Source organism: Gordonia iterans (assembly GCF_002993285.1).
Taxonomy (GTDB): Bacteria; Actinomycetota; Actinomycetes; order Mycobacteriales; family Mycobacteriaceae; genus Gordonia; species Gordonia iterans.
Genome location: NZ_CP027433.1, coordinates 2,585,438 through 2,700,780, shown reverse-complemented (window position 1 = coordinate 2,700,780; position 115,343 = coordinate 2,585,438). Strand labels below are relative to the sequence as shown.

The 115,343-nt window shown below is 67.8% G+C and carries 103 protein-coding genes, 2 tRNA genes, 3 rRNA genes and 1 pseudogene (2 of these 109 running past the window's edge); 66 read left to right on the top strand and 43 right to left on the bottom strand.

Annotated features, from left to right (window positions below):
• From C6V83_RS12375 to C6V83_RS12365, 3 genes are all read right to left on the bottom strand, one after another.
• Window positions 1–194: the beginning of a hypothetical protein gene (locus tag C6V83_RS12375; RefSeq protein WP_105942647.1), read on the bottom strand. It extends 502 nt beyond the left edge of the window; the window shows 194 of its 696 coding nt (coding positions 1–194); it begins with the start codon at window positions 192–194; its stop codon lies beyond the left edge, outside the window.
• Between the two features lie 65 nt (window positions 195–259).
• Entirely contained in the window at window positions 260–2,320 is a 2,061-nt protein-coding gene (locus C6V83_RS12370) for a CocE/NonD family hydrolase (protein ID WP_105942646.1), read from the bottom strand.
• Between the two features lie 96 nt (window positions 2,321–2,416).
• The gene (locus C6V83_RS12365; protein WP_199832510.1) at window positions 2,417–3,157 is read right to left on the bottom strand and encodes a copper homeostasis protein CutC; all 741 of its coding nucleotides are present in this window, start codon (window positions 3,155–3,157) and stop codon (window positions 2,417–2,419) included.
• Window positions 3,158–3,259: 102 nt separating this feature from the next.
• Between C6V83_RS12365 and C6V83_RS12360 the strand changes: the two genes are divergently transcribed.
• The 9 genes from C6V83_RS12360 to C6V83_RS12320 all read left to right on the top strand — a co-directional run bounded on the left by C6V83_RS12360 (window position 3,260) and on the right by C6V83_RS12320 (window position 12,758).
• A tRNA-Leu gene (locus C6V83_RS12360) sits at window positions 3,260–3,341 on the top strand.
• Window positions 3,342–3,407: 66 nt separating this feature from the next.
• Complete coding sequence (locus C6V83_RS12355) at window positions 3,408–4,040, top strand: ANTAR domain-containing response regulator (RefSeq protein ID WP_105942645.1); 633 nt, start codon at window positions 3,408–3,410, stop codon at window positions 4,038–4,040.
• A gap of 124 nt (window positions 4,041–4,164) precedes the next feature.
• A complete protein-coding gene (gene polA, locus C6V83_RS12350; protein WP_105943916.1) occupies window positions 4,165–7,011 on the top strand; it encodes a DNA polymerase I in 2,847 nt (948 codons plus the stop codon).
• A gap of 295 nt (window positions 7,012–7,306) precedes the next feature.
• Window positions 7,307–8,371 (top strand): isocitrate/isopropylmalate dehydrogenase family protein, encoded by a 1,065-nt coding sequence (locus C6V83_RS12345; protein WP_105942644.1) that lies wholly within the window; start codon window positions 7,307–7,309, stop codon window positions 8,369–8,371.
• Between the two features lie 23 nt (window positions 8,372–8,394).
• The gene (locus tag C6V83_RS12340; RefSeq protein WP_105942643.1) at window positions 8,395–9,327 is read left to right on the top strand and encodes an ABC transporter substrate-binding protein; all 933 of its coding nucleotides are present in this window, start codon (window positions 8,395–8,397) and stop codon (window positions 9,325–9,327) included.
• Entirely contained in the window at window positions 9,324–10,277 is a 954-nt protein-coding gene (locus C6V83_RS12335; RefSeq protein WP_105942642.1) for an amino acid ABC transporter permease, read from the top strand. The genes C6V83_RS12340 and C6V83_RS12335 overlap by 4 nt, the downstream gene beginning before the upstream one ends.
• 26 nt (window positions 10,278–10,303) lie before the next feature.
• On the top strand, window positions 10,304–11,056 hold the full coding sequence (locus C6V83_RS12330; protein WP_105942641.1) for an amino acid ABC transporter ATP-binding protein: 753 nt from the start codon (window positions 10,304–10,306) through the stop codon (window positions 11,054–11,056).
• A gap of 50 nt (window positions 11,057–11,106) precedes the next feature.
• Window positions 11,107–12,249, top strand: coding sequence for a helix-turn-helix domain-containing protein (locus C6V83_RS12325; protein ID WP_105942640.1), 1,143 nt, complete (start codon window positions 11,107–11,109; stop codon window positions 12,247–12,249).
• Window positions 12,246–12,758, top strand: coding sequence for a GNAT family protein (locus C6V83_RS12320; protein WP_105942639.1), 513 nt, complete (start codon window positions 12,246–12,248; stop codon window positions 12,756–12,758). Before C6V83_RS12325 ends, C6V83_RS12320 begins: the two co-directional genes overlap by 4 nt.
• Here the strand turns inward: C6V83_RS12320 and C6V83_RS12315 are convergent.
• Window positions 12,728–13,585, bottom strand: a complete 858-nt coding sequence (locus C6V83_RS12315; RefSeq protein ID WP_105942638.1) for a class I SAM-dependent methyltransferase — start codon at window positions 13,583–13,585, stop codon at window positions 12,728–12,730. The two genes, C6V83_RS12320 and C6V83_RS12315, sit on opposite strands and share 31 nt — an antisense overlap.
• Before the next feature lie 262 nt (window positions 13,586–13,847).
• Here C6V83_RS12315 and rpsA point away from each other — a divergent pair, with 262 nt between their 5' ends.
• The gene (gene rpsA, locus C6V83_RS12310; RefSeq protein WP_105942637.1) at window positions 13,848–15,329 is read left to right on the top strand and encodes a 30S ribosomal protein S1; all 1,482 of its coding nucleotides are present in this window, start codon (window positions 13,848–13,850) and stop codon (window positions 15,327–15,329) included.
• A 301-nt stretch (window positions 15,330–15,630) separates the two neighbouring features.
• Here the strand turns inward: rpsA and coaE are convergent, their stop codons facing one another.
• Together coaE and C6V83_RS12300 are read right to left on the bottom strand one after the other, a co-directional pair.
• Window positions 15,631–16,245 carry a dephospho-CoA kinase gene (gene coaE, locus C6V83_RS12305; protein ID WP_105942636.1) on the bottom strand — a complete coding sequence of 205 codons (615 nt, stop codon included), beginning with the start codon at window positions 16,243–16,245 and terminating at the stop codon, window positions 15,631–15,633.
• A gap of 25 nt (window positions 16,246–16,270) precedes the next feature.
• Window positions 16,271–17,050, bottom strand: coding sequence for an IclR family transcriptional regulator (locus C6V83_RS12300; RefSeq protein WP_234353711.1), 780 nt, complete (start codon window positions 17,048–17,050; stop codon window positions 16,271–16,273).
• Between the two features lie 68 nt (window positions 17,051–17,118).
• Between C6V83_RS12300 and C6V83_RS12295 the strand changes: the two genes are divergently transcribed.
• From C6V83_RS12295 to dmpG, 3 genes are all read left to right on the top strand, one after another.
• Window positions 17,119–17,934, top strand: coding sequence for a 2-keto-4-pentenoate hydratase (locus C6V83_RS12295; protein WP_105942634.1), 816 nt, complete (start codon window positions 17,119–17,121; stop codon window positions 17,932–17,934).
• 11 nt (window positions 17,935–17,945) lie between these two features.
• On the top strand, window positions 17,946–18,914 hold the full coding sequence (locus C6V83_RS12290; RefSeq protein WP_105942633.1) for an acetaldehyde dehydrogenase (acetylating): 969 nt from the start codon (window positions 17,946–17,948) through the stop codon (window positions 18,912–18,914).
• A gap of 137 nt (window positions 18,915–19,051) precedes the next feature.
• Complete coding sequence (gene dmpG, locus C6V83_RS12285) at window positions 19,052–20,077, top strand: 4-hydroxy-2-oxovalerate aldolase (protein ID WP_267893990.1); 1,026 nt, start codon at window positions 19,052–19,054, stop codon at window positions 20,075–20,077.
• Here dmpG and C6V83_RS18515 read toward each other — a convergent pair.
• Window positions 20,062–20,487, bottom strand: coding sequence for an LppU/SCO3897 family protein (locus tag C6V83_RS18515; protein ID WP_199832509.1), 426 nt, complete (start codon window positions 20,485–20,487; stop codon window positions 20,062–20,064). The genes dmpG and C6V83_RS18515 overlap by 16 nt on opposite strands.
• A gap of 4 nt (window positions 20,488–20,491) precedes the next feature.
• On the opposite strand from C6V83_RS18515, the gene C6V83_RS18510 reads away from it, so the two are divergent.
• On the top strand, window positions 20,492–20,731 hold the full coding sequence (locus C6V83_RS18510; RefSeq protein WP_199832508.1) for a hypothetical protein: 240 nt from the start codon (window positions 20,492–20,494) through the stop codon (window positions 20,729–20,731).
• Between the two features lie 335 nt (window positions 20,732–21,066).
• On the opposite strand, the gene C6V83_RS12275 is transcribed toward C6V83_RS18510, so the two are convergent.
• From C6V83_RS12275 to C6V83_RS12255, 5 genes are all read right to left on the bottom strand, one after another.
• The gene (locus tag C6V83_RS12275) at window positions 21,067–21,834 is read right to left on the bottom strand and encodes an LppU/SCO3897 family protein (protein ID WP_105942631.1); all 768 of its coding nucleotides are present in this window, start codon (window positions 21,832–21,834) and stop codon (window positions 21,067–21,069) included.
• A gap of 93 nt (window positions 21,835–21,927) precedes the next feature.
• On the bottom strand, window positions 21,928–22,473 hold the full coding sequence (locus C6V83_RS12270; RefSeq protein WP_105942630.1) for a hypothetical protein: 546 nt from the start codon (window positions 22,471–22,473) through the stop codon (window positions 21,928–21,930).
• Window positions 22,470–24,236, bottom strand: coding sequence for a DEAD/DEAH box helicase (locus C6V83_RS12265; protein ID WP_234353710.1), 1,767 nt, complete (start codon window positions 24,234–24,236; stop codon window positions 22,470–22,472). The genes C6V83_RS12270 and C6V83_RS12265 overlap by 4 nt, the downstream gene beginning before the upstream one ends.
• Before the next feature lie 198 nt (window positions 24,237–24,434).
• Complete coding sequence (locus tag C6V83_RS12260) at window positions 24,435–24,908, bottom strand: DUF402 domain-containing protein (RefSeq protein WP_105943915.1); 474 nt, start codon at window positions 24,906–24,908, stop codon at window positions 24,435–24,437.
• Window positions 24,909–24,966: 58 nt separating this feature from the next.
• Entirely contained in the window at window positions 24,967–25,407 is a 441-nt protein-coding gene (locus C6V83_RS12255) for a VOC family protein (RefSeq protein WP_105942628.1), read from the bottom strand.
• A gap of 109 nt (window positions 25,408–25,516) precedes the next feature.
• Between C6V83_RS12255 and aztD the strand changes: the two genes are divergently transcribed.
• The 3 genes from aztD (at window position 25,517) to C6V83_RS12235 (ending at window position 29,739) form a co-directional block, all read left to right on the top strand.
• Window positions 25,517–26,737: a zinc metallochaperone AztD gene (aztD, locus tag C6V83_RS12250; RefSeq protein WP_105942627.1), complete on the top strand. Its 1,221-nt coding sequence runs from the start codon at window positions 25,517–25,519 to the stop codon at window positions 26,735–26,737.
• A 297-nt stretch (window positions 26,738–27,034) separates the two neighbouring features.
• Window positions 27,035–29,188, top strand: coding sequence for an excinuclease ABC subunit UvrB (gene uvrB, locus C6V83_RS12240; RefSeq protein ID WP_105942626.1), 2,154 nt, complete (start codon window positions 27,035–27,037; stop codon window positions 29,186–29,188).
• Window positions 29,189–29,292: 104 nt separating this feature from the next.
• Window positions 29,293–29,739 carry a universal stress protein gene (locus C6V83_RS12235; RefSeq protein WP_105942625.1) on the top strand — a complete coding sequence of 149 codons (447 nt, stop codon included), beginning with the start codon at window positions 29,293–29,295 and terminating at the stop codon, window positions 29,737–29,739.
• A 177-nt stretch (window positions 29,740–29,916) separates the two neighbouring features.
• Here C6V83_RS12235 and C6V83_RS12230 read toward each other — a convergent pair whose 3' ends face one another.
• From C6V83_RS12230 to C6V83_RS12210, 5 genes are all read right to left on the bottom strand, one after another.
• Window positions 29,917–32,199 carry a HelD family protein gene (locus C6V83_RS12230; RefSeq protein WP_105942624.1) on the bottom strand — a complete coding sequence of 761 codons (2,283 nt, stop codon included), beginning with the start codon at window positions 32,197–32,199 and terminating at the stop codon, window positions 29,917–29,919.
• Between the two features lie 115 nt (window positions 32,200–32,314).
• On the bottom strand, window positions 32,315–33,403 hold the full coding sequence (locus C6V83_RS12225; RefSeq protein ID WP_159067511.1) for a DoxX family protein: 1,089 nt from the start codon (window positions 33,401–33,403) through the stop codon (window positions 32,315–32,317).
• Between the two features lie 116 nt (window positions 33,404–33,519).
• On the bottom strand, window positions 33,520–34,575 hold the full coding sequence (locus C6V83_RS12220) for a pentapeptide repeat-containing protein (RefSeq protein WP_105942622.1): 1,056 nt from the start codon (window positions 34,573–34,575) through the stop codon (window positions 33,520–33,522).
• Window positions 34,576–34,658: 83 nt separating this feature from the next.
• Window positions 34,659–35,417, bottom strand: coding sequence for an HAD family hydrolase (locus C6V83_RS12215; RefSeq protein WP_159067510.1), 759 nt, complete (start codon window positions 35,415–35,417; stop codon window positions 34,659–34,661).
• Complete coding sequence (locus tag C6V83_RS12210; protein ID WP_105943914.1) at window positions 35,417–36,115, bottom strand: MBL fold metallo-hydrolase; 699 nt, start codon at window positions 36,113–36,115, stop codon at window positions 35,417–35,419. Before C6V83_RS12210 ends, C6V83_RS12215 begins: the two co-directional genes overlap by 1 nt.
• 176 nt (window positions 36,116–36,291) lie before the next feature.
• On the opposite strand from C6V83_RS12210, the gene uvrA reads away from it, so the two are divergent.
• Window positions 36,292–39,165 carry an excinuclease ABC subunit UvrA gene (gene uvrA, locus C6V83_RS12205; RefSeq protein WP_105942620.1) on the top strand — a complete coding sequence of 958 codons (2,874 nt, stop codon included), beginning with the start codon at window positions 36,292–36,294 and terminating at the stop codon, window positions 39,163–39,165.
• A gap of 37 nt (window positions 39,166–39,202) precedes the next feature.
• Here uvrA and C6V83_RS12200 read toward each other — a convergent pair whose 3' ends face one another.
• Window positions 39,203–39,661 carry a carboxymuconolactone decarboxylase family protein gene (locus C6V83_RS12200; RefSeq protein ID WP_199832507.1) on the bottom strand — a complete coding sequence of 153 codons (459 nt, stop codon included), beginning with the start codon at window positions 39,659–39,661 and terminating at the stop codon, window positions 39,203–39,205.
• A 109-nt stretch (window positions 39,662–39,770) separates the two neighbouring features.
• On the opposite strand from C6V83_RS12200, the gene C6V83_RS12195 reads away from it, so the two are divergent.
• Window positions 39,771–40,616: a sigma-70 family RNA polymerase sigma factor gene (locus C6V83_RS12195; protein ID WP_105942618.1), complete on the top strand. Its 846-nt coding sequence runs from the start codon at window positions 39,771–39,773 to the stop codon at window positions 40,614–40,616.
• 52 nt (window positions 40,617–40,668) lie between these two features.
• On the opposite strand, the gene C6V83_RS12190 is transcribed toward C6V83_RS12195, so the two are convergent.
• Both C6V83_RS12190 and C6V83_RS12185 read right to left on the bottom strand, forming a co-directional pair.
• Window positions 40,669–41,352: a class I SAM-dependent methyltransferase gene (locus C6V83_RS12190; protein ID WP_105942617.1), complete on the bottom strand. Its 684-nt coding sequence runs from the start codon at window positions 41,350–41,352 to the stop codon at window positions 40,669–40,671.
• 48 nt (window positions 41,353–41,400) lie between these two features.
• Window positions 41,401–41,805: a DUF1844 domain-containing protein gene (locus C6V83_RS12185; protein ID WP_105942616.1), complete on the bottom strand. Its 405-nt coding sequence runs from the start codon at window positions 41,803–41,805 to the stop codon at window positions 41,401–41,403.
• 222 nt (window positions 41,806–42,027) lie between these two features.
• On the opposite strand from C6V83_RS12185, the gene infC reads away from it, so the two are divergent.
• From infC to C6V83_RS12165, 4 genes are all read left to right on the top strand, one after another.
• A complete protein-coding gene (infC, locus tag C6V83_RS12180; protein WP_105942615.1) occupies window positions 42,028–42,621 on the top strand; it encodes a translation initiation factor IF-3 in 594 nt (197 codons plus the stop codon).
• Between the two features lie 92 nt (window positions 42,622–42,713).
• Window positions 42,714–42,908 (top strand): 50S ribosomal protein L35, encoded by a 195-nt coding sequence (gene rpmI, locus C6V83_RS12175; RefSeq protein ID WP_105942614.1) that lies wholly within the window; start codon window positions 42,714–42,716, stop codon window positions 42,906–42,908.
• 44 nt (window positions 42,909–42,952) lie between these two features.
• Window positions 42,953–43,333: a 50S ribosomal protein L20 gene (gene rplT, locus C6V83_RS12170; protein ID WP_105942613.1), complete on the top strand. Its 381-nt coding sequence runs from the start codon at window positions 42,953–42,955 to the stop codon at window positions 43,331–43,333.
• A gap of 38 nt (window positions 43,334–43,371) precedes the next feature.
• Entirely contained in the window at window positions 43,372–44,184 is an 813-nt protein-coding gene (locus tag C6V83_RS12165) for a TrmH family RNA methyltransferase (RefSeq protein ID WP_105942612.1), read from the top strand.
• Here the strand turns inward: C6V83_RS12165 and C6V83_RS12160 are convergent.
• Both C6V83_RS12160 and C6V83_RS12155 read right to left on the bottom strand, forming a co-directional pair.
• Window positions 44,165–46,588 (bottom strand): protein kinase domain-containing protein, encoded by a 2,424-nt coding sequence (locus C6V83_RS12160; RefSeq protein ID WP_105942611.1) that lies wholly within the window; start codon window positions 46,586–46,588, stop codon window positions 44,165–44,167. The two genes, C6V83_RS12165 and C6V83_RS12160, sit on opposite strands and share 20 nt — an antisense overlap.
• A gap of 209 nt (window positions 46,589–46,797) precedes the next feature.
• A pseudogene (locus tag C6V83_RS12155) lies at window positions 46,798–47,151 on the bottom strand (amidase family protein); the annotation flags it as partial.
• Window positions 47,152–47,163: 12 nt separating this feature from the next.
• Here C6V83_RS12155 and C6V83_RS12150 point away from each other — a divergent pair.
• The 4 genes from C6V83_RS12150 to C6V83_RS12135 all read left to right on the top strand — a co-directional run bounded on the left by C6V83_RS12150 (window position 47,164) and on the right by C6V83_RS12135 (window position 52,475).
• Entirely contained in the window at window positions 47,164–47,472 is a 309-nt protein-coding gene (locus C6V83_RS12150) for a response regulator transcription factor (RefSeq protein ID WP_267893953.1), read from the top strand.
• A 100-nt stretch (window positions 47,473–47,572) separates the two neighbouring features.
• The gene (gene pheS / locus C6V83_RS12145) at window positions 47,573–48,625 is read left to right on the top strand and encodes a phenylalanine--tRNA ligase subunit alpha (protein ID WP_105942609.1); all 1,053 of its coding nucleotides are present in this window, start codon (window positions 47,573–47,575) and stop codon (window positions 48,623–48,625) included.
• A gap of 73 nt (window positions 48,626–48,698) precedes the next feature.
• On the top strand, window positions 48,699–51,296 hold the full coding sequence (gene pheT, locus C6V83_RS12140) for a phenylalanine--tRNA ligase subunit beta (protein WP_105942608.1): 2,598 nt from the start codon (window positions 48,699–48,701) through the stop codon (window positions 51,294–51,296).
• A gap of 12 nt (window positions 51,297–51,308) precedes the next feature.
• Entirely contained in the window at window positions 51,309–52,475 is a 1,167-nt protein-coding gene (locus tag C6V83_RS12135; RefSeq protein WP_105942607.1) for a metallophosphoesterase, read from the top strand.
• A gap of 15 nt (window positions 52,476–52,490) precedes the next feature.
• Here the strand turns inward: C6V83_RS12135 and C6V83_RS12130 are convergent, their stop codons facing one another.
• Window positions 52,491–52,670: a hypothetical protein gene (locus C6V83_RS12130; RefSeq protein ID WP_199832506.1), complete on the bottom strand. Its 180-nt coding sequence runs from the start codon at window positions 52,668–52,670 to the stop codon at window positions 52,491–52,493.
• Window positions 52,671–52,751: 81 nt separating this feature from the next.
• Here C6V83_RS12130 and argC point away from each other — a divergent pair, with 81 nt between their 5' ends.
• From argC to C6V83_RS12005, 25 genes are all read left to right on the top strand, one after another.
• On the top strand, window positions 52,752–53,834 hold the full coding sequence (gene argC / locus C6V83_RS12125; protein ID WP_105942606.1) for an N-acetyl-gamma-glutamyl-phosphate reductase: 1,083 nt from the start codon (window positions 52,752–52,754) through the stop codon (window positions 53,832–53,834).
• A gap of 56 nt (window positions 53,835–53,890) precedes the next feature.
• Complete coding sequence (argJ, locus tag C6V83_RS12120) at window positions 53,891–55,081, top strand: bifunctional glutamate N-acetyltransferase/amino-acid acetyltransferase ArgJ (protein ID WP_105943912.1); 1,191 nt, start codon at window positions 53,891–53,893, stop codon at window positions 55,079–55,081.
• Window positions 55,078–56,004, top strand: a complete 927-nt coding sequence (gene argB / locus C6V83_RS12115; RefSeq protein ID WP_105942605.1) for an acetylglutamate kinase — start codon at window positions 55,078–55,080, stop codon at window positions 56,002–56,004. The genes argJ and argB overlap by 4 nt, the downstream gene beginning before the upstream one ends.
• Window positions 56,001–57,203 (top strand): acetylornithine transaminase, encoded by a 1,203-nt coding sequence (locus C6V83_RS12110; RefSeq protein WP_105942604.1) that lies wholly within the window; start codon window positions 56,001–56,003, stop codon window positions 57,201–57,203. Before argB ends, C6V83_RS12110 begins: the two co-directional genes overlap by 4 nt.
• Window positions 57,200–58,123 (top strand): ornithine carbamoyltransferase, encoded by a 924-nt coding sequence (argF, locus tag C6V83_RS12105; RefSeq protein ID WP_105942603.1) that lies wholly within the window; start codon window positions 57,200–57,202, stop codon window positions 58,121–58,123. The genes C6V83_RS12110 and argF overlap by 4 nt, the downstream gene beginning before the upstream one ends.
• On the top strand, window positions 58,123–58,635 hold the full coding sequence (locus tag C6V83_RS12100; protein ID WP_105942602.1) for an arginine repressor: 513 nt from the start codon (window positions 58,123–58,125) through the stop codon (window positions 58,633–58,635). The genes argF and C6V83_RS12100 overlap by 1 nt, the downstream gene beginning before the upstream one ends.
• Window positions 58,632–58,991, top strand: a complete 360-nt coding sequence (locus C6V83_RS12095) for a DUF2200 domain-containing protein (RefSeq protein ID WP_105942601.1) — start codon at window positions 58,632–58,634, stop codon at window positions 58,989–58,991. Before C6V83_RS12100 ends, C6V83_RS12095 begins: the two co-directional genes overlap by 4 nt.
• 8 nt (window positions 58,992–58,999) lie before the next feature.
• Window positions 59,000–60,433 carry an argininosuccinate lyase gene (gene argH, locus C6V83_RS12090; protein ID WP_105943911.1) on the top strand — a complete coding sequence of 478 codons (1,434 nt, stop codon included), beginning with the start codon at window positions 59,000–59,002 and terminating at the stop codon, window positions 60,431–60,433.
• A 56-nt stretch (window positions 60,434–60,489) separates the two neighbouring features.
• Complete coding sequence (locus C6V83_RS12085; protein ID WP_105942600.1) at window positions 60,490–63,546, top strand: alpha/beta fold hydrolase; 3,057 nt, start codon at window positions 60,490–60,492, stop codon at window positions 63,544–63,546.
• 45 nt (window positions 63,547–63,591) lie between these two features.
• On the top strand, window positions 63,592–63,813 hold the full coding sequence (locus tag C6V83_RS12080) for a Trm112 family protein (protein ID WP_105942599.1): 222 nt from the start codon (window positions 63,592–63,594) through the stop codon (window positions 63,811–63,813).
• An 8-nt stretch (window positions 63,814–63,821) separates the two neighbouring features.
• Window positions 63,822–65,111: a tyrosine--tRNA ligase gene (gene tyrS / locus C6V83_RS12075; protein WP_105943910.1), complete on the top strand. Its 1,290-nt coding sequence runs from the start codon at window positions 63,822–63,824 to the stop codon at window positions 65,109–65,111.
• A 403-nt stretch (window positions 65,112–65,514) separates the two neighbouring features.
• A 16S ribosomal RNA gene (locus tag C6V83_RS12070) occupies window positions 65,515–67,036 on the top strand.
• A gap of 504 nt (window positions 67,037–67,540) precedes the next feature.
• Window positions 67,541–70,686: ribosomal RNA gene (locus C6V83_RS12065) — 23S ribosomal RNA — on the top strand.
• A gap of 203 nt (window positions 70,687–70,889) precedes the next feature.
• A 5S ribosomal RNA gene (gene rrf, locus C6V83_RS12060) occupies window positions 70,890–71,006 on the top strand.
• Together the 16S, 23S and 5S rRNA genes form the textbook arrangement of a ribosomal RNA operon.
• Before the next feature lie 977 nt (window positions 71,007–71,983).
• Window positions 71,984–73,759: an HAD-IIA family hydrolase gene (locus C6V83_RS12055; RefSeq protein ID WP_105942598.1), complete on the top strand. Its 1,776-nt coding sequence runs from the start codon at window positions 71,984–71,986 to the stop codon at window positions 73,757–73,759.
• A gap of 7 nt (window positions 73,760–73,766) precedes the next feature.
• The gene (locus C6V83_RS12050; protein ID WP_105942597.1) at window positions 73,767–74,021 is read left to right on the top strand and encodes a hypothetical protein; all 255 of its coding nucleotides are present in this window, start codon (window positions 73,767–73,769) and stop codon (window positions 74,019–74,021) included.
• A gap of 24 nt (window positions 74,022–74,045) precedes the next feature.
• Entirely contained in the window at window positions 74,046–74,870 is an 825-nt protein-coding gene (locus tag C6V83_RS12045) for a TlyA family RNA methyltransferase (protein ID WP_105942596.1), read from the top strand.
• 63 nt (window positions 74,871–74,933) lie between these two features.
• Window positions 74,934–75,899, top strand: coding sequence for an NAD kinase (locus tag C6V83_RS12040; RefSeq protein ID WP_105942595.1), 966 nt, complete (start codon window positions 74,934–74,936; stop codon window positions 75,897–75,899).
• Window positions 75,900–75,903: 4 nt separating this feature from the next.
• Window positions 75,904–77,664, top strand: coding sequence for a DNA repair protein RecN (gene recN, locus C6V83_RS12035; RefSeq protein ID WP_105942594.1), 1,761 nt, complete (start codon window positions 75,904–75,906; stop codon window positions 77,662–77,664).
• A gap of 109 nt (window positions 77,665–77,773) precedes the next feature.
• Entirely contained in the window at window positions 77,774–78,958 is a 1,185-nt protein-coding gene (steA, locus tag C6V83_RS12030) for a putative cytokinetic ring protein SteA (RefSeq protein ID WP_199832656.1), read from the top strand.
• A complete protein-coding gene (locus C6V83_RS12025) occupies window positions 78,958–79,884 on the top strand; it encodes a copper transporter (RefSeq protein WP_105943909.1) in 927 nt (308 codons plus the stop codon). The genes steA and C6V83_RS12025 overlap by 1 nt, the downstream gene beginning before the upstream one ends.
• A gap of 85 nt (window positions 79,885–79,969) precedes the next feature.
• Entirely contained in the window at window positions 79,970–81,703 is a 1,734-nt protein-coding gene (locus tag C6V83_RS12020; RefSeq protein WP_105942592.1) for a CTP synthase, read from the top strand.
• 3 nt (window positions 81,704–81,706) lie between these two features.
• Window positions 81,707–82,327, top strand: a complete 621-nt coding sequence (locus C6V83_RS12015; RefSeq protein WP_105942591.1) for an NUDIX domain-containing protein — start codon at window positions 81,707–81,709, stop codon at window positions 82,325–82,327.
• Window positions 82,324–83,247, top strand: a complete 924-nt coding sequence (gene xerD, locus C6V83_RS12010; RefSeq protein ID WP_105943908.1) for a site-specific tyrosine recombinase XerD — start codon at window positions 82,324–82,326, stop codon at window positions 83,245–83,247. The genes C6V83_RS12015 and xerD overlap by 4 nt, the downstream gene beginning before the upstream one ends.
• Window positions 83,248–83,556: 309 nt before the next feature.
• A complete protein-coding gene (locus tag C6V83_RS12005) occupies window positions 83,557–85,116 on the top strand; it encodes a DUF222 domain-containing protein (protein WP_105942590.1) in 1,560 nt (519 codons plus the stop codon).
• A 441-nt stretch (window positions 85,117–85,557) separates the two neighbouring features.
• Here the strand turns inward: C6V83_RS12005 and C6V83_RS12000 are convergent, their stop codons facing one another.
• Complete coding sequence (locus C6V83_RS12000) at window positions 85,558–86,490, bottom strand: alpha/beta fold hydrolase (RefSeq protein ID WP_105942589.1); 933 nt, start codon at window positions 86,488–86,490, stop codon at window positions 85,558–85,560.
• Window positions 86,491–86,662: 172 nt separating this feature from the next.
• Window positions 86,663–88,087, bottom strand: a complete 1,425-nt coding sequence (locus C6V83_RS11995; RefSeq protein ID WP_234353707.1) for a serine/threonine-protein kinase — start codon at window positions 88,085–88,087, stop codon at window positions 86,663–86,665.
• A 337-nt stretch (window positions 88,088–88,424) separates the two neighbouring features.
• Here C6V83_RS11995 and C6V83_RS11990 point away from each other — a divergent pair, with 337 nt between their 5' ends.
• The 8 genes from C6V83_RS11990 (at window position 88,425) to C6V83_RS11955 (ending at window position 94,519) form a co-directional block, all read left to right on the top strand.
• Window positions 88,425–89,291 (top strand): ParA family protein, encoded by an 867-nt coding sequence (locus C6V83_RS11990; RefSeq protein ID WP_105943906.1) that lies wholly within the window; start codon window positions 88,425–88,427, stop codon window positions 89,289–89,291.
• A gap of 7 nt (window positions 89,292–89,298) precedes the next feature.
• Entirely contained in the window at window positions 89,299–90,132 is an 834-nt protein-coding gene (locus tag C6V83_RS11985) for a segregation and condensation protein A (protein WP_105942588.1), read from the top strand.
• On the top strand, window positions 90,129–90,821 hold the full coding sequence (gene scpB / locus C6V83_RS11980; RefSeq protein ID WP_105942587.1) for an SMC-Scp complex subunit ScpB: 693 nt from the start codon (window positions 90,129–90,131) through the stop codon (window positions 90,819–90,821). Before C6V83_RS11985 ends, scpB begins: the two co-directional genes overlap by 4 nt.
• Window positions 90,822–90,830: 9 nt before the next feature.
• On the top strand, window positions 90,831–91,892 hold the full coding sequence (locus C6V83_RS11975) for a pseudouridine synthase (protein WP_105942586.1): 1,062 nt from the start codon (window positions 90,831–90,833) through the stop codon (window positions 91,890–91,892).
• On the top strand, window positions 91,889–92,596 hold the full coding sequence (cmk, locus tag C6V83_RS11970) for a (d)CMP kinase (RefSeq protein ID WP_105942585.1): 708 nt from the start codon (window positions 91,889–91,891) through the stop codon (window positions 92,594–92,596). The genes C6V83_RS11975 and cmk overlap by 4 nt, the downstream gene beginning before the upstream one ends.
• Entirely contained in the window at window positions 92,589–94,037 is a 1,449-nt protein-coding gene (gene der, locus C6V83_RS11965) for a ribosome biogenesis GTPase Der (protein WP_105942584.1), read from the top strand. Before cmk ends, der begins: the two co-directional genes overlap by 8 nt.
• A gap of 62 nt (window positions 94,038–94,099) precedes the next feature.
• Window positions 94,100–94,378 (top strand): GlsB/YeaQ/YmgE family stress response membrane protein, encoded by a 279-nt coding sequence (locus tag C6V83_RS11960; RefSeq protein WP_105942583.1) that lies wholly within the window; start codon window positions 94,100–94,102, stop codon window positions 94,376–94,378.
• Between the two features lie 67 nt (window positions 94,379–94,445).
• Window positions 94,446–94,519, top strand: a tRNA-Pro gene (locus C6V83_RS11955).
• A gap of 74 nt (window positions 94,520–94,593) precedes the next feature.
• On the opposite strand, the gene C6V83_RS11950 is transcribed toward C6V83_RS11955, so the two are convergent.
• The 4 genes from C6V83_RS11950 to C6V83_RS18755 form a co-directional block, all read right to left on the bottom strand.
• Window positions 94,594–94,908: a winged helix-turn-helix domain-containing protein gene (locus C6V83_RS11950; RefSeq protein WP_105942582.1), complete on the bottom strand. Its 315-nt coding sequence runs from the start codon at window positions 94,906–94,908 to the stop codon at window positions 94,594–94,596.
• A 542-nt stretch (window positions 94,909–95,450) separates the two neighbouring features.
• A complete protein-coding gene (locus C6V83_RS18765; protein ID WP_234353997.1) occupies window positions 95,451–95,723 on the bottom strand; it encodes an EamA family transporter in 273 nt (90 codons plus the stop codon).
• Complete coding sequence (locus C6V83_RS18760) at window positions 95,615–96,130, bottom strand: EamA family transporter (protein WP_234354030.1); 516 nt, start codon at window positions 96,128–96,130, stop codon at window positions 95,615–95,617. Before C6V83_RS18760 ends, C6V83_RS18765 begins: the two co-directional genes overlap by 109 nt.
• The gene (locus C6V83_RS18755; protein WP_234353705.1) at window positions 96,091–96,294 is read right to left on the bottom strand and encodes a hypothetical protein; all 204 of its coding nucleotides are present in this window, start codon (window positions 96,292–96,294) and stop codon (window positions 96,091–96,093) included. Before C6V83_RS18755 ends, C6V83_RS18760 begins: the two co-directional genes overlap by 40 nt.
• A gap of 74 nt (window positions 96,295–96,368) precedes the next feature.
• Between C6V83_RS18755 and C6V83_RS11940 the strand changes: the two genes are divergently transcribed.
• Entirely contained in the window at window positions 96,369–96,764 is a 396-nt protein-coding gene (locus tag C6V83_RS11940; protein ID WP_234353704.1) for a LysR substrate-binding domain-containing protein, read from the top strand.
• A 15-nt stretch (window positions 96,765–96,779) separates the two neighbouring features.
• Here C6V83_RS11940 and C6V83_RS11935 read toward each other — a convergent pair whose 3' ends face one another.
• The 6 genes from C6V83_RS11935 to C6V83_RS11910 form a co-directional block, all read right to left on the bottom strand.
• Window positions 96,780–97,400 (bottom strand): TetR/AcrR family transcriptional regulator, encoded by a 621-nt coding sequence (locus tag C6V83_RS11935; RefSeq protein ID WP_234353703.1) that lies wholly within the window; start codon window positions 97,398–97,400, stop codon window positions 96,780–96,782.
• Window positions 97,401–97,431: 31 nt separating this feature from the next.
• The gene (locus tag C6V83_RS11930) at window positions 97,432–98,187 is read right to left on the bottom strand and encodes an ABC transporter permease (RefSeq protein WP_105942580.1); all 756 of its coding nucleotides are present in this window, start codon (window positions 98,185–98,187) and stop codon (window positions 97,432–97,434) included.
• A complete protein-coding gene (locus C6V83_RS11925; RefSeq protein WP_199832505.1) occupies window positions 98,184–98,954 on the bottom strand; it encodes an ABC transporter ATP-binding protein in 771 nt (256 codons plus the stop codon). The genes C6V83_RS11930 and C6V83_RS11925 overlap by 4 nt, the downstream gene beginning before the upstream one ends.
• Before the next feature lie 131 nt (window positions 98,955–99,085).
• A complete protein-coding gene (locus C6V83_RS11920) occupies window positions 99,086–99,610 on the bottom strand; it encodes a YdeI/OmpD-associated family protein (RefSeq protein WP_105942578.1) in 525 nt (174 codons plus the stop codon).
• 87 nt (window positions 99,611–99,697) lie between these two features.
• A complete protein-coding gene (locus C6V83_RS11915) occupies window positions 99,698–100,042 on the bottom strand; it encodes a TfoX/Sxy family protein (protein WP_105942577.1) in 345 nt (114 codons plus the stop codon).
• Window positions 100,039–100,944, bottom strand: coding sequence for a polyphosphate kinase 2 family protein (locus tag C6V83_RS11910; RefSeq protein WP_105942576.1), 906 nt, complete (start codon window positions 100,942–100,944; stop codon window positions 100,039–100,041). Before C6V83_RS11910 ends, C6V83_RS11915 begins: the two co-directional genes overlap by 4 nt.
• 168 nt (window positions 100,945–101,112) lie before the next feature.
• On the opposite strand from C6V83_RS11910, the gene C6V83_RS11905 reads away from it, so the two are divergent.
• Together C6V83_RS11905 and C6V83_RS11900 are read left to right on the top strand one after the other, a co-directional pair.
• On the top strand, window positions 101,113–101,535 hold the full coding sequence (locus C6V83_RS11905) for a nitroreductase family deazaflavin-dependent oxidoreductase (RefSeq protein WP_105942575.1): 423 nt from the start codon (window positions 101,113–101,115) through the stop codon (window positions 101,533–101,535).
• A 147-nt stretch (window positions 101,536–101,682) separates the two neighbouring features.
• A complete protein-coding gene (locus C6V83_RS11900; protein WP_105942574.1) occupies window positions 101,683–102,711 on the top strand; it encodes a fused (3R)-hydroxyacyl-ACP dehydratase subunits HadA/HadB in 1,029 nt (342 codons plus the stop codon).
• Between the two features lie 17 nt (window positions 102,712–102,728).
• On the opposite strand, the gene C6V83_RS11895 is transcribed toward C6V83_RS11900, so the two are convergent.
• From C6V83_RS11895 to C6V83_RS11875, 5 genes are all read right to left on the bottom strand, one after another.
• Window positions 102,729–103,367 carry a TMEM175 family protein gene (locus tag C6V83_RS11895; RefSeq protein ID WP_105942573.1) on the bottom strand — a complete coding sequence of 213 codons (639 nt, stop codon included), beginning with the start codon at window positions 103,365–103,367 and terminating at the stop codon, window positions 102,729–102,731.
• A 49-nt stretch (window positions 103,368–103,416) separates the two neighbouring features.
• Window positions 103,417–104,592, bottom strand: a complete 1,176-nt coding sequence (locus tag C6V83_RS11890; protein WP_105942572.1) for an alkaline phosphatase family protein — start codon at window positions 104,590–104,592, stop codon at window positions 103,417–103,419.
• Window positions 104,593–104,650: 58 nt separating this feature from the next.
• Complete coding sequence (locus C6V83_RS11885) at window positions 104,651–106,375, bottom strand: sigma-54-dependent Fis family transcriptional regulator (RefSeq protein ID WP_105942571.1); 1,725 nt, start codon at window positions 106,373–106,375, stop codon at window positions 104,651–104,653.
• A gap of 219 nt (window positions 106,376–106,594) precedes the next feature.
• Window positions 106,595–107,659 (bottom strand): alpha/beta fold hydrolase, encoded by a 1,065-nt coding sequence (locus C6V83_RS11880; RefSeq protein WP_105942570.1) that lies wholly within the window; start codon window positions 107,657–107,659, stop codon window positions 106,595–106,597.
• A gap of 65 nt (window positions 107,660–107,724) precedes the next feature.
• A complete protein-coding gene (locus tag C6V83_RS11875) occupies window positions 107,725–109,374 on the bottom strand; it encodes a flavin-containing monooxygenase (protein WP_105942569.1) in 1,650 nt (549 codons plus the stop codon).
• 123 nt (window positions 109,375–109,497) lie between these two features.
• Here C6V83_RS11875 and C6V83_RS11870 point away from each other — a divergent pair, with 123 nt between their 5' ends.
• Window positions 109,498–110,559, top strand: coding sequence for a PQQ-dependent sugar dehydrogenase (locus C6V83_RS11870; protein WP_105942568.1), 1,062 nt, complete (start codon window positions 109,498–109,500; stop codon window positions 110,557–110,559).
• A 23-nt stretch (window positions 110,560–110,582) separates the two neighbouring features.
• Here the strand turns inward: C6V83_RS11870 and C6V83_RS11865 are convergent, their stop codons facing one another.
• Window positions 110,583–111,584 (bottom strand): MerR family transcriptional regulator, encoded by a 1,002-nt coding sequence (locus C6V83_RS11865; protein ID WP_105942567.1) that lies wholly within the window; start codon window positions 111,582–111,584, stop codon window positions 110,583–110,585.
• Window positions 111,578–112,252 (bottom strand): HEAT repeat domain-containing protein, encoded by a 675-nt coding sequence (locus C6V83_RS11860; RefSeq protein ID WP_105942566.1) that lies wholly within the window; start codon window positions 112,250–112,252, stop codon window positions 111,578–111,580. The genes C6V83_RS11865 and C6V83_RS11860 overlap by 7 nt, the downstream gene beginning before the upstream one ends.
• A 90-nt stretch (window positions 112,253–112,342) precedes the next feature.
• Between C6V83_RS11860 and thiD the strand changes: the two genes are divergently transcribed.
• A complete protein-coding gene (gene thiD / locus C6V83_RS11855; protein WP_105942565.1) occupies window positions 112,343–113,164 on the top strand; it encodes a bifunctional hydroxymethylpyrimidine kinase/phosphomethylpyrimidine kinase in 822 nt (273 codons plus the stop codon).
• Window positions 113,165–113,175: 11 nt separating this feature from the next.
• On the opposite strand, the gene C6V83_RS18745 is transcribed toward thiD, so the two are convergent.
• Window positions 113,176–114,279, bottom strand: a complete 1,104-nt coding sequence (locus tag C6V83_RS18745; protein ID WP_159067509.1) for a DUF488 family protein, N3 subclade — start codon at window positions 114,277–114,279, stop codon at window positions 113,176–113,178.
• Window positions 114,280–114,312: 33 nt separating this feature from the next.
• Between C6V83_RS18745 and C6V83_RS11845 the strand changes: the two genes are divergently transcribed.
• Window positions 114,313–115,343 carry the 5' portion of an ATP-dependent DNA ligase gene (locus tag C6V83_RS11845; protein WP_234353702.1) on the top strand. It continues 562 nt past the right edge of the window, so only the first 1,031 of its 1,593 coding nucleotides appear in the window; its start codon is at window positions 114,313–114,315; its stop codon lies beyond the right edge, outside the window.

The window sequence follows — 115,343 nt, the reverse complement described above, 5'->3', positions numbered from 1 at the left end:
AGGGTGGCGTGGCGACCCCAACTCCGAGTCACCTCGGCGAAGGCCGGCGTGACCGAGTCCGGCGCCTGAACGTACGGCTGATAGACGACGATCTCCGGGAGGCTCACGAACACCCGGAAGAGGGCGGCGAGCGCACCGAGTGCCGCCAGGACCGCGGTGCAGATCGCGGTCCCGGCCGACTGCGGAACCACCACGACGGCCCCGGAACCACTCTGTGAGGCCCGGTCACGGTTCTGAGCGTGTCACGTGCGGAGCCGGTTCAGCGCAGCGGCCGGTCGACCGGGACGTTCACCCAGCTCGGGTTCTTCGGGTCGATCTCGATGAACTGCGGACCGAACCGGCTTGCCCACATGGTCGGGCCGAGCGGCACGGACTTGGGAGCGTTGAGCGAGTAGACGTCGATCCGGAGCCGGTCGCCGGGCTGCAGTGCGGCCTGGGTGGGTGTCATCGGGATGTCGATCGCGAGCGTCTGGCCCGGGCGGACCGGCTTGTACTTGTCCAGCGACAAGAATAGGAACGGATCGACGACGTCGCCGTTGGCGGCGAACTGGCTGCGCGCGGGATCGTACGCGCGCAGCGAGACCGCCAGTTGGCCCATGGAGACCACCGTCGAGCGGCCGTCCGGCTTCACCACGTTCACCGTCGCGTGCCAGTACCCGTCGGTCGCGGCGAGCCGCTGCACGAGGTGGATGCCGGGCCAGCCGGAGATCCGGGTGAGCTTCTTGACCGGCGCGGTGGTGAACGTCTGCGCCGCGACCTCGGCGATCCGGTTGTCCCGCCCGCAGAAGTCGAAGAAGGCGGTCACCCCGGCCGCGCCCTGGGCGCCGTCGCGGCCGCACAGGTTGCTCAGGCCCGGCTGGACCAGACGGGTGGCCCGCGCCGAGGGCTTGGCCGACGAGAGCGAACCGTCGCCGGCGACCGGGGTGTGCACCGAGCCCGACGGCCGGCCGCTCAGATACTGGCGCTGATGGGTGTATCCGGGCAACGGGAATCCGGGGCCCTGCAGAAAGTTGTCGACCGGCATGGAGGCCAGAGTCGCCGGCGAATACCGGTCGATCCCGTTGTCGATGCCCTTGAGCCACTTGTCGTACCAGGCACGTGCCAGCACGTTCATCTTCGGCGGAGCCCCGCGCGTGCCGAACTCGGCGCCGACGGTGACGTGATAGCCGTCGTCCATGATCAGCTTCTTCTTACTGTCCGGAAGCTGCTTCAGGCCGGTCAGCATCCGGGCCTCGCTGTTGGTGAACAGGTCGTTCCAGCCGCCGATCGTGAAGGTGGGCGTGGTGATCTTGCCGAGGTCTGTGTAGAGCGCCTTGCGGCGGTCGGTGCCCTCGGTGAGGAGCGCGCGGGCGTCGCCGCTGGTCTGCCCGGGGCGCTGCACCGTCAGGGCCTGAAGCATCACGTCGAAGAAGGTGAGCGGGTCCTTGGCTCGATCGCCCAGCCACTTCCAGTCGAAGGTGCCGTTGAGCATGGAGGCGACGTTCGGGATCATCTTCGCCGTGTTCACCGCGGCCAGCCAGAACGAGAGGAAGCCGGCGCCGACGCCGCCTCCGGGGGCGACGACGTCGCGGACGATGTCCGCTCCGGGCACCACCGGGAACACCGCGTCCAGCGCGCCGGGCCGGTCGGCAGCCGCCTGGAGCTGGTTGATGGCCGAGTACGACGCACCCGCCATGCCGATCTTGCCATTCGACCACCGCTGCTTGGATGCCCAGTCGATCACCTCCAGGGTGTCCTTGCGCTCGCGCGGCCCGAACACCTGCCAGGTGCCCTGGGAGAATCCGGTGCCGCGGACGTCGACCACCAGCATGTTGTAGCCGGAGCGGATCAGCTTCGGATCGTAGGAGAAGGTGTCGGTGAAGCCGCTGCGCAGTGAGCCGACGAGCTCGTTGTAGCCGGAGATCACGGTGCCCTGCAGGTTGATCGCGTTGAGCAACTGGATGAGCTGGGGGATCAGCACCGGGAAGTTGAGCACTTCGGCCGCCAGTGCACTGACCATTTTGGTGTACGGGGTCATGTTGACGATCGTCGGCAGTTCCTTGCCGACCGGGCGTCCGGACTTGTCAGTCGGCCGGATCAGGTTGCCGCGCAACACTGTTCCGTCGCTCATTCTGATCGGCACGTCCGGGGTCACCGAGTAGCCGGGGTACCGCTGCGGCCCTTCTGCCGTCCGCGTCCACTTGGCCCCGAGGGCGCCGAAGACCGCGGCTTCGGCGGGGGCCGCTGCCATCGGTGCGAGGCAGACGCCCGCGGCGACGAGCAGCGGTGTGAGGAACAGGGCGAGCGTCCGGCGAAGCCGGACGCGGACGGTGTGGATCATGTGACGAACAACTCCCCGAAGTCGTGATGTGATCGAGCTGTGAAATTACTGAGAAGTAACCTAGCGCACATGTGACACGGTGTCGACAGGGTTGTGTCATCGGGTCGAGCCGTCGAGCGCGGCGCGCGCTTCGCGGACGAGGGCGGGGTCGGTCACCTCCAGGCCGGCGTCGCCGCCGCCTCCGGGCCCGGCTCGTCCGGGATCGGCGACGACGGCCCTGGCCGACAGGTGCACCGCGTCGACCCCGATCTCGACCAGGCCGGGGATATCGCCGACGCGCACGCCGCCACCGGCCATCACCTGCACCCCGGTGTTCGCGTCGATCAGACGACGGAGGGTGTCCAGGCCCGCCGCTGTGCTCGCGGCGCCGCCGGAGGTCAGGACTCGATCGACCCCCAGCTCGGCGAGGACGTGCAGTGCGGCGACCGGGTCGGCGACGACGTCGAGGGCACGGTGGAAGGTCACCTCGAGGCCGCTGTCGCGTGCGGCGGCCAGCAGGCGGCGGCATGCCGGCACGTCGACGCGGCCGTCGGCATCGAGTGCGCCGATCACGACTCCGCTCGCACCGGCCGCGGCCGCCGCGACGACGTCCCCGGTGAGCGCGGTCAGTTCGGTCCGGCTGTAGACGAAGCCGCCCGGGCGGTTGCGCAGCAGAACGTGCACGTCGATGCCGGCCGCGGAGGCGCTCTTGACGGTCCCGGGCGAGGGCGTCAGGCCGCCGGTGACGCCCAGAGCGGTGCACAACTCGACGCGGTCCGCGCCGGCGGCCCGCGCGACCGCGGCGCCGGCCGCGTCCTGAACCGCGATCTCCAGCAGTGGTCGACGGTCGGTTCTCACGGTGCCATTCTGTCGGCGGATCGCCTCGCGTGGGAGAGATTCGGTGGGCGGTGTGCGCCCCGCGTGGAGGAATCCGTACACTCATCACCGCACCGACCACCAGCCCCGGTGGCGAAATTGGCAGACGCGCCGCACTCAAAATGCGGTCTCGAAAGGGGTGCCGGTTCGAGTCCGGCCCGGGGCACACGACAAGTTCGGGGCGCGCAGGTAGCCTGCGCGCCGCGACGGCAAACGACGGAAGTGGCAAGCGATGAGCGAATCCGGGTCCGGGACGGACCGGCCGCAGGCGCACCGGGTCGTCGTCGCCGAGGACGATTCGCTGATTCGCATGGATCTGTGCGAGATGCTGCGCGACGAGGGCTACGACGTGGTGGGTGAGGCGCCCAACGGTCAGGTCGCCGTCGACCTCACCGAGTCGGTGCGGCCGGACCTGGTGATCATGGACATCAAGATGCCGGTCCGCGACGGCATCGACGCCGCCAGCGAGATCGCGCGCAAGCGTCTCGCACCGGTCGTGATGCTCACCGCGTTCAGCCAGCGCGAGTTCGTCGAACGTGCCCGGGATGCCGGCGCGATGGCGTACCTGGTGAAGCCCTTCAACCAGTCCGATCTGGTACCCGCGATCGAGGTCGCCCTCAGTCGCTTCCGCGAGCTCAAGGCGCTCGAGGACGAGATCTCCGGCATGAACGAACGGTTCGAGGCGCGCAAATTGATCGAACGCGCCAAGGGCCTGCTGATGGAGAAGCAGGCGCTGACCGAACCCGAGGCGTTCCGCTGGATCCAGACCAACGCCATGGACCGTCGCGTCACCATGAAGGCGGTCGCGCAGGTCGTCGTCGAGACCCTGGGCGCCGAGGACGACGACGCTCGCAAACCCGACTGAGGGCGCGCGCACCCGACCGGACGATCTGCCTTCCGCCCGGTGCAGCCCTCGAAGCGGCGGGGGAGACCGTCGCCACCGGGCCGTGGTCACAGTCGTGTCGGTGCCCGTCACTAGACTGCTGACCGTGAGCCCCGCGAAGACATCGTCCAGCACTTCCACCCGCAGCAAGCCGGCCGCCAGACCGACGCTGATGCTGCTCGACGGCCATTCGCTGGCCTACCGGGCGTTCTTCGCGCTGCCGGCCGAGAACTTCCAGACCAACACCGGGCAGGCGACCAACGCCGTCTACGGATTCACCTCGATGCTGATCAACTTGCTGCGCGACGAGGACCCGACGCACATCGCGGCGGCGTTCGACGTCTCCCGCCAGACCTTCCGCTCGGAGATGTTCCCCGAGTACAAGGCGCAGCGGTCCAAGTCACCGGACGAGTTCCGCGGCCAGGTCGATCTGACCAAGGACGTGCTCGACGCGATGGGCATCCCGGTGATCGCCATCGAAGGCTACGAGGCCGACGACGTGATCGCCACCCTCGCCACGCGCGCGGACGCCGAGGGCTATCGGGTCCTCGTAGTCACCGGCGACCGCGACTCGCTGCAGCTGGTCAACGAGAACATCACCGTGCTGTACCCCAAGCGCGGCGTCTCCGAGCTCACCCGGTTCACGCCGGAGGAGGTCGAGAAGAAGTACGGCCTCACCCCGGCCCAGTATCCGGACTACGCGGCTTTGCGCGGCGATCCCAGTGACAACCTCCCCGGCATCCCGGGCGTGGGGGAGAAGACCGCGGCCAAGTGGATCCGCGAGTACGGCTCGTTCGAGGAACTGGTCGACCGCGCTGACGAGGTGCGCGGGAAGGTCGGTGATTCGCTGCGCGAGAACCTCGCCGCCGTCATCATGAACCGTCGCCTGACCGAGTTGGTCCGGGACATGGACCTGCCGACCGGACCGGACGACCTCGCCCTGCACGGCTGGGACCGCGACCGCATCCACCGATTGTTCGACGATCTCGAATTCAAGGTGCTGCGCGACCGTTTGTTCTCCACGCTCACCTCCGTGGAGCCCGAAGCGGACTCCGGATTCGAGGTCAGCGGCACCCGGCTCGGAACCGGCGAGGTCCGCGCCTGGCTCGACGACCACGCTCGCTCGGGCCGCAGCGGCCTGGCGGTGACCGGGCCCCAGCGCGTCTTCGGTTCGGAGGCCGTCGGGATCGCCGTCGCGGCCGCCGACGGGGAGGCCGCCTTCGTCGATCCGGTCACCCTGAGCCCCGACGACGACGCCGCGCTGGGCGAGTGGCTCGCCGCCGAGGACCGGCCCAAGGCGGTCCACGAGGTCAAGTGGGCGATCCACGCGCTGCGCGGCCGGGGGTGGACGCTGGCCGGTGTCACCTCGGACACCGCGCTGGCGGCGTATCTGGTCCGTCCTGGACAGCGCACGTTCAACCTCGACGACCTCGCCCTGCGTTACCTGCGCCGGGAGCTGAAGGCCGACACCGCAGGCGACGACGGCCAGCTGTCGCTGCTCGACGGCGAGGAGGACGAAAGCGCGGTGAGCAACCAGCTGATGCTGTCCGCGCAGGCTGTGGCCGAACTCGCCGACACCCTCGACGTCGAGTTGGAGCGGATCGACTCGGTGGCGCTGCTGCGGGACATGGAGCTTCCGCTGGCGTTCGTCCTGGCGGGCCTCGAGGCGGCGGGCATCGCCGTGGACCTCGATCACCTGGAGGGACTCGAGCGCGAGTTCGCGCAGCGGGTGCGCGATGCCGCGGAGTCGGCGTACGAGGTGATCGGCGAGCAGGTGAACCTCGGCTCGCCGAAGCAGCTGCAGGTGGTGCTGTTCGACAAGCTCGGCATGCCGAAGACCAAGAAGACAAAAACCGGGTACACCACGGACGCGGACGCGCTCGCGTCGCTGTACGAGAAGACCGAGCACCCCTTCCTGAAGTTCCTGCTGGAACACCGGGACGCGACCCGCCTGAAGGTCACCGTCGACGGTCTGCTCAAGTCGGTCGCCGACGATCAGCGCATCCACACCACCTTCAACCAGACGGTGGCGGCGACCGGACGGCTCTCGTCCACCGAACCGAATCTGCAGAACATCCCGGTCCGGACCGACGCAGGTCGGCAGATCCGCGGCGGCTTCGTCGTCGGCTCCGCCTCGTCGCCGGGTGGGACTGCCTCGTCGCTGGTTGAGCCTGTCGAAACCGCCACTTCGCCGGGCGGGACTGCCCCTTCGCCGGGTGGGACTGCCCCTTCGCTGGTTGAGCCTGTCGAAACCTACGAGTGCCTGATGACCGCGGACTACTCACAGATCGAGATGCGGATCATGGCGCACCTGTCGGGTGACGAGGGGCTGATCGAGGCCTTCAACTCGGGCGAAGACCTGCACAACTTCGTCGGCTCCCGGGCGTTCGGCGTGCCGATCGATCAGGTCGACGCGCAGCTGCGGCACCGGGTCAAGGCGATGTCGTACGGTCTCGCGTACGGGTTGAGCGCCTTCGGTCTGGCGGCCCAGCTCGGCATCAGCCGTGACGAGGCCCGCGATCAGATGGACCAGTACTTCGCACGCTTCGGCGGCGTCCGGGACTACCTTCACGAGGTGGTGGTGGAGGCTCGCCGCAAGGAGTACACCGAGACCATGTTCGGCCGGCGCCGATATCTGCCCGACCTGAACTCCGACAATTTCCAGCGCCGCCAGGCCGCCGAACGGATGGCGCTCAACGCGCCGATTCAGGGCACCGCCGCCGACATCATCAAGGTCGCCATGATCAAGGTGGCCGAGCGCATCGAGCGCGAAGAGCTCGCGTCGCGGATGCTGCTCCAGGTGCACGACGAGCTCGTCGTCGAGGTGGCGTCCGGCGAGCGCGAGCGGATCGAGGCGGTGGTCCGCGAAGAGATGGGTTCGGCGATCGAGTTGTCCGTGCCGCTGGACGTGTCGGTGGGCTTCGGCCGTTCCTGGGACGATGCGGCGCACTGAGCGGGTCTTCAGCCCCTTGAGCTTGTCGAAAGGAGCCAATCGATTGGTGTCGAGTTCTCCCAGCCCCTTGAGCTTGTCGAAAGGAGCCAATCGATTGGTGTCGAGTTCTCCCAGCCCCTTGAGCTTGTCGAAAGGAACCAACCGATTGGTGTCGAGTTCTCCCAGCCCCTTGAGCTTGTCGAAAGGAACCAACCGATTGGTGTCGAGTTCTCCCAGCCCCTTGAGCTTGTCGAAAGGAACCAACCGATTGGCGTCGAGTTCTCCCAGCCCCTTGAGCTTGTCGAAAGGAACCAAGATGCACCGTGACGAGCTGCGGATCGCCGTCCTCGAGGGCGACGGCATCGGGCCCGAAGTGGTGCCGGTCGCGGTGCGCGCGGCCGACCGTGCGCTCGCCGCACGCGGGATCACCGCGTCGTGGGACACACTGCCATACGGCGGCGCCGCGATCGTCTCGCACGGTTCACCCGTCCCGGACGAGACGCTCACCGCGCTCGCCGGTCACGACTTCCTGGTGGTCGGTCCCCACGACTCGTCGTCGTATCCGGCCGAGCACCGCACGCCCGCGCCCGGCGCGGTGATCCGCAAACACTTCGATCTGTATGCCAATCTTCGTCCGGCACGGGCGATTCCGCACGTGCCGGCGACGGCCCCGGACATCGACCTGCTGATCGTGCGGGAGAACAGCGAGGGTCTGTACGCCGACCGGAACATGGTGGTCGGCAGCGGTGAGTTCATGCCCACCCCCGACGTCGCGCTCGCCGTCGGGCTGGTGACCCGCGGGGCGTGCGAGCGGATCGCCGAGCGGGCGTTCGAGGCGGCCCGGTCCCGGCGCGGCCAGGTCACGGTGGTGCACAAGGCGAACGTCCTGAAACTGACGACGGGCCTCTTTCGGGACGTGTGTCTCGAAGTGGCGGAACGTTTTCCGGACGTTACCGTCGATCAGCAGCACGTCGACGCGATGGCGGCCCTGCTGGTGCGGCGTCCCGCCGACTTCGATGTGCTCGTGACCGAGAATCTCTTCGGCGACATCCTGTCCGACCTCGCCGCCGAACTGTCAGGATCGCTGGGGCTGGCGTCGTCGATCAACTGCTCGGACTCCCGCGTGATGGCGCAGGCGGTGCACGGTGCGGCGCCGGACATCGCCGGCCGCGACCTCGCCGATCCGATTGCCATGATCGACTCGGTGGCCGCGGCGCTGCAATGGTACGGTCGCCGCCACGACGATTCCCGGCTGACCGAGGCCGGTGCAGCCCTGCACGAATCGGTCGTCGCCACGGTCGCCGCCGGGATCCGCACCGCGGACCTCGGCGGTACGGCGACGACGGCCGAGTTCGGCAGACACCTCTGTTCAGTGCTGTAATTTCGTCTTCGCCGGTGGGGCCGATGTCACCGGCCGGGAAGAGGGTGGTTCGATTGCGGCGCCGACGGCTGCGAGCGCTCGGGGCGGTGCTGACCGTCCTCGCACTCCTGGGCATCACCGCGTGCACCAACGACGAGTCCTGGCTCGACGTGCAGCCCATCTCGGTGGACGTCGCGAAGCAGCCGGAGATCGCGGCGCTGGTGCCGCCGAAGATCGCCCAGAGCGGGGTGCTGCGGGTCGGCACCAATCCGCCCTACCAGCCCAATGAGTTCAAGGACAAGGACGGCCGGATCATCGGCTTCGACATCGATCTGATGAACGCGATCGGCCAGGTCCTGGGACTTCGGGTGGTGTACTTCGAGTCCGACTTCGACAAGATCATCCCGGCGATTCAGGCCGGAACCTACGACGCCGGGATCTCCTCGTTCACCGACACGCTCGACCGCGAGGAGCAGGTCGACTTCGTCACCTATTACCGCGCGGGCGTGCAGTGGGTGCAGCGGGCCGGCGACGACATCGACCCGGACGACGCGTGTGGGCGCCGCGTCGGCGTGCAGTCGACGACGGTCGAGGACACCGACGAGGTCCCCGCCAAGAGCGCGGCCTGCGTGGCCGCCGGGAAACCACCGATCGACAAGCAGAAGTTCGACGCCCAGGATCAAGCTGTCACCGCACTGTTGCTGGGCAAGATCGACGCCTTTTCGGCCGATTCGCCGGTGAGTGCGTACGCGGTGACGAAGACGGCCAAGATCGGTGAGCACCTGGAACTGGTCGGCCCGATCTATGACGCCGCACCTTACGGCATCCCGGTGCGCAAGGGGTCGGAGCTGGCCACGGCGATCAACCGGGCGGTGCAGTACCTGATCGACAACGGCTACTACCAGACCATCGCCGAGCACTGGGGCGTCGAAGCAGGCATGATCGACCTCTCGCAGATCAACGGAGCGACCGGATGACCGAACCGAAATCCCCAGACCACTCGTCGGCAGGTACGACGGCCCCGGATCGCCCCTCGCCGGATCCGATCAAGGCGGTGCCGTTGCGGCATCCCGGGCAGTGGATCGCCGCGGTCGTGATCCTGGTGCTCGCCGGGCTCTTCGTCTACGGCGCCGCCACCAACGAGGCCTACCGCTGGAACACCTACTTCGATTACCTCTTCGACACGCGGATCATCGAAGCCGCCGGGTGGACGCTGGCCCTGACCGCCTGCGCGATGGTCCTCGGTGTGGTGCTGGGTGTGCTGCTGGCCGTGATGCGGCTCTCGCCGAACCCTGTCCTGCGGTCGGTGGCGTGGGTGTACCTGTGGATCTTCCGGGGCACACCGGTGTATGTGCAGCTGGTGCTGTGGGGCCTGTTCGGGTCGATCTACAAGCAGATCGACCTCGGAATCCCCTTCGGCCCGCAGTTCTTCCACATCGACGTTCAATCGATGAACGCCGCGTTCCTGTTCGCGATCATCGGTCTCGGCCTCAACGAGGCGGCGTACATGGCCGAGATCGTGCGCGCCGGCATCACGTCGGTCAACGAAGGACAGACGGAGGCGTCGGTCGCTCTGGGCATGACGTGGGCGCAGACCATGCGCCGCGTGGTGCTTCCGCAGGCGATGCGGGTGATCATCCCGCCGACCGGCAACGAACTGATCAGCATGCTGAAGACGACGTCGCTGGTCACCGCCATACCCTTCTCGCTGGAGCTGTACGGACGCTCGCGGGACATCGCGAGTCTGAACTTCCAGCCGATCCCGATGCTGCTGGTCGCGTCGACGTGGTATCTGGCGATCACCAGCGTTCTGATGGTCGGCCAGCACTATCTGGAGAAGTACTACTCGAAGGGTGCCAGCCGGATGCTCAGCGATCGACAGCTCGAGGACCTGGCGCAGGCCGAGACGCTGGAGGGCGGCCGATGAGCGCGCCGGGTTCCGGACGAGCGTCGATGGTCGTCGCCGAGGACGTCTGCAAGAGCTTCGGCGCGCTGCAGGTGCTGCGCGGCATTTCGCTGGAGGTCGGACACGGCGAGGTGGCGTGCTTGATCGGACCGTCGGGCTCGGGCAAATCGACCTTCTTGCGCTGCGTCAACCACCTGGAGAAGGTCAACGCCGGCCGGCTGCGGGTCGACGGCGAACTGATCGGCTACCGCGAGCGCGGCAACAAGCTCTACGAGATGAGTCCGCGCGATGCGGCCAAGCAGCGCCGCGACATCGGCATGGTCTTCCAGCACTTCAACCTGTTCCCGCACCGCACCGTGCTGGCGAACGTCATCGAGGCGCCGATGCTCGTGAAGGGTCAGTCGCGCGACGAGGCGGTGGCGCGTGCGGAGGACCTCCTCGATAAAGTCGGTCTGGCCAGCAAGGCCGATGCCTATCCGGCCCAGCTCTCCGGGGGCCAGCAGCAGCGAGTCGCGATCGCCCGGGCGCTGGCCATGGACCCGAAGCTGATGCTCTTCGACGAGCCGACCTCGGCCCTGGACCCGGAGCTGGTGGGCGACGTCCTGGCCGTCATGCGCGACCTCGCGCAAGCCGGCATGACGATGCTCGTGGTGACCCACGAGATGGGCTTCGCGCGGGAGGTCGCCGACCAGCTGGTCTTCATGGCCGACGGCGTCGTCGTCGAACGCGGGAATCCGCGCGAGATGCTGGAGAACCCCCGGCACGAGCGCACCCAGACCTTTCTGTCCAAGCTGCTTTGACCGCGCTCTGGGCGATTGGTATTTTCCCAACGCCCGCGTAGCCTGGAGTCATGGACGCCACCACTCTCGAAATCGGACAGCGGATTCGTGGTCTCACGCCAGCAGGCATGAGCCAAGCTGTGCTTGCCAAGAAGGTGGCTATGACGCCGGATGCGTTGTCCCGCGCTCTCAACGGTCATCGCGGTTTCTCCCCCCTGGAGCTGGTCAGGTTCGCGGAGCTGTTCGGCGTCGACATGCACTGGCTCGCTACAGGTCGGCGCGACCCACATCGGCTGCAGGTTGCTGCGCGTCATGATTGGGATCATGACACGCAAAAACGGGTGAATCCCGGACGTGCGAGTGACGAGGGGCTGGTGAACCGAGTGGTTGAGGCCTATCGCGCTGCGTACCCGAAGAACCATACGAGCGCAGGGTCCGAGGGAATGGGCGCCAGTGCCCGGATCGCGACCGATGCGGCGGGTGTCGCCACAGCTCTCGGTGAGGATTTCGTTCGTCCGTTCGCCGATAGGATCGAGGCGGTCTTCGGTGTTGACGTTGTGCGCATCCCCGGCCTGTCCACCGCGTATTCGCTGACCATCGGCGAGCGGGGAGTGATCATCCTGCCGACGGAGGCGTACTGGTATCGGAGCAATTGGTCTCTCGCCCACGAACTCGGGCACCTCGCGCTGAAACACCACGATGCTGATCAGTCGGAGGATACGTATCAGGAGAATGAGCGTCAGGCAGACCTCTTCGCGGCAGATCTGCTTCTGCCTCGCTCGCTGATGAGGGGGCTGGACTGGTCGGCAGCGGACGAACCTGATGTGGCCCAGTTCGTCTGGGAGCACGGCGTATCGACAGCTGCACTCAAACGACGTCTCGCGTACCTGAGAATCGACCAGTCGCCGGCTGTCGTGGCTGCAGTCGGCATGTCTACGCCGTCCTTGGTCCGCCGGTACTTCTCTGCGCAGGAGAAGGCCGAACGGGAACGTGACGCCGCGTCTCGACGCTTCCCGGTACGGCTCATCGCTGAACTGGGTGAACGGGTTGAGGACGGTCGGGCCGGTCCCGCTGCGTTGGCCTGGGTTCTGGATGTGGCGGTCGAGGAAGTCGTCGTGGACGAGAGTGCGGTCGAAGCGCGACTGGACAGGCTCACACGTCCGGATTTCGGTGACGGCGAGGAACTGGACTGGCCGACAGCCGTGGTGTCGTGATCGAAGAGTTCGAGACGATTGAATGGGCACGCCTGGATACGAAGCGACAGGCGAAGTGTCTTGCCGGCTTCTCCTGCACTATGCCGGAGACCCGAGATCTCCGACCGCAGGAGGTGGAGGCCGAGAAGATCATCAGGCGTTGCGCGACCACGCTCCCCCAATCGGCATTCGTGGTCGTAGGGTACTGCAACGCCGAGCTGGTCGCGGCTGCGGTGCTTGAGGTGATGTTGCGTACGGAGGTTCTGGAGGTGTTCGTCCAGAGTGTTGGTGTGGCGCCGGCGTATCGGCGTCGCGGTGGCCGCATGGCGGATCGGCTGATCGAGGAGCTCTACGGACGAGTCCGCGACGAAGCGAACGCCCATGGCTGTGCACAGGCTCAGGTCTGGGGCAAGATCCATGTCGACAACATCGGGAGTCTCGGATTGGCAGATCGTCTCGATGGCGTCGCACCGCTCCGGGGTCCGAGTGCCGAGGGATATCAGCCCTTCGGAGTGAGGCTCCTCGTCTGACTACCGTCGGGCTTGCGGCACACGAAGATCGCGGTGCCGGGGAAGAAGGCTCCGCGCAGGGGAGACCACTGGCCCCACTCGGCGTCGAGATCGTCGGGCCACTCCGGTTCGACGACGTCGTCGACGATCAGTCCGGCCGCGACGATCTCCCGGATCCGGTCGCCCATGGTGCGATGGTGCTCGACATAGGTGACGCTTCCGTCGTCGTCGGTCTCCGAATACGGAGTGCGGTCGAAATAGGAGAGCTGCACGCGCAGTCCCTCCGGTCCCGGATCGTCGAGGAACATCCAGCGCATCGGGTGATTGGTGGCGAACACCCAACGCCCGCCGGGGCGCAGCACGCGGGCCGCTTCGCGCATCGCGCGGGCGGAGTCGGCGACGAACGGGATCGCGCCGAACGCGGAACAGGCGATGTCGAAGGACTCGTCGGCGAAGGGCAGGTGTTCGGCCCCGGCGAGCACCAGGGGAACGCGCCGGTCGTCGTTCGTCATCGCTCGCAGCGCGTGAGCGAGCATTCCCGCCGAGACGTCCAATCCGACGACGCGCGCGCCTCGCGCGGCCAGCCAGCGTGCACAAGGGGCAGAGCCGCAACCGATTTCGAGGACGTCCAGACCGTCGACGTCCCCGAGTAGACCGACTTCCTCCTCCCGGAGCCGCTCCGGCCCCCACACGAAGTCACCGCCCGGGACGTGGTTCCCGAGGAACGTCCCGTGCTCGGCCTGATAGTCGTCGGCCTCGCCGTCCCACCACGAGCGGTTCGCGGCCTCGCTGGTAGCGGAGTCGATGGGGCCGAGGACGCGCGGGGGCCGAGGGGAGTGAGCCGTCATGGTCTGTAGAGCGTACTGTCGCCGGCGGGACCCGGGTCCGACGACCGCGGCCCGTTTGTGCAGCGCAGACGCGGTGGAGTAGCCTGGACACGCGTGTGCGCGATGCACGCGTTCCCGGCGTCGCACGCCACCCCTCGGGGAGCGGTCGCGAAGCCGGACCAGAAAACCGGCAGAACCCCGCTCGACCAGCACGAATGTGTTCCGGGAAGGGCGTCAGGCGAAGCCGTCCACTACTACCTACCTGTCCGGAGCAACTCAACACATGTCGTCCCCCACGATCACCTCGCCGCAAGTAGCCGTCAATGACATCGGCTCGGCTGAGGACTTCCTCGCCGCCATCGACTCCACGATCAAGTACTTCAACGATGGCGACATCGTCGAAGGCACCATCGTGAAGGTCGATCGCGACGAGGTTCTGCTTGACATCGGCTACAAGACCGAGGGCGTCATCCCCTCGCGTGAGCTGTCGATCAAGCACGATGTCGACCCGAGCGAAGTCGTCGAGGTCGGCGACGAGGTCGAAGCCCTTGTTCTCACCAAGGAGGACAAGGAAGGCCGCCTCATTCTGTCGAAGAAGCGCGCTCAGTACGAGCGGGCCTGGGGCACCATCGAGGAGCTCAAGGAGCGCGACGAGGCCGTCAAGGGCACCGTCATCGAGGTCGTCAAGGGCGGCCTGATCCTGGACATCGGCCTGCGCGGCTTCCTCCCGGCTTCGCTGGTGGAGATGCGTCGCGTCCGCGACCTGCAGCCGTACATCGGCAAGGAGGTCGAGGCCAAGATCATCGAGCTCGACAAGAACCGCAACAACGTGGTCCTGTCGCGCCGTGCGTGGCTCGAGCAGACGCAGTCCGAGGTCCGCAGCGAGTTCCTCAACAAGCTGGCCAAGGGTCAGGTCCGCAAGGGCGTCGTCAGCTCGATCGTCAACTTCGGCGCATTCGTCGACCTCGGCGGCGTCGACGGCCTGGTGCACGTCTCGGAGCTGTCCTGGAAGCACATCGACCACCCCTCCGAGGTCGTGGCCGTGGGCGACGAGGTCACCGTCGAGGTGCTCGACGTCGACATGGACCGCGAGCGCGTCTCGCTCTCGCTCAAGGCGACTCAGGAAGACCCGTGGCGCCAGTTCGCCCGCACCCACGCGATCGGCCAGATCGTGCCGGGCAAGGTCACCAAGCTCGTGCCGTTCGGCGCCTTCGTGCGCGTCGAGGAGGGCATCGAGGGCCTGGTGCACATCTCGGAGCTGGCCGAGCGTCACGTCGAGGTGCCGGACCAGGTCGTGGCCGTGGGCGACGACGCGATGGTCAAGGTCATCGACATCGACCTGGAGCGCCGCCGGATCTCGCTGTCGCTGAAGCAGGCCAACGAGGACTACACCGAGGAGTTCGACCCGTCGAAGTACGGCATGGCCGACAGCTACGACGAGCAGGGCAACTACATCTTCCCCGAGGGCTTCGACGCCGAGACCAACGAGTGGCTCGAGGGCTACGACACTCAGCGTGAGGAGTGGGAGGGCCGCTACGCCGAGGCGGAGCGCCGTCACAAGATGCACACCGCTCAGATGGAGAAGTTCGCCGCCGCGGCCGCCGAGGCCGAGAACGCCGGCGACTACTCCAGCTCGACCGGTTCGGCCGCGTCCTCGTCGTCGAGCAGCAGCTCATCGTCGAGCGGCGCCGCTTCGACCGGTGGCTCGCTGGCCAGCGACGAGCAGCTCGCCGCGCTGCGGGAGAAGCTGACCGGCAACTCCTGACCGGCGTTCTTGCTCCCTGAGTGACGTTCTCGCTCCCTGAGTGACGTTCTCGCTCCCTGAGTGACGTTCTCGCTCCCTGAGTGACGTTCTTGCTCCCTGAGCTAGTCGAAGGGCAACGACGAACCCCCGTTCTCACCGAACGGGGGTTCGTCGCATCGTTCCGGGTCTCGATACGCCGACTCACTCCGGGTCTCGATACGCCGACTCACTCCGTTCGTCGGCTACTCGACCACCATCGAGGAAGCTGGTGGTCGAGTAGGCGAGACCTAGCCGAGGCGTACGAGCTTCCCAGCCCGCAGACCTACGCGCCGGACTTCTTGTCCCGTAACGGGATCAGCTCCTCGTTCCAGACGCGGAGCGCCTCTGCGGCGAGTTCCTCCGGCGAGCCGTGATTGACGAGCCAGATGTCGGCGACCTCGCGGCGCTGCTCGTCGGTGGCCTGCTTGTCGATCCGCTGGCGGGCATCCTCGCGGTCCATGCCCCGGTGCTGCACCAGGCGGTCCAGGCGCACATCGGCGTCGGTGTGCACGACGACGACGGCGTCGTACAGCGGTGCCATGCCGTTCTCGACCAGGAGCGGTACGTCGTGCAGGATGATCGCGTCGTCGGGCGCCGCCGCGAAGAGTTCGGCCGTGCGGGCGCCGATCAGTGGATGCGTGACGGCATTGAGCTTCTGAGTGCTCTGCGCATCGGTGAACGCGCGCGCCGCGAGGGCGGCGCGGTCCAGCGCGCCGTGGTCGTCGAGGATCTCCGGCCCGAACGCCTCGACCAGGGCGGCCAGCCCCGCGCTGCCGGGCGCGACCACCTCGCGCGCAATGGCGTCGGAGTCGACCAGGTAGGCGCCCTGCTCGACGAAAGTTCGGGCAACGGTCGATTTGCCGGCGCCGATACCGCCGGTCAGTCCTACTTTGATCACGCTCTCCAGTCTGGCAGAGGTTCGCTCACCCCTGGCGGTCGCGCCGCCGTTGCAGCGTCACCGCGACACCACTGGCGGCGGCGCGCACCGCGTCCGCGTGCTGCTCGGGCCGGAATCGATGCACGGGTCCGGTGGCGCTGATCGCCGCGATCACCGCGCGGTCGTCGTCGAAAACGGGCGCAGCGACGCACGCGATGCCGGGCGCGGATTCCTCGTACTCGTAGGCCACGCTGTACTCGCGGATCGCCTGCAAATGCTTCTCCAGCAGCCCGGGGGCGACGATGGTGCGCGGGGTGCGGCGCACCAGGGCGCCGGTCAGCACTTCGTGACGCAACTCCATCGGGGCGTGTGCGAGCAGAGCCTTGCCGATTCCGGTGCAGTGCAAAGGCATCCGGCCGCCGACCCGGGAGGGCGCGCTCGCCTGACGATGTCCGCCGATCTTCGCCACGTACATCACCTCGTGGTCTTCCAGCACTCCGAGATGAACGGTTTCGCGCGTCCGGTCGTAGACGTCTTGCAGAAAGGGCATGGCGATCTCGGTGAGACTGCGTTCGGCGGAGGCACGCATGCCGAGTTCGAACAGGCCGCCGGAGAGGCGATAGCCGTTGCTGGTGCGCTCCAGCAGCCGGGCGGCGGTGAGCTCACCGGCCAATCGGTGGACGGTGGCCTTGTGCAGGCCGGTGCGACGGACGAGTTCGGCCAGGGGCAGGTACGGATCGTCGGTGCCGAAGGCGTGCAGGATCGCCGTCACCTTGCCCACGACGGTGTCGAGGCCGGGTGGTTGCTGGGATCGGGTGGTGCTCACCCACCGAGCGTATCGCTGAGCGAGACGGAATGCTTGGGCTCGACGAAGCCCTCGAGGACGATCGTGCCATGACAGCAACTGAGTCCCGAGCTCCCGGCGCGAGCGGCGCCGATGCCGAAACCGAAGCCGCCGCACGACTGCTCGCGGCCCTGACCTCGCATCGCGCATGCCGCCCGGTCCGAGAGCTGATCGGCCCGACCGATCTCGCCGCCGCTTATCGCGTGCAGGAGCAGATCACCGCGGGCCGGGTCGCCGGAGGCGCGGCGATCGTCGGCCGCAAGATCGGCCTGACCAGCAAGGCGGTGCAAGACCAGATGGGCGTCGATCAGCCCGACTTCGGTGTGCTGTTCGACGACATGGCCTACCAGGACGGGGCCGTCGTACCGATCGGTCGCCTTCTGCAGCCCAAGGCCGAGGCGGAAGTGGCATTCGTGCTGGGCGCCGATCTCGCCGACGGCCCGCTGGACGTGCACCAGGTCCGGGCCGCGATCGACTACGGCGTGGCGGCGATCGAGGTCTGCGACAGCCGGATCGACGGCTGGGACATCGCCTTCGCCGACACCGTCGCCGACAACGCCTCCTCGGGGGTGTATGTGCTGGGCCGGGATCGGCTGACTCTCGACGAGTTCAGCCCTGTCGACGTCGGTATGAGGATGCTGATCAACGGCGACGAGGTGTCGACGGGCGAGGGCGCCGCATGTCTGGGGGATCCGCTCAACGCGGTGGCCTGGCTGGCGCGAGCCGCGCGTGACTTCGGCGAGCCGCTGCGGGCCGGTCAGGTGATCCTCTCCGGAGCACTCGGCCCGATGCGCCCGCTGTCGGCCGGCGACGAGGTGAGCGTCGAGATCAGCGGACTCGGCTCGGTCCGCGCCCGATTCGAATAGAGGAAGAACAGATGAGAACCAAGACCAAAGTCGCGATCATCGGGTCGGGCAACATCGGCACCGATCTGATGATCAAGGTGATGGAGAACGCCAAGCACCTCGAGATGGGTGCGATGGTGGGCATCGACCCCGACTCCGACGGACTGGCCCGCGCTGCCGCGCTCGGCGTCCCGACGACGTCCGACGGCGTCGAGGGCCTGGTGGCACTGCCGGACTTCGAGGAGATCGACATCGTCTTTGACGCCACGTCGGCGAAGGCGCACAAGCATCACGTCGAGGTGCTCCGCCCGCACGGCAAGCGTCTGATCGACCTGACGCCCGCGGCGGTCGGGCCGTACGTGGTGCCCTCGGTGAACCTGGACGATCACCTGGACGCGCCCGTCGTCAACATGGTGACCTGCGGGGGCCAGGCGACCATACCGGTGGTCGCGGCGGTGTCCCGCGTCGTGCCGGTCGCCTATGCCGAGATCGTGGCGTCGATTGCCTCGAAGTCGGCCGGTCCGGGCACCCGCGCGAACATCGACGAGTTCACCGAGACCACCGCGGGCGCCATCGAGCAGGTCGGCGGCGCGCGGCGCGGCAAGGCGGTGATCATCCTGAACCCGGCCGAGCCGCCGCTGATGATGCGCGACACGGTGTACACGCTGGTCCAGGCGCCCGACCTGGACACCCAGGAGCAGATCCGGTTGTCGGTGGAGAAGATGGTCGACGACGTGTCCGCCTACGTGCCCGGTTACCGCCTCAAGCAGAAGGTGCAGATCACCGAGATCCCCGAGTCCACGCCGGTGGAGACGCTGCTGGCCGACCGGGAGGACCCTTCGGCCGAGCCCGCGGACTCGCGTCCGACCCACCAGGTCTCGGTCTTCCTGGAGGTGGAGGGTGCGGCGGACTATCTGCCTGCCTACGCCGGGAACCTCGACATCATGACCTCGGCCGGACTGCAGGTGGCCGAGCGTATCGCCGCCGGTAAGGAGAACTGACGATGTCCTTTCGACAAGCTCAAGGAGCGGCGGAATCGGCTCGAGGAGCGGCGGAATCGGCTCGAGGAGCGGCGGAATCGGCTCAAGGAGCGGCGGAATCGGCTCGAGGAGCGGCGGAATCAGCTCGCGGACCGGCCATCTATGTTCAGGACGTCACCCTTCGTGACGGCATGCACGCGGTCCGGCATCGGATCTCCCCGGAGGACGTGCAGCGGATCGTCGCCGCGCTCGACGCGGCCGGCGTGGACGCGATCGAGGTGGCGCACGGCGACGGCATCTCCGGCGGCACGGTGAACTACGGTCCCGGGTCCCACACCGACTGGGAATGGATCGAGGCCGCCGCCGACGCCGTCGACGGCGCCGTCCTCACGACCCTGATGCTGCCCGGAGTCGGGACCGTCAAGGAACTCGAGCGCGCCTATCGCCTCGGGGTCCGCTCGGTCCGCGTCGCCACCCACTGCACCGAGGCCGACGTCTCGGCGCAGCACATCGGTGCGGCCAAGGAGATCGGCATGGACGTCTCCGGGTTCCTCATGCTGTCGCACATGAGCGACCCGGCGTCGCTCGCGCAGCAGGCGAAGCTCATGGAGTCCTACGGCGCGGACTGCGTCTACGTCACCGACTCCGGCGGCCGACTGACGATGGGCGACGTCGAGGCCCGGGTGAAGGCTTACCGCGACGTGCTCGATCCGAAGACCCAGATCGGTATCCACGCCCACGAGAATCTCTCGCTCTCCGTCGCGAATTCCGTTGTGGCGGTGCAGAACGGTGTCTACCGAGTGGACGCATCGCTGGCCGGCCACGGCGCCGGCGCGGGTAACTGCCCCATCGAGCCGTTCGTCGCGGTGGCGAACCTGCTGGGATTCGACCACCGTTGCGATCTGAATGCCCTTGAGGACGCCGCCGACGACATCGTGCGCCCGCTGCAGGACCGCCCGGTGCGGGTGGACCGGGAGACTCTGACGCTCGGATATGTGGGCGCGTACTCGTCGTTCCTCCGGCACGCGGAAGCCGCGGCGGCGCGCTACGACCTCGACGTCCGCGACATTCTGACGGTGTGCGGCGAGCGCCGCCTCGTCGGCGGTCAGGAGGACATGATCGTCGACATCGCGCTGACCCTCGTGGAGGAGCGAGAGGCCGTGGGGGCTCACTCCCAGACGTAGTCGCCGAGGATCTCCGCGCAGAAGGCGATCCGGCTGGCCGGGCTGCTCCGGACGTCGAAGGCGAAGACCTTCAGCTTGTCCGAGCCGGTGCAGTTCGGCACGCGCGCCGAGTCGGCCCGTTCGGTCACCCTGAGCCGGGTCGTGGTGGGCGTCGAGCTCAGCGAACAGGCGACGGTCTTCAGTTCGACGTCGAAGGAGGACTGCTCGTAGCAGGTGCCCACCTGCCAGTTCGGGATCAGGCAGAGATAGTCCGAGCTCGCGCCGATCCCGTACTCGTAGACGTAGCTGTAGTAACCGGCCGATTCACAGGCGTCCTTCGACGGGAGTTTGGCGCCGACGATGTACGACGGTGGGCTCGCGTCGTCGCACGAGATGCCCTCGGTGTCGACGTCCGACGTCGTGCCGGTCACGGTGATGCACGATCCCACCTCGGTGGACCTCACGGTGTCGCCGCCGGGCCTCGACGAGGTGACCGGAGTGTCGGCGGTGCTGCGGGACGACGACGGCGCCGCGGCGTCATCGCCGTCCGAACGACTGATCGTGATCAGCGCGACTGCCCCCACGGCGATGAGCACCACCAAGACGATCCCCGTGATGATGATCGGCGCCGACGACTTCGGCTTCGGCGGAGGCGGCCCGGACGGGGCGGCGTAGTACGGGCCGGCGTTGGGCGCCGGTCCGCGGGGAGGATGCCCGTACGGGGCTTGTCCGTACTGCGGCTGTCCGTACTGAGGCTGCCCGTACGGGGCTGGTCCGTAGGGTGACGGCCCGACCGACGGGCCCTGGCGCGGCCCCGGACGTCGGTACTGCTGCGTGGGGTCGTAGCCGGGGTGCGATTCGGGAGGGCCGTTCGGCGGAGGGGTCGTCATAGCGTGGTCTCGACTCTGAAGCTTCTCGAAGGGGCGGTCTCGCGACGAGGCCCGGCCCGCTGGATGTTCCGCGGGCCGGGCCGGTCGAACGCGGACGGTGGTGCCGCCCGGATGGCGCTGCTATTGCCAGGTGTAGTCGCCGAGGATCTCGGCGCAGAAGCCGACCTGGCGAGCCGGGTCACTCTGGATGTCGAACGCGAACACCTTCAGGCTCTCCGAGCCGGTGCAGTTCGGCACGTTCTTGGAGTCGGCGCGCTCGGTGATCTTGAACCGAGTGGTGACCACGGACGACGTCTCCGAGCAGGCGACGGTCTTGAGCTCGACTCCGATCGTCGACTGCTCGTAGCACGTGTCCACCTGCCAGTTCGGCACCAGGCACAAGTACTCGCTGCTCGAGGCGCGACCGTACTCATAGACGTAGCTGTAGTAGCCGGCGGACTCGCAGGCTGCCGACGACTCGAGCTTGGCGCCGACGATGTACGACGGAGTGCTCGCGTCGTCGCACGAGATGCCCTTGGTCTCGACGTTCGCCGTCGAACCGGTCACCGTGATGCACGATCCCACCGACGTGGTGCGGACGGTCTCGCCGTCGTCGCCGCCGCGGAACAAGCTGAAACCGACGATCGCGCCGACGATGACGGCAGCCACCACGACGGCACCGATGATCTTGCCGGTCGCGGACTTCTTGGGGGCGGGCGGCGGGAATCCGGGAGCCCCGGGCGCCGCCGGCGGAAAGCCCGGCGGAGGAGGATAGGCGCCGGGCGCGCCGGGTGCCGCGTGGCCGGGTGCACCGGTCTGTCCCGCAGCAGGCTGCGGCTGGCCGGGCTGGAGCGGCTGCTGCGGCTCGCCGGGCTGCTGGGGCTGTCCGGGCGGGGGAGGTGTCGTCATGATGTCCCGACTCTCGAAGTGGCATATGAGGGAATTGATCCGGGCTGATTCTGGCACAGGCGGACTCCGCCGTCGACGGCGCGTCGACGTGAGTCACCGCGCGAAGTCCGCGGGGTCGAGTGCGGTCAGCGGCGTCCACTGGACGATGCCGCTCTCACCGGCGTGACGGTCACCCAGTGCGTCCTGAAATCCCCGGAGCGAGAGCGCCAGCCGTGGATCCTCGTCGACGTGTCGCACGGTCCGATACATCAGTGCCAGCGCGTGGACGCAACGCGGCGTGCGGGCCCGGCACGAGCAGTCGATCGCGGCGAGCTCCACCGGGTCGTCGCCGGTCATCGCGTGGACGTCTCCGGTCAGCCGGCTCGACGTCGGCGCGGCCCCCACTGCCGCAGCGACCGCCTGCGCGGTCTCCCGGCGCATCGGGCGGAACTCGAGCGTGGCGACCGACGCCTGGCCGCCGCGGACCACAGTGCCGCGGATCGCCCGGCCGTCGATCTGCACGTCGGTGATCGCGGTACGCGCGAGGGTCCGTGCGCGGGGCAGCAGCGGCTCGGGCCTGGTGACCCGGAGCGGCTCTGCCAGACGCAAATAGTCGCGGCCCCACGGCGTGTAGCCGAACTCGGCGGCAGGATCGGTCATGACGACTCCTCCCGGCGGCGACGCAGTACCTCGATCAGGCGCTCGTCGGAGAGTTCGGTGAGCAAGGCCAGCGCACCGGTGTCGGAGTCGAGGTCGAGGGCGGTCTTGCGGTGGTGCATGGCCGCGATGTGCTCCTCCAGTGTGCCCGCGGTGGTGAGCGTCGTGACGGTGACGATTCGCTCCTGCCCGATCCGATGCACTCGATCGGTGGCCTGGGCCTCGACGGCGGGATTCCACCATCGGTCGAAGTGCACCACGTCGGCGGCCCGGGTCAAGGTGAGTCCGGTGCCCGCCGCCTTCAGGCTCGCGACGAGGATGCCGCAACCCGCGCCCGATTGGTACTCGTCGACGATCCTGTCACGTTCGGCAAGGGAGAGGCCGCCGTGCAAGAACGGAGCTTCCGCGTTCAACGCAGTGCCGAGGTGCCGGGCCAACAGCTCTCCGGTCTGCCGATACTGCGTGAAGACCACGGTCGGGCAGCGGTTCTCGACGTTGGTCAGCACGATGTCGGTGCAGACGTCCAGTTTGCCCGAGCGGCCCTCGAGTCGGCCTGCGAACGGCGCGGGGCTCACCAGTGCAGGATGATTGCACACCTGCTTGAGGTGCGTCAGGGCGGTCAGGATCGCGCCGCGTCGTGCCATTCCGGTGCCGAAGCCCTCGGATTCGGCGCGATCGAGGATCGCGTCGTACAGGCGTTCCTGCTCGTCGGTGAGATCGCACTCGACGTCGTTGTGCAGTTTGGGTCCGAGGTCTGCGGCGACGCCGGCCTTGGTCCGGCGCAGCACGTGCGAGGAGACGGCGTCCAGCATGCGGGCCTTGGCCTCCGCCGAACCGGACTGGATCGGCAGTGTGTATCGCCGCCGGAACAGCGCGCGGTTGCCGAAATCGGCGGGGGCCACCAGGTTGAGCAGTGCCCACAGTTCGTCCAAGTGATTCTCCACCGGTGTTCCGGTCAGCGCGATCCGGGATCGGGCGTCGAGGGCGCGGGCGGCCCGCGCCACCTGGGTGCGGGGGTTCTTCAGGGCCTGCGCCTCGTCGAATACCACTGTTGCCCAGGGGATCTCGGCAAGAGTCGCGCCGTGCCGCCGCAGGGTCGGGTACCCCGTCACGACGACGAGCGGCGGCTCGGACTCGTGGGCCGGACGCACCGAGTTGTTCACTGGTCGAGCGGGGCTGTTCGCTGGTCGAGCGGCGTCGAGACCACCGCCGCGGTAGTCTGTTGCGCGCAGCGCGTCCGGGGCCCACCGGCTGATCTCCCGGAGCCAGTTCGACACCAGGCCGGTAGGGCAGACGATCAAGACCGGACCGGTGCCGGCGTCCACGAGGTGTGCGACGGTCTGGAGCGTCTTGCCCAGGCCCATCTCGTCGGCCAGGATCACGCCTGTCCTGAGCTCTGTCGAAGGGCCTGTCTTGAGCTCCGTCGAAAGACCTGTCGCCTCGGCCAGCCAGGAGACCCCGCGCAGCTGGTAGTCGCGGAGTTCTGCGTGTACGCGGCCGGCGAGGCGCTCTGCGACGCGGCGCGTCTCGGTGAACGCTCGGCGGGCGTAGGCCTCTGAGACCACCGCGTCCCCGGCGTTGTTGCACAGCGCATGGGCGACAGGCGGCAGACGGATATCGGCGTCCGGGTCGTGGAGCAGGGCACGCCAGGCGGCGACGGTGGGCGAGTCCGACGCGGGCAGCCGGTCGACGGGCACCACGGTGCCGGCGACCGCCGTGGGTTCGAGCGTCTTCTCCCGCCCGTAGCCGACCGGTTGCGGCACCACGAAGGTCTCGGTGGGCCCAGAAGAATCGGACGCGGGGGACGCCGGGGGCGGGGACCAGAGCGCGAAGGCGTGACGATCGGGTAGGTAGGTCGCGTGCAGCGCGGCCGGGCGTGACCGGGTGATCGGGCGGCTCCTCTGTGGCTGTGCAGTTACTCGTACAGTGTACGAGTAACTGGCGCAGTGTGCCAGCGGCCGGATTCAGGGGCGGTCGAGCCAGGTCAGAGGTTCGCCGGCCTGTGAATCGAGCCAGGTCTGTATCCCCCCGGTGATCGCCGCGCCGGTCAGAGCCCGGACTGCGATCGCCACGGCGTCGGTGGCTTCGGCGGTGCTGACCAGTCCGGCGGCGTGGGCGTCGAAGAGCTCGTCGACGTCGATCAGTTCCAGGGGCGTGCCCGGCACGTCGATCAGGTCCAGGTACCAGTCGAGGGCGTGCCAGCGGCCGTGGTCGTCGGGGCCGTGGAACCGGCCGACGTCCAGGTACAGCCGCTGGCGCACGCGATGGCCCGCGGTGAAATGGAAGATGTTGGCCCGCAGTCCGAGTGACGGCAGCAACCAGGTCTCCAGGTGGCTGAACCGGGGGTGGTCGGCGGTGCGCGACATGTACAGCCCGTACTCGGTGGCGCGATACTCCAGGACCGGCCGGACGAAGCCCTTGTTGTCGGTGTTGGTCATCGCGGGGACGTCGAACACCTCGCGCTTGGGCGGATGCGGCTCGGTGAGGTGTGCCGGCTCAGACACTGGTCACTGCTCCGTCCGCGGCGACGGTGAATGCCGGGTTGTAGACGAAGTCCCAGCGGAACCCGTCCGGATCGGCGATGCACGCGCTGACTCCGCCCCAGTCTTGTCTGCGGGGTTCGCCGATCGGCGACGCGCCCGCGGCGACGGCCCGGCGGTAGAGCGCTTCGACGAGCGCCTCGTCGGACACGTTGTGGCCCAGCGACATCGGCGGCGCGAGTGGGCTGTGGCCCACGCTGCCGTACTCGCCGGGCATGGACGCGACGTTCCACAGGGCCAGGAGCAGGCCGGGCCCGGCCTGCACAAACGCGATCTCGTCGCCCATCCGGCTGATCGGCGCGAAGCCGAGGCCTTCGGTGTAGAAACGGTGCGCGGTCTCGACGTCTCGGACGCCCAGGGTGATCGCGGTGACATGGGGAATCGGTGTGCCGGCCATGTTCGCAAGATTAGGCGCGGTGTCGGACATCTGCTGAGGCTTCGCCCGGCGGATGCATGCGCGCATTCATTCTTGACAATAATTTTCATCAAGCTGTTCACTGGCCCGCATGCGAAACACCACCAAACTCCTGGCCCTGTCCTCCGTGGCGGTGCTCGGCCTGGTCGGCTGCTCTTCCGGCAGCGACGACGCGTCGACCGCCTCCAGCGCGCCTGCACAGCAGGCCGCCGAGCACCAGACCGCACAACCGCGTCTGGTCCTGACCTATGACGGCGGGCTCGCCGTGATCGATGCGCGAACGCTGGAGAACGTGTCGGACATTCCGGTCGAGGGATTCACGCGCGTGAACGACGCCGGCGACGGGCGCTATGTCTTCGTCTCGACCGACAGCGGCTTCCGACTGCTCGATGTCGGCACCTGGACCGAGGCGCACGGCGATCACGGACACTCGTACACGGCCGAGCCGGTGTTCACCGACACCGTCTACCGCGGCGAGAAGCCCGGACACGTCGTCGTGCACGACGGCAAGACCGCTCTGTTCACCGACGGCACCGGTGAGGTCCGAATCCTCGACTCGGCGAAGATCGGGTCGGACGGCGCGGTGATCGAGGACTTCACGGTGGAGCCCCACCACGGGGTGGCGGTCGCCCGCACGGACGGGAGCGTCGTCGTCTCGGTGGGCGACACCGACAGCCGCACCGGGGCGATCATCCGTGGCGCGGACGGGGCGACACTCGCCGCCAACGATCAGTGCCCCGGTCTCCACGGTGAGGCGGCCGCACAGGGCGGCGCCGTGACCTTCGGCTGTGAGGACGGCGTTCTCATGGTGAAGGGTGACGAGTTCACCAAGATCAAGGCCGCCGCTCCGTATGCGCGGATCGGCAACCAGGCCGGCAGCGAGGCCTCTCCGATCATTCTCGGCGACTACAAGACTGACAAAGACGCCGAGCACGAGCGTCCGCGCCAGTTCTCGCTCACCGACACCCGCACCGGAACCATCCGCGTGGTCGACATCGACACCACCTACAGCTTCCGTTCGCTGGGGCGCGGCCCGAACGGCGAGGCGCTCATCCTCGGCGCCGACGGCAAACTGCACGTCTTCGATCCGGAGACCGGCCGGGAGACGGCCGCCTACTCGGTGATCGACCCATGGACCGAGCCCGACGACTGGAAGGACGCGATGCCCGACCTGCACGTCCTGGGCGCCACCGCGTACATCACCGACCCGGCCAAGCAGCGGATTCTCGCGGTGAACCTGACCGACGGCACGGTGATCGCCGAGAAGTCCACCGGCAAGACCAATCTGGAGATGACCGGCGTCACGGGCTGAGCGTCGTCGGCCAGCATGCCCGAGGGACCAGGCGGTCTCGGACGAATCGTCCGAGGCCGCCTGTTCTCGTGTGCACGGCAGTCTGACCTCGAAGGTTGCCTGTGGAGGCGGCAGATGCGATCGTCGCAGGGCAGTCGACCGGGGGCCACCGGGATCCGTTCGACCGGATGATCGGCGCCCAGGCGGCCAGGCGCGGATTGACGATCGCCACCAGCGATCGCACATCCAGGAAGCCTTGCCGACCCCGGTCCTCGACACGCGCCGCTGAGTGTCGGACCTCCGCATTATCCTGGCCCCATGGCATTCGCAGCAGAGCAGCCGATCGTCGCGCACTCGGAGTACCGGCCCATCGGCGAGGTGGAGCGCTCGAGCGCCGCGTTCGAGGTGATCAGCGATCTGGAGCCGGCGGGGGACCAGCCCACCGCCATCGCCGACCTGGAGCGGCGTCTCAACGGCGGTGAGAAGGACATCGTCCTGATGGGCGCGACGGGTACCGGAAAATCGGCCACCACGGCCTGGCTCATCGAGAAGATGCAGCGCCCGACGCTGGTGATGGCGCCGAACAAGACCCTTGCGGCCCAGCTCGCCAACGAACTCCGTGAGATGCTTCCGAACAACGCTGTGGAGTACTTCGTCTCCTACTACGACTACTACCAGCCCGAGGCCTATATCGCGCAGACAGACACCTACATCGAGAAGGACAGCTCGATCAACGACGACGTCGAGCGGCTGCGGCATTCGGCGACGTCGAGCCTGCTGTCCCGCCGTGACGTGGTAGTGGTGGCGTCCGTCTCGTGCATCTACGGTCTCGGCACGCCGCAGAGCTACCTCGACCGGTCGGTGGAACTCTCCGTCGGGGAGCAGATCGACCGCGATGCGCTGTTGCGCCTGCTCGTCGACATCCAGTACGACCGCAACGACGTCTCCTTCACCCGCGGCGGCTTCCGGGTGCGCGGCGACACCGTCGAGATCATCCCGTCGTACGAGGAACTCGCGATCCGTATCGAGTTCTTCGGCGACGAGGTGGAAGCGCTCTACTACCTCCACCCGCTGACCGGCGACGTGATCCGCCAGGTCGACTCCCTCCGGATTTTCCCCGCCACCCACTACGTCGCGGGTCCCGAGCGCATGGCGAGGGCGATCGAGGGGATCGAGAAAGAGCTGGAACAGCGTCTGGAAGAGTTCGAACGGCAGGGCAAACACCTAGAGGCGCAACGTCTTCGCATGCGAACCAATTACGACGTCGAGATGATGCGCCAGGTCGGCTTCTGCTCGGGCATCGAGAACTACTCGAGGCACATCGACGGCCGCGGCCCCGGAACGGCGCCGGCCACCCTGATCGACTACTTCCCGGACGACTTCCTCCTGGTGATCGACGAGTCGCATGTGACGGTCCCGCAGATCGGTGCCATGTACGAGGGCGACATGTCGCGCAAGAGGAACCTGGTGGAGTTCGGCTTCCGGCTGCCGTCTGCCGTCGACAACCGCCCGCTCACCTGGGACGAGTTCGTCGACCGCATCGGCCAGACCGTCTACCTCTCGGCGACCCCGGGCCCCTACGAGCTGGGCCAGTCCGGCGGCGAGTTCGTGGAACAGGTGATCCGGCCCACCGGCCTCCTCGACCCCAAGATCGTCGTCAAGTCCACCAAGGGCCAGATCGACGACCTGGTCCACGAGATCCGGGAGCGGACCGAGAAGGACGAGCGCGTCCTGGTCACCACCCTCACCAAGAAGATGGCCGAGGACCTCACCGACTACCTGCTGGAACTCGGGATCCGTGTGCGCTACTTGCACTCCGAGGTCGACACGCTGCGGCGCGTCGAACTGCTCCGGCAGCTCCGCAGCGGAGAGTACGACGTGCTGGTCGGCATCAACCTGCTCCGCGAGGGCCTCGACCTCCCGGAGGTGTCGCTGGTCGCGATCCTCGACGCGGACAAAGAGGGATTCCTGCGCAGTACCACGTCGCTCATTCAGACCATCGGGCGCGCGGCACGCAACGTGTCGGGTGAGGTGCACATGTACGCCGACAGGATCACCGACTCGATGCAGAACGCCATCGACGAGACCGACCGCCGTCGTGCCAAGCAGATCGCCTACAACGAAGAGAAGGGCGTCGATCCGCAGCCGCTGCGCAAGAAGATCAACGACATTCTCGACCAGGTGTACGCCGAGGCCGAGGACACCGTCGAGGTGGGCGGATCGGGACGCAACGCGAGCCGCGGGCGCCGCGCTCAGGGAGAAGTGAGCAAGTCGGTGAGTGCCGGGGTGATCGAACAGCGGGACACTTCGTCCATGCCGAGGGCGGAACTGGCCGATCTGGTCCAGGAACTCACTGACCAAATGATGAACGCGGCCCGGGACCTCCAATTCGAGCTGGCCGCCCGGCTGCGCGACGAGATCGCTGACTTGAAGAAGGAACTGCGAGGGATGGACGCCGCTGGGATCAAGTAGCGGCGCTTTCTCGTCCCTACCGTTCAGTAAGCAAGGTATGTTCTAAAGCACCGTTCCGGTACGGAGACGCCGTACCGGGCACCCTGACGGAGGTAGAAGCAAGAATGAGCGATTACAAGACCGTCGTCGTCGGCACCGACGGATCGGAGTCCTCGCTGCACGCCGTGGCGCGTGCGGGCGGCATCTCCGGGGACAAGTCCAATCTGGTCATCGCCTGCGCCTACTTCCCGAACGACGGCAAGCTCGCCAGCGCGGCCACCGACACGCTCGGCGCCGATGCGTACCAGGTGATGGGCAGCTCGCCCACCGAGGAGATCCTCCGCAAGGCCAAGGAGCGGGCCAAGGCCGCCGGCGCCGCCGTGGTCGACACCCGCGCCGTCAAGGGCGCGCCGGTCGACGCTCTCCTGCAGCTCGTCACCGATGTCCAGGCCGATCTGCTGGTGGTGGGCAACAAGGGACTCAACTCCATCGCCGGGCGCCTGCTCGGTTCGGTCCCCGCGGACGTCGCCCGCAAGGCCGCCTGCGACGTCCTGATCGTCCACACCACCTAGCAGGCGACTCACTCGCCGGTCGAGCGAGCGTTCCTTTCGACCGCCGGGCCAGCGTCCCTCTTCGATGGTTGAGCGAGCGTCCACTTTCGACGGTTGAGCGAGCGTCCCCTTTCGATGGTTGAGCGAGCGCAGCCCTTCGACGGAGCTCAGGAACCACGAGTCGAAACCGAACCGTCCTCAGCCCTCCGGCAGATCTGAGAGCGCTGCCGGGAGTTCTCGTGCGTGCACCACCACGAGGCGCTGCGTCGCACGGGTGAGCGCCACGTACAGGTCGCTCAATCCCCTCGGCGACCCCTCCACCAGGTCGGCGGGCTCCACGACGACCACGTTGTCGAACTCGAGACCTTTGGCCGCGGTGAGCGGCAGCACCCGGACTCCGTCGTGGTCGTCCACGGCCAGCGCAGCGTCGGAGGCGGTGTCGGCGGCGAGGACCGCGGTCAAGCCCGGCCAGGCCGCCGAATGTGCGGTCCGTACGGCCGTCTCCAGGGCGGTGTGCTGCGAAGCGCGCACTGCATACGGCTCGATCCCGTTGCTGCGCAACGATTCCGGGGGGCTCTGGGCGGGATCGATCTCGGTGAGCAGCCGATTCGCGTATCGGGTGATCTCGGCCGGCGTCCGATAGTTCACCGTCAGCTCGCGCAGCCGCCACCGATCTCCGACGTACGACGAGAACAGCTCACGCCACGACGTCGTACCCGCCGGATCGCCGGTCTGCGCCGTGTCGCCGATCACCGTCATCCACCGGTTCGGTATGCGCCGCATGATCATTCGCCACGCCATTGACGAGAGCTCCTGCGCCTCGTCGACGATCACGTGGCCGAAGGTCCAGCTGCGGTCGGAGTAGGCTCGTTCGGCGGTCGTCCGGTACTCGACCACTTCCTGACGTTCGGCCAACTGCTCGGCGTCGATCAGGTCGTACGCCATCAGAAGCTCGGGGTCCATCTCGTCTTCGAGGTCCTGCGGCGCCGAACCCGTCAGAATGTCCAGTGCGTCCTGCGCTTCGGCTATGCGACGGCGCCACTGCGCACGCTGCTCGCGTTCTGCCTCGTCGGTGCGGTATCCGATCAACTCGGCGAGCTCGTCCAACAACGGCACGTCGGCCGGCGACATGTCGGCGTCCTCCGGCAGCGGGTGCGGCGCCCGTTGGAGTGCCGCGCGGTCGTCGTCCGTCCAACCCCTCGTCACCTTCTTGCGGAAGTCGCTGTCGGAGTAGAGATCCCGGAGCAGGCGCTGCGGGGTCAGCGTGGGCCAGAACTGCAGCACGGTGCGGACGACGTCGTCTTCGGCTTCGAGTTCGGTGCGGATGTCGTCGAGGTCGCCCGCCGTGAGCAACTGTGAACCGTCGAGCGTGGACGGGCCGAGTCGTCGGGCGTGGACGGCGGCGAGCTCGTCCAGGGCCGCGCGCAGAAAGGTGCGCTGAGCCAGGTTGTGCGGCCTCCGGGTGGAGCGGGCGGCGGCACGCGCCGCCTTGACGATCTCGCCGTCGACCGGGATCCGGTACCCGTCGAATTCGACCTCGAGACCGCGGGGCGGCAGTGATTCACGGGCCCGGACGGCAGCGCGGAGAACCGGCAGCATCCGCGCGGCGTCGCCCTTGAGTTCGGCGGTGCGCCGGTCGTCGCGGCCGGTCGCCCGGATTCCCGGAAACAGGTTGCCGACGGTGGAGAGCAGCACACCCGTTTCCCCGAGCGAGGGCAGCACCTGGGCGATGTAGTCCAGGAAGGTTTCGTTGGGGCCGATGATGAGCACACCGCTGCGCGACAGAGTGTCGCGGTGGGTGTAGAGGAGGTATGCGGCCCGGTGCAGCGCGACCGCGGTCTTGCCGGTGCCCGGACCGCCCTGCACCACCATGATCCCGCGCTGAGCGGCACGGATGATCTCGTCCTGCTCGCGCTGGATGGTCTCGACGATGTCGGTCATCTGGCCGGTGCGGGCGGCGTTGAGTGCCGCCACCAGGGCGCTCTCGTTCACCACGCTGGAGTCGTGCGCCTCGTCGGCGTCGATCTCGCCGGACAGGAGGTGCTCGTCGGAGACGCTGCGGACCGCGCGGGAGCGAGTCCGCAGGTGTCGTCGTCGTCGTACGCCCTCGGGAGCGGCAGGAGTGGCCAGATAGAACGGGCGCGAGAGCGGAGCACGCCAGTCGAGCAGAAGTGTGCTCACCTGATCGTCGTCGAGGATCCCCATGCGCCCGATCCGCTGCACGCCGCCGTTTTCGGCTTCGGGATCTTCCATGTCCAGCCGGCCGAAGTACAGGTTGTGCTCGGCGGCGTCGATCTGGGTGAGCATCTGCGAGTAGTGGCGCTCATAGGATTCGCGTTCCGACAGCGCCTGCGGGGTGCCGGCCGTCTCCAGCAGGGCGTCGGAGAGACGGCGGTTGGCGGTGGCGCGCATCCGGTCGAGCCGCCCGTAGACGACGTCCAGATGCACCTGTTCTTCGGCGAGGCGGGGATCGGGTGTCACAGTCGCTCCAGTGTACTGAGTCGGCACGGCCGACGCCGGGGACGCGAGATGCCCAGACGACGGCCGGCTGTCGCTGCGGGAGCGACAGCCGGCCGTGACGTCCGGTGCGGTGTGGTCAGCTCGCCTTCGCTGCGGCCTTCTTCGCCTTGGCGGCGGCCTTCTCCTGCGCCTTGCGGACGCGCCGAGCGACCTTGTGGCCGGCGTCGGCGACCTTCTGGCCGGCCTCCTCGGCCACCTCCGGCGCACGGTCGGCGACCGTACTCGCGAAGTCGGCGGCCTTCTCCTTGGCCTGTTCCGCCCCGGTCCGCGCCTTCTCGGCGACGACCGGAGCACGCTCGGCCACCTTGCCGGCGAGGTCCTCGGCACGCTGCTTCGCCTCGTCGGCGACGACGGGAGCGCGGTCGGCGAGCTTCAGTGCCGCTTCCTCGGCTCGATTGCGCGCCTTCTCGGCGACGATCGGTGCGTTCGCCTTGGCCTTGACCGCGGCCACCTCGGCCTTGCCCCGGGCCTTGTCGGCCAGGACTGCGGCGCGTTCGCCCAGATCGTGCAGGTCGTCGTGGCCGTCCTCGCGGGCGTGCGCCACCGCCGACGACCCGGCCTTGACCGCGATGGGCACGGCGAGCGCGGCGACGGGATGTCCGTGCGCTCGGAGCGTCTGTTTGGCGGCGCGCTTGGCCGCCTTCTTCGCCGCGCGCTTGCCGGCCTGGCCGGTCAGGGTCGCTTCCTTGGCGGCGATCTGCCCTGCGACCTTGGCTTCGGCGACTGCATGCCGCGTCCGCCAGGCGACCGACGGCTCACCGGCGGTGTCGGCGCTGGCGATGAGCACGCCGCCGAGCAGGCCGGCGTTCTTGATCAGACCCACCTTGCGCGCCTCGCGCCGCACCGGATCGGTTTCGGTGAAAAATGCGGCGTCGTACGCGGTGACCGGCAGCAGGGAGACGGCCAGGGCTCCGGACGCGACACGCGGCATCTTGCCGGTGGCCAGCAGCACGCCGCCGCCGACCTGCACCGCTCCGGCGATGCGCATCGCCGTCGCCGCGTTGGCGGGCAGCTTGTTCGACACCGGCGCAGGGAGTGCGTCACGGCCGGTGTCGACCATCGGCTGCACGGTCTCGGCGACCTGCGGCTTGGCGCGCAGCAGTTCGGCGCCGGAGGCGATGAACGCCGAGGCGAGCAGGGGGCGGGCGATCTTGCGGAGAATCACGTCGGGGGCCTTCCAGCGTTTGTTACGGGATCGGTTCCCACAGTATGCCTTGAATCTCTGGGGCAGTGCCGCCGATGTCACACTTCGGAGCTGATGGGTGTTCGTGGCGCGCTGCGTCACCGATTGCGGATTTTGTTGCCGAGAATGAAGCCGAAGAGGCCGATGAGAAACATGCCAAGTGCGGTCTCGACCACTAATAAGAGGTCGGCGCCATCTCCGGCATTCGTTTGGGCGACAGTCTCTTCCGAGTGCAGTCCGACGAACGCAGCGACACCCAACTCCGCAGCTTGGGGGAAGCTCGCGCCGAAGACGGACATGAGCACAGCTGTGACAGTGGCCATCAGCACCAGCCCGGTGGCCGCAATCCGGGCGAGCGACTCACCGTATCCGGTGACGTACTCGGCCACGCTGAGCCCGAGCCAACGGCGCCACTGGCGGTCGTCTCGCGCGATCCGGCGCTCCAATTGCTTGCGTCGCACGTAGGCCCATGCCTCTCCCTCGCCGTCACCTCGGGACGCGAAGTGCCCCGCGAGGTTTGCGTAGACCTCGGCGGCCTCGATACGGGCGCGCGCCAAGTTCCGCCGTCTTTGCGTCTGATCGGGTTCTTTGTGATCGTCGTCGTGGAACTCGACGAATGACTGAGGCAACTCCGGGAGTATCCGACCATTCAGCGACGGCCCGGCGACATTTCGGCGCGTAAGGTCAGATCCCGTGAAGTTGGTGCGATAGATCGAGGATTCTTCGAGATAGACGTCCTCGAGTGTGCATATTCCGTCGAACCGGGCACGATAGAAATCACACCGAGATACTTCGCTGTCCTTGAAGTTACAGGTCTCGAACACCGCGTACTTGAACAATGTATTCGTCAATCGCGCGCGGCGGAACTGCACGAAATTGAAGGTCGGGGGTACTTCTGGCCGGCGCATCCGGGGGTCGAGTCCGACCCGGCAGCTGAAGTCCACGCGGGTCAGTAAGGCCCGGTCAAAGCTACCGTGTTCGAATGAGATGTTGGTGAAGTCGACGTTTTCCAGTACTGCGTCACTGAAGTCGAAGCCGGACAGTGTGCAGGGAGCCAGCGCGCGAAACCAGACGTTCCGTAGCTGTAGTCCGGACCAGTTGCGTGTCGAAAGCTCGTCGTCCGGACCGATCACTACCTCGACATCGGACAGCACGCGATCATCGTTATGGGCGTGATGCGCCCCTTCTTCGGCTTCACGGAGTGAAACTTGTGCACGCCGCGGACAATTCGCGCCTGTCACTGCGCGAGCCCGTCGAGCAGGGGTGGCAGCTGATCAAACGAGCGAATGATCGGTACCGAAGCGGGTAGCCCGAGCTCCGTGTGCCCGTAAGGCGCCTCGTGCCGGATCAGGACGAATCGGCAGCCCGCGGCCATCGCGGCGACGTAGTCGTCGAGCGGATTGTCTCCGATATAGACGGCGTGCTCTGGCCGGACGCCGATGCTGTGCAGAACTCGCTCCAGCAAGAGCGGGTCGGGCTTGCCCCGCTCGATGTCGGATGAAAACAGAACGGCCGAGAACAGATCGTATAGACCTGCTTCTGAGAGCTCCCGCGCCGTGTAGATCCGTTGAGTATTGCTGGCTACCGCGACCAGGTAGTCGCGGCTCAACTCCTCGATAAACTGAGCGGTCCCGTCGTAGGGCTCACAATAGGTCGTCGCCGCGCGTCGGAACTCTTTAGCTGCCTCAGCGGCGAGCACGTCCGGATCAGCGCAGGTCGGGATCAGTGCTTCCACGAGCTGCCGATACACCAGCGCCATGTCGATGTCGGAGTGCACGTGGTCGACCCGCGTGAACTCTGCAGAAACGAGATCTGCCCGCTTGCTGCGCACCTCAGCGGCCGAGGCAGTCGCACCGGCGCGCTGCAGCACGGCAGCGAGTACTTCCCAGGGATGCTCTGGCTGCTCGTCGTCGTGAAAGCGGAGCAGAGTGCGAAACACATCGAAGACGACTGCGTCGATCCGTGGATCGACGGGATTGGGATTCGGCCCGTTCATCACCAGCCACGCTCGTGCCACTCGCCTACGTGCGGGCGTTCGGTGCCGAGCAGGGTGTCTTTGCCGTGCCCCGGATAGACGACGGTGTCGTCGCCGTACCGGCCGAAGATCTTGGTCTCGACATCGTTCAGCAGGACCTCGAAGTCGCCTGGCTGCCAAGTCTTTCCGACTCCGCCGGGAAACAGCGAGTCGCCCGTGAACAGGTGGACGCGACCGCCCCGCTCGGTCAGCGCCAGAGCGACCGAGCCTGGGGTGTGGCCGACGAGGTGGATGACGTCCAGGCTCAGGTCGCCCACAGTCACGGTGTCGCCGTCGCGCAACAAGCGATCCGGCGGCACCGGGAGCTCGGGCGCGTCGGCTTCGCCGGCGGCCGTCGAAACTGCCGTGGCGCGCTCGACGTCCGCGAGTGCCTGCCAGTGGTCGAAGTGCCCGTGGGTGGTGACGACCTGTGTCAGCGTGCCAGGGAGGACGGTGAGTAGCGCGAGGATCGAGTCCGGGTCGTTGGCCGCGTCGATCAGCAGACTGGTGCCCGTCGCGGTATCGGTCACCACGTAGACGTTGTTGTCCATCGGGCCGACCGAGAACTTCACGACCGTCGCGTTATCGAGCGTCCGCCGCTGCGCCCGGACGCCGTGATGCTCGTCGGCGGGGTGGACGTTGCCGGTGTATTCGTCGGAGATGTTGACCTCGATGCTCATGGTCTCCAGGGTAGTGACCGGCCGCATACCTATCCGCCCGCGGCGAGTCGGCGTCTGTCTGCTCACAGCGAAGGCGCTGGACCCGAGACTTGTCGTAGCCCCCGCGTACCCTGAATCGGCGGGGATGATTCACGTCTCCGCATACGTGGTGAACCCAGAGTTTGGTGAGGTAGGCAGTGGTTGATCGGCTGATCGTCCGGGGTGCTCGAGAGCACAATCTGCGCGGGATCGACGTCGATCTCCCGCGCGACTCGCTGATCGTCTTCACCGGCCTGTCCGGTTCGGGAAAGTCGTCGCTGGCGTTCGACACGATCTTCGCCGAGGGACAGCGCCGCTACGTCGAGTCGCTGTCGGCGTACGCGCGCCAGTTCCTGGGTCAGATGGACAAGCCCGACGTCGACTTCATCGAGGGTCTCTCGCCCGCGGTGTCGATCGATCAGAAGTCCACGAACCGCAATCCCCGGTCGACGGTGGGCACGATTACCGAGGTGTACGACTACCTCCGTCTCCTGTACGCGCGCGCGGGGACGCCACACTGCCCGGTCTGCGGTGAGCGAATCGCGCGCCAGACCCCGCAGCAGATCGTGGACCAGGTCCTGGAGATGGAGGAGGGCACCCGCTTTCAGGTGCTCGCCCCGGTGGTCCGCACGCGCAAGGGCGAGTTCGTCGACCTGTTCGCCGAATTGCAGACCCAGGGCTTCGCACGGGCCCGTGTCGACGGCGTCGTGCATCAGCTCGCCGACCCGCCGAAGCTGAAGAAGCAGGAGAAGCACGACATCGACGTCGTCGTCGACCGGCTAGTGGTGAAGCCGACCGCACGTCAGCGGCTCACCGACTCGGTGGAGACCGCGCTGCGCCTGGCCGACGGAATCGTGGTGCTCGACTTCGTCGACCGTCCCGAGGACGACGAGAACCGGACGCGCCGCTTCTCCGAGAAGATGGCGTGCCCCAACCAGCACCCGATCGCGATCGACGACCTCGAACCACGCAGCTTCTCCTTCAACTCGCCGTACGGCGCATGCCCGGTGTGCGACGGCCTGGGCGCGGCGAAGGAGGTCGACGAGTCGCTCGTGGTGCCCGACCCCGAGATGACCCTGGCCGAGGGCGCCATCGCCCCGTGGTCGGCCGGTCACAACGCCGAGTACTTCCAGCGGCTGATCGGCGGACTCGGCGAGCAGATGGGTTTCGACCTGGACACGCCGTGGAACCAACTGCCGCGCAACGCGCGTAAGGCGCTGCTCGAGGGCTCCGACCACCAGGTGCACGTCAAGTTCCGCAACCGGTACGGCCGTACGCGCAGCTACCACACCGAGTTCGAGGGCGTGATGGCGTTCCTGACGCGCCGCGCCGACGCCACCGAGTCCGAGCAGATGAAGGAGCGCTACGAGGGGTACATGCGCGACGTCCCCTGTCCGGCGTGCTCGGGGACGCGGCTGCGCCCCGAGATCCTCTCGGTGACCCTGCACAACCCGGAGATGGGGGACTACTCGATCGCCGACGTCACGGCCCTTTCGGTGGCCGAGTGCGCCGAGTACCTGAACGGCCTGCAGCTCGGCGAGCGGGAAGCGGCCATCGCCGGCCGCGTGCTCAAGGAGGTCCAGGCCCGCATCACCTTCCTACTCGACGTCGGGCTCGAGTACCTGTCGCTCTCGCGGGCGGCGGGCTCGCTGTCCGGCGGCGAGGCGCAGCGCATCCGGCTCGCCACCCAGATCGGCGCGGGCCTGGCCGGGGTGCTGTACGTGCTCGACGAGCCGTCGATCGGTCTGCATCAGCGCGACAACCGGCGACTCATCGACACGCTGGTACGGCTGCGCGATCTGGGCAACACGCTGATCGTCGTCGAGCACGACGAGGACACCATCGCCGCGGCGGACTGGATCGTCGACATCGGCCCGCGCGCCGGCGAGCACGGCGGCCAGGTGGTGCACAGCGGCAGTTACCAGGGGCTGCTGAAGAACAAGGAGTCGCTCACCGGTGCGTATCTGTCCGGGCGCAAGTCCCTCGAGGTGCCCGCTCTGCGCCGGCCGATCGACAAGAAGCGTCAGCTGACCGTCGTCGGCGCCACCGAGAACAACCTTCGCGGGATCGACGTGAACTTCCCGCTGGGGGTGCTCACGGCGGTCACGGGAGTGTCCGGCTCGGGCAAGTCCACCCTGGTGAACGACATCCTCGCGACGGTGCTGGCCAACAAGCTCAACGGCGCCCGGCAGGTGCCCGGTCACCACACGCGGATCACCGGCCTGGAGCACCTGGACAAGCTGGTGCAGGTGGACCAGTCGCCGATCGGCCGGACCCCTCGCTCCAACCCCGCCACCTACACCGGGGTGTTCGACAAGATCCGCACGCTGTTCGCCGCGACCACGGAAGCCAAAGTGCGCGGGTACCAGCCGGGCCGCTTCTCGTTCAACGTCAAAGGCGGTCGCTGCGAGGCGTGCATGGGCGAGGGCACCATCAAGATCGAGATGAACTTCCTGCCGGACGTGTACGTTCCGTGCGAGGTGTGCCACGGCGCCCGGTACAACCGGGAGACGCTCGAAGTGCACTACAAGGGCAAGACCATCTCCGAGGTGCTCGACATGCCGATCGAAGAGGCCGCCGAGTTCTTCGAGCCGGTCACCTCGATCCACCGGTACCTCAAGACGCTGGTCGACGTCGGCCTCGGCTACGTCCGGCTCGGACAGCCCGCGCCGACCCTGTCCGGCGGCGAGGCCCAGCGCGTCAAGCTCGCCGCTGAACTGCAGAAGCGGTCCACCGGACGCACCGTGTACATCCTCGACGAGCCGACCACGGGACTGCACTTCGAGGACATCCACAAACTGCTGCTGGTGATCAACGGTCTGGTCGAGAAGGGGAACACGGTGATCGTGATCGAGCACAACCTCGACGTGATCAAGACCGCCGACTGGATCATCGACATGGGACCCGAAGGCGGGAGCGGCGGCGGCACCGTGGTGGCGCAGGGGACGCCGGAGGACGTCGCCGCGACACCCGGCTCGCACACCGGCGGATTCCTGCGCGCGCTGCTGCCCGCCGAGGAGGAGGCCGGCTGATCAGCGGGTCCGCGACCAGCAGTGCGATGCGCCAGGGCTACGGTCGCCACGAACCCGCTTGACCGTGCACGGCGTGGTTCATCCGGTTCCACGAGTTGATCTGGCCGACGGCGACGATCAGTGCAGCGAGCTGATCGGCGTCGAACGCACCGGCCGCCCGCTCCCACAGGTCGTCGCCGAGCGCTTCGGGGCGGCCGGGCAGCAGCGTCAACTCTTCGGTCACGTCGAGGGCGATCCGCTCGGTCTCGGAGTAGTAGAGTGCGTGCCGCCAGACGCCGACCGCGAACAGCTTCTCGTCGCTGGCGCCGAACCGGCGGCCCAGCCGCCAGTGACCGTCGACGCAGACGGCGCAGTGGTTGAGCTGGCTGGCGCGTAGCTGCACCAGTTCGACGAGTTCGGCGGGCAGGCCGGTCGCGAGGACGGCGTCGTTGATCGCCTGCAGCGCGTCGGCGACGCCGGGGAGCACATAGGCGGGGCTGGTCATTCGGGCAGACATGGACATGTTCTCCTCTGTTCGCGCGGGGCTGTCACATCCGTCGTCGTCGCCCCGTCATATCTCTGACGGGAGAACCCGCCAGAATGTGACAGGACAGAGGGAGAGACCGATGGAACCGGCGGAATTCGAGAGCGCACGACCCCGGCTCGTCGCTCTGGCGACCAGGATGCTCGGGTCGCGCGACGATGCCCTCGACGCGGTCCAGGAGACCTGGCTGCGAGCATCGCGCGCGGACACGGGCGACGTCGCCAACCTCGACGGCTGGCTGACGACCGTGACGTCGAGGCTCTGCCTGGACATGCTGCGGGCCCGGCGGATCGTCGACGACGTCGACGACGTCGAGGTGGCCGCCGCCGGACCCGGTCCCGACGAGCTCGCCGCGCTGGCCGACTCCGTCGGTGCCGCGCTGAGCGCGGTGCTCGACGAGCTGGGTACCGCGGAACGGGTGGCGTTCGTGCTGCACGACGTGTTCGCCGTCCCGTTCGACGAGGTCGCGTCCGTGCTCGGCAAGTCGCCTGCGGCCACCCGCCAGCTGGCGTCACGCGCGCGCCGACGGCTCGCCGGCCGGGACGATCCGGCATCGAGCGCGGCGACGGCGGGCGCACCGGCCGTGTCGGCGTTCATCGCGGCCTCGCGCGACGGCGATTTCGACGCCCTGGTGCGCCTGCTCGACCCCGACGCGGTCTACCGCACCCACACCGACGACGGCACCAGTGCGCTCGCCGGTGGAACGGCGATCGCCGAAGCCTTCCGCGGCCGTGCCGTGACCGCGTACGTCGCGCTGCTCGACGGACTGGTCGGGATCGCGGTCCCGACCGCGAACGGGGTGCTGCTGGCCACTGAACTCACCTTCGGCGCGGACGGCCGGATCGTCGGAATCGAGACGACGATGCGCCGCGCGGAGCTGGACGCGATGGAGATCAGGCCCTTCGGCACGGTCGACGCCCCGAGATGATGTGGCGTCGTCGGACGCTCCCGCCCGCACAGCGCAGTCACCGCGAGCGCGGTCACCGGGGAGTGGGGCGCGTGTCGGGGCCGGGCTTCGTCCACTCCAGCGTGTAGCGGAACGCCAAACGGCGGCGCAGGCGTGCACCGGCTAGCTCTCGAGTGACGACGTCGCGGATCGCGTCGAAGGTCAGTTCAGGTTCGGCGACCGGGAACGGGTCTCCGACCGGAGGCGTGCGTAGCGCACGCGGGTGCTTCATCACGCCGATGAGCGGGTTGGTGACCGACGACGCGGCATCCCAGAGGAAGTCTCGCGCGGACTCGGATCGGGCCAGTCCGACCACGAGGAGGCGCCCCCGCGGCGCCAGGATGCGGCGTACGTGAGGGAGGGTCTCGTCGAGGTCCAAATGGTGCAGCACGGCGACCATGGTGAGGAGGTCGGCGCCCGGTTCGAGTTCGCCGAGTGACCGGCCGTCGACGAGGACGTTCGGCAGGTGGGCGCAACGATCGGCGGCGGCGTGCCGCATCCCGGTGTCCAGGTCGGTGCCTTCGACTCGAGTGAACTCAGGCGACAGCCGGGAGAGGAGTTCACCCCGACCGCAGCCGACGTCGATCGCCAGGTCCCGGCGTTGCGGGAGGCGGCGCAGGATCCACCCGTGGAAACGGTCGTTGTGGCTCCACGGATGCCGGGCGTTGAAGCGGCTCAGCGCGGAACCGGCGGCCCCGCCGATCGACCGGAGATCCATGCCCGCCGACGCTACCCGAGTCACCGCCCAGTCGGCTGTGCTCCAGGCTTACGCCTTGACCGGGCCGGTCTGCTTCTCGCCGGGGCCGTCGCCGGGTTCGTCCGGGTACGCGCTGGCCTCCCGGAAGGCCAGCTGCAGCGCCTTGACGCCGTCCTGGATCGGCTTGCGATGCAGGCCGAGGTCCCCGGCGGACGCGGTCACCAGGCCGGCGAGGGCAGTGATCAGGGCGCGGGCTTCAGGCAGATCGCGGTACTGTTCGTCACCGCCGGCCTCCGGGCCGATCTTCTCGGCGGCGGCGCTCATCAACATCACCGCGGCCCGCGAGATCACCTCGATCGCGGGGATGGTCGCCAGCTCGCGAACCTGCTGGTCGTCGGACGGCTGGGCGGCACCCGGCCCGTCGGCGGCGCTCCCGGCGTCGGACGGATCGGTCAAGTGGGAATCTGCGCTCACGACTGTTAGACTGACACAGCATGACCGCCCTGGCTCTGCCGGGGTAGCAAGAGGATCTTCGAATCCCACCGTCCGACGCGGACGCCTCTCGCAGGTGAAACGTTGTTTGACGGTTCCGGTCACGTCATCGTTCCCGGCGATGCGGCACGTGCCCCGATACGGAGCACGGCCCGCCGACGACGACGTTCTCGGCTCGAACCCTCTCAGCTATCTCGCACCGCCTTGCCGGTCGGCAGAGTACACACTGATCGAGGAGGCCACATCAGCACCGAGACCCGCATCAACGACCGCATCCGCGTTCCCGAAGTCCGTCTCGTCGGACCCGGGGGAGAGCAGGTGGGGATCGTGCGTGTTGAGAATGCGCTCCGCCTGGCTGAAGAAGCCGACTTGGACCTGGTGGAGGTCGCGCCCGACGCGCGCCCGCCGGTGTGCAAGATCATGGACTACGGCAAGTTCAAGTACGAGGCGGCACAGAAGAAGCGCGAGTCGCGCAAGAACCAGCAGATGACCGTCATCAAGGAGCAGAAGCTCCGCCCGAAGATCGACGACCACGATTACGAGACCAAGAAGGGTCACGTCATCCGGTTCCTCGAAGCGGGTTCCAAGGTGAAGGTCACCATCATGTTCCGCGGCCGCGAGCAGTCCCGTCCCGAGCTGGGCTACCGGCTGCTGCAGCGCCTGGGCAACGACGTCGCCGAGTACGGCTTCGTCGAGACCTCGGCCAAGCAGGACGGACGCAATATGACTATGGTCCTGGCCCCGCACAAGGGCGCCAAGACCCGGGCCCAGGCCAAGCAGTCCGCCGCGGACTCCTGAGCCTGGCCCACCCCGCACCCCACTCACGCGGAGTCGTTCGCCGTGCCGATGATCGGTACGGCGGATGAACTTCGCCCGAATGAAGGAAACCCATGCCGAAGAGCAAGACTCACAAGGGCACCGCGAAGCGTTTCAAGGTGACCGGCAGCGGCAAGATCGTCCGCCAGAAGGCCGGCAAGCGCCACCTGCTCGAGCACAAGTCCTCGCGCGTCACGCGTCGCCTGGACGGCACCACCGTGGTGAGCGAGGCCGACGCCCCGCGCATCAAGCGCCTGCTGAACAAGTGACCTCTTTCCAGACGATTTCGTAAGTAGTTAAGGACCAGATACTCATGGCACGTGTGAAAAGGGCCGTCAACGCCCAGAAGAAGCGCCGCTCCATCCTCGAGGCCTCGAAGGGCTACCGCGGTCAGCGTTCGCGCCTCTACCGCAAGGCCAAGGAGCAGCAGCTCCACTCGATGACCTACGCCTACCGCGACCGCAAGGCGCGCAAGGGCGAGTTCCGCAAGCTGTGGATTCAGCGCATCAACGCTGCGGCCCGAGCCAACGACATCACCTACAACCGCTTCATCCAGGGCCTCAAACTCGCGGGTGTCGAGGTGGACCGCAAGGTGCTGGCCGATCTGGCCGTCACCGACCCGACCGCGTTCGCCGGTCTGGTCGAGGTGGCCCGCAAGGCGCTTCCGGCCGACGTGAACGCTCCGGCCGCCTGATCACTCCGATCGGCGACCTATTCCCGAAACGACCCGCGATGGATGTTCTGACCGAACGTTCCTCGCGGGTCGTTTCGTTGGCGAAGCTGCATCGCGCATCGGTACGACGATCCGCCGGCACCTTTCTGGCCGAGGGCGCCAACGCCGTCGACGCCGCGTTGGCGACCGGTCGTGCCGAGCGTCTGCTCGTGCGCGACGACGACGCCGCCCGTCACACAGACCTGATCGACCGTGCGGAGGCAGCCGGTCTGCCCGTGCATCCGCTGACCGAACGCGCCGCCGACAAGCTGGCCGAGACCACCACCTCGCCGGGGATCTTCGCCGTCTGCCGATTGCTCACCCGATCGCTCGACGACGTGGACCTGACCGGTGACGGCTTCGTGGTCGCGGCCGTGGAACCGCGCGAGCCCGGAAACGCGGGCACCCTGATCCGCTGTGCCGACGCGATGGGGGCCACGGCGGTGCTCCTGCTCGGGGACGCGGTCGACCCGCACAACGGCAAATGTGTCCGCGCCAGCGCCGGGAGCGTCTTCCACGTGCCGCTGGTCGTCGAACGCGACGTCACGGCCGGCCTGGACCGGCTGACCGGGGCCGGGCGGCTCACACTGGCCACCACGATGGACGGCGAGGTCCCGCTGCCTGAAGCCGGCGAGCTGCTGGCCCGGCCGCACGCCTGGCTGTTCGGCAACGAGGCGCACGGACTGGGCGAGCGAGAGCTGGCCGCCGCCGACCACCGGGTCTCCATCCCGATCCGCGGACGGGCCGAGAGCTTGAACCTGGCGGCGGCGAGCGCGATCTGCCTTTACGCGAGCGCCGCCGCCGGTCCGACCGTCACTCGGTCGGGAGATTGACCTGCGTGGGCGTCAGCACCTTGTCCCCGGTGCTGCCGTTGCCCACCTGACCGGCCCGGTTGAAGCCCCAGCAGAAGTACTGCTCGTCGGAGGTCGCGCACGTGGTGCTGGTGCCGGTCACCACCGCGGTGACCTTGCCCAGCCCGTTCACCTCGGTCGGTGCGGTGACGGTCGAGGTGCCGTCGGGGCCGCCCGCCTGACCGAACTGGTTGTTGCCCCAGCAGTAGGCGGCGTCGTCGGCCGTCGCACACATGGTGTCGACGTCGGTGCTGACGGTGTGCACCTTCTCGGGCAGACCCTCCACCTTGGCCGGGAGCTTCTGCGGGTCCAGCTTGGCGCCGTCGGCGTCGAACTTGGCGCCCCAGCAGTACACCTCGCCGTCGGCGACGGCGCAGACCTGCGTGAACTGGAGGCTGCTGTCGGAGTCCCGGGAGCGGTGCGTTCCCGTGCCCACCGAGATCGACGAGACGTTCTCGAGGTTGTTCACCTTGAGCGGGGTGGTGCTGCGCGTGCCGGTGCTCCCGTTGCCGAGCTGGGCGTCGTAGTTGTCGCCCCAGCAGTACGCTTCCTTCTGCTTGGTGACGGCGCAGGTGTTGCCCGCCCCGACCGAGATCGACTCGGCGTCGCTGATGCCGTTGACCTGCGTCGGTCGCTTGAGTTCTTCGCCGCTGTCGCCGCTGCCGCCGCCCTCGCCGCGCGAGTTCCAGCCCCAGCAGTAGACGTCGCCGTCGGAGATGGCGCAGGTGGTGTACTTGTCGGTGCTGATCGCGGTGACGGTGCCGAGCCCGCTCACCTTGGTCGGTACGCTGCTGTCGCTGTTGCCGCCGTTGCCCAGGGCGCCGAAGAGTCCGGCCCCCCAGCAGTAGGCGTCGCCTTCGGCCACGGCGCACGCGGTGACCGCACCGGGTCCGGTGGACGAGGAGTAGCCGCCGAGCGAGATCGCGGTGACCTCCTTCAGGTGGTTGACCTTGGCCGGGGTGGTGCGCTCGTTTTCGCCGCCGTCGCCCAGCTGACCGTTCTCGTTGCTGCCCCAGCAGTAGAGTTCGGCGTTCTGAATCACACAGGTGGTGCCTCGGATGGTGTCCATCTGGGCCTGGGTCGCGGCGGTCGGCACCGGGGCCGGCGGCGGGTCGGACTTCGGCCACCACAGCGGAGAGGTCGCGGCGATCGCGATGATGGCCACTGCGGCCACCGCCATACCGATCCACAGCCCCTTCTTGCTCTTCTGCTGCGGTGCGGCGCCGTAGGGTGCCGGAGTCCCCGGTTGGCTGCCCTGACCGGGGAAACCGCCGAGCGGCTGCCAGGCCGTCTGCGGGCCGGTGGCGCCGGGGTGCGTCAGGGGAGTGGTGCCCGGGTACTGACCGGGGAAGGACTGCTGGCCGGGCTGGGATGCGAATCCCGGGTGCGACTGCTGCCCGGGGAAGGACTGGTAGCCGGGCTGAGACTGCTGCCCGGGGAACGACTGCTGACCGCTGCCCGGGTATGAGCCGCCCGCCGACGGATGGGAGGGTGCCGAAGGATGGGAGCCGTGCCCGGCGCCGACCGGCGGAACGGGGGCGACGGCAGTGGCCGTGCCGGACTGCGTCTGCCCGAGCGCGCGCTGCAGGTCGGCGGCGAACTCCTTGCAGTTCGGGTAGCGGGCCGCCGGGTCCTTGGACATGGCCCGAGCCAGCACCGGTGCCAGCGGGGCGAGGTCGGGGCGGAGATGCGCGATCGACGGAGTCGGCTGCTGCAGGTGGGCCATCATGATCGCCGCGGACGTGTCGCCCTGGAACGGCGGGGTGCCGGCCAGCAGCGTGTAGGTGGTGCACGCGAGTCCGTACTGGTCGGACCGGGCACCGGCGTTCTGCCCGGAGATGATCTCCGGGGCGGTGTAGGCCATGGTGCCGACCACCGAGTTGGCCGCGGTGAGCTGCGGCGAGTCCGACAACCGTGCGATGCCGAAGTCGAGGACGACGGCGCGGCGCAGCGCGCCGCTCTCGTCCCGGGTGATCACGATGTTGGCGGGTTTGATGTCGCGATGGACCACCTGGCGGTTGTGCGCGTAGTCGAGAGCATCCGCGACCTGGTTCACCACGGTCACTACCTCGGCGGCGGTCAGCCGCACCGAGGCGAGGTCGGGGCCGTCGAGGTAGCTCATGGTGAACCACGGGGAGTCGTCCTCCACTCCGTAGGCGTACACCGTGATGATGCTCGGGTGATCGAGGGCGGCGGCGGTGCGGGCCTCGTTGGTGAAGCGCTGCTGGAAGTCGGCGTTCGACGCGCCCCCGACAGAGATCACCTTCATGGCCTCGCGGCGATGCAGATGGGGGTTCTCGACGATGTAGACGTCACCCATCGCGCCGGAGCCGAGCTGAGCGACGACGCGGTAGCCGGCGATGAGTGAACCGGGTGCGACAGGCACGATTCCTCCTAGTAGCGAGTGAACGGGGGTCGAGGTGTGAGACAAACGTACCGTGGCAGGGCACCCGACGACTGCACCCGGCGCGCCGATCGGGGGATATTCGAGTACATCCCCCGGTGTGAATTGAGTAGATGTACCTGGCGCGACGCGAGCGGCGCGCGCCGTCGTGGCGGCCGCGACGGACCGCCACGACGAGTCCCCTCGCGCGCTCAGCGGTTCGCCGCGTGGATCGGCGGGCGCCGACCAGCCCAAGGCAGGGCATTCTCCAACTGGGCGGACAACCGGAGGAGCAGGTCCTCCGAGCACATGGGACCGGCGAGCTGGATCCCGATCGGAAGGCCGCCGGTGGACTGTGCCAGGGGCAGACTGATTCCCGGGGTGCCTGTGGCGTTGAGCAACGGCGTGAAAGAACAGTGGTCGAAAATGCGCCGCGTCCAGCCCTCGGCGTCGAGGTCCGCGTCGGCGTCGAGTACGCCCAGGGCCGGCGCCGGCGTGTTGGTGGTCGGGGTCAGCAGCACGTCGTACTCGGTGAAGAACCGCCCCAGTTCTCGCGAGACGGTATTGCTCGACTGCGCGTGCGTGAGGGAACCGGCCGGTGGTGGTCGCTTGAGGCGCGATCGACGCGTGACGCCGTGATCGTGCGGTTGACTCCCCGCGTGGTTCCGGACGGGTTGACCGCCCGTGAGCTAGACGTCGTCGGCCTCGTGTCCCGGGGCTGGTCGAACGAGCGGATCGCGGGGGTGCTGGCTGTGACTCCCCGCACAGTGCGGGCGCACGTCGAGTCTGCGTTAGCCAAGACTCGCGCGGACAACCGCACGGCGCTGACTCGGCTGGCGTGTGCGCGCGATCTCGATACCCTCACTGCCTTTGCCGCCTCGGCGTGATTGCGGTCGGGCGGTTCCTCCGCGGGCAGGTCGCCGACCGTCGGCGAGGTCGTCTAACCTGGACGAGCATGTCAACTTGACGACGAGGAGTCCCGGACCGGTGCCTGCCAACCCGCACGAGAATGAGTTTCCGTCTGCGGACGAGTTGACTGTCGCGGTGACCGCTGCGGTCGCCGCCTTCGACGAGGCTGCTGACCTGCAGGCGCTCGCCGGGGCGAAGACCGAGCATGTCGGCGACCGTTCGCCGGTGGCGCTCGCGCGCCGGGCGCTGGGGTCGCTGCCCAAGGACCAGCGGGCCGCGGCGGGCAAGCTGGTGAACGAGGTCCGCGGTCAGATCGCGTCGGCCCTGGAGGAGCGCACCGCGGAGCTGACCGCCGAGCGCGATGCGCAGGTGCTCGTCGCCGAGACGATCGATGTCACCCTGCCGGCGGCGCGACGTCGTGCCGGGGCCCGCCACCCGATCACGGTGATCGCCGAGCAGGTGGCCGACGTGTTCATCGGGATGGGATGGGAGATCGCCGAGGGGCCGGAGGTGGAGACCGAGCATCACAACTTCGACGCCCTGAACTTCCTGCCGGACCACCCGGCCCGCTCCATGCAGGACACCTTCTACATCGCACCGGAAGGATCGCGACAGGTATTGCGCACGCACACCTCGCCGGTGCAGGTGCGGTCCATGCTCAGCCGGGAAGTGCCGATCTACGTCGCCTGTCCCGGACGGACTTTCCGCACCGATGAGCTCGACGCCACGCACACCCCGGTCTTTCATCAGATCGAGGGCCTGGCCGTCGACAAGGGCCTGACGCTGGCGAATCTGCGGGGCACCCTGGAGACGTTCGCCAAGGCGCTGTTCGGCCCGGAGACCACCACGCGCATGCGTGCCAGCTACTTCCCGTTCACCGAGCCGTCCGCCGAGGTGGACGTCTGGTTCCCGGGCAAGAAGGGCGGACCCGGGTGGGTCGAATGGGGCGGCTGCGGCATGGTCAATCCGAACGTGCTGCGGGCCAGCGGCATCGACCCCGACGTCTACAGCGGCTTCGCCTTCGGCATGGGTCTGGAACGCACTCTGCAGTTCCGGAACGACCTGCCCGACATGCGCGACATGGTCGAGGGCGACGTTCGATTCACCCTTCCCTTCGGCGTGGCACTCTGACCGCTCAGCCGGCGCCCGTCCACGTCCTCCGCACTGACACCGTCCTCCGCACTGACACCGAAAGAAGTTTCCCGTGCGTCTCTCCCAGTCCTGGCTGACCGAAGCACTGCAGGCCGGCGCCCCCGGCTGGTCGGCGCCGACCGACCAGATCGATGCCGGTTTCGTCCGCGTCGGCTTCGAGATCGAGGAGATCGAGCAGTTCCCGGAGATCACCGGCCCGCTGGTGATCGGTCGGGTCAGCGCGATCGAAGAGCTCACCGAGTTCAAGAAGCCCATCCGGTTCTGTCAGGTCGACGTCGGCGGTGCGAACGGGACCGGCGAGCCGCAGAGCATCGTCTGCGGCGCGCGGAACTTCGCCGAGGGCGATCTCGTCGTGGTCGCACTGCCCGGATGCGTGCTGCCCGGCGGCTTCGAGATCGGGGCTCGCAAGACTTACGGCAAGCTGTCGGCCGGCATGATCTGTTCGGTGTCGGAGCTCGGCATCGGCAACGACCACTCCGGGATCCTGGTGCTGGCGCCGGGCACTGCCGAGCCGGGAGCCGGCGCGTACGACGTGCTGGGCCTCGACGACGCGGCCATCGAAGTCAACGTGACCCCCGACCGGGGCTATGCCTTCTCCATGCGCGGCCTGGCCCGCGAGCTGGCCAGCGCCTTCGCGCTGGACTACGTCGACCCGGCCCTCTCGTCGGATCTTTCGCCGGTTGACCGTGCGGACCTTTCGCCGGTTGAGCGAGCGGACCTTTCGACGGTTGAGCGAGCGGACCTTTCGCCGGTTGAGCGAGCGGACCTTTCGCCGGTTGAGCGAGCGAAGCGAGTCGAAACCACCCCCTGGCCGGTACTGCTCGACGACGACAGCGACGCCACCCGCTACACCGCCCGGGTGATCGAGGGCGTGGACGCGGCGGCGATCTCGCCGTGGTGGATGGTCAAGCGCCTGATGGTCGCCGGGATCCGGCCGATCTCGGCGATCGTCGACGTCACCAACTATGTGATGATCGAGCTCGGCCAGCCGCTGCACGCGTTCGACGCCGACAAGGTGCGCGGCGCCGTCGTCGTGCGTGCGGCGAAGCCGGGGGAGAAGCTGACCACTCTCGACGGGGTCGAGCGCACCCTGGATCCCGAAGACGTGGTGATCGCCGACGACTCCGGCCCGATCGCGCTCGCCGGTGTGATGGGCGGCGCGGCGACCGAGGTCTCCGACTCCACGACGCGGATTCTGTTGGAGGCGGCAGATTTCGATCAGGTCCGGGTGTTCCGCACCGGCAAGCGCCACAAGCTGAGTTCGGAGGCGGCCAAGCGTTTCGAGCGGCTCGTCGATCCGGAGATCACCGCGGTGGCCTCCGATCGGGCCGCGCGGTTGATCACCGAGATCGCCGGCGGCGTGGTCGCCGGTCCTCTTACCGACGTGCGCGCCGAGACGGCGCCCTCGCCCACGATCGTGATCGACGCGGATCTGCCCGACCGCATCGCCGGAGTGCGCTACCCCGAGGGCACCACCGTCGCCCGTCTGCGCGAGGTCGGCTGCTCTCTCGAGGAGAGCGACCCGCTGATCGTCACTCCGCCGTCGTGGCGCCCCGATCTCACCCAGCCGGCCGACCTCGTCGAGGAGGTCCTGCGCCTGGAGGGGCTCGAGGACATTCCTGCGGTGCTGCCGAGTGCGCCGGGCGGGACCGGTCTCACACCGCGGCAGCGTCGTCGTCGTGCGGTGGGAATCGCGCTGGCCGCCGACGGATTCGTCGAGGTGCTGCCGTATCCGTTCATGCCCGCCGGCGTCTTCGACCAGTGGGGTCTGGACGACGACGACCCGCGCCGGGACACCGTGCAGGTGCTCAATCCGCTCGAGGCCGATCGCCCCGAACTCAACACCACGCTGCTGCCGGGGCTGCTGGAGATGACCTCCCGGAACCTCGCTCGCGGAAATCGCGATCTGCAGCTCTACGCCGTCGGACAGGTGGTCCTGGGAGGGGAGCGCGGGCCGGTGGTCCCGGTGCTCGACGTCACGCGCCGTCCGTCTGACGACGAACTCGCCGCGCTCGACGCCTCCCTGCCGATGCAGCCGGTCCAGGTGGCCGCGGTGTTGACCGGGCTGCGCGAGGCCGCCGGTCCGTGGGGGACCGGCCGGGCCGCGGACGCTTACGACGCCTTCGAGGCGGCGCGCACCGTCGCCCGTGCCGCGGGAGTGGAACTGACGTTCACGGCCGCTCAGCACCTGCCCTGGCACCCGGGCCGCTGTGCGCGACTGGAGGTGGACGGTCGCACGGTCGGCTACGCCGGTGAACTGCACCCGGCGGTGCTCGAGCGCGCCGGACTCCCGGCTCGCCTGTGTGCACTGGAGATCGACGTGGACGCACTGCCGCTGCGCACGGTGCTGCCCTCGCCGCAGGTCTCACCATTCCCCGCCGTCCTGCAGGACGTGAATGTGGTGGTGCCGCAAGAGGTTCCGGCTCAACTGGTGCAGGAGTCGCTGGCCGAGGGCGCCGGAGAGCTGCTCGAAGCGATCTCGCTCTTCGACGTGTTCTCCGGCGAGCAGGTGGGTGAGGGCAACAAGTCGCTCACCTTTGCTCTGACCTTCCGGGCCGCCGACCGCACGCTGACCGAGGATGAGGCCAACGCCGCCAAGCTGGCCGCGGTCGCGCATGCGGGAGAGGCGGTCGGCGCGCGCATGCGCTGATCGGATCCAGCGATGCGCACCTTCCTGATCCCGGTCATCGGGCTCGCCCTCGTCGGACTGCTGACGTATTGGCTGCATCGGCGATTGGTGGTGGCCACCGGCCTGCGGGGTGGTTGGGCCCGCGTCGCCGACGGGGTGCTGGTGGTCGGTGCAGTCCTGGGCGTGACTGCCTTTGCCGTCGGCGGCGCCCTGAATCCGGCGTGGGCCCGTCCGATCGGCTTCCTCGGGTTCGTCTGGTGGGCGGTGCTCTTCTACCTCATCCTCGGTGTGGCGCTGATCGGGCTCGTGTCACTGGTCATTCGCGGCATCGCGGCGACTCGCGGCGTCGAGTCGTCGGCGTCGCGCGACCTTCGGGGGCGCTGGGTGGCGTGGTCGTCGGCGGCGCTGGTGGTGATCGTGGCGGTGACCGTCGGCTACGGACTGTTCGAGGCATCTCGCCCGCAGATCAGCGAGCAGCACGTCGCCGTCTCCGGACTGCCCGAGCAGTTCGACGGGATGCGGATCGCGCTGATCACCGACCTCCACGTGGGCCCGGCACGCGGGGCGGCCTTCACCCGCAAAGTGGTCGACGAGACCAACGCACAGAAGCCCGATCTGATCATCCTCGGCGGCGACTTGGCCGACGGGACCATCGAGCACGTGGGTCGTGATCTGGAACCGCTGCGCGACCTGCGGGCGCCCCTCGGCGTCTTCGGCGTGAGCGGCAACCACGAGTACTACGCCGACGACGGCGGATCCTGGCTCGACTTCTGGGAGACGCTCGGCATCCGGCCGCTGCGGAACGAGACGGTGGCGATCCACCGTGACGGGGCGACCCTCGATCTGGCGGGAGTCTACGACGCGACCGCGCCGGATCCGTGGGAGCCTGATCCGGACAAGGCACTGAGCGGTCGCGACGAAGGACGGGTGCTGATCTATCTCGCGCACCAGCCGTTGCAGGCCGACGACGTCCAGGGACGCGGTGTGGATCTGCAGTTGTCCGGCCACACCCATGGCGGCCAGCTGTGGCCGTTCGGTTACGCGGTCTCCGTGGCGCAGCCGGTGGTCACGGGCCTGAAGAATGTCGGGGATGTACCGGTCTACGTCTCCCGGGGCGCCGGCGCGTGGGGTCCGCCGGTCCGCGTGATGGCTCCGCCGGAGATCACGATGATCACGCTGCGGCGGACGTCCACGAGCTGAGCGGCGCGAAGGCCGTCAGCCCTCCATGGTCAGGTCCGCGCCGAGCCAATGCTCCGGTGTCATGACGACGGTGATGGACTCGCCCAGCTGTGCCTCGGCGAACTGAAGGTAGCCGTCGAGCGCCGGGCCCGACAGGTAGCGCGCCGCGATCGTGCGCAGCGCCCGATCTTTGCAGGTGCCCGGGTCCTCGACCACCTCAGCAGATCATCGACCGCGAGCTGCCGCGGTGGAAGCTTCTCAGCCACGCCACCCCGTTGTGAATTAATTTGCACTGTTATGCATAATGATTGCATGACGACAGTGCGGATTGCCGTGGCGGGAGCGAGTGGCTATGCGGGCGGCGAGATCCTTCGCCTTCTCTGCGGTCACCCGCGACTGGCCTCCGGAGAGCTCGAGATCGGTTCCCTGACCGCCGGCGGCAATGCCGGAACCCGGCTCGGTGAGCATCATCGCCACCTGCTGCCGCTCGCCGATCGCGTGCTCGAAGAGACCACACCGGAGGTTCTCGCCGGCCACGACGTCGTCTTCCTCGGTCTGCCGCACGGGCAGTCCGCCGAGATCGCCAACGCACTTCCGCCGTCGACCCTGATCGTCGACTGCGGCGCCGACTTCCGGCTGCAGGACGCGGGCGAGTGGGCCCACTACTACGGCGGCGAGCACGCCGGCGCGTGGCCGTACGGCATACCCGAGCTGCTCGTCGATCCGTCGACGGGGCGCAAGGGACGGCACGAGTTGTCCGGCGCCTCCCGGATCGCGGTTCCCGGCTGCTATCCGACGGTTTCGATTCTGACTCTGGCGCCGGCACTGGCCGCGGAACTGGTCGAGCCGCGCGTTCAAGTGGTCGCGCTCACCGGCGCCTCCGGCGCGGGCAAGGCGCCCAAGGTGCAGTTCCTCGCCTCGGAAGTGATGGGGTCGGCGCGGGCCTACGGCGTCGGCGGGGTCCACCGGCACACCCCCGAGATGATCCAGGCGCTGTCGGCGGCCGCGCGGCAGCCCGTCGAGGTCTCGTTCACCCCGGTCCTGGCGCCGATGTCGCGGGGCATTCTCGCGACCTGCACCGCGCGTCTCGCGGGTGGGACGACGCTGGACCAGGTGCGGGCCGCGTACACGCAGGCCTACGACGACGAGCCCTTCGTTCATGTGCTGCCGGACGGTGAGTTTCCCGAGACAGGTGCGGTGGTCGGCAGCAACGCGATCCAGATCGGGCTGGCGGTCGACGAGCGGGCCGGCCTGCTGGTGGCGGTCGGCGCCGTGGACAATCTGACCAAGGGCACCGGCGGGGGTGCCGTGCAATCGATGAACCTGGCCCTGGGCTGGGGCGAGACCGAAGGACTGAGCATCGTGGGAGTGGCGCCGTGAGCGAGTCAGTGCAGACCCTCGTCGAGGCACATCTGGACCAGTTGGCCGGCTCGCGCATGATGCGCAGGCAGGGCGTCACCGCGCCGCTCGGGTTCCGCGCCGCGGGCATCACCGCCGGCCTCAAACCGTCGGGCAAATCCGACCTCGCCCTGGTCTTCAACGAGGGCCCCGACCTCGGTGCGGCAGCCGTCTTCACCCGGAACCAGGTCAAGGCCGCACCGGTGCTGTGGACGCAGGAGATCGTCAAGACCGGCCGCGTCCGGGCGGTGATCCTGAACTCCGGCGGGGCCAACGCGTGCACCGGACCGGGAGGCTTCCAGGACACGCACGCCACGGCGGAGGCGGTCGCCGACACGCTGTCGAACTGGGGGACCGAGACCGGTGCGATCGAGGTCGCGGTGTGCTCCACCGGGATCATCGGCGAGCGGCTCCCGATGGACAAGGTCCTCGCCGGCGTCACCGAGATCGTGCACGAGATGGGCGGTGGACTCGAGGGCGGCACCGACGCGGCCTGGGCCATCATGACCACCGACACCGTGCCGAAGCAGGTCGCGCTGCATCATCCGGGCCGCTGGAACGTCGGCGGCATGGCCAAGGGGGCCGGCATGATGGCGCCGTCGCTGGCCACCATGCTGGTGGTGCTGACCACCGATGCCAAAGTCTCGCCCGAGATGCTCGATGTCGCCCTGCGCCGGGCCACCGCGCTCACCTTCGACCGCCTCGACATCGACGGCTCCATGTCCACCAACGACACGGTGCTGCTCCTGTCGTCGGGCGCGAGTCAGATCGAGATCACCCAGGCCGAGCTCGACGCCGCCGTATACGCCGTGTGTGACGACCTCACGGCCCAACTGCAGAACGACGCCGAAGGCGTGACCAAGCGTGCCTCGATCACCGTCACCGGCGCCCGTTCCGACGACGACGCCCTCGTCATCGCCCGGTCCGTCGCTCGCGATTCGCTGGTGAAGACCGCGCTCTTCGGGTCCGACCCGAATTGGGGTCGGGTCCTGGCCGCGATCGGGGTGACCCCGGTTCAGATCGATCCGGATCGGATCACCGTGTCGTTCAACGGGATTCCGGTGTGCGAGAACGGCACCGGCATTCCCGGAGCCCGCGACGGCGTCGACCTGAGCGGAGACCGGATCGAGGTCGTCGCCGATGTGGGACTCGGCGAAGGCGAAGCGACCGTTCGCACCACAGACCTGTCCCATGCCTACGTCGAAGAGAACTCGGCCTACACGACATGAGCTCAGACATCCTCACTCCGCTGGAGAAGGCGAGCATCCTCGCCGAGTCCCTGCCCGCGCTGACCGACCTGCACGGGCGTCGCGTCGTCGTGAAGTACGGCGGCAACGCCATGGTCGACGACGAGCTCAAGGCCGCGTTCGCCGCCGACATGGTGTTGCTCCGCGCTTGCGGGATCCACCCGATCGTCGTGCACGGCGGCGGTCCGCAGATCTCGGCGATGCTCACGCGGTTGGGTCTGGAAGGGGAGTTCCGCGGCGGCTTCCGGGTCACCACCCCCGAGGTGATGGACGTCGCCCGCATGGTGCTGTTCGGCCAGGTCGGTCGCGAGCTCGTCGGCCTGATCAACACCTACGGCCCGTATGCGGTCGGGCTGACCGGCGAGGACGCGCATCTGTTCACGGCGAGCCGGCGCACGGCGCTGGTCGACGGCGAGCACGTCGACATCGGCCTCGTCGGCGACATCGCCTCGGTCAACACGTCCGCCGTCGACGACCTCATCGCCGCGGGACGGATCCCGGTGATCTCCACGATCGCCCCGGACGCCGACGGCGTGGTGCACAACATCAACGCCGACACCGCCGCCGGTGCCGTCGCCGATGCGCTCGGCGCACAGCACCTGGTGATGCTCACCGACGTCGAGGGTTTGTACACCGACTGGCCCGATCGCGGGTCGCTGGTGTCGGAGATCGATGCGGACACCCTCGCCGAACTGCTGCCTCGCCTGGATTCCGGGATGATCCCGAAGATGGAGGCGTGCCTGCGGGCGGTGCGGGGCAGCGTGGCCGCCGCGCACGTGATCGACGGTCGCGAACCGCACGCCGTGCTGGCCGCACTGCTCACCTCGTCCACCGCCGGCACCACCGTCGTCGGCAGCTCTTTGAGCCGGGCGACGAAGCAGCCCGTGTCGAAAGGAACCTCATGACCGCCCCGCTGCAGCAGCGCTGGTCCGCTGCGCTGATGAACAACTACGGGACGCCGAAGGTCGCGCTGGTGCGCGGCGAGGGCGCCGTGGTGTACGACGCGGACGGCAACGAGTACCTCGATCTGCTGGGCGGGATCGCGGTCAACGCGCTCGGGCACGCGAACCCGGACCTGATCGCCGCGGTCGCACAGCAGTTGGGCACGCTCGGCCACGTCTCCAATCTGTACATCTCGCCGGTGGTGGTCGAGCTGGCCGAGAAGCTTCTCGATGCCTTCGGACACGACGGCAAGGTGTTCCTGTGCAACTCGGGCACCGAGGCCAACGAGGCGGCGTTCAAGCTGGCGCGGCTGACCGGACGTCCGGAGATCGTCGCGACCGTGGGCGGATTCCACGGCCGGACCATGGGTGCGTTGGCGATGACCGGGCAGCCCGCCAAGCGGGGGCCGTTCGAGCCGATGCCGGCCGGGGTGCGGTTTGTGCCGTACGGCGATTCGGCGGCGCTGGAGGCCGCGGTCACCGAGCAGACCGCCGCGGTGATCCTGGAGCCCATGCAGGGCGAGAACGGCGTCGTCGTCCCGCCCGCCGACTACCTCGCCGCCGCCCGGCGGATCACCCGTGAGCGCGGTGCGCTACTGATGCTCGACGAGGTGCAGACGGGAATCGGCCGCACCGGAACGATGTTCGCCCACCAGCGCGCAGCCATCGTGCCCGACGTGATGACGCTGGCCAAAGGTCTTGGCGGTGGTCTCCCGATCGGTGCGGTGATCGCTGCCGGCCCCGCAGCGGAGCTGTTCGGGCCGGGCCAGCACGGCACCACCTTCGGCGGCAATCCGGCGGCCGCCGCGGCCGCCCTCACGGTGCTGCGGTACATCGACGAGCATTCGCTGCTCGATCACGTCGAATCCGTCGGCAAGGCGCTGGCGACCGGCATCGAAGACCTCGGGCACCCGCTGATCGCCGGTGTGCGGGGGAGTGGGCTGCTGCTCGGCGTGGTGCTGACCGAGCCGGTGTCCGCTGCGGTCGACGCCGCCGCGCGGGACCGCGGGTTCTTGATCAACGCACCCGCCCCGGACGTGCTGCGCCTGGCGCCGCCGCTGATCCTCACCCGAGAGCAAGCCGACGGCTTCGTGGCGGCGCTGCCGCAGATACTCGACGATGCGACCGCCGCGGCAGCGGCCGAGAAGAAGGACCCCGCATGACTGTCCGGCACTTTCTGCGCGACGACGACCTGACTCCCGCCGAGCAGCGGGAGGTGCTCGATCTGGCCGCGGAACTGAAGGCAGATCCGTTCGGCCGCACACCGCTGGCCGGCCCGAGGTCTGTCGGCGTGATCTTCGACAAGAACTCGACCCGGACCCGATTCTCGTTCGAGGTGGGCATCACCCAACTCGGCGGACACGCCGTCGTCGTCGACGGCACCAAAACCCAGATGGGGCGCGACGAGTCACTCGCCGACACCGGCCGGGTGCTCTCCAGGTACGTGGACGCGATCGTGTGGCGGACCTTCGGTCAGGAGCGTCTCACCGAGTTGGCGGCGCACACCTCGATTCCGGTGGTCAACGCACTCTCGGACAGTTTCCACCCGTGTCAGGTGCTCGCCGATCTGCTCACCGTCCGCGAGCACAAGGGCGACCCGGCCGGACTCACCATGACCTACCTCGGCGACACCGCCAACAACATGGCGCACTCACTGGCACTCGGCGGTGCGACCGCGGGCATGCACGTGCGGCTGTCGGGTCCCGAGGGCTTCGACCCCGATCCGGAGGTCCTCTCCGCGGTCCGCACGCGGGCCGAGCAGACCGGCGGCAGCATCGCGGTGATCGACGACCCGGTCGCCGCCGCGGCCGGCGCCGACGTGCTCGTCACCGACACCTGGGTCTCGATGGGGCAGGAGGGCGACGGGCTCGACCGCGTCGGACCGTTCCGGCCGTACCAGATCAACGACGAGCTTCTCGCCCATGCCGCGAGCGGCGCGATCGTGCTGCACTGCCTGCCCGCGCATCGCGGAGAGGAGATCACCGACGAGGTGATCGACGGACCGGCCAGCGTCGTGTTCGACGAGGCCGAGAACCGTCTGCATGCGCAGAAGGCGCTGCTCGCCTGGCTGCTGAGACGATGATGAACGAGTCCGCCGACCCCGAGCACACGCACCTCGCGGCCACCCGCGCGGGACGGCTGGCACGCATCGTCGAGCTGTTGGCCGGGCAGCAGGTCCGCAGCCAGCTCGAGCTGCGGCAATTGCTCGCGGACGAGGGCATCGACGCCACGCAGGCGACGCTCTCCCGCGACCTCGACGAACTCGGCGCGGTGAAGCTGCGCGCCGCCGACGGCGGGGCGGGCGTCTACGTCGTACCCGAAGACGGAAGCCCGGTGCGGGGCATCTCCGGTGGGACCGACCGCCTGGCCCGGGTGCTCAGTGATGTGCTGGTATCCACCGACGCCGCCGGGAACACCGCGGTGCTCCGCACACCGCCGGGGGCGGCGCAGTACCTCGCGAGTGCGCTGGACCGGGCCAACCTCCCGGGCGTCGCCGGGACGATCGCCGGAGACGACACGATCTTCGTGCTGGCCCGGGAACCGCTGACCGGGGCCCTGCTCGCCGAACAGATCGAGGAGCTGGTCTCCCGATGAACGCGCGCGTCTTCGCCATGCCCTTCGCCTCGGTGTACCCGCACTACGTCACCAAAGTGACGAAGAAGGGCCGCACCACCGAAGAGCTGAACCGGGTGATCAGCTGGCTCACCGGCTTCGACGACGAGCAGATCGCCGGCTTCCTGGCCGACGGCACCACGTTCGAGGACTTCTTCGGCGCCGCGACGATCAACCCGCACGCGTCGTCGATCACCGGCTCGATCTGCGGGTACAAAGTGCAAGAGATCGCCGACCCGTTGATGCAGAAGATCCGTTACCTGGACAAACTGGTCGACGAACTGGCCAGAGGCCGCCCGATGGAGAAGATTCTCCGCAGCCCGAAAGACGAGGAGTGAACAACACGATGGCCGATGACGCCGAGCGGACCGCGACCACCAACACCGGAGCACTGTGGGGTGGCCGCTTCTCCGGCGGCCCGGCCGCGGCGATGGCCGCGCTGAGCAAGTCTACGCATTTCGACTGGGCGCTGGCCCCGTACGACATCGCCGCGTCCAAGGCGCACGCGCGCGTGCTGTCGCGGGCCGGACTGCTCACCGACGAGGAGCTCGCGGGCATGCTCGCCGGCCTGGACCGGCTGGGCGCCGACGTCGCCTCGGGCGAGTTCACCGCGGCCGAGTCCGACGAGGACGTGCACGGCGCGCTCGAGCGAGGCCTGATCGAGCGGGTCGGGCCCGAACTGGGCGGCCGGTTGCGCGCCGGCCGGTCTCGCAACGACCAGGTCGCGACCCTGTTCCGCATGTGGCTGCGGGATGCGTTGCGCCGGGTCGCGGCGGACGTGCTGGATCTGGTGGAGGCCCTGGTCGGCCAGGCGCAGGCGCACCCCGGCGTGGTGATGCCGGGTAAGACGCACCTGCAAGCGGCGCAACCGGTGCTGCTCGGCCACACGCTGATGGCGCACGCCCAGCCGCTGCTGCGTGATGTGAGCCGCATCGTCGACGCCGACCGTCGGCTGGCCGTCTCACCGTACGGGTCGGGTGCGCTGGCGGGGTCGTCGCTCGGTCTGGATCCGGCGGCGATCGCCGCCGACCTCGGGTTCGACGCTGCTGCGGACAATTCGATCGACGCCACCTCGTCGCGGGACTTCGCGGCCGAGTCCGCCTTCGTGCTCGCCATGATCGGCGTCGACCTGTCGCGCCTCAGCGAGGACGTGATCCTGTGGAGCACTCCGGAGTTCGGCTACGTGACGCTCCCGGACGCCTGGTCGACCGGAAGCTCGATCATGCCGCAGAAGAAGAATCCCGACGTCGCCGAGCTGGCGCGCGGCAAGTCCGGGCGACTGATCGGCAACCTGGCCGGGCTGCTGGCCACGCTCAAGGCGCAGCCGCTCGCCTACAACCGGGACCTGCAAGAAGACAAGGAACCGGTCTTCGACTCGGTGGCCCAGCTCGAACTGCTCCTCCCGCCGATGACCGGCATGATCGCGACGCTCACCTTCCACCCGGAACGGATGGCCGAACTCGCGCCGGCCGGCTTCACGCTCGCCACCGACATCGCCGAATGGATGGTGCGCCAGGGGGTTCCGTTCCGCGTCGCGCACGAGGTCGCGGGGGCGTGCGTGCGTGAGGCCGAGGGCCGCGGCATCGGCCTCGAGGAGCTGAGCGACGACGATTTCGCGGCCGTGCATCCGGCGCTGACCCCGGAGGTCCGCCAGGTGCTGACGGTGAGCGGATCGATCGAGTCGCGCAACGCACTCGGCGGCACGGCCCCGGCGCAGGTGCAGCGCCAGATCGAGGTGGCCGGCGACAAGGTCGCTGCACTGCGGGCAGCGCTGTCCTGACTCGATGGTGTGTTGGCTAGAGTGACACGAGCGGGCGTGTTGAGAGGGGCATCACAGTGGTAGGACTGCCGAACATCGGCGGGGCGGTCGGACGGATCGTCGCGACGGCCCAGAACGGCCTGGAGGTGATCCGGCTCGGCGGCCTTCAGACGGACACCGAACCGGCGCCGTTCCGCGTGGTCGAGACCGAGAAGATGTACCGCCTCCGTCGGTACTTCCCGGAGGATCCCGGCGACGGCTACTCGCATGTGATCCTCATTCCGCCGATGATGGTCTCGGCCAACGTGTACGACGTGACCGAGCAGAACGGTGCGGTCTCGATCCTTCACCGGCACGGCATCATCCCGTGGGTCATCGACTTCGGTTCGCCCGATCACGAGGACGGCGGCATGGAGCGGACGCTGACCGATCACGTCCTCGCTATCAGCCGAGTGGTCGACCTGGTCCACCAGGCAGTCGGCCGCGACGTGCACCTCGGCGGCTATTCGCAGGGCGGCATGTTCGCCTACCAGACGGCGGCCTATCGGCGATCGAAGAACATCGCGAGCGTGGTCACCTACGGCAGCCCGGTCGACGTGCTCGCCGCGCTTCCGCTCGGCGTGCCGGCCAACCTGGCGGTGCCCGGCGCCGAACTGCTCGCCGACAAGGTGTTCACCCGGCTGTGGATCCCGAGTTGGCTGGCGCGCACCGGTTTCCAGATGGCCGATCCGGTCAAGACCGCGCGCAGCCGGATCGACTTCATGCGGAAACTGCACGACCGCGACGCACTCCTGCCGCGCGAGGACCAGCGCCGGTTCATCGAGCAGGAGGGCTGGGTCGCCTGGTCCGGGCCCGCTGTCGCCGAGCTGCTGAAGCAGTTCGTCGTGCACAACCGCATGGTGAGCGGCGGTTTCGTGATCGACGGCGAGATCGTGTCGCTTACCGAGATCACCAGCCCGATCCTCGCGTTCGTCGGCGAGACCGACGACATCGGGCAGCCGCTCGCGGTGCGCGGCATCGCCAAAGCCGCACCCGATGCGGAGGTCTTCGAGACGCTGGTGCCCGCCGGGCACTTCGGCCTCGTGGTGGGGTCGACGTCGGGCCGTCTCTCGTGGCCGGCCACCGCCGAGTGGATCCGGTGGTGCGACGGCGAGGGCGAGCGACCCGAGGCGGTCGTACCGATGGATCGCAACCCGGAAGGGCATGGCTCGGGCATCAGCTGGACCAGTCGCCTGACGTACGGCGTCGGCCAGGTGGCCGGGGCCGGAACCGTGCTCGCGCAGGAAGCCCTGGAGGCGGTGGACTCGCTGCAGCGCACCACTCGTGCGGTCGCGAGTGAGTCGGTGCGCACCGTCCCGCGGCTGTTCCGTCTGGGCCAGATACAGCCGTCGACCCGGATTTCGCTCGGCAAGTTGATGAGCGAGAACAATCGCCGTCATCCGGGGGCCGAGCTGTTCCTGTTCGAGAACCGCGTTCTCACGCACGAACAGGTCAACACCCGCATCGACAACGTCGTCGCGGGCCTGATCGAGTGCGGCGTTCGGCCGGGCGAGCACATCGGCGTCATGATGGATCCACGTCCCAGTGCGCTCGTGGCGATCGCCGCGCTCTCGCGCCTGGGAGCGGTGGCAGTGCTGCTCTCGTCGGCCGACGATCTCGCCGAGATGATGACCGTCGCCGAGACGCGCGTCATCGTCACCGATCCGAATCATCTGGACACGGCGACCGGCGTCAGCGACCGAGTGCTCGTGCTCGGTGGCGGCGACCAGCGCGTGATCGACCGGGCCGACGGAGACCACGTCGTCGACATGGAGCAGATCGATCCCGCCAAGGTCCGCATGCCCGCGTGGTACCGGCCCGATCCAGGCCTGGCCGGTGACCTGGCCTTCATCCTGTTCACGCGAGTCAACGGACGGCTCACGCGCTGGGCCGTCACCAACCACCGATTCGCGATGTCGGCGTTCGGCGCCGCCGCCGCCGCCAGCCTGTCGACTCACGACACCGTCTACTGTCTTCCGCCCTTGCATCACGCCTCGGGACTGTTGACCACGCTCGGCGCGACGGTGGCCGGCCGGTCGCGGATCGCGCTGTCCAACGGCGTCGATCCGGAGCGCTTCCAGACGGAGGTGCGCCGTTACGGGGTCACCGTCGTCTCGTACACCTGGAACATGCTCCGCGAGGTGCTCCGCAGCCCTGACTTCGACCCGGCCCTGCTGACCAGCGTGCGACTGTTCATGGGCTCGGGCCTGCCCGCCGGACTCTGGGCTGACATCGATCAGCTGCTGCCCAAGGCCAAGGTCCTCGAATTCTTCGCCACCGCCGACGGCTCGGCGATCCTCTCGAACATCGACGGCAGCAAGGTCGGAGCGATGGGCAGGCCGTTGCCGGAGACCAACGACGTCGCTTTGGCGGCCTACCGGCCGGATCTCGGGCAGCTGGAGATCGATCGCGACACCGGGTTCGTCCGCCGAGCCGAGACCGGCGAAGTCGGGATGCTGATGGCCCACGCCGGGCAGCGATACGAGGTGAGCGGACGGGTGCTGCGCGACGTCTTCCGGCCGCGCGACCGCTGGGAGCTCTCCGGTCTGCTGTTCCGGTCGGACCAGGACGGAGACCTCTGGTACGTCGGCTCGGAGGCCTCGGTGATCCACACGAGCGACGGCGTCGTCTACCCCGAGCCGATCCGTCACGCGTTGTCGCGCATGAAGGCGGTGGACCTGGCGCTGGTCTACGGACTCGGGGAACGGGGCAGTCAGATCGTGGTCGCGGCGATCAGGCTCCGTCCCGGCCAGAACTCGGTCACTCCGACGCAGTTGCGGGTGGCCCTGGGCGAGCTCCCCGCGACCGAACGGCCGCATCTGATCCAGGTGGTCAGCACCATCCCGATCAGCGAGTCGTACCGTCTGGTGAGTTCGGATCTGGTCCGCCGGGGCGTTCCGCGCCCGGGACCCAAGATCTGGTACCGCGACGACGACGGCCGGTACCGCCGTTACACCAAGTCCGTCGCCGACGGCATCGACTGGTCGCGGCCGACTCCCGAGCCGGTGCTGCGGCGTCCCGCCGGACAGCCCGCATCCGGGGGCGCCCCGGTCGCGGCCGAGCCGGTGGACGTCGGCAGCGCCGTCGCAGAGTAGCCTGAGCCCCGACGCAATGTTGAGGTCTGGCGAGAGGGAGCACTCATGACAACCCGTGCAGAACAACTGGATCCGGTGGTGCGGGCGCGGCTCGTCTGCCCGCAGGATCACGGTGAGCTGATCGACGCGGGGAACGAGTTGTACAACCCGCGACTGCGGGTCGCCTACGCCATCGACGAGAACGGCATCCCGAACATGCTGATCGACGACGCACGTGAGGTCGACGACGACGAACACCGCCGTCTGCTGGGCGAGAACGGCGAGTGAGCGACCCCATGTCGAGTGAAGCGCTCCAGCCCGACATCATCGACGAACTCTCGTGGCGGGGCCTCATCGGTCAGTCCACCGACGAAGGAGAGCTCCGGCGAGCCCTGGAAGAGGGGCCGATGACGCTCTACGCCGGGTTCGACCCGACGGCGTCGAGCCTGCACGCCGGACACCTGGTTCCCCTGCTGACTCTCCGCAGATTTCAACAGGCCGGGCACCGACCGCTCGTCCTCGCGGGCGGCGCGACTGGACTGATCGGTGATCCGCGCGACGTCGGCGAGCGCACGATGAACTCGACCGACACCGTGGCCGGCTGGGCCGACCGGATCGTCGGGCAGTTGCAGCGGTTCGTCGAGATCGACGACTCGCCCACCGGTGCGATTCTGGTGAACAACCTCGACTGGACCGGCGACCTCACGGCGATCGACTTCCTCCGCGAGATCGGCAAGCACTTCTCGGTGAACGTGATGCTGGCGCGTGAGACGGTCAAGCGGCGGCTCGAGTCCGACGGCATCAGCTACACCGAGTTCAGCTACCTCCTCTTGCAGTCCAACGACTATCTTCAGCTCCATCGGCGTTACGGTTGCCGTCTGCAGATCGGCGGCTCGGATCAGTGGGGGAACATCGTCGGCGGGGTGGACCTGGTGCGTAAGGTCGAAGGGGCACAGGTCCATGCGCTCACCGTGCCGCTGGTCACATCGTCCGACGGCAAGAAGTTCGGCAAGTCCACCGGGGGCGGCAGTCTCTGGCTGGACCCGGAGCTTACGTCGCCGTACGCCTGGTACCAGTACTTCGTGAACACCGCCGACGCCGACGTCGTCAAGTACCTCAAGTGGTTCACGTTCCTGTCCCGCGAAGAGATCGACGAGCTCGCCAGGGCCACCGCGGAAGAGCCCTTCCGTCGTGCGGCGCAGAAGCGGCTCGCCGCCGAGATGACGACGCTGATCCACGGACCGGCGCAGACCGCAGCCGTGGAGTTGGCGAGCCAGGCGTTGTTCGGCAGGGCCGACCTCGACGGCCTCGACGAGGACACTCTCGCCGCCGCGTTGACCGAGACAGGCATCGCCGACTACTCCGACGGTGCGACCCCGACGCTGGTCGAGTTGCTGGTCGACTCCGGTCTCGCGACCGGCAACAAGGCGGCACGACGGTCCATCGACGAGGGGGGCGCCTACGTGAACAACGTGAAGGTGACCGATCCCGAGTGGGCGCCGGCGGCCGGCGACCTGCTGCACGGGCGCTGGCTGGTGCTTCGTCGCGGCAAGAAGACGTTCGCCGGCGCTCGCGTCGGCAGCTGAGCTCGCTGCCGAGCGGAACGGCTGTGACCAGCTGATTTGTCCATCGACGACACCTGTGTGTAACTTAGTGCAGGTCGCCAGCGACGAGGTTCCAACCGGGCAGGCCCGGAACGACATCTCCTCCCGCAGGTTGACAACATAAGTTCCAGTCTTCTAGACTGGAACAGTTGCCCGCGTGTCGGGTGGCGTGACTCTTGCTTGCTGATGTTCGTTCGGGCTGTGTGTTTGGGCGTGTTGGTGGGTGTGTGTTTTTTGAGAACTCGATAGTGTGTGATGGATTTTCTTGTGCCATTTGTTTTGTCATCTGGTGTGAGTTGGTCTGTCTTTTTGGATGAGATTGATTTTTTTTGCCAGTTGATTTTTTGGATTGTTTTTTGGTCAGGTCTTTTCTCTGATTGTGTTTTTGTTGGAGAGTTTGATCCTGGCTCAGGACGAACGCTGGCGGCGTGCTTAACACATGCAAGTCGAACGGAAAGGCCCAGCTTGCTGGGTACTCGAGTGGCGAACGGGTGAGTAACACGTGGGTGATCTGCCTTGCACTCTGGGATAAGCTTGGGAAACTGGGTCTAATACTGGATATGACCACTGATCGCATGGTTGGTGGTGGAAAGCTTTTGCGGTGTGAGATGGGCCCGCGGCCTATCAGCTTGTTGGTGGGGTAATGGCCTACCAAGGCGACGACGGGTAGCCGACCTGAGAGGGTGATCGGCCACACTGGGACTGAGACACGGCCCAGACTCCTACGGGAGGCAGCAGTGGGGAATATTGCACAATGGGCGCAAGCCTGATGCAGCGACGCCGCGTGAGGGATGACGGCCTTCGGGTTGTAAACCTCTTTCGCCAGGGACGAAGCGTGAGTGACGGTACCTGGAGAAGAAGCACCGGCCAACTACGTGCCAGCAGCCGCGGTAATACGTAGGGTGCGAGCGTTGTCCGGAATTACTGGGCGTAAAGAGCTCGTAGGCGGTTTGTCGCGTCGTCTGTGAAATCCTGCAACTCAATTGCAGGCGTGCAGGCGATACGGGCAGACTTGAGTACTACAGGGGAGACTGGAATTCCTGGTGTAGCGGTGAAATGCGCAGATATCAGGAGGAACACCGGTGGCGAAGGCGGGTCTCTGGGTAGTAACTGACGCTGAGGAGCGAAAGCGTGGGGAGCGAACAGGATTAGATACCCTGGTAGTCCACGCCGTAAACGGTGGGTACTAGGTGTGGGGTCCATTTCACGGATTCTGTGCCGTAGCTAACGCATTAAGTACCCCGCCTGGGGAGTACGGCCGCAAGGCTAAAACTCAAAGGAATTGACGGGGGCCCGCACAAGCGGCGGAGCATGTGGATTAATTCGATGCAACGCGAAGAACCTTACCTGGGTTTGACATACACCAGACGTATGTAGAGATACATATTCCCTTGTGGTTGGTGTACAGGTGGTGCATGGCTGTCGTCAGCTCGTGTCGTGAGATGTTGGGTTAAGTCCCGCAACGAGCGCAACCCTTGTCCTGTATTGCCAGCACGTAATGGTGGGGACTTGCAGGAGACTGCCGGGGTCAACTCGGAGGAAGGTGGGGATGACGTCAAGTCATCATGCCCCTTATGTCCAGGGCTTCACACATGCTACAATGGCGCGTACAGAGGGCTGCGATACCGTGAGGTGGAGCGAATCCCTTAAAGCGTGTCTCAGTTCGGATTGGGGTCTGCAACTCGACCCCATGAAGTCGGAGTCGCTAGTAATCGCAGATCAGCAACGCTGCGGTGAATACGTTCCCGGGCCTTGTACACACCGCCCGTCACGTCATGAAAGTCGGTAACACCCGAAGCCGGTGGCCTAACCCGTGAGGGGGGGAGCCGTCGAAGGTGGGATCGGCGATTGGGACGAAGTCGTAACAAGGTAGCCGTACCGGAAGGTGCGGCTGGATCACCTCCTTTCTAAGGAGCAAACTACAACAAACAGTTTCTGGTCTGTTCATGGCCGGCTGTGTGTTTGTTCGAGGGTGAAACATGAGAAGCCATCCCGGTGTGCTGGTTCGTCACTGTGACGGATCGGTGCGGGGTGGGCTGTGGTCGGGTGACCGGCGTAGCGGATGTCACACACTATCGGGGTTCTGAGGAAACAGGCCTGCTGCCGGCACCCTTGGGGGTGTTTGGGGGTGGAGGGGTTTTCTTGGTGTTCACTGACTTTCGGCGTGCTGGTTGGGTGCGTGTCTGGGGTGGGTGGGTGTGTGTTGTTTGAGAAGTGCATAGTGGATGCGAGCATCAAAAATCTTGTTTTGGTGTTTGTACTGCAATTTATACGATTTATGGTTTCTGTTCTTTTAACGAAGATGCAGTTGTACTCATGTTGTGTGTAGGTGTCCACATTCGTGTCTCGCAGCCTGGCTGGTCTCTTTTTTTTGGGGGTTGGTGGGGTGTGGGGTGTGTTTGTGGGTGTTGTTGTAAGTGTTTTAGGGCGTTCGGTGGATGCCTTGGTACCAGGAGCCGATGAAGGACGTGGTAGGCCGCGATAGTCCTCGGGGAGTTGTCAAACGAGCTGTGATCCGAGGGTGTCCGAATGGGGAAACCCAGCACCAGTTGTGTGGTGTTACCGCCCGGTGAATGTATAGCCGGTGCGGGGGGAACGTGGGGAAGTGAAACATCTCAGTACCCATAGGAAGAGAAAACAATATGTGATTCCGTGAGTAGTGGCGAGCGAAAGTGGATGAGGCTAAACCGCGCGTATGTGATACTCGGCAGGGGTTGTGCGTGTGGTGTTGTGGGAGCATCGTTGCTGTGTCTGCCGGCATAGCGGTCAGTGAGAAAGTGTTGTGTTAGGTGAAGTGGCCTGGGATGGTCTGCCGTAGACGGTGAGAGTCCGGTAACTGAAAACGCAATGCCTGGCTTCGGTGTTTCCCGAGTAGCAGCGGGCTCGTGGAATCTGCTGTGAATCTGCCGGGACCACCCGGTAAGCCTGAATACTTCCTGGTGACCGATAGCGGACGAGTACCGTGAGGGAAAGGTGAAAAGTACCCCGGGAGGGGAGTGAAATAGTACCTGAAACCGGACGCTTACAATCCGTCAGAGCTGGCGCACCCTTTGGGGTGGTTGGTGATGGCGTGCCTTTTGAAGAATGAGCCTGCGAGTTAGTGCTCAGTGGCGAGGTTAACCCGTGGTGGGGTAGCCGTAGCGAAAGCGAGTCTGAATAGGGCGTGTTGAGTCGCTGGGTCTAGACCCGAAGCGGAGTGATCTACCCATGGCCAGGGTGAAGCCACAGTAAGATGTGGTGGAGGCCCGAACCCACTTCAGTTGAAAATGGAGGGGATGAGTTGTGGGTAGGGGTGAAAGGCCAATCAAACTCCGTGATAGCTGGTTCTCCCCGAAATGCATTTAGGTGCAGCGTCACGTGTTTCTTGCCGGAGGTAGAGCTACTGGATGGCCGATGGGCCCTACTAGGTTACTGACGTCAACCAAACTCCGAATGCCGGTAAGTGAGAGCGTGGCAGTGAGACTGCGGGGGATAAGCTTCGTAGTCGAGAGGGAAACAGCCCAGATCGCCGGCTAAGGCCCCTAAGCGTGTACTAAGTGGAAAAGGATGTGGGATTGCTGAGACAACCAGGAGGTTGGCTTAGAAGCAGCCACCCTTGAAAGAGTGCGTAATAGCTCACTGGTCAAGTGGTCCTGCGCCGACAATGTAGCGGGGCTCAAGTACACCGCCGAAGCCGCGGCAATCACACGTGTAACATCCATCATCTCCTGTGGGGGGTGGTGTAGTGGTGTGGTTGGGTAGGGGAGCGTCCTGCACTCGAGGAAGCAGTCTGGTGACGGGTTGTGGAGGGTGTGGGAGTGAGAATGCAGGCATGAGTAGCGAAAGACAAGTGAGAAACTTGTCCGCCGAATGACCAAGGGTTCCTGGGCCAGGTTAATCCGCCCAGGGTGAGTCGGGACCTAAGGCGAGGCCGACAGGCGTAGTCGATGGACAACGGGTTGATATTCCCGTACCCGTGTATCCGCGCCCAATGACGAATCGCATGTACTAACCACCCAAAAGCATCTTTTTCATCCTTCGGGGTGTTCTGGGTGTGGCTGCGTGGGACCTTGTGTGTAGTAGTCAAGCGATGGGGTGACGCAGGAAGGTAGCAGGGCCACGCGGTTGGTTGTCGTGGTGTAAGCCGGTAGCACGAGGCATAGGTAAATCCGTGTCTCATGGTGTGTGAGAGGTGATGCGTAGCCGTTGAGGTGAATTCTGTGATCCTATGCTGCCGAGAAAAGCCTCTAGTGAGTTGGTACACGGCCCGTACCCCAAACCGACACAGGTGGTCAGGTAGAGAATACTAAGGCGATCGAGAGAACTGTGGTTAAGGAACTCGGCAAATTGCCCCCGTAACTTCGGGAGAAGGGGGACCACGTCTGGTGACGGCACTTGCTGCTTGAGCTGGGGGTGGTCGCAGAGACCAGAGAGAAGCGACTGTTTACTAAAAACACAGGTCCGTGCGAAGTCGTAAGACGAGGTATACGGACTGACGCCTGCCCGGTGCTGGAAGGTTAAGAGGACCGGTTAATCACCTTTGTGGTGGTGAAGCTGAGAATTTAAGCCCCAGTAAACGGCGGTGGTAACTATAACCATCCTAAGGTAGCGAAATTCCTTGTCGGGTAAGTTCCGACCTGCACGAATGGCGTAACGACTTCTCTGCTGTCTCAACCACAGACTCGGCGAAATTGCAGTACGAGTAAAGATGCTCGTTACGCGCGGCAGGACGAAAAGACCCCGGGACCTTCACTATAGCTTGGTATTGGTGTTCGGTACGGTTTGTGTAGGATAGGTGGGAGACTGTGAAGCAGGCACGCCAGTGTGTGTGGAGTCGTTGTTGAAATACCACTCTGATCGTATTGGGCTTCTAACCTCGGACCCTGATCGGGTTCAGGGACAGTGCCTGGTGGGTAGTTTAACTGGGGCGGTTGCCTCCTAAAATGTAACGGAGGCGCCCAAAGGTTCCCTCAGCCTGGATGGCAATCAGGTGTTGAGTGTAAGTGCACAAGGGAGCTTGACTGTGAGACGTACATGTCGAGCAGGGACGAAAGTCGGGACTAGTGATCCGGCACCGGCAAGTGGAAGCGGTGTCGCTCAACGGATAAAAGGTACCCCGGGGATAACAGGCTGATCTTCCCCAAGAGTCCATATCGACGGGATGGTTTGGCACCTCGATGTCGGCTCGTCGCATCCTGGGGCTGGAGTAGGTCCCAAGGGTTGGGCTGTTCGCCCATTAAAGCGGCACGCGAGCTGGGTTTAGAACGTCGTGAGACAGTTCGGTCTCTATCCGCCGCGCGCGTCTAGAAACTTGAGGAAACCTGTCCCTAGTACGAGAGGACCGGGACGGACGAACCTCTGGTGTGCCAGTTGTTCCGCCAGGAGCACCGCTGGTTAGCTACGTTCGGAAGGGATAACCGCTGAAAGCATCTAAGCGGGAAGCCTGTTCCAAGATGAGGTTTCTCACCCACCATTGGTGGGGTAAGGCCCCCTACAGACCATGGGGTTGATAGGCCAGAACTGTACGCACAGCAATGTGTTCAGGTGACTGGTACTAATCGGCCGAGGACTTACCAACAACACCCAAACACCAAGACTTGAACGCTACGCATCCACTATGCACCTCTGAAATAACACGCACACGCGGGTTTTTCGAATCGACGTAGGAGATTCGACAACGAAGCGACGAAGGAGGTTCGTTGTGGCCGTAGGCCGCTATCAAATGAATTACAGCCTTCAGTCGTTCATCGTTGCCCCGCGCAACCGTTAATTTCACAGAGTTACGGCGGCCATAGCGGAGGGGAAACGCCCGGCCCCATTCCGAACCCGGAAGCTAAGCCCTCCAGCGCCGATGGTACTGCACTTTAATCAGTGTGGGAGAGTAGGACACCGCCGAACACAACCACAGAGAAGGCCCCCGGAACCCCTAGGTTCCGGGGGCCTTCTCGCATCCCCACGGTTGAGCGGGCCAGCCAGAGACGAGACTGCTGTTTCGCTGGAGGAGCCCGGGGGAACGCAGTGAGCCGGAGTCGAAACCACCCCGGCCCCGCACCCGCCCCCTGGCAGCTGCGACACTCGGCACACGACCGCGACAACCGAGCACACCAGCGACACACCCGACCGTCGCTCCCACAGCGCCGACCGTCGCGACCGTCCCACGACCGTCGCGGACACCCAACCAGGCATGCGGCAGACCGCGGGCGGCGTGGTTTCGACTCGCTCCGCTCGCTCAACCATCGAGGGAGCGTCGTACGGTCCGGTTTCGACTCGCTCCGCTCGCTCAACCATCGAGGGAGCGTCACACGGTCCGGTTTCGACTCGCTCCGCTCGCTCAACCATCGAGGGAGCGTCGTACGGTCCGGTTTCGACTCGCTCCGCTCGCTCAACCATCGAAACGGGGGCTCGCTCAACCATCGAAACGGGGGCTCGCTCAACCATCGAAACGGGGGCTCGCTCAACCATCGAAACGGCGGCCCACCCCACGGTCGGGTGCGCCGGCTAGACGCGAGACTGGTCTTTCGCTGGTTGAGCCCGGCGAACGCAGTGAGCCGGAGTCGAAACCACCCACCCCCACTCGCCCCGGCAGCTGCGACACTCGGCACACGACCGCGACGACCGAGCACACCAGCGACACACCCGACCGTCGCTCCCACAGCCGACCGTCGCGACCGTCCCACAACCGTCGCGTACACCGATCCAGGCGTGCGGCAGAGCGCGGACGGCGTGGTTTCGACTCGCGTCGCTCGCTCAACCATCGGAGGCTCCGCTCGCTCAACCATCGGAAGCTTCGCTCGCTCAACCATCGAGAGGGATCGGTTGCACGTCGGGCGGCGGTGGATTTCGGGATGAGGTGCAGGTCAGAATAGATTGGTGGGATGACGAAGCGCGGTTCGCAAGAGAAGGGTCACGGCGACTCGGGTCCGTCGATTCCAGACGAGGTGAAGGCGGCCGACCTCGATCCGGAGGTTCGTCGCGACCTTCAGGGCCTGGACAAGTCGACTGCCGACCGAGTGGCGCGGCACCTCGTCGTCGTCGGTGACGTTCTGGCCGAGGATCCGGAGCTTGCGCTGGAACATGCGCGTGCGGCTCGGGCGCGCGCCGCACGGGTCGGCGTGGTACGCGAGACCGCCGGCATTGCCGCCTACTACGCCGGCGAGTGGCAGGAGGCGATCGCCGAGTTGCGTGCCGCTCGGCGGATTTCCGGTGACGGCGGCGCCCTTCTCCCGCTGATCGCTGACTGCGAACGCGGTCTAGGACGTCCTGAACGTGCCGTCGAGGTGGCGCAGAGTCCGGAGGGGCAGGCGCTGATCGGCGAGGAGGCGGTCGAGATGGCGATCGTCGAATCCGGCGCCCACCTCGACTTGGGGGACGCCGAGGGCGCGGTGCGGGTGCTGGCCGGGCAGGATCTGCGAGCGGGCCGCACCGGGACCGAGGCGGCACGTCTGTTCAGCGCCTACGGCAGGGCGCTGTACGAAGCGGGCCGCACAGCCGACGCCCTCACGTGGTACCAGAATGCGGCGGCCGCGGACGTCGACGATGCGACCGATGCAGAGTTCGCCCTGCAAGAGCTGCTTGCTGAGGGCTTGGACGACGTCGTCGTCCCGGCGCCCGTCCAAGAGACTGCAGACGACGATCCGCTGCTGACGGAGTACGACGCTCTCCTCCTCGACCTGGACGGGACCCTGTACGAGGGCCGCAGCGTGCTTCCGGGTGCCGTCGACCTCGTCGACCGTCAGCCGCGACCCCGGTACTACGTGACCAACAACGCCAGTCGCTCCGCCGAGCAGGTGGCCGCGCACCTCGGCGCACTCGGTTTCGCCGCATCGCCGGACGAGGTGGTGACCAGCGCGCAGGTGGGTGCGCGCCTGGTCGCCGAGCGGGTGGCTGCGGGTGCTCGGGTCCTGGTGGTCGGAGCGTCGTCGCTCCGCGAGGAAATCGCCGGGGTGGGACTTGAGCCCGTGGCGTCGGCTGACGACCAGCCCGCGGCGGTGATCCAGGGACACTCCCCGGACACCGGGTGGGCCGAACTCTCCGAAGCCGCGCTGGCCGTGGCACGCGGTGCTCTCTGGGTGGCGACGAATACCGACACGACGCTGCCGACGGAACGCGGACTGCTGGTCGGGAACGGTTCGATGGTGGCGGCGGTCGCCACCGCGACCGGGGCCGCGCCGGCGGTCGCCGGAAAGCCGGCGGCGCCGATCATGCGCGAGGTGCTGGCGCGGAGCAGGAGCCGGCGTCCGTTGTTGATCGGCGACCGGCTCGACACCGACATCGAAGGTGCCAACGCCGTCGGGATCGACAGTCTGCTGGTCCTCACCGGCGTCACGACCGCGCGTGCACTGCTTATGGCGCCACCGGAACGTCGCCCGACCTACGTGGTGGGCGACCTCACCGGGATTTCGGCGCCTGCGTCGTCGCTGCGGATCGGGAGGCAGCCCGGCTGGCAGGTGACCGTCGCCGAACATCGCGTGACGGTGGACCCGAAAGGGGAGACCGACCTCCCTTCGCTGCTGCCGGCGCTCTGCCACGCGGTATGGACCGCGGACGTGGGAGGTCTCGACTTGCGGATCAGCAGCGGTGACGCGGAGACGAGTGCGCTCCTTGACCGCCTCGGCCTGACCGGCCGACCGGCGGGCAGTGCGCTAGCCTGAACACGATATGACCGGATCCCCTTCGTCAATGCCGTCCCCGGCGGTCCTCGCCGCGCGGGCAGCCCGCGCGACCGCGGAACCGGGTGATCCCGCGGACCATCCCGTCACCGGCCAGGTCGGCGAGATCCTGTCCGAGGTGGCGGCGATCCGTGAGGCCGGCGACGGTGAGTTTTCACTCGCGGCGCTCGCCCGGCAGGCCGAACTCCTCACCAGGGCGCACGCGCTCCTGTCCGAGACGCTCGAGGACGCCGGCCGTGGCTGAGCACGACACCGGGCGTGCGCGCTGATGGCCGCACGTGCCCGACTGGATGCGGAACTGGTCCGCCGGGGGCTTGCGCGCTCGCGCGAGCAGGCCCGGGCGCTGATCGATGCCGGCCAGGTGAAAGTCAACGGGACGGTCGCGACCAAGGCGGCGACCAATGTCGGCCGAGACACGCCGGTGCTCGTCACCGAGACCGAGTCGGAGGAGTGGGCGTCGCGCGGTGCGCACAAGCTGCTCGGCGCCCTGGACGCGTTCGGCCCGCTCGGGTTCGTCGTGCAGGGGCGCCGGTGCCTGGATGCGGGAGCGTCCACCGGCGGCTTCACTGATGTGCTGTTGCGGCGTGGGGCCGCCGAGGTCGAGGCCGTCGACGTCGGCTACGGGCAGCTCGTGTGGCGCTTGCAGACCGACGACCGCGTGCACGTGCACGACCGCACCAATGTGCGTCACCTGACACCCGACCAGATCGGCGGGTCGGTGGACCTGATCGTCTCGGATCTGTCGTTCATCTCGTTGAAACTGGTGCTGCCGGCGCTCGCGGCTTGTCTCCGGCCCGGGGGAGACTATCTGCCGATGGTCAAACCCCAGTTCGAGGTGGGCAAGGATCGCGTCGGCGCCGGCGGAGTGGTGAGGGATCCGGAGCTGCGGACCGAGGCCGTCGCCGCGGTCGCCGCCGCGGCCGCAGCACAGGGGCTGCAGATGCGTGCCGTGGAGGCCAGCCCGCTGCCCGGGCCGTCCGGCAACGTCGAGTACTTCCTCTGGCTGCACAAACCGGACGCCGCGACGGGCCTGTCGGAGGCGGACGATACCGTTGAACAGATTCATGCCGCCGTCGCACGCGGCCCCCAGTAGCAGATCCCGCAGTAGCAGACCCGGCAACAGCAGACCCCGCAAGAGCAGGCAAGGGAGGACACGATGACGGTCGACGCTCCGGCACGGCGGACCTTCCTCGTCGTCGCTCATACGGGCCGCGACGAAGTGACTCTCACCCTGGATACCGTGGGCCGCCGGTGTGCGTCGGCGGGCATCACTCTCCGGGTGCTCCATCACGACACCCGCCTTCCGTCCGAGGCCCCCGATCTGCCGTGGCATCCGGTCGATCCGGAGCGGTTGCGGGCGACCGGAGTCGACGTCGAGGTGGTTCACGCCGATTCCGGGAGCGCCGAGGGCTGCGAGCTGGTTCTGGTCCTCGGCGGCGACGGAACCTTCCTGCGCGCGGCGGAGCTGGCCTATCCCGCGGGCGTGCCGCTGCTCGGCGTCAACCTGGGACACATCGGCTTCCTCGCCGAGGCCGAGGCCCACGTCATCGACGAGGTGCTCGATCGGTTGGTGGCCCGCGACTACCGGCTCGAAGACCGGATGGTGCTCGACGTCTCGGTGATCGAGAACAACCGGGGCGGCCTGCTGGGCAGATCGTGGTCGTTGAACGAGGTCGCCATCCAGAACCGGTCGCACAACGGCGTCTTGGAGATGGTCACCGAGGTCGACGGCCGCCCGGTGTCCGCATTCGGCGCCGACGGCCTGCTGATCTCCACGCCGACCGGGTCGACCGCGTATGCGTTCTCCGCCGGCGGGCCGGTGATGTGGCCGGATCTGGAGGCGATCCTGGTGGTGCCGAGCAACGCTCATGCGCTGTTCGCCCGGCCGCTGGTGACCAGTCCGCGCTCGCGGATCGCCGTGGAGGTCGACGCGCACGGTCGTGCGGCGGTCGCGCTGTGCGACGGGCGGCGGATCCTGGAGGTGCCCGCGGGGGCGCGCGTCGAAGTGTGCCGGGCCGCGCGACCGTTGAAGTGGGTCAGGATCGGCGCCGAGCCGTTCACCGACCGCCTCGTCACCAAGTTCTCGCTGCCCGTGACAGGGTGGCGCGGAAGGAGCCAGTGAACCCGTGCTCGAAGAGCTTTCGATCAGCGGACTCGGTGTGCTGGAATCCGCGGCGGCGGAATTCTCACCCGGGTTCACCGTCCTGACCGGTGAGACCGGCGCGGGCAAAACGATGATCGTGACGAGTCTGCGGCTGCTGTCGGGGGCGCGCGCCGATGCCGGCCGCGTCCGCACCGGCGACGAGCGAGCTGTGGTGGAGGGCAGATTCCGGCTACCGCCCGCGCAGACGCGACCCGAGCAGATCACCGAGGTGCTCGATGCTACCGGCGCAGAACTCGACGACGACGACACCGTCATCGCAGTCCGGACGGTGAACGCCGACGGCCGCTCGCGTGCACATCTGGGCGGGCGTTCGGTGCCGGCTGCGACACTCGGTGAGCTGACCGGCGAGCTCCTGGCCATCCACGGTCAGAACGACCAGCTACGCCTGGCGCGATCCGACCAGCAACGTGCCGCGCTCGACCGGTTCGCCGGGGCCAAGGCTGGAACGCTGCTGGCCAAGTACCGGGCCGCCCGCAGCCGATGGCTGAGCACGCTCGACGAGGTCGAGCGCCGCCGGTCGGACTCGCGTGAGCTCGCACAGGAAGCCGACCGTCTCCGCTTCGGTCTCGAAGAGATCGACGCGGTGTCGCCGGAGCCGGGCGAGGACGCCGATCTGATCTCGACGATCCGCCGCCTCACAGACCTCGAAGACCTGCGGGCCGCCGCGGCGGGTGCGCACCGCGCGATCGCCGGGGACGGTGGCATGGACGGCAGCGTCGTCGACGGGCTCGGCGCGGTCCGTTCGCTCCTGGAGTCCGCCGACGACGACGTCCTGCGGGAACTGTTGCCGAGGGTCGCCGAGGCACTGGTGGTGGTGGGCGACATCGGGGAGGAGTTGTCGGCGTACCTGGCGGGGCTGCCGAACGACGCCCACGATCTCGATGCGCTTCTGAACCGCCAGGGCGAGCTGAAGCTTCTCACGCGCAAGTACGCCGCGGACATCGACGGCGTGATCGCGTGGGCGGACCAGGCCCGGACTCGCCTGGCCCAGATCGACGATCCGGAATCCTCGATCGAGGAGCTCGAAGCGCGCGCGGAGACCGAGCGGTCGGCCGTGGCCGAGCTGGCCGCCAAGCTCCACCGGCTCCGGGCCGGCGCGGCGGGCACCTTGTCCAAGAAGGTGTCGGCCGAGTTGGCAGGCCTGGCGATGGGCGGCAGCGAACTGGCCGTGACCGTCGAGCTGATCGGGGCCGACGACGATCGGCTGGAGATCACCGTGGACGGACACCGTACCGTGGCCGGACCCGACGGTGCCGACCGTGTCGAGTTCGGCCTCGTCGCACACCAGGGCGCCCGGCCACTGCCCATCGCCAAGTCGGCCTCGGGCGGCGAGCTCTCCCGGGTGATGCTCGCACTCGAGGTCGTGCTGGCCGAACCCGATGCCGGCGGCGTGATGGTGTTCGACGAGGTGGACGCCGGCGTGGGCGGCGCCGCCGCCGTGCAGATCGGTGCCCGGCTGGCCCGGCTCGCTCGGCGGCACCAGGTGATCGTGGTGACACACCTGCCGCAGGTGGCGGCGTTCGCCGACAATCATCTCGTGATCGGCAAGGTGGGCGGCGGCGCCAAGGGACGCCAGACCTCTACGCTCACCGCGCTGGACCGTGACGAGCGGGTGTCGGAACTGTCTCGCATGCTGGCCGGTCTGGGCGATTCGGAGACCGGTCGCGCCCACGCGGAGGAACTGCTGCAGACGGCGGAAGCAGTGCGCACCGAACACTCCTGAGTCAGATGTGACTGAGATTGTTCTTGATCTACTTGTGACAAAAGTTGCCATTGTTACGGCGCGCCTCCGTGTGATATCCCCCGCGACGGCCCAGGATCGGGGCATGAGGATGCCAGCTCTGCTCAACCGCCGCACCGAAGAACTGCCGGGGATCACCGGGATCGCCCGGATCGACAAGAAGACCAAACGGCTGACCGGGCGCGTCGGTCCCGGCGACGTCGTCGTGCTCGACGAGGTCGACTTGGACCGCCTCACCGCGGATGCACTCGTGGAGGCGGACGTGGTCGCGGTGGTGAACGCATCGCCGTCGATCACCGGCCGATATCCCAACCTGGGTCCGGAAGTCCTTGCGGCATCGGGCATCCCGCTCCTCGACGCCGTCGGGCCCGAGGTCTTCGCCCGGGTCAAGGAGGGTGCCAAGGTGCGCCTGCACGACGACCGGTTGTATCTGGGCGACCGCGTCGTCGCCCGCGGCACGACGCTCGACGAGCGGGCCGTCGCCGATCGCATGCTCGAGGCGAAGACCGGCCTGATCGATCACCTGGAAGCGTTCTCCGGCAACTCGATCGAGTTCATCCGCAGCGAGTCGCCGCTGCTGATCGACGGGGTCGGCGTACCCGAGCTGAACGTCGACCTGGAGGGCCGGCACGTGGTGGTGGTCGGCGACGGCTCGGACCGCGTCGCAGACCTCAAGGCGCTCAAGCCGTTCATCAAGGAGTACCAGCCGATCATGATCGGTGTGGGCATCGGCGCCGACACTCTGATGAAGGCGGGCTACCGGCCTGCCGTGATCGTCGGCGACCCCGACGACCTCAAGGTCGGCACCCTCAAGTCCGGCGCGGAACTGGTGCTGCCCGCGGACCCGGACGGCCACGCCTCCGGACTCGAGCGCATCCAGGATCTCGGCATCGGCGCCACGACGTTCCCCGCCGTCGGATCGGCCGGCGACCTGGCGCTGCTGCTCGCCGACTTCCACGGCGCCGACCTGATCGTGACCGTGGGCCTCGGTGGATCGCTGGAGGACTTCTTCGACCGCACGCGTCGCGACCAGATCCCGTCGACCTTCCTCACCCGGCTGAAGGTCGGCCAGAAGCTGGTCGACGCCAAGGCGGTCTCGACTCTGTACCGCACGCGGGTGGGCGGCGCGGTGATCGCCATGCTCCTGCTGGCGGCGCTGATCGTGCTGATCACCGCGCTCGTCCTGACCGGGTCGGGCGGCGGCATCGGGGAGTGGTTCACCCAGCAGTGGGAGAACGTGACCGGGTGGGTCGGCGGCCTGGGGGCCGGCGGCTGATGATCTCACTGCGCCAGCATGCGATCTCGCTGATCGCGGTCTTCCTCGCCCTGGCACTGGGACTGTTCCTCGGTTCGGGATACATCGGCGACCGGCTGGGCGCGCTGACCGGTACCGAACGGGACCGCTTGGGCACGGTGCAAGACGAGCGCGACGCGCTCGCGCGGCAGGTGAACGTCGACAACGGCTTCATCGAGGGCATCACGCCGCAGCTGATCGGCGGGATCCTCAAAGACCAGCCGGTGGTGATCGTGACGACACCGAACGCCGCCGAGTCCGATGTGGAAGCGCTCAAGGGGCTGCTGGGCGATGCCGGGGCCGTGTTCTCCGGTCAGCTCGGACTCACCGACAAACTACTGAAGGACGAGAGCGCCGCGACGGTCACCTCCATCGTCGACCAGTCGATCCCACCAGGACAGCAGCTGCGGACTGACTACACCGACTCCGGTTCCCGGGTCGGCGATCTGCTGGGGGTGGCCCTTCTGTCTCGTGCGGGCGCGCGGCCGGTGGCCGAGAGCGATCGGGTCGACGCGCTGCAGGCGTTGCGCGAGGGCGGTTTCCTCGAGTACGCCGAGGGCACGGTGAAGGCGGCGCGACTGGCGCTCGTCGTGACCGGCGGGGAACTGCCTGCCGATTCCGGAACGCAGGGCCAGCTCGTCGCACGGTTGTCGGCGGCTTTGGCCAACCGAGGTCAGGGCGGCGTGCTGGCCGGGCGCACCGGCTCGGCAGACGGAGGTTCGCCCGTCGCCGTCGTCCGCGCCGATCCGGGTCTGAGCGGGTCGCTGTCCACCGTCGACGATGTGAACGAGCAGACCGGACGGGTCACCGCGGTGCTGGCGCTGGACGCCGAGACCAAGGGCAGGTCCGGCGCGTACGGAACCGGCGCGGGTGCGTCGTCCATCACTGTCACCGAGCCGACGCGCTGATCGGGGAGAGTGTCGGTCTCGATGCCGGGCGGATGCTGATAGCCTGGAATCCCGTAGGTATTCACCCCTGACGGGAGCATTCAGTTTGCGATCACTGCGCCATCAGCAGCCAGGAACTAAGCACATCTTCGTCACCGGAGGTGTCGCGTCTTCCCTGGGCAAGGGGCTGACCGCGTCGAGCCTCGGTCAATTGCTCACCGCGCGCGGTCTGCGCGTCACGATGCAGAAGGTCGACCCGTATCTCAACGTGGATCCGGGCACCATGAACCCCTTCCAGCACGGCGAGGTCTTCGTGACCGAGGACGGCGCCGAGACCGACCTGGACATCGGGCACTACGAGCGATTCCTCGACCGCGATCTCAGCGGCTCCGCCAACGTGACCACCGGCCAGGTGTACTCGACGGTGATCGCCAAGGAGCGGCGCGGCGAGTACTTGGGCGACACCGTGCAGGTGATCCCGCACATCACCGACGAGCTGAAGGAACGCATGCTCGCCATGCACCAGCCCGACGCGAGCGGTGAGGCTCCCGACGTGGTGATCACCGAGATCGGCGGCACCGTCGGCGACATCGAGTCGCAGCCGTTCGTCGAGGCGGCTCGGCAGATCCGGCACGACCTGGGCAAGGACAACGTCTTCTTTCTGCACGTCTCGCTGGTGCCGTACCTGGCGCCGTCGGGCGAGCTGAAGACCAAGCCCACGCAGCATTCCGTGGCCGCCCTGCGCAGCATCGGCATCCAGCCCGACGCGCTGATTCTGAGGTGCGACCGCCCGGTACCCGAGGCGCTGAAGAAGAAGATCGCGCTGATGTGCGACGTCGACATCGACGGCGTGATCTCCACGCCGGACGCCCCGTCCATTTACGACATCCCCAAGGTGCTGCACTCCGAGCAACTCGACGCCTACGTGGTCCGCCAGCTCGGCCTGCCGTTCCGCGACGTCGACTGGACGGTGTGGGGCGATCTGCTCGACCGCGTCCACTCCCCGCGGGAGACCGTCACGGTGGCCATCGTCGGCAAGTACATCGATCTTCCCGACGCCTATCTGTCGGTGACCGAAGCCATCCGGGCCGGCGGTTTCGCGCACTACGCGCGGACCGAGATCGTCTGGGTGCCGTCCGACGATTGCGCGACGCCGACGGGCGCACACGATGCGCTGCGCGACGTCGACGCGATCATGATCCCCGGCGGCTTCGGCATCCGCGGCATCGAGGGCAAGCTCGGTGCGATCGCCTACGCGCGCGGCAACGGGATTCCGCTGCTGGGTCTGTGCCTGGGCCTGCAGTGTGTGGTGATCGAGGCGGCGCGCTCGGTCGGGTTGACGGATGCGAGCTCCACCGAGTTCGATCCGGACACCGCCGCCCCGGTGATCGCCACCATGGCCGACCAGGAAGCGGCGGTCTCCGGGGAGGCCGATCTGGGTGGCACCATGCGGCTGGGCTCGTACCCGGCGTCCCTCACGCCGGGCAGCGTCGTCGCTCGTGCTTACGGGGCGACGGAGATCACCGAGCGTCATCGGCACCGCTTCGAGGTGAACAACGCCTATCGGGACAAGATCGCCGAGTCCGGCCTCCAGTTCTCCGGCACGTCGCCGGACGGCACTCTGGTCGAGTTCGTCGAATACCCGCGTGACGTCCACCCGTTCCTGGTGGCGACTCAGGCACACCCTGAGCTCAAGAGCCGCCCGACACGGCCGCATCCGCTCTTCTCAGCGTTCATCGAAGCAGCGCTCAAATACAAAGCCGCCGAACGGCTTCCAGTCAAGCTCGAAGGCTACGACCCGACCGGCATAGGGGCCTCCGACACCGGCTCGGAGGTCTAACAGGTGGCTGTCCCGGGTGCGCACGAGTTCTCCGTCCGCGGATCGGAGACGCTGTACTCCGGTGCGATCCTGGAGTTGCGCCGCGACGAGGTCGTGATGCCCGGAGGCGAGACGGCGCATCGCGAGGTGGTCGCCAAGCACGGCGCGGTCGCCGTCGTCGCCCGCGACGCGGCCGGACGGCTCGCGATGGTCGTGCAGTATCGGCATCCGATCGGGCGGCGGCTCCTCGAACTTCCAGCGGGCCTTCTCGACGGGGGACCGGAGGAGTCACCGGTGGAGGCCGCGCAGCGGGAGCTCGCGGAGGAGGCGGGGCTCGCTGCGCGGTCCTGGCGCACGCTGGTGGACCTGGACTCGTCGCCGGGGTTCACCGACGAGGCGATCCGGGTGTTCCTGGCCGAGGATCTGTTCGAGGTCGACGGCGGCGAGCGCGAGCACGAGGAAGCAGATCTCGCACTCCGCTGGCTGACGCTCGACGAGGCCGTGACCGCCGCGCTCGGCGGGGAACTGGTCAATGCGATCGCGGTCGCCGGGGTGCTCGCCGTCGCCGCGGCAGATGTCCGCGGTGGGCAGCTGCGTGCCCCGGATGCGCCGTGGGCCGATCGCCCGCGGAGATTCGGGACGTGATCGCCCGACTCGACGACGCGGTGCAGCGCTATCTCGACCACCTGACGGTGGAGAGAGGTTCTGCGGCCAACACGGTGTCGTCGTATCGTCGCGACCTGGTGCGGTACAAGGACTTTCTGGCCTCGCGGGGAATCTCGACGCTCAGCGAGGTCGCCGAGGCCGATGTGCGGGAGTTCCTGGTGGCTCTGCGCAGGGGAGACCCGGAGCGGGACGTTCCGCCGCTCGCGGACTCGTCAGTGGCGCGAACTCTGGTGGCGACCAGGGGATTTCACAAGTTCGCTGCGGCGGAGGGGATCGTCGCCGACGACGTCGCGCATGCGGTACGTCCGCCGAAGCCGGCGCAGCGACTGCCCAAGGCACTCGCCGTGGACGAGGTGCTCGCGATCCTCGAGGCGGCTGGAGCGCCGGATCACCCACGCGCGCTTCGCGATCGTGCGCTGCTGGAACTGCTGTACAGCTGCGGTGCGCGGATTTCCGAGGTGACGGCGCTGGACGTCGACGACATCGACACCGAGCACCGCGCCGTGGTGCTGCGCGGCAAGGGCGGCAAGGAGCGCATCGTGCCGGTCGGGCGACCGGCGATCGCGGCCGTCGACGCCTACCTGGTGCGCGGACGTCCGGCGCTGGCCAAGAAGGGGACCCCGGCCCTGTTTCTGAACATCCGCGGCGGTCGGCTGTCGCGCCAGAGCGCGTGGCAGGTGCTGGTCGATGCGGCGGCACGCGCGGGCGTCGAGAAGGAAGTCTCCCCGCACACCCTCCGCCACAGCTTCGCCACCCATCTCCTCGACGGCGGCGCGGACGTGCGCGTGGTGCAGGAGTTGCTGGGCCATTCTTCTGTGACGACCACCCAGGTGTACACGCTGGTCACGGTGAACACCATGCGGGAGGTGTACGCCACCGCGCACCCCCGCGCGCGATAGCCGACGCCGACGCTCCCGCGGGCCGGGCCGGGCGACTTCTCTCGTGCCGCTAGAGTCGGCACCTCTCGCTGGTGTAGTCGGGCGGGTTCGCTTCCCGCTCGAATCGATGTCCTTCGCTGGTTGAGCCGGGCGGGTTCGCTTCCCGCTCGAATCGATTCCCTTCGCTGGTTGAGCCGGGCGACGAAGGAGCCCGTGTCGAAACCCCCACGTCATACGGGGCGGTTCCATGGTGTGCGGAGATCTGTTCTGTCGTACCCCTGAGGCATACTGTTCTTGATCGAACATACGAGCGATTCGGGGGTGTTGGGGATGAGTGGGGGGACGACGGCGTGGGCGGCGATGGATTTGTCGGCGGTGGGGATCGGGCCGGTCTCGGAGGGGTTGGCGGAGCCGGATCAGATGAACGCTTTTCTGCGTGTGGTGTGTGATACGCGGGCGGGGGAGTCGTATCTGATGTGGCGCCGGTATATGGCGATCGCGGAGATGGTGGATCTGGCGGTGGGTTGGGCTGCTGATGCGGACGCCGATCGTGAGGCGCATCGTGTGTTGGAGCCGCGGACGATGGTGGCGGCGCGTGTGCAGGTCGGTCTGTCGGTCGGTAGCGGGGGCGCGCAGGCGATGGTCGATCGGGCTGAGGCGGCGCGTGATCGTATTCCGCACTGCGGTGAGCTGTTGCGGGACGGGGTGGTGTCGGTGCAGACCTTCAGTTTGTTGGTGTTCGAGACTGCGGCGGTGACTGATCGGGAGTTGCTGGCGTTGATCGACCTGACGCTCGCGCAGGCGTTGCGGGAGCTGGGGGCGGTGTCGAACTCTCGTGCGCAGAAGACGGCGCGGTCGGTGGTGCGGCGGATCGATCCCGAGGGTGCGCGGCGGGACCGTGAACAGGCCAGGGCCGCTGAGCGTGTGCAGTCGTTTCCGGTCGGTGGTGACATGGCGACGATCGCGATCACCGGTTCGTGTGAGGACGTCGCGCAGGCCGAGGCCGGGGTCGAGGCTACTGCGGCGGGGGTGTGCGAGAACGATCCGCGGAGCGTGGCGGCCCGGCGCAGTGCGGCGGCGTTGGCGCGGTTGAAAGGGGTGGCGTTCACGTGTGCGTGCGGTGCCGATGATTGCGCCGCGCGCCTGAGTCAGGAGGAGATCGACGCGCGGTGTGCGCGTCTGGTGGTGCATGTGGTGTGTCCCGGTTCGACTTTGGAGGGCGGGGATGAGCCGGGGGTGCTCGACGGCTACGGCGCCATCGACGCCGGCTTGGTGCGCGACATCGTCGCGCGTGAGGACGTCGCGGTCCGCGCGCTTGATCTGGCCGAGCTGAGTAAGGCCACCGCGCGGGCCGCGGATCGGTATCGGCCGACCGCGGCGTGTGAGGTGGCGGTGCGTACGTTGTTCGGTCAGTGCACCTGGCCGGGGTGTAGTCGGCAGGCGTGGCGGTGCGATCTGGATCATGTGTGCGAATACAATCATGCCGATCCGGCGGCGGGTGGGGCGACGTGTTTCTGCAACCTCAACCCGAAGTGCGAGTTCCATCATCTGATCAAGACTTTCGGTGAGGGGTGGCTCGATGATCAGGTGATCGATGCGCACGGAGTGATCTGGACCGAGGTGAGTACCCCGGAGGGGTTCACCGTGCGTAGTCAGGCCCTCAACACGTGGCTGCTGCCCGATCTGGGGCTGATCCCGTGCACGCACGGCGAGCCGCTGGTGCCCGGTGTGCCCGTCGCGGGTGAGGAACCGATGCGCACGAGCACCCGGCTCGAGGCCAAACACGCCTACCGGATGCGGTTGCGTGCCGAGCATCGTCGTGCCGCCCAGAGCGGTCCGGTCAAGACCATCGCGCCGATGTTCGACGACGACACCCCACCCCCGTACTGAGCGCGGCTGCTCAGTTCGGGGAATCGCTGGATGTCGTCGAGGGCGAGTGGTCGGACCCCGGGGCTGAGTCACGACTCTTGTCGGGTCCGCGGCTGCGCTGTCGGTTTCGATGAGTACCAAGCAGTCTGAGCGGTTCTACTTGGCCGGCATTCGTTGCCTGGGCTCGTCGAACGCACGGACCCGGTGTCGTCCTGAGGTCGGCGATGTCCGTGCATGAGGTGCCGTGGCAGTCACACCGGCGCCCAGAGTGCACTCACCGGAGCTCCGTAGAGGTTCACTTCGATGCCGCGCGATCGAGGGTTGTGCGGGTCGCTGTCAGCACCCCGCCGACTCGTCACCGTAGTCTTGCAGCGCGACAACCGTAGTTTTCCAAGTATTCCTGCCGTAGGTTTGCACTCGTAGCGACCGTAGATCTGCAGGATCGTGGGCGAGGGTGGCTGACTACAGGTGCGTGTCGACGAAGGTGATCATTTCCTGTTCAACGGCCTCGCGAGTGGACGGTTCGTTGTGGATCTCATGCCGGACGCCGGGGTAGACGACGGTTCGCACGTCTCGGTTGCCGCTCTTCCAGAGGGCGTTGGCGACGTGGTAGGCCCCTTCTCCGTAGTTCGCGACCGGGTCCTGGTCGCCGGCGACGATGAGCACCGGAAGGTCTGAGCGGATCTCCTCCGCCCAGCCTTCGTTCACCGCGTCGTAGAGGTTCACGAAGTCGTCGACGAAGCGCATGCTCATCGGGTCGGCGAGGGCGTTCAGTGGATCGCTCGCGTGGTCGGCAAGGACGCCGGGGTCCAGCGCGATCCACTCGTTGCCGACGGTCGCGTCGGGGAAGCGGTCGATCATGCCGGCGAACAGCGCACCCATGTACTCCAGGCCGGAGTCGGTGCCTTTGCCGGCGTCCACCGCGGCGGCGAGCGCCGCGCGATCCAGTGTCTTGTCGATGCCCTCGATCTGCGCGGCGACACCGCAGAGGATCAGGCCGGCGAGGTCGGCGTCGTACGTCGCCGCGTACCCGCGGGCGATCATCGAACCCCAGCTGTGGCCGAACACGAAGTAGGGGAGTCCGGGAAAGGCTTCGACGGCGTGGTCGTGCAGGGTGCGCTCGTCCTCGACGACGGCGACTCGACCGTTCTCACCGGTGTCCATCCAGACACCGGAGTCGACGGCGGTGGCGCCGTGGCCCGCATGATCGTCCGCGGCGACCACGAATCCGGCGTCGAGCAGCGTGGAGATCATGTGCACGTAGCGGCGCGAGTGTTCGCCGAGCCCGTGCACGATCTGCACGATCGCCTTCGGTTCGGAGGCCGGACTGTAGATCCAGCCGTGGATCCGGTCGCGTCCGTTCGCGGACTCGAAGGTGATCTCGCGCAATGCCATTCTCGGTGTTCCTCTCGGTGGGGTTCGTCCTTGATCCTATGGGCGAACCTGAGCGAGATACCGCGGATCCGCGCTCTCAGCGCGCCGATCCGCGGATCGGCGAGGTGAGAATGCGCGATTCCGCGGCGTCTGTACCGCGTCGAGCGGATGGCGGAGTCCTACGTGGGCGTGATCAGGGTTGCCACGCATAACCGCCAGACGACGCGGGTTTACACGTGACGACGGCGTCGGTGTTCTGGACCCGGGCCCGGGAACCGGGTTCGTTGCAGGGAGCGTTCCACTGGACTGGGGGATTCGATTGGTAACTCATGTCCCGCCAGACACCATCGAGACCGCTGCAGGAGAGTCTTCCGTCCGGCGAACGTGTGTCTGTGGACGGGTTGCAGGGCTGCCCCTCGACCGGCGCCGGAGGTGTGGTTGGGAGAGGCTGCGTGACAGTCGCGATCGGAGTCGTCGGTGTCTGAGTGGGCCGTGTCGAGCTGATGGTGACTGTGGATCTTGTGATCGTTGTGGTGCTGGCCGTCGCAACCGCTGCTTTCGGGTCGCCCGGTTCTTGTTTCTGGGCTACTAGCCGCCCGGCGGCGACCGCAACGGCGAGGGCGAGGATCACCGCGGCGACGCCAAGGATGGAGGTGATCCTGGAGGTCCGAGGAACTGTCGAGCCGACCTTCTCGGGCGGTGCGCTGTACGTGTTCGCGGCTACAGTGCTCTGACGCGCGGCTGTGTTGGCAGTGATCGTCTTGGCGTGCGCGGGTTCAGGGCTGTTGCCGACCGCTGCGGCAGAGAGCGACTCCACGAAATCTCCGCACGACCCGAAGCGGTCGCCGGGGCTTTTCGCCAGGGCAGTTTCGAACACGTCGTTCAATGCAACAGGCAGGTCCGGTGCGATGGAGGTGATCGCCGGGACCGGCCGGCTGAGGTGTGCGGCCATGAGCGCGGTCATCGTCGTCGCTGCGAACGGTGGTCGGCCGGTCAGCAGGTGATAGGCGGTGCATCCGAGGGAGTAGACGTCTGAGCGGTTGTCCACCTGATCGCCTTCAATAGCCTCGGGGCTGATGTAGTTCATCGTGCCCACGGTGAACCCGGTTGACGTGAGCGACGTCGACTCACCTGCGGCCTTCGCGATTCCGAAATCAGCGAGCTTGACCGTTTCGATCTTGCCGTCGTCGAAAGCGACGAGAATATTTGCGGGCTTGACGTCGCGGTGGGTGATCCGCTGCTTGCGCCAGGCGTAGTCAAGGGCGGCGCCCGCTCCGCTCACGAGCGCGAGGGCAAGATCCAGCGGAAGCGGCCCTCGGCTATCGAGTAGCTCACTTGCGTCGGTACCGTCGACGTACTCCATCGTGATCCAGAGGCGCCCGTTGAACTCCCCTCGGTCGTACAACGTGATGACATTCGGGTGGGAGAGCTGCGCCAGAAGGTCCGCTTCGCGTTGGAAGCGGGCCTTGAAATCGCCGTTTCGTGAGACACCGGCGTCGAGGAGCTTGAGAGCGTCGTGCCGCGGCAGACGTGGATGCTGGACCAAGAAGACCTGTCCCATGCCGCCAGCCCCGAGTTGGCGGATGACCGTATAGCCCGCGATCTCAGTGAAGTCCACGAGTGTGGAGTCTGTCAGATCTTCGTGAATGTCGCTCGAAGAACCGATGCTCAGTGCACACGGCGTCGGCAGGTCGATCTGCGCCCACGGTCCCCGTTGCGTTGCCACTAGTGTCGAGCCGAGACGGGGTCGCGGGTGGGGACCTCGCACTACCTGTCTCCTTGTCCGGGGTTCTCGTGGATCACCCGGGAGCGCCTCGACGGCGCCCGGCGATGTGCCGACTACCATTAGGGTGATTCACGAGCGGGCGGGCGACGTCCGCGGTCGTCAGGCGAGGTCTCGCCGGGGAGGAGCTGGGAGTCAGGTGAGCCCGAATACGCCCAAAGCCACCGGTCAGCTGCCGTTGGAGGGCACCGAGGGCGCCGAACTCGGCCCCACCGGGCGTCCCTATCGCGCGATTCCCGAGCCTCGCCCGAAGGAGAAGCACGGCCCGGCGACGATCATCGCCGTCTGCAACCAGAAGGGCGGCGTCGGGAAGACGACGACCACCATCAACCTGGGCGCCGCGCTGGCCGAAGCCGGGCGACGCGTCCTGCTGGTCGACCTCGACCCGCAGGGGGCGCTCTCGGCGGGACTCGGTGTGCCGCACCATGAACTCGACGAGACCGTGCACAACCTCCTCGTGGCCCCGTACGCGGCGACCGACGACGTCCTGCTGAGCACCCGCGTCGACGGACTCGACCTGTTGCCGTCGAACATCGATCTGTCGGCCGCCGAGATCCAGCTGGTCAGCGAGGTCGGGCGGGAGCAGGCGCTGGCCCGGGCGCTGCACCCGGTCGCCGACCGGTACGACTACATCCTGATCGACTGCCAACCGTCGCTCGGTCTGCTGACCGTCAACGCGCTGGCCTGCGCCGACAACGTCCTCATCCCGATGGAGTGCGAGTACTTCAGCCTCCGCGGCCTGGCCCTGCTGACCGACACCATCGACAAGGTGCACGACCGCCTCAACATGCGTCTGGAACTCGGCGGCATCGTCGTCACCATGTTCGACTCGCGGACCCTGCACTCGCGCGACGTGATGGCGCGCGTGGTCGAGGTGTTCGGCGACGCCGTCTTCGACACGGTGATCAACCGCACCGTGCGATTCCCGGAGACCTCCGTCGCCGGCGAGCCGATCACGTCGTGGGCGCCCACCTCGGCCGGCGCGACGGCGTACCGGAATCTCGCTCGAGAGGTCATCGCGCGCAACGAGCCGCAGTAGTCCGCCGATGAACGACGACGTGGCGGTGACTCCCGCGGAGGCGGAAGTCCCCGCACGGTTCGAGGTGAAGCTCACCAACTTCACCGGCCCCTTCGACCTGCTGCTCAATCTGATCAGCCAGCATCGGCTCGACGTGACGGAGGTGGCGCTGCATACGGTCACCGACGACTTCATCGCGTACACCAAGGCGCTCGGCTCCGGTGCGGACTTGGAGCAGACCACCGAGTTCCTGGTGATCGCGGCCACCCTGCTGGACCTCAAGGCCGCGCGGCTGTTGCCGTCCGGCGAGGTGGACGATCCAGAGGATCTGGCACTCCTCGAAGCGCGTGACCTGCTGTTCGCCCGGCTCCTCCAGTATCGCGCGTACAAGCAGGTCGCGGCACTCTTCGCGGAGTTGGAAGCCGCTGCGCTGCAACGCTATCCGCGCGCGGTCTCGCTGGAGGACCGCTACGCGGATCTGCTGCCCGAGGTGAATCTCGGCGTCGACGCCGCGCGGTTCGCCGAGATCGCCGCCGCGGCCATGGTGCCCAAGCCGAAGCCGACGGTCGGTCTGGACCATCTTCACGGCTCCCCGGTGTCGGTCCCGGAGCAGGCCAAGCGGATCGGCGTGCTCCTGAAAGCAGCACGCGGACGAAGCCTCAGTTTCTCCGAGCTGGTCGCCGACTGCACCAACGGAATCGAGGTGGTCGCCAGCTTCCTCGGCCTGCTGGAGCTCTACCGTGAACGCGCGGTGCGCTTCGAGCAGGAGGAGGCGCTCGCCGAGCTCCGGGTCGGCTGGACCGACGAGGCCGACGAGGCGCATATCGAGAAGGCGATCGAAAAGGCAGAGGACTACGGATGAGCGAACTCGATCACGACCCGACGATCAGCGACGAGGAAGCCAGGCTCCTCGACGACGACGAGCTGCGTGGCGCGCTGGAAGCCGTGCTCCTGGTGGTGGATTCGCCGATCTCCACCGAAGAGCTCGCCACCGTCGTCGACCAGGACCGCGTTCGTGTCCGGGACATGCTGCACCGGATCGCCGCCGACCTGACCGAGTCGGGTAGCGGTCACGACTTGCGGTTCGCCGGCGACGGGTGGCGGTATTACACGCGCGCCGAGTACGCGCCGTATGTGGAGAACCTGCTGCTGGACGGCGCCCGCAGCAAACTGACGCGCGCGGCGCTGGAGACGCTCGCCGTCGTGGCCTACCGGCAGCCGGTGACGCGCGCCCGGGTCAGCGCGATCCGCGGAGTGAACGTCGACGGTGTGATGCGAACCCTGCTGGCCCGCGGACTGATCAGCGAGGCGGGCACCGACGAGCAGACCCACGCGACCATGTACTCCACCACCGAACTCTTTCTGGAGCGGTTGGGACTGGCCTCGCTCGCCGAGCTGCCCGATCTGGCGCCGCTGTTGCCGGACGTCGACGTGATCGACGATCTCGGCGACGAACTGCTCGACGATCCGCGATTCGCCAAACTCAGCGCCCGACCGGCAGAATCGAACAAGGACTTCGCCGCTGAGGCGCTGGACGAGAAACCAAACTGAAGGATAGTCATGACCCCCGCTAGCCGAGACGGCAGACCGGACAAGCGCAAGAGCGCAGCAGCCAAGGGCGCCAAGCCCGGCGGCGCCAAGAAGAGCGGCGCTGCGCACGGCGCAGGCAAGAAGAACACAGGCAAGAAGGGCGCCGGCACGAAGAGTGTCGGCAAGAAGGGTGTCGGGCAGGCCCGCCCCGGCGGTCCCGGGCAGCAGCCGTCGTCGCGCAAACCCCACCGCAAGGGGTCGCGGCCCGACGCGGATTCGGGCCGGCGTCGTCTCAACAACGCCAAACCCGCACGCCATCAGGTCGCTGACGTGGCCGGCGACGGTGTCACCTACGTCGAGGACGGCATGCGCCTGCAGAAGGTGCTCGCCGCTGCCGGAGTGGCCTCGCGGCGCGGCGCCGAGGAACTGATCGCCGCCGGGCGCGTCGAGGTCGACGGCGAGATCGTCGTCGAGCAGGGCCTGCGGATCGACCCGAACACCGCGATCATCAAGGTCGACGGAGCACGCGTGGTCGTCGACGAAACCAAGCAGTACCTGGCACTGAACAAGCCGCGCGGCTGGCAGTCCACCATGAGCGACGAGCAGGGCCGCCCGTGCATCGGCGACTTGGTCGCCGAGCGCGTGATGGCCGGGCAGCGCCTATTCCACGTCGGACGCCTGGACGCCGAGACCGAGGGCCTGATCCTGCTCACCAACGACGGCGAGCTGGCACACCGGCTGATGCATCCGTCGTTCGAGGTGCCCAAGACCTATCTCGCCACCGTGCGCGGTCAGGTGCCGCGTGGACTCGGCCGCGTCCTGAAGGGCGGCGTAGAGCTCGACGACGGTCCCGCCTCCGTCGACGAGTTCTCGGTGCTGGAGTTGCATCAGGGCGAGTCGCTGGTGCGGTTGATCCTGCATGAGGGCCGCAAACGGATCGTGCGCCGCATGCTCGCCGAGGTCGGCTACCCGGTGCAGCGACTGGTGCGCACCGACATCGGACCGATCGCGCTGGGCAAGCAGCGGCCGGGCAGCCTTCGGGTGCTCGACAGCAAGGAGATCGGCGCGCTGTACAAGGCGGTGGCGATGTGAGTGCGCCTGCGGAGAGCAGTGTCCTGGACGTCGTCGCGATCGACGGCCCGGCGGGCACCGGCAAGTCGACGGTCGCCGGGCTGCTGGCGGACCGGATCGGGGCGCAGTACCTGGATACCGGAGCGATGTACCGCGCGGCGACGCTGGTCGTCCTGCGGGCCGGAGTCGCGCCGGACGACGACGCCGCGGTCGCCGCGGTGGTGGCGCCCGCGCAGATCCGGGTGAGCGTGAGCGCCGACGGCGGGACCGTCGTGCATCTGGACGGTGAGGACGTCTCTCGCGAGATCCGAACCGACGAGGTGACCCGGAACGTCTCGGCGGTCTCGGCCAATCCGTCGGTCCGCGACAAGCTGGTCGCCGTGCAGCGAGGTCACGCCGTGGACGCCTACCTGGTGGTCGAGGGCCGGGACATCGGCACCGTCGTGTTCCCGAACGCGGCGCTGAAGGTGTTTCTCACCGCGACGCCGCAGGCGCGGGCACAGCGTCGTCATCTGCAGAACCTGGACGCCGGGCGCTCGAGCGACCTCGCCGAGGTACTCGACAGCGTCAACCGGCGCGACCACCTGGATTCCACGCGGACGGTCAGCCCGTTGCGGGCGGCCGAGGACGCGATTCTGGTGGACACGAGCGACCTGACCCTGGAGCAAGTGCTCGACCGACTGACCGAGCTGGTCGGCGAGCGGATCGGAGTACGTGATGTCTGACGAGGTGTTCGACGACGCCGCGATCCCCGTCGAAGGTGCGCTGCCGGGCGACGGCACGTGGTCCGACGAGTCCGACTGGGACCTGTCGGAGTTCGCCGACGGCGATGTCGAGGCGACGGCCGAGAAGTTGCCGGTGGTGGCCATCGTCGGGCGGCCCAACGTGGGCAAGTCGACGCTGGTGAACCGGATCATCGGACGCCGCGAGGCCGTGGTCGAGGACATCCCCGGCGTCACGCGGGATCGTGTCTCGTACCCGGCGAACTGGACCGGACGACGCTTCATGGTCACCGACACCGGCGGCTGGGAGCCGGATGCGAAGGGCCTCCAGCAAGCTGTCGCGACCCAGGCCGAGTACGCCATGCGGACGGCGGACCTGATCGTCGTCGTCGTCGATGCCACCGTCGGCGCGACGGCCACCGACGAGGCCGTGGCGCGGGTGTTGCGGCGATCCAAGACCCCGGTGATCCTGGCGGCCAACAAGGTCGACAGCGAGCGGGCCGAGGCCGACGCAGCGGTGCTGTGGTCGCTCGGGCTGGGCGAGCCGCACATGATCTCCGCGTCGCACGGACGTGGGACCGCTGATCTCCTGGACACGATCCTGGCTGAGCTGCCCGAGACCCCGCGCGAGACGTACCGCGAGGGCGGCCCGCGCCGGGTGGCGCTGGTCGGCAAGCCGAACGTCGGCAAGAGCTCGCTGCTGAACCGGCTGGCGGGAGAAGAGCGTTCGGTGGTCGACAACGTCGCGGGCACCACCGTCGACCCGGTCGACGAGATCATCGAGCTGGACGGCAAGCCGTGGCAGTTCGTGGACACGGCCGGCCTGCGTCGCAAGGTGCGGACCGCGACCGGTCACGAGTACTACGCCTCGCTGCGCACGCGGGCGGCGCTGGACTCGGCCGAGCTGGCGCTGCTGCTGATCGACGCGGGCGAGCCGATCACCGAACAGGACCTGCGCGTGCTGTCGATGATCATCGACAGCGGACGCGCCCTGGTCGTCGTCTTCAACAAATGGGATCTGGTCGACGAGGACCGCCGGTACCAGCTGGAGAAGGAGATCGACCGGGAACTGGCGCGGGTGCCGTGGGCTCGTCGGGTGAACATCTCCGCGACCACCGGCCGCGCCGTGCAGAAGCTGGTGCCCGCCATGGAGCAGGCGCTCGCGTCGTGGGACAAGCGCGTCCCGACCGGTCGCCTGAACAACTGGCTCAAGGAGGTCATCGCCGCGACGCCGCCGCCGGTGCGCGGCGGCCGTCAGCCGCGCGTGATGTTCGCGACGCAGGCCGCGACCCGTCCGCCGACCTTCGTGCTGTTCACCACGGGGTTCCTGGAGGCCGGCTACCGGCGTTTCCTGGAACGCCGGCTGCGCGAGGAGTTCGGGTTCGAGGGATCGCCGGTCCGCGTGAACGTCCGCGTCCGGGACAAGCGGGACCGCAAGAAGTAGCGCGCTCCCGCCTCCGGGATCCGACTGCGAACGGGAGCCGGCGCCTGTGCCATACTTCGGGCATGGACGTCGGCTTCTTCATCATCGGAATCATCCTCTGGGGCATGATCATCGGCGCCATCGCACAGTGGGTCCTCGGCGTGAACAAGCCGTCGAGCATCAACTGGGGGATGGCGCTCGCCTCGGGCGTGATCGGCTCGTTCGTGGGCGGTGCGCTCGGCAGCATCATCGGCGGCGAGGGCTTCCAGTTCCGCCCCAGCGGCGTCATCGGGTCGCTGATCGGCGCCTTCATCGTGACCGCGATCTGGGTCTGGATCGACCGTCGCAAGGGCGATTCGTGATCCGGGGCGAGGGTGCGCTAATGTAGTCCTCGCTCCGCTCGCGGAGCACCGCCCCTGCGAGGGGCGACGGGCTGTGGCGCAGTTTGGTAGCGCACTTGACTGGGGGTCAAGTGGTCGCAGGTTCAAATCCTGTCAGCCCGACAGTGTGACCAGCACATATGTGCTGGTCACAGTCGTTTGTGCCAGATATGTGCCAGATTCAGTGGCCGGGCGACTTAAGTGCGTGTGCTGGCCTGTTCCGCAGCCGCCCGCCCAGCCTCTGTGAGAGTCCAGAATCCTCTAGTCGTCACGCCCGCGACATAAGGTTCCAGCAGGCCCTCGGCCACCATCGTGTTGCGTTCCCAGGCAGTCTGGTTTTGCCACTTAGTTTCGCCATTCGAGTCCTGGGAGAGCCAGTCATCGCTCGTGAATCGACTACCAAACCGCTCGTTCATCTGCGCAAGAACAGCTTGTTTATGTGCTGTGCCACCGAGTTCCAGGAGCGCAACGAGTAGGTAGTTCCGCAGGGTTGTTTGAGGAGTCAGCTCCATGCATGGACTCTAGCCCGACTTGGCCCGCAAGTAGGTGGGCTCGGAGAGGCCCACGCCTCGGGCGGCGATGGTGTCCCCGCGTTGGCGTGGTGCCGCGTCCGCCTTTTCTTCACGTGAAGATAAGGCGGCCCTCCCGATTCCTTTCACGGAACGTTTCACAGACGACGCCGGACGTGGCCGGATTCGCCTGGATCAACTGACCGGAGGACGGCCCCTGACCCGCTCAACACCGGACGTGGCTGGACCTGACCGGACCTCCTGGCCCCACTGGGGGTCAAGTGGTCGCAGGTTCAAATCCTGTCAGCCCGACGTAGGAGTTCCCTGGTGAGACTGGTTTTCTCACCAGGGATTCTTCGTATCCGACACGCGCCCGTGACAGCCCCGGGCTGAGGGGACTGTCACGGGTTGGCGCCACCCGGCGCGCCGCGATCAGCTTCGCTGGCCGATGCGCCCCTCGTCCCAGTCGCGTCCACCAGGGCAGCGACGGCGGCTTCGGGAACAGCGCATCCGATCCTCCGGTCAGGTGATCCCGACCGCGGCTGCTACCGATGCTCGCCCCTCTCCACAGCGCGGGCACGATCCGGCTGGAGGCCGCGCGCCGACACGACCACGTTCCCCGTCACGATCAGTCCGATTCCGACCCACTCGTGGATGCCGAGCGCTTGGTGGAGCAACAGCCAGCCGGCCAGTGCGGCCCACACCGGGCTCACGCTCGTGACGGTGCCGAACAGGGGTGCGGGGATGCGCCGCAAGGCGAGCAGGTCGACCGCGTACGGGATGGTCGACGCCAGCACGCCGCATGCCGCGGCGAGCAGCAGTGCCGCGAGTGTCGGCGGGTGGGCGGAGAACCAGACCACCGCGACGGGAGCCATACGACGGTGGAGACGCCCGCGGCGAGGGCGGTGCCGTGCAGCCCCGGCAGCCGTGCGCCCGCCGAGCGGTTCAGCAGGATGTACGACGCCCAGGCAGTCGCAGCCACCAGTCCGAGGGCGATGCCGATCACGTCGGTGGTGGGCCCGGGATCGGCCAGCATCACCACGCCGACGCCTGCGAGGACCGCGCACCCGACGTCGACGGCGCGGCGCGACCCGCCGATCGCCACGGCGAGCGGACCGAGGAACTCGAGAGTCACCGCGAGCCCGAGACCGATCCGCTCGACCGACGCGTACAGGCAGACGTTCATCACGCTGAACACCAGCGCCAGACCCAGGACCGGCCCCACTGGGCGCGGGTGAGACCGCGGACGCGCGGACGCACCGCAGGCACCAGAACCAGCGCCGTGACGAGTTGGCGCACGGCCACCACCCCGATCGGTCCGATCACCGGAAAGGCCATTGCGCCGACGGCCGCTCCGGTCTGGTTCGACGCCGCGCCGGAGAGGGTCATGACGATCCCTGCGACGCGCCGGCCCGGTTGGCTCGCACCGGCCCGTCGACCAGCAGCGTTTCGACTCCGCTGTGGTGGGGCTGGAACGACGACTCGTCGCCTTCGCGTCCGACGACGCCCGGTGGGCCCGGCGCCGGCGCATGACCATGGCTGAGATCGGTGAGCGCACCGTCGTCATCGATCCCCGGGCGGGTTCGACGACGGAGTCGCTCTGGCACGGCAGCGAACACCCGCCGCGATTCGTGGAGACCGCGGACGTGGACAGTTGGCTCGATTCGATCGCGGCCGGCCGTGGCGTCGGCACCACCGCCGAGGCGACGGCACACCACCATCCGCGCCCAGGAGTGACCTACCGGCAGATCAAGGACGGTCCCCGAATACCCGTACACCTGGCATGGTGGCGGAACGACCGTCCCGAGGGCTTGCCGGAACTGATCGACGCGGTCACCAGGCTCTACGAGAACAGTTGAGTCCTACGTGCGCGGTCAGGTGAGGTCGCCGGTGAGGTAGCGCTGGAGCGTCGGTGCCACCGCGACGGCCAGCTGGTCGATCGACATGCTGGCAACAGGCTCCAGCAGCAGGATCTTGCGGGTCGCGAGCACTCCGATCATCTGCGACACGACCAGGGCGATCCGTTCGTCGCCGTCGCCGACGGCGTCGTCGACCCGCGCTCGTACGCCGCGCAGGGCCACGTCGATCAGGAACGACCGGATCAACGAATCCTCGCCGCCGGCCAGCACGCTGCGCAACGCGGCGATCGCGCCGGTCCCGGCGGGGGAGTCCCAGATGCCGACGATGGTGCGCAGCAGGGTCTCGCCCAGGTCGTCCAGGGGTGCGTCGGCGAGTGGTGCCAGCGCCGTCTCCGGGTCCACCGGCAGGGCTATCACCTCGGTGAAGAGCTGCTTCTTGGTGCCGAAGTAGTGGTGAATCAGTGCGGGATCGACTCCGGCTTCCGCCGCGATCGATCTGATCGAGGCCCGGTCGAATCCGGCCTCGGCGAAACGGCTGCGTGCTGCGGCGACGATGGCCGCTCTGGTCCCGGACTGTCCCGGGCGCCTGCCCGTGCGGCCGCCTCCGTCGCCCGGGATCTCGCTGGTCGCGCTCACGAATGCGAGTCTAGTGACCGCGTCGTACGAGTCACGCGGTGCGTCGGCGCAGGGTCGCCGCTCCGAGACACAGGGCCACCACGGCGAACGCCACGATCACCGCGACGTCGCGCCAGAGTCGGCCGGTCAGTGCCGGATGCGCGGCGATCTCGCCCAGGGCATCGACCGCGTAGCTCAACGGCATCACGTCGCTGATCGCTTCGAGCCATCCGGGCAGCTGGTGCCGCGGAACCAGCAGACCGCACAGGAACAGCTGGGGCGTCACGATGAGCGGCATGAACTGGACGGCCTGGAACTCGGTGCGGGCGAACGCGCTCGCGAGCAGGCCGAGTGCGACGCCGAGGATCGCCACCACGACCGCGACCACGATCACCAACCAGAAGCTGCCGGCGGACTCGAGACCCAGCAGCCCGTAGGAGACGGCGCAAGCGATGATCGCCTGGACTGCGGCGGCCAGCGAGAACGCGGCTCCATACCCGCCGATGAGGTCGAGTTTGCTGATCGGAGTGGTCATCAACCGTTCGAGCGTTCCGCTGGCGCGTTCCCGCTGCATGGCGATCGCGGTGATCAGGAACATCACCACGAAGGGCAGGATCCCGAGCATGCTCAGGCCGACCCGGTTGAACAGCGAGGGTGCACCGGGCGGTGTGGGGTAGTCCTGGTACACGAAGTACAGGAGCGCCAGGAGAGCGGCGGGAACGACGGCGATCATCGCGACCGTCCGATGGTCCGACCGCAGTTGTCTGCCGATCCTGGCGGCGGTGGCCGCGAACGCGTGAGGATTCACCGCGAACCCCCTTCCTCGTCGCGGATCAGAGCGAGGAATGCATCGTCGAGCTTCTGTGCGCCCGTTCGGCGGCGCAGACCGGCGGGGGAGAGATCGGCCAGTAGGCGCCCGTCACGCATCAGCAGGAGACGGTCGCAGTGATCGGCCTCGTCCATCACGTGACTCGACACCAACAGGGTGCGCCCCTGCTCCGCGAGCTCCCGGAAACGCTCCCAGAGCTCGGCGCGCAGGACCGGATCGAGGCCCACCGTGGGCTCGTCCAGGACGATGAGTTCAGGGTCGGCGACCAGGGCACACGCGAGCGACGTGCGAGTGCGCTCTCCTCCGGAGAGCTCAGCGCCGGTGTGGTCCGCACGATCGGTGAGGCCGACCATGTCGATCGCCGCGTCGACGGCGGCACGAGGTTTGCGGTACAGCGCCCCGAAGTACGCGACGTTGGCATGCACGGTCAGGTCGCTGTAAATGCTCGGCGCCTGCGTGACGTAACCGACGACGGATCGCAACGCCGCGGTGCCGGCCGGGCGGCCGAGCACCGTCACCGTCCCGGACTCGACGATCTGGGTGCCGACGACCGAGCGCAGCAACGTCGTCTTCCCGCAGCCGGACGGGCCGAGCAGCCCGGTGATCGATCCGCGGGACACCCGGAAGTTCAGGTCGTGCAGCACGGTCAGCTTCCTGCGGCGCACGGTGAGCCCGGCGACCTCGATCACCGTGCCGAGGCCCTCGGGTCCGGCGGCCGGCATTTCACTGACCGGTGAATTCGCCATGTAATGAATTACACGCGCACCGGTCTCCGGTGTCAAGGTCCGGCGGCATCGTCGGTCATGACGGACGCGTGGGCACTGGCCGCGGCGCAACGAGGGTGGCAGTAGCGGCCGGAGCGCCTGTGGCCCCGCTGCTATGAACTGCCGATCAGGACACCGCTCTTGGCGACCTCCGGGTCGGTGCACGACGACAAGTCGAAGCAGCAGGGCCGCCGCTTGCCGTTGCGGAGCTTGTCGATGCCGACCTCAACGCGTCGCTGCCGGGTCGCCGGGTTCTTGGTCGCGCCGATCCAGCGCACCCACTCCCAGCGCGCCATCGGAGTGATGTCGTCCCAGGTCTCGGCGATGTCGGGAGCGCCGTCGAGTGCCTCCCGGAGATCCTGTGGCACCGCGGGTTCGGGCCATTGTTTGGTCGGGGTGAGCTCCACGCCGATCGTCGTGCCCGGTGCGGCTCCGTCGACCCGGAGCCAGTGTCCGCGTTTGCCGTCCGGTTCGACGACGGTGGCGAACTCCCGGCCGTCGAGGGTTCCGGTGACCGCGACCTGTCCGCGCGACGGGAGTTCGGCGCTGGCACCCGCGGGCAGACGCACGAGCGTCCGGTCGTTGATCTGCTCCACCTCGGCGGTGAACGCGATCGACGTCGGGGTCTTGGCGGGCATGGTGTCTCCTGTGGGTCTGCGTTCGGGGAGAACTCCACGATAGGCGTCGCCGCACGCCCGGGTTTCTCGATTCCTGCTCGATCGCGATCAGGACGAGCTCGTGACACTCCGGTTGTAGTCGAGGGCCGGTGTGAGCCACGTCGCGAGAGTTTCGTCGTCGTCGACGGCGTCGGCGGACACTTCGATCCAGCCGGGGCCCATGTCGCGACCCGGGCCCATCTCGGCTCGCCGGGCGCCCGGGCGGCCCAGGAGTTCCTCGTACCGATCATCCGCGACCCGGACGAGGAGGCCGCCGTCCTTCAGCGCGCTGACGGCGAGTTTGCCGTTCACCATGAACGAGAGCGTTCCGAACATGGCTCGCTCGCTCAGCCGTCGCTCCGACGCCAGCAGCAGGCGGAGCCGATCGGCGAGGAGGTCCCGGGCGCCGCTCACGGTGACTCGTGTGCGGCCAACTGCTGGACCAGCCGGGTCTTGTACTGGCCGAGACCGGCGATCTTCTCCGGGGAGACGGTCGGGTACCGGGGGTCCAGTTCGGTCAGAGTGTCGAGCAGGACGGCGAACGTCGAAAGATGGCTGGCCCATTTGTGGTCGGCGCCGATCACGTGCCACGGCGCGTACTCGGTGCTGGTGTGGCTGAGCATCTCGGCGAAGGCCTTCTGGTACTCGGGCCACAGCTCGCGCTCTGCCATGTCGCTCTCGGAGAACTTCCAGTTCTTGTCGGGTCGCTCGATGCGTTCCAGGAAGCGTCGGCCCTGCTCCTCGTAGGAGACGTTCAGGAACAGCTTCACGATGGTGGTGCCGTTGTCGGCGAGGTACTTCTCCCACGCGTTGATGTCGTCATATCGCCGCTTCCAGATGCCTTTGGGGTTCGCTGCGGCCGACGCGGGCCACAGCCAGTCCGGGTGGACACGGACGGCGAGCACGTTCTCGTAGTGCGAGCGGTTGAAGATGCCGATCCGGCCGAGCTGGGGGAGCGCCTTCTGGTGCCGCCACAGGTAACCGTGCGCTCGCTCCTCCTCGGACGGCGCCTTGAAGCTGTGCACGTCGACGCCGGCGGGATTGACCCCCGACATCACGTGCTTGATGGTGCCGTCCTTGCCCGCGGCGTCGATCGCCTGCAAGACGATGAGCAGCGCGCGGTCGGCCTGCGCGTAGAACTTGTCTTGCAGCGCGAAGAGCCGCTGTTTGGCCTCGGTCAGCTGCGCCACGCCGTCGGCCTTGCTCATTCCGTCCGGCTTGGCCCCGGTGTCGAAGTCCCGACTCAGGTCGACGGTGCTGCCCGGCGCCACCCGGGTCCGTTCGGCCAGCTTCTTCCAGTCCAGTTCCGCACCCATGAAAGATCCTCCCCGTCGGCATCGCCGACTGTCGCCGTGCCGGATACCACTGTGCCGCAACCGCGCCGCCGTCGGGTGACTTCGACAGGCGAAGACCTGACGACGACGCGGAGCACAAGCATCCGCCGCCACCGGAATGATCGCCGGATCGTCGACGTTGAGGAGCACATGAGCGAACAACCTGAACTCAGCCCGACCGATTGGGTGCGCAAGCAGACCGAGACCATCCTGAAGCAGGGGACCACCGACGGAGTCGGGATCAACGGCATGAAGGTGGTGCTCTTCACCACCACCGGCGCCAAGTCCGGAAAGGAGCGCTACGTGCCGCTGATGCGCGTCGAGGAGGGCGGCCGTTACGCGATGGTCGCCTCCAAGGGCGGCGCCCCGGAACACCCGGCGTGGTACTACAACGTCAAGGCGAACCCGCGGGTCGTCGTGCAGGACGGGACGACGATCACCGAGCTGACCGCCCGCGAAGTGGACGGCGCCGAGCGCGACCACTGGTGGGCGCTCGCGGTGGACGCCTTCCCTCCGTACGCGGAGTATCAGACCAAGACCGATCGGCAGATCCCGGTCTTCGTCCTGGAGTGACACCCCGGGCCGATGTGATGTGAATCATCGCCTAGCGGCGTTATCCGGGAGAAATCGCCGGACACGCCGCTCCGCCGCTTCGGGGATTCGGTCGCCGCGACCCACCGGAACTAACATCGGTGGGTCAACCGAACGCTGGGAGAATTGATGACGTCCTCGGAGAACACTGCGCTGTCGGAGCGCGTCGGCCACTACTACGTGGCGGACCACACCTATGTGGTCGGGCGCGAGAAGGTCCGTGAGTACGCGCGTGCCGTGCAGGACTATCACCCGGCGCACTGGGACGAGGAGGCCGCGGCCGCGCTCGGGTACAGCGGACTGGTCGCGCCGATCACCTTCACCTCGATTCCGGCGATGGCGTCGAACCGCACGCTGATGGAGGAGGTCGTCGTCGGGTACGAGACCTACGTGCAGACCGAGCAGGTCTTCGAGCAGCATCGCCCGATCGTCGTCGGCGACGTCCTGCAGACCGACACCGAGTTGTCGTCGATCCGGCAGATCGCCGGCAAAGAGATGATCACCATCACCAACACCTTCGTCGACCAGCACGGGGAGACGGTGCACACCATGCACACGACGGTCGTCGGCGTGTCTGCCGACGAGGTGGACCCGGGCATCAAAGACGCTGTCGCCAAGGTGATGATGCACGACGTGGAGATCCTGTCGGTGGAGGCCTCGGCCGCCGATTACGTCAAGACGGTGCGCGAAGGACAGTTGCCGCCCCGGTCGACCGCGGTCGCCACGCGGACCGTCGGCTCGCGCGACTTCGATCAGCTCAGCAAGGGCGACGCCCTTCCCGAACACCATACGGCGCTTTCGCGCGGCGATCTGGTCAACTATGCCGGTGTGGCCGGCGACGCCAACCCCATTCACTGGGACGAGGCGTGCGCCAGGATGGCCGGCCTTCCGGACGTGATCGCGCACGGCATGCTGACGATGGGGCTGGGCGCCGGAGTCGTGTCGGAGTGGTCTGGGGATCCCGGCGCCGTCAGCAAGTACTCGGTGCGCCTTTCGGCGCCGGCGATCGTGCCCGCCGACGGCCGCGGCGACATCGCCTACGGCGGCAAGATCAAGTCGCTGGATCCGGAGACCCGCAGCGGCGTGGTGATCCTGACCGCCAAGGCCAACGAGAAGAAGATCTTCGGGATGGCCACCCTGGAACTGCGCTTCTCCTGAGCTCCTGCGGTCGTCGATCAGGCCGTCCTGCGGAGTCGGGCGCGGAGCTGTCCGAACGGGCGTTCCAGCAACAACAGCAGCAGCGGCCACTGGCCGGTCTCCGGCCAGACGGCGCTGATCAGCAGCGCCACCGACAGCAGGATGATCGAGCTGTAGTCGATGCCGACCACCTGGAGGTCGCGGCGCGGGGCCCCCGGCTCCAGCAGGTCCGGGTGGTGGATGCCCCAGTACCGCATCGCGCCGAGCAGGAACACCGAGACCCACAGCACGCCGATGTACAGGGTGTTGGCCCGGGTCATCGAGGTGCCGATCAACGCGGTCGAGAACGGCATCAGGACGATGGTGAACAGCCAGAGGAAGTGCATGAACACCAGCGGCGAGTCGTAGCACCGGAAGTACTCGATCAACTGGTGATGATGCCGCCACAGCACCCAGATCACCGCGAACGAGACGGCGAAGGCGATGAGGATGTCCTGGTGATCGTCGAAGAACGAGCCGAGGGTCCGTTCCTCCGGGCTGTCGCTGGCCAGATCGGTGAGGGGCAGCACCAGCAGAGTCAGGGCGATGGCGACCACCGCGTCGGTGAAGGCGACCAAGCGCCGCAAGCCCTCGGTGGTCTGCAGGCCGCGCGTGCTGGGTTCGGGCTCGGCCGTCATGGACGTCGAGTGTAGAACCCGCTCGGGACGCACGTCGGGGATCGGCGGATCAGCCGCCGGTCGTGACCACCAGGGGCACCAGCATCTCGGCGGCGGTCCACCCGCCGTGGTGGCCGGGCATGCGGGTCTCGAAGGGCTCGGCGAGCTCCCGGGTGAGCAGCACGTCGCGCTGTCCGACGGCCATCACGTCGCCGATCCGCTCGGCGACGTGGGCGGCCGGCCGCGGTCCGAACCAGTGCTCATCGATCACCTGGTCCCTGGTCGCCACCCGCGCATCGTCACCGAGCGTCTCGGTCCAGCGCTGCGCGACCCGCTCGGCCGCGCCCGGGTCGGCGTACACCTGGCGGACTCGTGGTTCGCCCGCGACGGCACGCACCTCGGCGGTGAGCTCAGGCGAACGTTCGACGTCGATCCGCCGGCCCGCGGTGATCATGCCGTGATCGCCGGTCACCAGCAAGGTGGCGCCGGGAACCAGGGTCTCGACGACGTCGCGGACCGCCTCGTCCACGGCGCGGAGCCGTTCGCGCCACTCGGGAGTTCCCGGTCCCCACAGGTGCCCGGCGGCATCGAGGTCGGGCAGATATCCGTAGATCAGGCGCGGCCCGCGATCACCCTCGGCGATCGCCTCGGTCAGTCCGCGCCGCACGTCGTCGATGGAGGACGCATCCCGGTAGTCCGCCGGATTGCCGTAGGCGGCCTGAGTCAGTCCGGACCCCTGGAAGGCGCCCGGCATCAGCGCGGTGACGCCGACTCCGGAGTGCGTGAGCTCGTCGAACGCGGTGGGCGACGGCTGCACCTCATGGGGCGGGAACACCTGATACGCACTGGGTCCGTCGGCCGCGTCCAGTGTCCATCGCAGGGCGTTGAGCGTGTGGGCGACGGACGGGTCGAGGTCCCGTGGTGCGAAGCTGTATCCGATGATCCCGTGCTCGCCGGCGCAGAGCCCGGTACCGAGGCTGGTGAGACTGGTAGCCGTCGTCGAGGGGAATCCTGCGCACATCGAGAGGGCGCGGTGCCGGAACAGGGCGGGAGCGAACACCGAATGTTCTTGCAGCAGAAGGTCTCCGAGCCCGTCGATCATCAGGATGACGACCGTATGGCTGTCGGGGACCGGCAGCGGGCGCATGTCGCCGAAGCCGAGCGCGCTCGCCGCCGACTGCGCCAGGTCGGCGAGAGTGGGGCCGTCGTTCCAGGTGTCCGGGGGGAGTGCGCGTAGTGGGCCCATGGCCTTCGACGCTACGGGCCGGGCCGATCGAGCGCAGTCGAGATCCGCGAATCGGGGCCTACAGGCTGATCCCGTAGGTGTCGATCTTCCGGTACAGGGACGACCGGGCGATGCCGAGGACGCGTGCTGCCTTGGCGCGATTGCCACCGTGCTCCTGAAGAGCTTTCACGATGGTGTCCCGCTCGGCGGTCTCGAGCGCGGTCATCATCCTCTTCGGCACCGAGTGCACCGACGGTGGGAGATCGCCGACGTCGAGTGCGCCGGTCAGATTCGCGCGCAGCGCCTGCCGTAGCGTGTGCACGAGCTCGGTCACGTTGCCCGGCCACGGATACTTCTTCAGAGCGCGCACGAGACCGTCGCTGAGCACCACACTGCGCTGGGGCGCCAGCTGGGCGAGATGCATCTCGGCGATGTCCGGGATGTCGTCCGGGTGGTGCCGCAGCGCGGGCACTTCCACGGTGCGTTCCAGGACCGGCACCAGGGTGGATTCGAGCAGGGCGTCATTGCCTGCGCGTGCGGTGGCCACGATCCACCGGGCCGGATACCCGTGTTGATCGTCGCCGATCATGCCGGCGATCAGTCCGTCGTCGTGCGGGGTGAGGTCGTCGATCCCGCGAAGGATGATCGTGGTGGCCCCGGATCGCAAAGCTTCAGTCACGGCCGTCACGGCGGTCGGCGATGCGCAGTCGACCACCGCGCAGGGCGCTTGCGGGTTCTTGTTGAGATGAGCCCCGCGCGCCAGCGTCACCCGCCCCGTGCCTTCCTCGCCGACGAGCAGCGTGTTGGTGCTCGAGGAGGCGAGCGCGGCGAGCGCCGTGCGGCATCGGGACCATTGCGGGGATCCGCCCACGGCGCCCGGCAACGACGGAGCGCGGCGTCCGACGGAGATCGCGGTGACCGAGCCGGCAGGAGAAGGCTCCACTTCCAGCACCACGCCGGCGGGGTCGCCGTGTTCCTCCACATGGGTGCGACGCACCTCGATGCTCTGGCCGGACGGCAGGACCAAGGCGAATCGGTCCAGAGACGACGGCGCGAGCATGGACTGCGCCTCCTCGCGGAGGAAGGCCTCGTCGACGGGGTCGAGCAGTGGAGTGCCGCTGGTGTTGGACATGAACACGCCACAGCTGAGGGAGTACACCGCGCCGGAGCGTCGACGGCAGGCCGCGATGAAAGCCGCCAGAACGGCCCGTTGCTTCGCCGATCCCCGTGAGCTCAGCTCGGATTCGATGTCGCGCGCCGCACCGGCGACCAGCTGGCGCATCATCGGGTTCGCGTGACGGGCGAGGCAGCTGATGTCGACGATGCCTTCGAGCCGACCGGTCACCGGATCGTGGACCGGCGCTCCCGCACAGGTGAACGCGCGGATTCCTTCGTTGAAATGCTGGACGCCGTCGATGTACACCGGCATGCCGGATTCGATCGCCGTGCCGACGCCGTTGGTGCCGACCCGTTCCTCGGAATAGTCGAACCCCGGGGCGAAATAGGCTGAATCGAGAAGCCTGGCCAGCCGGTGGTCGCTGTCACGCCGGAGGATCACGCGTGCGTGCTCGTCGGTGAGCGCGACACTGAGCGGCATCCCGCCCAGGTCCTGCTGGAGCCGGTCGAGTACCGGCGAGGCGCACTGCACGAGCCGGCGCTGAAAGTCCAGGTCGGCGACGTGCTCGTATTGCGTGACCACGCGATCCGGCGCCAGGCCCGCTTCACGGGATCGGTTCCACGACTGCTCGACGTATGCGGGCAGGCAGGGGTCCGAGGGCTTCTCGGTCGGGGTGGGTGTACTCATCTCACTCGCTCTCCTCGCCCCAGGATCCAGTGTCCGCACAATGGGTGCGCTGTCCAGGTGCATCTCGATTGGAGGCGCCGACGCGCCCGGGATCCCCCTCGAACGGGCAGGTATGCCACCCGTCCGATCGGACAGGGGCCACGGGCCGTGCCGAACACCCGTCGGTGGTGTTCGGCCCGAGCCCGCGGCCGCCGGGTCTCAGTGCGCCGAATCGGCGGATCAGACCTCGATGGCGAGAAGTTCGCCGAGGTGCTTGTCTACCTGCTGGATGTAGGTCGGCGCCACACCGAACAGGCCGAGGTGCCCGAGGACGTCGTTGATGACGCGGAACTCGCTGTGCGGTATCAATCGCTGCTCGGCCGCACAATCGGCCGGCGGGAAGAGCTGGTCCAGGTCGATCGGCATGACGAAGGTCTTGGCGGTGATGCGCCCCAGGGCCGCGGCCAGATCGCCGTCGGTGTGCCGGGAGACGTCCCCGCGCTGCCACGCCCACGACTGGGTCAGCAGGTCGTTCGGATCCATGGCCGTGAAGTACGGTTCCAGGAAGCCGGCCAGAAAGGCTTCCTTGGAATCGAAGTCGAGGGCGCGCCAGACCTCCTGATTCCAGAAGTCGGGGGAGAAGCCCTTGATCGCCCACACGTGCGCCTGCCGGGTTAGGCCGTCGGTCACGTCGGCGTTCGACGCGTACTCTCCGTCGGCAAAGCCCGGGTCGGACACGGTGACCTCACGCATCACCTCGGCGATGAGGTAGTCGTCGGGGGTGTTGCGGGCGGTGCCGGCGATCGGTGCGGCGCGAAGCACTTTGTCCGGGAAGCGGACCGCCCACTCATAGGTCTGCTGCGCGCCCATCGATCCGCCGACCACCAGGGCCAGCGTGTCGATGCCGAAGTGCTCGCGCAGCAGCCGCTCCTGGGCGACGACGTTGTCCCCGATCCGGACGCGCGGGAACTTCGACATCGAGATCGCGGCGTTCGGTCCGTCGGCGTTGTGCGGTGAGGTGGACAGACCGCTGCCGATCTGGTCGACGCAGATGATGAAGTACTCGTCCGGGTTCAGCGCGTGATCCGGGCCGATGTACACGTCTCGCCAGACCTGGTGCGTGCCCGAGTACCAAGTAGGAATCAGAATGGCGTTGTCCTTGGCATCGTTGATGGTGCCGAAGGTGGCGACTGCCAGGTGGCAGTCGGGAATCACGCCGCCCTCCTCCAGTGCGAGTTCGCCGATGCTGATGAGTTCGTAGTCGCCGTGGAACTCGTGGGTGTAGTACTGATTGGTGATAGCCATGACGGCTGACCTCCTGGTGTCTGTGGTCGTGAGTCTCGCTGGGGTTCGTCTGAGGGCGGGTGCGCTCAGTTGAAGATGAAACGCGGGTACCCCGCCGCGGCCTCTTTTGCACATTCCTCCCGGTAGGCGCCGACCCCGCCGATGTACGAGAGCACCCGGCCCGTCGGTTTGCCCGGCACGTTGGCGCCGTTGTACCAGGAGTTGGTCTTCGAAACGAGAGTCTCATCGGCCACCTGGTCGTGGTGGTCGACCCAGCTCTGTTCGCCTTCGGCCGTCGGCTCCACGACGGTCGTCCCGGTGTCCGCCATGTGCTTGACGATGCCCGTGATCCACTCGGTCTGCTGCTGCAGGCAAGTCGTCATGTTGCACAGGGCCGCAGACGGCGCGAGCGGGATGCCGGTGTTCAGGAGGTTGGGGTATCCCTCGATCATCAGACCCATGGTGCTGCGGATCTCTTCGCTCCATTCGTCGGAGAGCGAGCGACCGTCCCGGCCGCGGATGTCGATCCTCGTCAGCGAGCCCGTCCCGGCGTCGAAACCCGTGGCCATGACGATGACGTCGACCTCGTGGACGGTGCCGTCCTCCTGCTCGATCCCCTCGGGAACGATGCGAGCGATCGAGTTGTCGCGGACGCCGACCGCTTCGACGTTGTCCCGGTGATAAGCCTCGTAGTATCCGCGCTCCAAGGGAACCCGGTGCGTGCCGAAGCCGTACTCGCCGGGCTTGGGAACGAGCAACTCGATGAGATCGGGATCGCTCAGTCGGGCTTCGATCTTTCCGCGCACGAACTGCGAGATCTCATCGCTGACCTCTTGCTCGTAGAACATCTCCGAGAACGACGCCAGCCAGAGCTTGAGCGAGCCGTCCTGCCAGATCTCTTCGAGGATCTCGTGGCGCCGTTCCGGGGTGAGCTCACTCCAGACGTGGTCGAAGTCGTACTCGAAGCCGCTGAAGGTGTGCGGAAGGACCGACCGGAGCTCTTCGAAACGGCCGTGGTACCAGGCGTGCTCCTCCGGACCGTAGTCGGGATTCTTCATCGGCACCGTGTACTGGGGCTTACGGATGAAGACCTTCATGTGGCCGACCTCGGGGGCGATCGTCTGGATCACCTGGATACCGGTCGCGCCGGTCCCGATCACGCCGACGCGCTTGCCCGCGAAGTCGACGCCGTCCTTCGGCCAGCGTGACGTGTGGACGATCTGGCCCCGGAAGGAGCTCTGCCCTTCGAACACGTCGGTCAGCGGCGCCGACAGCATGCCCGCACAGGTCACCAGCAGGCGCGTGTCGATCACTTCTCCGGTGTCGGTGGTGACCGTCCATCGTCCCGAGTCCTCGTCGAAGACGGCGGATTCGACCCGAGTTCCGAAAGTGAAGTCCTTGCGGAGGTCGAGCCGGTCGGTGACGTACTGCAGCCATCGCTCGATCTCCGGCTGGCCCGGAAAGCGCTGGCTCCAGGTCCACCCCTTGTAGAGCTCCTCGTCGAAGAGGTACTGGTAGATGTAGCTTTCGGAGTCGAAGCGGGCGCCGGGATACCGGTTCCAGTACCAGGTCCCGCCGACATCGTCGGCAGCGTCGTATCCGCCGACGTTCAAGCCGAGTTCGCGGAGCTGATAGACCTGGTAGAGGCCGGCGACGCCGGCGCCGATCACCAGTGCGTCGAGGGTGCGTGTTGCTTCGCCTGCCGAGGTGGCCGGGGCGGTGTCGGTGACGGTCATGAAAGAACCCTTCTTGTTGTGTGGATCACAATCAGGAAGTGTTGTGGTCTACGACATCGATGACCGTCCCAGATTGGGACAGTCTGTGCGCGGCGCGATGAAGCGCCGCCGGGGAGGAGTGCGATGCCTCGTCGAACGGCTGTGGCGGTGGCCGGGGCGATCCTGGCAGCAGCACTGGTGGCTTGCGGGACCGATTCCGGCGACGGACCCCGGGCTTCGGTTCCGGTGCGATCGGGAGAGTCGGCGTACGACGTCGTCGCCTCCGGTCTGGACGCGCCGTGGTCGATCGTGTTTCACCGGTCCATTCCACTGGTGAGCGAGCGAGACTCCGGGCGGATCGTGGAGATCGACTCCGAAGGGCGGCAGCGCGAGATCGCACGGATCGGAGAAGTCCGGGCGATCGGTGAAGGCGGTCTACTCGGACTCGCAGTCCGCGGTGACCACCTGTACGCGTACTACACCTCCGACGAGGACAACCGGATCGACCGGTTCCGCATCGACGGTGCGCCCGGTGCTCTGAGCCTGGGCTCCCCGGAGCGCGTGCTGGACGGCATTCCGGCGGCGACCAATCACAACGGCGGGCGCATCGCGTTCGGGCCCGATGGGATGCTGTACGTCACCACCGGTGATGCGGGGCAGCCGTCGACGTCGCAGGACCGGGATTCGCTCGGCGGGAAGATTCTGCGAATGACGCCGGAAGGTGAAGTGCCACAAGACAACCCGTTCGGAGACTCCTATGTGTACAGCTACGGGCATCGCAACGCTCAGGGCCTCACATGGGCGCCGGACGGCACCATGTTCGCCTCCGAGTTCGGGCAGAACACCTGGGACGAGCTCAATGTGATCCGGCCCGGAGGCAACTACGGCTGGCCGACGGTCGAGGGGATCGGACGACGGCCCGGCTACATCGATCCGGTGCAGCAGTGGGCGACGCGAGACGCCAGTCCGAGCGGGATCACGGTGCACGACGGCGAGGTGGTGATCGCGAACCTGCGCGGGGAGCGGCTGCGCCGGGTGCCGCCGGCCGATCCGGCGACGTCCACCGAGTCGCTGACCGGCCGGGCCGGGCGCCTGCGGGATGCTGTGGTCGCGCCGGACGGATCGCTGTGGGTGCTGACCAACAACACCGACGGGCGAGGCAGCCCGGCGCCGGACGACGATCGGATCCTGCGGGTCGGGGACTGACCGGCGCGACGACGACGGGCTTGCTATTCGCCGAGCAGTCGCACGAGGTAGGTCGCCGAGCGCGCCACATTCGGATCGTCGTCGTCGCACAGCCGCTCCAGCGCGGCCGTCGCGGCCGGGCAGCGCAGCTCGGCCAGTGCCTGGGTGAGCCGGAGCCGGGCCTGCGCATCGTTCTGTGTGTCGAGAAGGCCGACGATCGAGCCCGCGATCCGGTCGGCAGCGGCGGTGGCGCGAGCCAGCGCCCCGAGCGCCTCGGCCGCGTCGACGTCGTGCTCGCCGGCGGTGATCATCGCGACGAGGATCGGCTCGGCATCGGCGATGCCGCGCGGCGCGGTCGCGAGCGCCGCGCGCTGCGCGACGCCGAGATCGGCATGCGCCAGCGCCGCCCGCAGGATCGCCGTGGCCCGCGGCGAGTCCATCCGGGCGAGCGCCGCCACCGCCCGGGCGCGGACCGCGGCGTCGTCGGAGTCGAGGGCAGCGGAGAGCTCGTCGAGGCCGCGGTCGCCCGCCCGTCGCAGCGCCCAGGCCAGCGTGCCCGCAGCGTTCGGCTCCGCCTCGTCGAGCAGAGCTCCGGCGAGGTGGCGCGCCAGGTGGGCGGCGTCGTCGTCGTTCATCGCCAGCGCGCTCCGCTGCCGGGAGTCCGGTCGGTCGGAGGTGATTCCCCGGATCAGCGGAACCAGCCGGAGCAGTTGCGACCAGTCCGCGGGTCCGCTGGCCTGCGCGTCGAGCAGGCGGCTCAGGAGGCGCTCCTCGTCGGCGATCCGCTGCCGCGTTCGCTCGACGAGGTCCGTCAGCAGCCCGGAGGGGGAGAACGACGGCTCCTCGAGTGCCTCGCCGATCTCGGCGAGGGACAGCCCCAGGGTGCGCAGACTCTCCACCTGGACGAGTCGTTCGAGGTCGGCCCCGGAGTACTCGCGGTAGCCGCTCGGCGTCCGTTGGGACGGCACCACGAGGCCGATCCGGTCGTAGTGGCGCAGCATCCGGGCGCTGATGCCGGACTGCCGCGCCACGTCGCCGATCAGCACTCGACCTCCCCGCTCTGCGGGCGGCCCAGCGCGTGCACCCGGCGGGCCTCTTCCACCGCCGCGCCGACGTCGGCGTCCGGGTCGTCGATCAGGCGGCGAGTGGCGGTCGCGTGGGCCCGGACGTCGGGGTCCGGATGGGTCGACGCAGCGGCGATCGCCTCCTCCGCCGCACCGCCGAGGGCCGCGAGCGCGCGGCTCAGGCTGCGCTGCAGATCCCGCTCGCCGCGACCGAGGCGGGTGGCGAGGACATCGACGAGCGCGCGCCTCTCGCTCTCGGGAACCAGCACGACTGCGGCTCGCCATGCGGCGCCGGCTACTTCCTCGTCCGGATCGAGAAGCAGGTCCCGGGTGATCGCCGACCAACCGCGTGGATCGCCGATCTTCGACAAGGTGTGGAGCGCTTGGCTCCGTCCCCGGCCGGTGCGATCGCGCGCCTCGTGCAGCAGCAGCGGGACGGTGACCTCGTCGGGATGCCGGGTGAGCGCCCAGGTCAGCATGTCCCGGACGAAGAAGTCCGGCTCCACCGCGCTCCGCTCGATCAGTATCCGTACGAGGGCCTGGTCGGGGGTCGATCCGGCGGCCATCGCTGCGCGCAGCCGAACCGACGAGTCGTCGGCGCGCAGCGCCCGGGTGATCGTCGATGCGGGGCGGTGAGTCGTCGTGTCCATGAGTGCCTCCTTGCGTTGTCGCACTCTGAGTGAAGAGCTTGTCACGATGTGAGGGTCAAGTGCGGTCCGAACGCCGGTACGCTGAGGACCGTGGTTGATCTCGCGTATGTCATCGCCGGTTCCGAAGCGACCGGCGGGGCCGGTCTGCAAGCCGACCTGAAGACCTTCCAGGAATTGGGCGTGTACGGCGTCGGCACCGTCACCTGCATCGTGTCGTTCGACCCGGCCAACGCGTGGGCCCACCGGTTCGTTCCGGTGGACCCACAGGTGATCGCCGATCAGATCGAAGCGGCCACCGCCGCGCATCCGCTGGACGTGGTCAAGATCGGCATGCTCGGCACGCCGGCCACCATCGACGTGGTCGCCCAGGCGCTCGGCCGGCAGCAGTGGCGGCACGTGGTCCTGGATCCCGTCCTGATCTGCAAGGGGCAGGAGCCCGGCGCGGCCCTGGACACCGACACCGCACTGCGGGAGAAGGTGCTGCCCCTGGCCACTGTGGTGACCCCCAATCTCTTCGAGGCCTCCGTCCTCGCCGGCCTGGACTCGATCGCGTCGGAGGCGGACCTGATCGAGGCCGCCCGCCGGATCCACGCGCTCGGCCCCCAGTACGTGGTGGTCAAGGGCGGCGTGGAACTGCCGGGGGACGAGGCGATCGACGTGCTGTACGACGGCGAGCAGGCCACCGTGTTCAAGGCTGCCAAGGTCGGCGACGAACGCGTCTCCGGCGCGGGCTGCACCCTGGCCGCGGCGATCACCGCCGAGCTGGCCAAGGGCGCCGGCATCGAGGACGCCGTCGAGTTCGCGAAGGAGTTCGTCACCGCGGGGATCGAAGGCCGGCTCGCCGCGAACACCCCGTTCGACTCGGTCTGGCAGGGCGCGTACGTCGAGCAGCTCGCCCTCGACGAAGGTTAGGCTGCGGCCGCTCAGGAGGAGAGGATGCGGCGGAGCACCTCGGCCTCGCTGATCGCCGGCTGCTTGGTCGCGGTCAGCAACGTCAGGGGTCCCTGCGCGGCGAGTGCACGCAGGTGCGCCAGCGCCGCTCGTTGCTCGTCGCCGGTCTCGAGCTCGGCGCGGTATTTCGCGGCGAATTCGTCGAATCTGGCCGGATCGTGTCCGTACCACTGCCGTAGGCCCGTGGACGGCGCGACAGTCTTGCACCACTCGGTCAGATGTGCGCGCTCTTTGCTCACACCGCGGGCCCACAGCCGGTCGACCAGCACGCGGGCCCCGTCGTCGGGTTCGGGATCGTCGTAGATCCGTCGTACGCGGACGCCGGGGCGGTCGTGGCCTCCGGCCGCGTGGTCCTTGGCACGGTTCAGCACATCGTCCAGCATGCCCGGCGTGAGCCGCCCGGTGAACGTATTGTGCTGACTCACGTGGAAACAGCCGATCAGCAGCAGAGTCCGGCCGTTCGGATGGCGCACCGTCGCCTCGGCGCCGTGCCCGAATTTGGGCCGCGGCTTCGGCACCGTCCAGCCGGAGTCGGTCATCACCGCCAGCAGCGCTTGCCATCCGAAGGCGCCCAGCACCACCACGGAACGGAGCGTCGGCGCCAGCAACTCCACTTCGCGGGCGAGATACGGCGAACAGGTACGCCGCTCCTGCGGCGTCGGCTTGTTCTCCGGCGGCGCGCAGTGCACGGGCGACGAGATCCGTGTTCGGTACAGTTCGAGGCCGTCGTCGATCGACCAGGCCTCGCCCTGGCTGGCGAGCCCGACGCGGTACAGCGCCGCGAACAGGAAGTCCCCGCTGCGATCGCCGGTGAACATCCGCCCGGTCCGGTTGGCGCCGTTGGCGGCAGGTGCGAGACCGACGACGAGGATCGCCGCATCGTCCGGGCCGAACCCGGGAACCGCTCTGCCCCAATAGGTCTGGTCGGCGAAGGCGGCTCGTTTGGTCCGGGCGACCTTTTCTCGCCAGGCCACCAGTCGCGGACAGGCGTAACAGGTGGTCACCAACGCGTCGAGTTCGGCCACGGTGCGCATCGACCGGGCGCGTGCCGGCGCGGTGGTGCCTCGCGAAGCCATTCCCTCACCGTAGTCGCGCCCTACACTCGACACGTGGACAGCGAGGATCCGGCCGGCACCCCGCTCGCCGACATCGTCGATGCGGCGGGCCGGGCGGCCGCGACGCGCTCACGTAACGCCAAGACCGCCGCATTCGCCGAGGTGTTGGGCCGACTCCGGCCCGACGAGGCCCCGGCCGCTGTGGGGCTGCTGCTCGGCAGGCCCGTGCAGGGGCGTCTCGGCGTCGGCTGGCGGACGCTCCGGCGGGGGCTGCCGGCGGCCGCCGAGACGGGGACGCTGTCGATCGGCGACGTCGACCGCGCCTTCGGCGACCTGGCCGACGCGCACGGGCCGGGCTCGGCCGCCCGACGGTCAGCGGCGCTGACCGGTCTGCTCGCCGCGGCGACGCGGGTAGAGCAGGACTTCCTGATCCGGGTGATGACCGGGGAGGTCAGGACCGGGGCGCTCAGCGGCATCGTCACCGATGCGGTCGCGACGGCGGTGCGACTGCCGAAGGAGACGGTGCGCCGGGCGGCGATGCTGTCGGGCGATCTGGGCGCGACGGCGGCCGCGGCCCTGCGCGGCGACGACCTCGAGCGGATCGATCTGACCCCCGGCGTCGCGGTGCAGCCGATGCTTGCGGCCTCGGCGCCGGATGTGGCCGAGGCGGTCTCGGTGACCGGTCCGGCGTCAGTCGAGTACAAACTCGACGGCGCCCGGCTGCAAGTGCACCGGGTGGGCGGCCGAGTCCGGGCCTACACCAGGAGCCTGGCCGAGGTGACCGAGCGGGTCCCCGAGATCGTCGAACTCGTGAGGGCACTCCCCGGCGGCGACCTGGTGCTCGACGGCGAGACGCTGACGCTCGACGAGGACGGCCGGGCCCGTCCGTTCCAGGACACGATGAGCCGGTTCGGCGGTGCCGCGACGGAGGGCGAGCTGCCTGTCGAGCTCTCGGTCAGCTTCTTCGATCTCCTCTACGGCGACGGCCGCAGCCTGATCGACGAGCCGCTGCGGGTTCGGCGCCGTCTCCTGCGTGCGATGGTCGGCGGGTCCCTGATCGCGGGCGTCGAGACCGCGCCCGGCGA

Coding starts and splice junctions, on each gene's coding strand:
- argC (WP_105942606.1), top strand. CDS start 52,752: ATGCATAATGATTGCATGACGACAGTGCGGATTGCCGTGGCGGGAGCG.
- C6V83_RS12045 (WP_105942596.1), top strand. CDS start 74,046: ATGGCCGCACGTGCCCGACTGGATGCGGAACTGGTCCGCCGGGGGCTT.
- C6V83_RS12165 (WP_105942612.1), top strand. CDS start 43,372: ATGGATGTTCTGACCGAACGTTCCTCGCGGGTCGTTTCGTTGGCGAAG.
- C6V83_RS11920 (WP_105942578.1), bottom strand. CDS start 99,610: ATGCCCGCCAAGACCCCGACGTCGATCGCGTTCACCGCCGAGGTGGAG.
- der (WP_105942584.1), top strand. CDS start 92,589: ATGTCTGACGAGGTGTTCGACGACGCCGCGATCCCCGTCGAAGGTGCG.
- C6V83_RS12260 (WP_105943915.1), bottom strand. CDS start 24,908: ATGACCAACACCGACAACAAGGGCTTCGTCCGGCCGGTCCTGGAGTAT.
- C6V83_RS12315 (WP_105942638.1), bottom strand. CDS start 13,585: ATGACGGCTCACTCCCCTCGGCCCCCGCGCGTCCTCGGCCCCATCGAC.
- C6V83_RS18510 (WP_199832508.1), top strand. CDS start 20,492: ATGCACGATCCCACCTCGGTGGACCTCACGGTGTCGCCGCCGGGCCTC.
- uvrB (WP_105942626.1), top strand. CDS start 27,035: ATGGCATTCGCAGCAGAGCAGCCGATCGTCGCGCACTCGGAGTACCGG.
- C6V83_RS12100 (WP_105942602.1), top strand. CDS start 58,123: ATGAACGAGTCCGCCGACCCCGAGCACACGCACCTCGCGGCCACCCGC.
- C6V83_RS12325 (WP_105942640.1), top strand. CDS start 11,107: ATGGACGCCACCACTCTCGAAATCGGACAGCGGATTCGTGGTCTCACG.
- C6V83_RS11895 (WP_105942573.1), bottom strand. CDS start 103,367: ATGACGGCCGAGCCCGAACCCAGCACGCGCGGCCTGCAGACCACCGAG.
- C6V83_RS12135 (WP_105942607.1), top strand. CDS start 51,309: ATGCGCACCTTCCTGATCCCGGTCATCGGGCTCGCCCTCGTCGGACTG.
- C6V83_RS18745 (WP_159067509.1), bottom strand. CDS start 114,279: ATGGCTTCGCGAGGCACCACCGCGCCGGCACGCGCCCGGTCGATGCGC.
- C6V83_RS12235 (WP_105942625.1), top strand. CDS start 29,293: ATGAGCGATTACAAGACCGTCGTCGTCGGCACCGACGGATCGGAGTCC.
- C6V83_RS12055 (WP_105942598.1), top strand. CDS start 71,984: ATGACGAAGCGCGGTTCGCAAGAGAAGGGTCACGGCGACTCGGGTCCG.
- C6V83_RS11880 (WP_105942570.1), bottom strand. CDS start 107,659: ATGGCTATCACCAATCAGTACTACACCCACGAGTTCCACGGCGACTAC.
- C6V83_RS11925 (WP_199832505.1), bottom strand. CDS start 98,954: ATGGCGAATTCACCGGTCAGTGAAATGCCGGCCGCCGGACCCGAGGGC.
- rpmI (WP_105942614.1), top strand. CDS start 42,714: ATGCCGAAGAGCAAGACTCACAAGGGCACCGCGAAGCGTTTCAAGGTG.
- C6V83_RS12330 (WP_105942641.1), top strand. CDS start 10,304: ATGGTCGTCGCCGAGGACGTCTGCAAGAGCTTCGGCGCGCTGCAGGTG.
- C6V83_RS11890 (WP_105942572.1), bottom strand. CDS start 104,592: ATGGGCCCACTACGCGCACTCCCCCCGGACACCTGGAACGACGGCCCC.
- C6V83_RS12215 (WP_159067510.1), bottom strand. CDS start 35,417: ATGAACGGGCCGAATCCCAATCCCGTCGATCCACGGATCGACGCAGTC.
- tyrS (WP_105943910.1), top strand. CDS start 63,822: ATGTCGAGTGAAGCGCTCCAGCCCGACATCATCGACGAACTCTCGTGG.
- argF (WP_105942603.1), top strand. CDS start 57,200: ATGACTGTCCGGCACTTTCTGCGCGACGACGACCTGACTCCCGCCGAG.
- C6V83_RS12275 (WP_105942631.1), bottom strand. CDS start 21,834: ATGACGACACCTCCCCCGCCCGGACAGCCCCAGCAGCCCGGCGAGCCG.
- C6V83_RS11875 (WP_105942569.1), bottom strand. CDS start 109,374: ATGACCGTCACCGACACCGCCCCGGCCACCTCGGCAGGCGAAGCAACA.
- C6V83_RS12025 (WP_105943909.1), top strand. CDS start 78,958: ATGATCTCACTGCGCCAGCATGCGATCTCGCTGATCGCGGTCTTCCTC.
- C6V83_RS12340 (WP_105942643.1), top strand. CDS start 8,395: ATGTCACCGGCCGGGAAGAGGGTGGTTCGATTGCGGCGCCGACGGCTG.
- C6V83_RS18755 (WP_234353705.1), bottom strand. CDS start 96,294: ATGACCCTCTCCGGCGCGGCGTCGAACCAGACCGGAGCGGCCGTCGGC.
- C6V83_RS11985 (WP_105942588.1), top strand. CDS start 89,299: ATGAACGACGACGTGGCGGTGACTCCCGCGGAGGCGGAAGTCCCCGCA.
- argJ (WP_105943912.1), top strand. CDS start 53,891: ATGATGCGCAGGCAGGGCGTCACCGCGCCGCTCGGGTTCCGCGCCGCG.
- C6V83_RS11960 (WP_105942583.1), top strand. CDS start 94,100: ATGGACGTCGGCTTCTTCATCATCGGAATCATCCTCTGGGGCATGATC.
- C6V83_RS12095 (WP_105942601.1), top strand. CDS start 58,632: ATGAACGCGCGCGTCTTCGCCATGCCCTTCGCCTCGGTGTACCCGCAC.
- C6V83_RS12255 (WP_105942628.1), bottom strand. CDS start 25,407: ATGGCCGGCACACCGATTCCCCATGTCACCGCGATCACCCTGGGCGTC.
- C6V83_RS12080 (WP_105942599.1), top strand. CDS start 63,592: ATGACAACCCGTGCAGAACAACTGGATCCGGTGGTGCGGGCGCGGCTC.
- C6V83_RS12040 (WP_105942595.1), top strand. CDS start 74,934: ATGACGGTCGACGCTCCGGCACGGCGGACCTTCCTCGTCGTCGCTCAT.
- argB (WP_105942605.1), top strand. CDS start 55,078: ATGAGCTCAGACATCCTCACTCCGCTGGAGAAGGCGAGCATCCTCGCC.
- C6V83_RS12000 (WP_105942589.1), bottom strand. CDS start 86,490: ATGGCATTGCGCGAGATCACCTTCGAGTCCGCGAACGGACGCGACCGG.
- C6V83_RS12290 (WP_105942633.1), top strand. CDS start 17,946: ATGAGAACCAAGACCAAAGTCGCGATCATCGGGTCGGGCAACATCGGC.
- aztD (WP_105942627.1), top strand. CDS start 25,517: ATGCGAAACACCACCAAACTCCTGGCCCTGTCCTCCGTGGCGGTGCTC.
- C6V83_RS12295 (WP_105942634.1), top strand. CDS start 17,119: ATGACAGCAACTGAGTCCCGAGCTCCCGGCGCGAGCGGCGCCGATGCC.
- C6V83_RS11870 (WP_105942568.1), top strand. CDS start 109,498: ATGCCTCGTCGAACGGCTGTGGCGGTGGCCGGGGCGATCCTGGCAGCA.
- C6V83_RS12005 (WP_105942590.1), top strand. CDS start 83,557: ATGAGTGGGGGGACGACGGCGTGGGCGGCGATGGATTTGTCGGCGGTG.
- C6V83_RS12345 (WP_105942644.1), top strand. CDS start 7,307: ATGCACCGTGACGAGCTGCGGATCGCCGTCCTCGAGGGCGACGGCATC.
- steA (WP_199832656.1), top strand. CDS start 77,774: ATGCCAGCTCTGCTCAACCGCCGCACCGAAGAACTGCCGGGGATCACC.
- C6V83_RS11910 (WP_105942576.1), bottom strand. CDS start 100,944: ATGGGTGCGGAACTGGACTGGAAGAAGCTGGCCGAACGGACCCGGGTG.
- C6V83_RS12335 (WP_105942642.1), top strand. CDS start 9,324: ATGACCGAACCGAAATCCCCAGACCACTCGTCGGCAGGTACGACGGCC.
- C6V83_RS12195 (WP_105942618.1), top strand. CDS start 39,771: ATGGAACCGGCGGAATTCGAGAGCGCACGACCCCGGCTCGTCGCTCTG.
- C6V83_RS11905 (WP_105942575.1), top strand. CDS start 101,113: ATGAGCGAACAACCTGAACTCAGCCCGACCGATTGGGTGCGCAAGCAG.
- C6V83_RS11885 (WP_105942571.1), bottom strand. CDS start 106,375: ATGAGTACACCCACCCCGACCGAGAAGCCCTCGGACCCCTGCCTGCCC.
- C6V83_RS11950 (WP_105942582.1), bottom strand. CDS start 94,908: ATGGAGCTGACTCCTCAAACAACCCTGCGGAACTACCTACTCGTTGCG.
- C6V83_RS12050 (WP_105942597.1), top strand. CDS start 73,767: ATGACCGGATCCCCTTCGTCAATGCCGTCCCCGGCGGTCCTCGCCGCG.
- rpsA (WP_105942637.1), top strand. CDS start 13,848: ATGTCGTCCCCCACGATCACCTCGCCGCAAGTAGCCGTCAATGACATC.
- C6V83_RS11900 (WP_105942574.1), top strand. CDS start 101,683: ATGACGTCCTCGGAGAACACTGCGCTGTCGGAGCGCGTCGGCCACTAC.
- C6V83_RS11860 (WP_105942566.1), bottom strand. CDS start 112,252: ATGGACACGACGACTCACCGCCCCGCATCGACGATCACCCGGGCGCTG.
- C6V83_RS12190 (WP_105942617.1), bottom strand. CDS start 41,352: ATGGATCTCCGGTCGATCGGCGGGGCCGCCGGTTCCGCGCTGAGCCGC.
- C6V83_RS12200 (WP_199832507.1), bottom strand. CDS start 39,661: ATGTCTGCCCGAATGACCAGCCCCGCCTATGTGCTCCCCGGCGTCGCC.
- rplT (WP_105942613.1), top strand. CDS start 42,953: ATGGCACGTGTGAAAAGGGCCGTCAACGCCCAGAAGAAGCGCCGCTCC.
- C6V83_RS12270 (WP_105942630.1), bottom strand. CDS start 22,473: ATGACCGATCCTGCCGCCGAGTTCGGCTACACGCCGTGGGGCCGCGAC.
- C6V83_RS11975 (WP_105942586.1), top strand. CDS start 90,831: ATGACCCCCGCTAGCCGAGACGGCAGACCGGACAAGCGCAAGAGCGCA.
- scpB (WP_105942587.1), top strand. CDS start 90,129: ATGAGCGAACTCGATCACGACCCGACGATCAGCGACGAGGAAGCCAGG.
- C6V83_RS12110 (WP_105942604.1), top strand. CDS start 56,001: ATGACCGCCCCGCTGCAGCAGCGCTGGTCCGCTGCGCTGATGAACAAC.
- C6V83_RS12355 (WP_105942645.1), top strand. CDS start 3,408: ATGAGCGAATCCGGGTCCGGGACGGACCGGCCGCAGGCGCACCGGGTC.
- C6V83_RS12370 (WP_105942646.1), bottom strand. CDS start 2,320: ATGATCCACACCGTCCGCGTCCGGCTTCGCCGGACGCTCGCCCTGTTC.
- argH (WP_105943911.1), top strand. CDS start 59,000: ATGGCCGATGACGCCGAGCGGACCGCGACCACCAACACCGGAGCACTG.
- C6V83_RS12210 (WP_105943914.1), bottom strand. CDS start 36,115: ATGAGCATCGAGGTCAACATCTCCGACGAATACACCGGCAACGTCCAC.